Annotated in this window: 113 protein-coding genes, 1 riboswitch and 2 other annotated features (1 of these 116 cut by a window edge); of the genes, 28 read left to right on the top strand and 85 right to left on the bottom strand. The window is 46.4% G+C overall.

From position 1 onward, the window contains the following. Window positions 1–86: 86 nt before the first annotated feature. The 5 genes from KNO95_RS05670 to KNO95_RS05690 all read right to left on the bottom strand — a co-directional run bounded on the left by KNO95_RS05670 (window position 87) and on the right by KNO95_RS05690 (window position 5,272). On the bottom strand, window positions 87–1,730 hold the full coding sequence (locus KNO95_RS05670) for a methyl-accepting chemotaxis protein (RefSeq protein ID WP_214701804.1): 1,644 nt from the start codon (window positions 1,728–1,730) through the stop codon (window positions 87–89). Then, on the bottom strand, window positions 1,730–2,698 hold the full coding sequence (locus tag KNO95_RS05675) for a BMP family lipoprotein (RefSeq protein WP_214699096.1): 969 nt from the start codon (window positions 2,696–2,698) through the stop codon (window positions 1,730–1,732). The genes KNO95_RS05670 and KNO95_RS05675 overlap by 1 nt, the downstream gene beginning before the upstream one ends. Window positions 2,699–2,828: 130 nt before the next feature. After that, window positions 2,829–4,349 carry a flotillin lipid rafts scaffold protein FloT gene (locus KNO95_RS05680; RefSeq protein WP_026825636.1) on the bottom strand — a complete coding sequence of 507 codons (1,521 nt, stop codon included), beginning with the start codon at window positions 4,347–4,349 and terminating at the stop codon, window positions 2,829–2,831. 3 nt (window positions 4,350–4,352) lie between these two features. Further along, window positions 4,353–4,874 carry an NfeD family protein gene (locus KNO95_RS05685; RefSeq protein ID WP_026825635.1) on the bottom strand — a complete coding sequence of 174 codons (522 nt, stop codon included), beginning with the start codon at window positions 4,872–4,874 and terminating at the stop codon, window positions 4,353–4,355. Further along, window positions 4,874–5,272 (bottom strand): hypothetical protein, encoded by a 399-nt coding sequence (locus KNO95_RS05690; protein ID WP_026825634.1) that lies wholly within the window; start codon window positions 5,270–5,272, stop codon window positions 4,874–4,876. The genes KNO95_RS05685 and KNO95_RS05690 overlap by 1 nt, the downstream gene beginning before the upstream one ends. A 119-nt stretch (window positions 5,273–5,391) precedes the next feature. On the opposite strand from KNO95_RS05690, the gene rnhC reads away from it, so the two are divergent. Both rnhC and KNO95_RS05700 read left to right on the top strand, forming a co-directional pair. Further along, window positions 5,392–6,306 carry a ribonuclease HIII gene (gene rnhC / locus KNO95_RS05695; RefSeq protein WP_251129261.1) on the top strand — a complete coding sequence of 305 codons (915 nt, stop codon included), beginning with the start codon at window positions 5,392–5,394 and terminating at the stop codon, window positions 6,304–6,306. A 71-nt stretch (window positions 6,307–6,377) separates the two neighbouring features. Continuing rightward, window positions 6,378–7,190, top strand: a complete 813-nt coding sequence (locus KNO95_RS05700) for an alpha/beta fold hydrolase (RefSeq protein ID WP_026825632.1) — start codon at window positions 6,378–6,380, stop codon at window positions 7,188–7,190. 82 nt (window positions 7,191–7,272) lie between these two features. Here KNO95_RS05700 and pheT read toward each other — a convergent pair whose 3' ends face one another. The 9 genes from pheT to infC all read right to left on the bottom strand — a co-directional run bounded on the left by pheT (window position 7,273) and on the right by infC (window position 14,825). Then, window positions 7,273–9,648 carry a phenylalanine--tRNA ligase subunit beta gene (pheT, locus tag KNO95_RS05705; RefSeq protein WP_214878455.1) on the bottom strand — a complete coding sequence of 792 codons (2,376 nt, stop codon included), beginning with the start codon at window positions 9,646–9,648 and terminating at the stop codon, window positions 7,273–7,275. Between the two features lie 12 nt (window positions 9,649–9,660). Beyond that, on the bottom strand, window positions 9,661–10,683 hold the full coding sequence (gene pheS / locus KNO95_RS05710; RefSeq protein WP_026825630.1) for a phenylalanine--tRNA ligase subunit alpha: 1,023 nt from the start codon (window positions 10,681–10,683) through the stop codon (window positions 9,661–9,663). A gap of 303 nt (window positions 10,684–10,986) precedes the next feature. Further along, the gene (locus KNO95_RS05715) at window positions 10,987–11,733 is read right to left on the bottom strand and encodes a TrmH family RNA methyltransferase (RefSeq protein WP_026825629.1); all 747 of its coding nucleotides are present in this window, start codon (window positions 11,731–11,733) and stop codon (window positions 10,987–10,989) included. Between the two features lies 1 nt (window position 11,734). After that, a complete protein-coding gene (locus KNO95_RS05720) occupies window positions 11,735–12,814 on the bottom strand; it encodes a M42 family metallopeptidase (RefSeq protein ID WP_214878457.1) in 1,080 nt (359 codons plus the stop codon). Between the two features lie 19 nt (window positions 12,815–12,833). Then, the gene (locus tag KNO95_RS05725) at window positions 12,834–13,316 is read right to left on the bottom strand and encodes a dUTP diphosphatase (protein WP_214701796.1); all 483 of its coding nucleotides are present in this window, start codon (window positions 13,314–13,316) and stop codon (window positions 12,834–12,836) included. Between the two features lie 24 nt (window positions 13,317–13,340). Further along, window positions 13,341–13,595: a hypothetical protein gene (locus tag KNO95_RS05730; RefSeq protein WP_214699119.1), complete on the bottom strand. Its 255-nt coding sequence runs from the start codon at window positions 13,593–13,595 to the stop codon at window positions 13,341–13,343. A gap of 86 nt (window positions 13,596–13,681) precedes the next feature. Beyond that, on the bottom strand, window positions 13,682–14,041 hold the full coding sequence (gene rplT / locus KNO95_RS05735; RefSeq protein WP_012726696.1) for a 50S ribosomal protein L20: 360 nt from the start codon (window positions 14,039–14,041) through the stop codon (window positions 13,682–13,684). A gap of 28 nt (window positions 14,042–14,069) precedes the next feature. Further along, window positions 14,070–14,264: a 50S ribosomal protein L35 gene (gene rpmI, locus KNO95_RS05740; protein WP_012726697.1), complete on the bottom strand. Its 195-nt coding sequence runs from the start codon at window positions 14,262–14,264 to the stop codon at window positions 14,070–14,072. A gap of 30 nt (window positions 14,265–14,294) precedes the next feature. Next, a complete protein-coding gene (gene infC / locus KNO95_RS05745; RefSeq protein WP_034770961.1) occupies window positions 14,295–14,825 on the bottom strand; it encodes a translation initiation factor IF-3 in 531 nt (176 codons plus the stop codon). A 341-nt stretch (window positions 14,826–15,166) separates the two neighbouring features. Between infC and KNO95_RS05750 the strand changes: the two genes are divergently transcribed. Continuing rightward, entirely contained in the window at window positions 15,167–15,376 is a 210-nt protein-coding gene (locus tag KNO95_RS05750; protein ID WP_026825624.1) for a hypothetical protein, read from the top strand. A 30-nt stretch (window positions 15,377–15,406) separates the two neighbouring features. Here KNO95_RS05750 and KNO95_RS05755 read toward each other — a convergent pair whose 3' ends face one another. The 8 genes from KNO95_RS05755 to KNO95_RS05790 form a co-directional block, all read right to left on the bottom strand. Then, a complete protein-coding gene (locus tag KNO95_RS05755) occupies window positions 15,407–16,279 on the bottom strand; it encodes a DUF1002 domain-containing protein (protein ID WP_214699121.1) in 873 nt (290 codons plus the stop codon). A 103-nt stretch (window positions 16,280–16,382) separates the two neighbouring features. Continuing rightward, a complete protein-coding gene (thrS, locus tag KNO95_RS05760; protein WP_026825622.1) occupies window positions 16,383–18,326 on the bottom strand; it encodes a threonine--tRNA ligase in 1,944 nt (647 codons plus the stop codon). Between the two features lie 299 nt (window positions 18,327–18,625). Beyond that, window positions 18,626–19,540: a primosomal protein DnaI gene (gene dnaI / locus KNO95_RS05765; RefSeq protein WP_214699128.1), complete on the bottom strand. Its 915-nt coding sequence runs from the start codon at window positions 19,538–19,540 to the stop codon at window positions 18,626–18,628. A 4-nt stretch (window positions 19,541–19,544) separates the two neighbouring features. Then, window positions 19,545–20,897, bottom strand: a complete 1,353-nt coding sequence (locus KNO95_RS05770; protein ID WP_214701794.1) for a DnaD domain protein — start codon at window positions 20,895–20,897, stop codon at window positions 19,545–19,547. Window positions 20,898–20,937: 40 nt separating this feature from the next. Next, entirely contained in the window at window positions 20,938–21,405 is a 468-nt protein-coding gene (gene nrdR, locus KNO95_RS05775; protein WP_012726705.1) for a transcriptional regulator NrdR, read from the bottom strand. Between the two features lie 12 nt (window positions 21,406–21,417). Next, the gene (locus KNO95_RS05780) at window positions 21,418–21,789 is read right to left on the bottom strand and encodes a hypothetical protein (RefSeq protein WP_214701793.1); all 372 of its coding nucleotides are present in this window, start codon (window positions 21,787–21,789) and stop codon (window positions 21,418–21,420) included. A 112-nt stretch (window positions 21,790–21,901) separates the two neighbouring features. Then, window positions 21,902–22,288: an adenosylmethionine decarboxylase gene (speD, locus tag KNO95_RS05785; protein WP_026825618.1), complete on the bottom strand. Its 387-nt coding sequence runs from the start codon at window positions 22,286–22,288 to the stop codon at window positions 21,902–21,904. Window positions 22,289–22,519: 231 nt separating this feature from the next. Beyond that, window positions 22,520–23,551 carry a glyceraldehyde-3-phosphate dehydrogenase gene (locus KNO95_RS05790; RefSeq protein ID WP_214701792.1) on the bottom strand — a complete coding sequence of 344 codons (1,032 nt, stop codon included), beginning with the start codon at window positions 23,549–23,551 and terminating at the stop codon, window positions 22,520–22,522. 157 nt (window positions 23,552–23,708) lie between these two features. Here KNO95_RS05790 and KNO95_RS05795 point away from each other — a divergent pair, with 157 nt between their 5' ends. Then, window positions 23,709–24,191, top strand: a complete 483-nt coding sequence (locus tag KNO95_RS05795) for a site-2 protease family protein (protein WP_026825616.1) — start codon at window positions 23,709–23,711, stop codon at window positions 24,189–24,191. Window positions 24,192–24,339: 148 nt separating this feature from the next. On the opposite strand, the gene coaE is transcribed toward KNO95_RS05795, so the two are convergent. The 15 genes from coaE to dnaE form a co-directional block, all read right to left on the bottom strand. Next, window positions 24,340–24,945 (bottom strand): dephospho-CoA kinase, encoded by a 606-nt coding sequence (coaE, locus tag KNO95_RS05800; protein ID WP_214701791.1) that lies wholly within the window; start codon window positions 24,943–24,945, stop codon window positions 24,340–24,342. Window positions 24,946–24,958: 13 nt separating this feature from the next. Then, complete coding sequence (mutM, locus tag KNO95_RS05805) at window positions 24,959–25,786, bottom strand: DNA-formamidopyrimidine glycosylase (protein ID WP_026825614.1); 828 nt, start codon at window positions 25,784–25,786, stop codon at window positions 24,959–24,961. Between the two features lie 21 nt (window positions 25,787–25,807). Then, window positions 25,808–28,402, bottom strand: a complete 2,595-nt coding sequence (gene polA / locus KNO95_RS05810; RefSeq protein ID WP_214797940.1) for a DNA polymerase I — start codon at window positions 28,400–28,402, stop codon at window positions 25,808–25,810. A 207-nt stretch (window positions 28,403–28,609) separates the two neighbouring features. Beyond that, complete coding sequence (gene pnpS, locus KNO95_RS05815) at window positions 28,610–30,337, bottom strand: two-component system histidine kinase PnpS (protein WP_026825612.1); 1,728 nt, start codon at window positions 30,335–30,337, stop codon at window positions 28,610–28,612. Further along, entirely contained in the window at window positions 30,334–31,035 is a 702-nt protein-coding gene (locus KNO95_RS05820) for a response regulator transcription factor (protein ID WP_026825611.1), read from the bottom strand. Before KNO95_RS05820 ends, pnpS begins: the two co-directional genes overlap by 4 nt. A 184-nt stretch (window positions 31,036–31,219) precedes the next feature. After that, window positions 31,220–32,152 (bottom strand): malate dehydrogenase, encoded by a 933-nt coding sequence (gene mdh, locus KNO95_RS05825; protein ID WP_214878459.1) that lies wholly within the window; start codon window positions 32,150–32,152, stop codon window positions 31,220–31,222. A 34-nt stretch (window positions 32,153–32,186) separates the two neighbouring features. Next, window positions 32,187–33,455: an NADP-dependent isocitrate dehydrogenase gene (gene icd, locus KNO95_RS05830; RefSeq protein WP_026825609.1), complete on the bottom strand. Its 1,269-nt coding sequence runs from the start codon at window positions 33,453–33,455 to the stop codon at window positions 32,187–32,189. A gap of 99 nt (window positions 33,456–33,554) precedes the next feature. Next, complete coding sequence (gene citZ / locus KNO95_RS05835; protein ID WP_214701788.1) at window positions 33,555–34,667, bottom strand: citrate synthase; 1,113 nt, start codon at window positions 34,665–34,667, stop codon at window positions 33,555–33,557. Between the two features lie 185 nt (window positions 34,668–34,852). Then, window positions 34,853–35,317 carry a DUF441 domain-containing protein gene (locus tag KNO95_RS05840; RefSeq protein ID WP_026825607.1) on the bottom strand — a complete coding sequence of 155 codons (465 nt, stop codon included), beginning with the start codon at window positions 35,315–35,317 and terminating at the stop codon, window positions 34,853–34,855. 66 nt (window positions 35,318–35,383) lie between these two features. Beyond that, window positions 35,384–37,126 carry a pyruvate kinase gene (gene pyk / locus KNO95_RS05845; protein ID WP_214701786.1) on the bottom strand — a complete coding sequence of 581 codons (1,743 nt, stop codon included), beginning with the start codon at window positions 37,124–37,126 and terminating at the stop codon, window positions 35,384–35,386. 92 nt (window positions 37,127–37,218) lie between these two features. Beyond that, the gene (gene pfkA, locus KNO95_RS05850) at window positions 37,219–38,187 is read right to left on the bottom strand and encodes a 6-phosphofructokinase (RefSeq protein ID WP_214701785.1); all 969 of its coding nucleotides are present in this window, start codon (window positions 38,185–38,187) and stop codon (window positions 37,219–37,221) included. A gap of 160 nt (window positions 38,188–38,347) precedes the next feature. After that, window positions 38,348–39,283, bottom strand: a complete 936-nt coding sequence (locus tag KNO95_RS05855; RefSeq protein ID WP_214699156.1) for an acetyl-CoA carboxylase carboxyltransferase subunit alpha — start codon at window positions 39,281–39,283, stop codon at window positions 38,348–38,350. Next, window positions 39,276–40,130: an acetyl-CoA carboxylase, carboxyltransferase subunit beta gene (accD, locus tag KNO95_RS05860; protein ID WP_214699943.1), complete on the bottom strand. Its 855-nt coding sequence runs from the start codon at window positions 40,128–40,130 to the stop codon at window positions 39,276–39,278. Before accD ends, KNO95_RS05855 begins: the two co-directional genes overlap by 8 nt. Before the next feature lie 14 nt (window positions 40,131–40,144). Further along, window positions 40,145–40,699 carry a FadR/GntR family transcriptional regulator gene (locus KNO95_RS05865; RefSeq protein ID WP_214878460.1) on the bottom strand — a complete coding sequence of 185 codons (555 nt, stop codon included), beginning with the start codon at window positions 40,697–40,699 and terminating at the stop codon, window positions 40,145–40,147. A gap of 76 nt (window positions 40,700–40,775) precedes the next feature. Then, window positions 40,776–43,943 (bottom strand): DNA polymerase III subunit alpha, encoded by a 3,168-nt coding sequence (gene dnaE / locus KNO95_RS05870; protein WP_214701784.1) that lies wholly within the window; start codon window positions 43,941–43,943, stop codon window positions 40,776–40,778. A gap of 103 nt (window positions 43,944–44,046) precedes the next feature. On the opposite strand from dnaE, the gene KNO95_RS05875 reads away from it, so the two are divergent. After that, entirely contained in the window at window positions 44,047–44,238 is a 192-nt protein-coding gene (locus KNO95_RS05875) for a YtzJ family protein (RefSeq protein ID WP_026825601.1), read from the top strand. A gap of 16 nt (window positions 44,239–44,254) precedes the next feature. On the opposite strand, the gene KNO95_RS05880 is transcribed toward KNO95_RS05875, so the two are convergent. Next, entirely contained in the window at window positions 44,255–45,223 is a 969-nt protein-coding gene (locus tag KNO95_RS05880; RefSeq protein WP_214701783.1) for a DHH family phosphoesterase, read from the bottom strand. A 75-nt stretch (window positions 45,224–45,298) separates the two neighbouring features. Between KNO95_RS05880 and KNO95_RS05885 the strand changes: the two genes are divergently transcribed. Continuing rightward, window positions 45,299–45,613, top strand: coding sequence for a YtpI family protein (locus KNO95_RS05885; protein ID WP_034770953.1), 315 nt, complete (start codon window positions 45,299–45,301; stop codon window positions 45,611–45,613). Window positions 45,614–45,651: 38 nt separating this feature from the next. On the opposite strand, the gene KNO95_RS05890 is transcribed toward KNO95_RS05885, so the two are convergent. Next, window positions 45,652–46,962: a DRTGG domain-containing protein gene (locus tag KNO95_RS05890; RefSeq protein ID WP_026825598.1), complete on the bottom strand. Its 1,311-nt coding sequence runs from the start codon at window positions 46,960–46,962 to the stop codon at window positions 45,652–45,654. 165 nt (window positions 46,963–47,127) lie between these two features. Between KNO95_RS05890 and KNO95_RS05895 the strand changes: the two genes are divergently transcribed. Continuing rightward, on the top strand, window positions 47,128–48,225 hold the full coding sequence (locus KNO95_RS05895; RefSeq protein WP_214701782.1) for a M24 family metallopeptidase: 1,098 nt from the start codon (window positions 47,128–47,130) through the stop codon (window positions 48,223–48,225). Window positions 48,226–48,273: 48 nt separating this feature from the next. Here KNO95_RS05895 and KNO95_RS05900 read toward each other — a convergent pair whose 3' ends face one another. Then, entirely contained in the window at window positions 48,274–48,996 is a 723-nt protein-coding gene (locus KNO95_RS05900) for a metallophosphoesterase family protein (protein ID WP_214878461.1), read from the bottom strand. An 11-nt stretch (window positions 48,997–49,007) separates the two neighbouring features. After that, window positions 49,008–49,733, bottom strand: coding sequence for an SDR family oxidoreductase (locus KNO95_RS05905; protein ID WP_214701779.1), 726 nt, complete (start codon window positions 49,731–49,733; stop codon window positions 49,008–49,010). A 183-nt stretch (window positions 49,734–49,916) separates the two neighbouring features. Here KNO95_RS05905 and KNO95_RS05910 point away from each other — a divergent pair, with 183 nt between their 5' ends. Continuing rightward, on the top strand, window positions 49,917–50,354 hold the full coding sequence (locus KNO95_RS05910; RefSeq protein ID WP_026825594.1) for a universal stress protein: 438 nt from the start codon (window positions 49,917–49,919) through the stop codon (window positions 50,352–50,354). A 57-nt stretch (window positions 50,355–50,411) separates the two neighbouring features. Here the strand turns inward: KNO95_RS05910 and KNO95_RS14465 are convergent, their stop codons facing one another. From KNO95_RS14465 to tpx, 4 genes are all read right to left on the bottom strand, one after another. After that, on the bottom strand, window positions 50,412–51,014 hold the full coding sequence (locus KNO95_RS14465) for a 3D domain-containing protein (protein ID WP_214878462.1): 603 nt from the start codon (window positions 51,012–51,014) through the stop codon (window positions 50,412–50,414). Between the two features lie 406 nt (window positions 51,015–51,420). Continuing rightward, on the bottom strand, window positions 51,421–52,632 hold the full coding sequence (locus tag KNO95_RS05920; RefSeq protein WP_026825592.1) for an acetate kinase: 1,212 nt from the start codon (window positions 52,630–52,632) through the stop codon (window positions 51,421–51,423). 119 nt (window positions 52,633–52,751) lie between these two features. Then, window positions 52,752–53,645, bottom strand: coding sequence for a class I SAM-dependent methyltransferase (locus tag KNO95_RS05925; protein ID WP_214878463.1), 894 nt, complete (start codon window positions 53,643–53,645; stop codon window positions 52,752–52,754). A 97-nt stretch (window positions 53,646–53,742) separates the two neighbouring features. Next, window positions 53,743–54,231, bottom strand: a complete 489-nt coding sequence (gene tpx / locus KNO95_RS05930) for a thiol peroxidase (RefSeq protein WP_026825590.1) — start codon at window positions 54,229–54,231, stop codon at window positions 53,743–53,745. Between the two features lie 149 nt (window positions 54,232–54,380). On the opposite strand from tpx, the gene KNO95_RS05935 reads away from it, so the two are divergent. Continuing rightward, a complete protein-coding gene (locus KNO95_RS05935; RefSeq protein WP_214702815.1) occupies window positions 54,381–55,199 on the top strand; it encodes an NAD kinase in 819 nt (272 codons plus the stop codon). Window positions 55,200–55,254: 55 nt separating this feature from the next. Here the strand turns inward: KNO95_RS05935 and KNO95_RS05940 are convergent, their stop codons facing one another. Together KNO95_RS05940 and ezrA are read right to left on the bottom strand one after the other, a co-directional pair. Then, a complete protein-coding gene (locus tag KNO95_RS05940; protein WP_214701778.1) occupies window positions 55,255–56,826 on the bottom strand; it encodes an amidohydrolase in 1,572 nt (523 codons plus the stop codon). Window positions 56,827–56,900: 74 nt separating this feature from the next. Further along, a complete protein-coding gene (gene ezrA / locus KNO95_RS05945; RefSeq protein WP_214701777.1) occupies window positions 56,901–58,631 on the bottom strand; it encodes a septation ring formation regulator EzrA in 1,731 nt (576 codons plus the stop codon). 235 nt (window positions 58,632–58,866) lie between these two features. On the opposite strand from ezrA, the gene KNO95_RS05950 reads away from it, so the two are divergent. Together KNO95_RS05950 and rpsD are read left to right on the top strand one after the other, a co-directional pair. Further along, window positions 58,867–59,349, top strand: a complete 483-nt coding sequence (locus KNO95_RS05950) for a GAF domain-containing protein (RefSeq protein ID WP_214701776.1) — start codon at window positions 58,867–58,869, stop codon at window positions 59,347–59,349. A 222-nt stretch (window positions 59,350–59,571) separates the two neighbouring features. Then, window positions 59,572–60,171 carry a 30S ribosomal protein S4 gene (gene rpsD / locus KNO95_RS05955; protein ID WP_026825585.1) on the top strand — a complete coding sequence of 200 codons (600 nt, stop codon included), beginning with the start codon at window positions 59,572–59,574 and terminating at the stop codon, window positions 60,169–60,171. 35 nt (window positions 60,172–60,206) lie between these two features. Here rpsD and KNO95_RS05960 read toward each other — a convergent pair whose 3' ends face one another. Both KNO95_RS05960 and tyrS read right to left on the bottom strand, forming a co-directional pair. Next, complete coding sequence (locus tag KNO95_RS05960) at window positions 60,207–60,833, bottom strand: GTP pyrophosphokinase (RefSeq protein ID WP_026825584.1); 627 nt, start codon at window positions 60,831–60,833, stop codon at window positions 60,207–60,209. Window positions 60,834–60,933: 100 nt separating this feature from the next. Then, entirely contained in the window at window positions 60,934–62,181 is a 1,248-nt protein-coding gene (gene tyrS / locus KNO95_RS05965; RefSeq protein ID WP_214701775.1) for a tyrosine--tRNA ligase, read from the bottom strand. A 48-nt stretch (window positions 62,182–62,229) separates the two neighbouring features. Continuing rightward, window positions 62,230–62,431, bottom strand: a binding site (T-box leader). 169 nt (window positions 62,432–62,600) lie between these two features. On the opposite strand from tyrS, the gene KNO95_RS05970 reads away from it, so the two are divergent. After that, complete coding sequence (locus KNO95_RS05970) at window positions 62,601–65,081, top strand: transglycosylase domain-containing protein (protein ID WP_214878464.1); 2,481 nt, start codon at window positions 62,601–62,603, stop codon at window positions 65,079–65,081. Between the two features lie 37 nt (window positions 65,082–65,118). On the opposite strand, the gene acsA is transcribed toward KNO95_RS05970, so the two are convergent. Next, the gene (gene acsA / locus KNO95_RS05975) at window positions 65,119–66,825 is read right to left on the bottom strand and encodes an acetate--CoA ligase (protein WP_214878465.1); all 1,707 of its coding nucleotides are present in this window, start codon (window positions 66,823–66,825) and stop codon (window positions 65,119–65,121) included. A 154-nt stretch (window positions 66,826–66,979) separates the two neighbouring features. Here acsA and KNO95_RS05980 point away from each other — a divergent pair, with 154 nt between their 5' ends. The 3 genes from KNO95_RS05980 to KNO95_RS05990 are packed head-to-tail and all read left to right on the top strand — an operon-like array spanning window position 66,980 to window position 69,420. Continuing rightward, window positions 66,980–67,609, top strand: a complete 630-nt coding sequence (locus KNO95_RS05980) for a GNAT family N-acetyltransferase (protein WP_214703501.1) — start codon at window positions 66,980–66,982, stop codon at window positions 67,607–67,609. Between the two features lie 12 nt (window positions 67,610–67,621). Then, complete coding sequence (locus KNO95_RS05985; RefSeq protein ID WP_214699215.1) at window positions 67,622–68,254, top strand: acetoin utilization AcuB family protein; 633 nt, start codon at window positions 67,622–67,624, stop codon at window positions 68,252–68,254. Continuing rightward, window positions 68,251–69,420, top strand: coding sequence for an acetoin utilization protein AcuC (locus KNO95_RS05990; RefSeq protein WP_214878466.1), 1,170 nt, complete (start codon window positions 68,251–68,253; stop codon window positions 69,418–69,420). Before KNO95_RS05985 ends, KNO95_RS05990 begins: the two co-directional genes overlap by 4 nt. A gap of 45 nt (window positions 69,421–69,465) precedes the next feature. Here KNO95_RS05990 and ccpA read toward each other — a convergent pair whose 3' ends face one another. The 4 genes from ccpA to KNO95_RS06010 form a co-directional block, all read right to left on the bottom strand. Further along, window positions 69,466–70,479, bottom strand: coding sequence for a catabolite control protein A (gene ccpA, locus KNO95_RS05995; protein WP_026825577.1), 1,014 nt, complete (start codon window positions 70,477–70,479; stop codon window positions 69,466–69,468). A gap of 127 nt (window positions 70,480–70,606) precedes the next feature. After that, a complete protein-coding gene (locus KNO95_RS06000) occupies window positions 70,607–71,698 on the bottom strand; it encodes a bifunctional 3-deoxy-7-phosphoheptulonate synthase/chorismate mutase (RefSeq protein ID WP_214699218.1) in 1,092 nt (363 codons plus the stop codon). A 132-nt stretch (window positions 71,699–71,830) separates the two neighbouring features. Further along, the gene (locus KNO95_RS06005) at window positions 71,831–72,379 is read right to left on the bottom strand and encodes a YtxH domain-containing protein (protein ID WP_214703498.1); all 549 of its coding nucleotides are present in this window, start codon (window positions 72,377–72,379) and stop codon (window positions 71,831–71,833) included. A gap of 21 nt (window positions 72,380–72,400) precedes the next feature. Then, window positions 72,401–72,913: a DUF948 domain-containing protein gene (locus KNO95_RS06010; protein ID WP_026825574.1), complete on the bottom strand. Its 513-nt coding sequence runs from the start codon at window positions 72,911–72,913 to the stop codon at window positions 72,401–72,403. Window positions 72,914–73,082: 169 nt separating this feature from the next. Here KNO95_RS06010 and KNO95_RS06015 point away from each other — a divergent pair, with 169 nt between their 5' ends. Beyond that, window positions 73,083–74,195: an aminopeptidase gene (locus tag KNO95_RS06015; protein WP_214703497.1), complete on the top strand. Its 1,113-nt coding sequence runs from the start codon at window positions 73,083–73,085 to the stop codon at window positions 74,193–74,195. A 38-nt stretch (window positions 74,196–74,233) separates the two neighbouring features. Here KNO95_RS06015 and KNO95_RS06020 read toward each other — a convergent pair whose 3' ends face one another. From KNO95_RS06020 to KNO95_RS06045, 6 genes are all read right to left on the bottom strand, one after another. Beyond that, window positions 74,234–74,686 carry a Dps family protein gene (locus KNO95_RS06020; RefSeq protein WP_026825572.1) on the bottom strand — a complete coding sequence of 151 codons (453 nt, stop codon included), beginning with the start codon at window positions 74,684–74,686 and terminating at the stop codon, window positions 74,234–74,236. 100 nt (window positions 74,687–74,786) lie between these two features. Next, a complete protein-coding gene (gene murC / locus KNO95_RS06025) occupies window positions 74,787–76,094 on the bottom strand; it encodes a UDP-N-acetylmuramate--L-alanine ligase (protein ID WP_214878467.1) in 1,308 nt (435 codons plus the stop codon). An 85-nt stretch (window positions 76,095–76,179) separates the two neighbouring features. Then, complete coding sequence (locus KNO95_RS06030) at window positions 76,180–76,887, bottom strand: hypothetical protein (protein WP_214703495.1); 708 nt, start codon at window positions 76,885–76,887, stop codon at window positions 76,180–76,182. Window positions 76,888–76,941: 54 nt separating this feature from the next. Beyond that, window positions 76,942–77,556: a YtpR family tRNA-binding protein gene (gene ytpR / locus KNO95_RS06035; RefSeq protein WP_214878903.1), complete on the bottom strand. Its 615-nt coding sequence runs from the start codon at window positions 77,554–77,556 to the stop codon at window positions 76,942–76,944. Window positions 77,557–77,610: 54 nt separating this feature from the next. Further along, window positions 77,611–78,405: a DUF1444 family protein gene (locus tag KNO95_RS06040; protein ID WP_214703494.1), complete on the bottom strand. Its 795-nt coding sequence runs from the start codon at window positions 78,403–78,405 to the stop codon at window positions 77,611–77,613. A gap of 6 nt (window positions 78,406–78,411) precedes the next feature. Then, on the bottom strand, window positions 78,412–78,723 hold the full coding sequence (locus tag KNO95_RS06045) for a thioredoxin family protein (protein ID WP_026825567.1): 312 nt from the start codon (window positions 78,721–78,723) through the stop codon (window positions 78,412–78,414). Between the two features lie 116 nt (window positions 78,724–78,839). Here KNO95_RS06045 and KNO95_RS06050 point away from each other — a divergent pair, with 116 nt between their 5' ends. After that, window positions 78,840–79,172, top strand: a complete 333-nt coding sequence (locus KNO95_RS06050) for a hypothetical protein (RefSeq protein ID WP_214703492.1) — start codon at window positions 78,840–78,842, stop codon at window positions 79,170–79,172. A 36-nt stretch (window positions 79,173–79,208) separates the two neighbouring features. Here the strand turns inward: KNO95_RS06050 and KNO95_RS06055 are convergent, their stop codons facing one another. Then, window positions 79,209–80,225 carry a PTS sugar transporter subunit IIC gene (locus tag KNO95_RS06055; RefSeq protein ID WP_214703491.1) on the bottom strand — a complete coding sequence of 339 codons (1,017 nt, stop codon included), beginning with the start codon at window positions 80,223–80,225 and terminating at the stop codon, window positions 79,209–79,211. Window positions 80,226–80,378: 153 nt separating this feature from the next. Beyond that, on the bottom strand, window positions 80,379–81,452 hold the full coding sequence (locus tag KNO95_RS06060) for a M42 family metallopeptidase (RefSeq protein ID WP_026825564.1): 1,074 nt from the start codon (window positions 81,450–81,452) through the stop codon (window positions 80,379–80,381). A 138-nt stretch (window positions 81,453–81,590) separates the two neighbouring features. On the opposite strand from KNO95_RS06060, the gene KNO95_RS06065 reads away from it, so the two are divergent. The 4 genes from KNO95_RS06065 (at window position 81,591) to dhaM (ending at window position 83,944) form a co-directional block, all read left to right on the top strand. Continuing rightward, entirely contained in the window at window positions 81,591–81,893 is a 303-nt protein-coding gene (locus KNO95_RS06065) for a PepSY domain-containing protein (protein ID WP_012726763.1), read from the top strand. Window positions 81,894–81,995: 102 nt separating this feature from the next. Then, window positions 81,996–82,973: a dihydroxyacetone kinase subunit DhaK gene (gene dhaK / locus KNO95_RS06070; RefSeq protein ID WP_026825563.1), complete on the top strand. Its 978-nt coding sequence runs from the start codon at window positions 81,996–81,998 to the stop codon at window positions 82,971–82,973. A 19-nt stretch (window positions 82,974–82,992) separates the two neighbouring features. Then, window positions 82,993–83,583, top strand: coding sequence for a dihydroxyacetone kinase subunit DhaL (gene dhaL / locus KNO95_RS06075; RefSeq protein ID WP_214878470.1), 591 nt, complete (start codon window positions 82,993–82,995; stop codon window positions 83,581–83,583). Window positions 83,584–83,599: 16 nt separating this feature from the next. Continuing rightward, window positions 83,600–83,944: a dihydroxyacetone kinase phosphoryl donor subunit DhaM gene (gene dhaM, locus KNO95_RS06080; protein ID WP_353047595.1), complete on the top strand. Its 345-nt coding sequence runs from the start codon at window positions 83,600–83,602 to the stop codon at window positions 83,942–83,944. 43 nt (window positions 83,945–83,987) lie between these two features. On the opposite strand, the gene KNO95_RS06085 is transcribed toward dhaM, so the two are convergent. Next, on the bottom strand, window positions 83,988–84,497 hold the full coding sequence (locus KNO95_RS06085) for a hypothetical protein (RefSeq protein ID WP_235181832.1): 510 nt from the start codon (window positions 84,495–84,497) through the stop codon (window positions 83,988–83,990). A 105-nt stretch (window positions 84,498–84,602) separates the two neighbouring features. Continuing rightward, on the bottom strand, window positions 84,603–85,250 hold the full coding sequence (gene trmB, locus KNO95_RS06090) for a tRNA (guanosine(46)-N7)-methyltransferase TrmB (protein ID WP_026825559.1): 648 nt from the start codon (window positions 85,248–85,250) through the stop codon (window positions 84,603–84,605). 138 nt (window positions 85,251–85,388) lie between these two features. Between trmB and KNO95_RS14580 the strand changes: the two genes are divergently transcribed. Further along, window positions 85,389–85,499, top strand: coding sequence for a cytochrome bd oxidase small subunit CydS (locus KNO95_RS14580; protein WP_407636718.1), 111 nt, complete (start codon window positions 85,389–85,391; stop codon window positions 85,497–85,499). Between the two features lie 35 nt (window positions 85,500–85,534). Here KNO95_RS14580 and KNO95_RS06095 read toward each other — a convergent pair whose 3' ends face one another. Genes KNO95_RS06095 through pepV form a run of 6 tightly spaced genes read right to left on the bottom strand, consistent with a single transcriptional unit; the run spans window position 85,535 to window position 92,551 of the window. After that, entirely contained in the window at window positions 85,535–86,335 is an 801-nt protein-coding gene (locus KNO95_RS06095; protein WP_251125090.1) for a phosphotransferase family protein, read from the bottom strand. A 44-nt stretch (window positions 86,336–86,379) separates the two neighbouring features. Beyond that, the gene (pulA, locus tag KNO95_RS06100) at window positions 86,380–88,545 is read right to left on the bottom strand and encodes a type I pullulanase (protein ID WP_214878472.1); all 2,166 of its coding nucleotides are present in this window, start codon (window positions 88,543–88,545) and stop codon (window positions 86,380–86,382) included. A gap of 19 nt (window positions 88,546–88,564) precedes the next feature. Then, window positions 88,565–89,404, bottom strand: coding sequence for an NERD domain-containing protein (locus tag KNO95_RS06105; RefSeq protein WP_214797948.1), 840 nt, complete (start codon window positions 89,402–89,404; stop codon window positions 88,565–88,567). After that, on the bottom strand, window positions 89,374–89,949 hold the full coding sequence (thpR, locus tag KNO95_RS06110; protein ID WP_214878474.1) for an RNA 2',3'-cyclic phosphodiesterase: 576 nt from the start codon (window positions 89,947–89,949) through the stop codon (window positions 89,374–89,376). Before thpR ends, KNO95_RS06105 begins: the two co-directional genes overlap by 31 nt. A gap of 5 nt (window positions 89,950–89,954) precedes the next feature. Further along, window positions 89,955–91,106 carry an MFS transporter gene (locus KNO95_RS06115; protein ID WP_214699253.1) on the bottom strand — a complete coding sequence of 384 codons (1,152 nt, stop codon included), beginning with the start codon at window positions 91,104–91,106 and terminating at the stop codon, window positions 89,955–89,957. Between the two features lie 59 nt (window positions 91,107–91,165). Further along, window positions 91,166–92,551: a dipeptidase PepV gene (pepV, locus tag KNO95_RS06120; protein ID WP_214878475.1), complete on the bottom strand. Its 1,386-nt coding sequence runs from the start codon at window positions 92,549–92,551 to the stop codon at window positions 91,166–91,168. Between the two features lie 308 nt (window positions 92,552–92,859). Between pepV and KNO95_RS06125 the strand changes: the two genes are divergently transcribed. Continuing rightward, entirely contained in the window at window positions 92,860–93,081 is a 222-nt protein-coding gene (locus tag KNO95_RS06125; RefSeq protein WP_026825552.1) for a DeoR family transcriptional regulator, read from the top strand. Between the two features lie 104 nt (window positions 93,082–93,185). Here KNO95_RS06125 and KNO95_RS06130 read toward each other — a convergent pair whose 3' ends face one another. Both KNO95_RS06130 and KNO95_RS06135 read right to left on the bottom strand, forming a co-directional pair. Then, entirely contained in the window at window positions 93,186–93,896 is a 711-nt protein-coding gene (locus KNO95_RS06130) for a pseudouridine synthase (protein WP_214878477.1), read from the bottom strand. Then, complete coding sequence (locus KNO95_RS06135) at window positions 93,896–95,593, bottom strand: putative polysaccharide biosynthesis protein (protein ID WP_214878479.1); 1,698 nt, start codon at window positions 95,591–95,593, stop codon at window positions 93,896–93,898. Before KNO95_RS06135 ends, KNO95_RS06130 begins: the two co-directional genes overlap by 1 nt. Window positions 95,594–95,737: 144 nt before the next feature. Here KNO95_RS06135 and KNO95_RS06140 point away from each other — a divergent pair, with 144 nt between their 5' ends. Further along, complete coding sequence (locus KNO95_RS06140) at window positions 95,738–97,003, top strand: BaiN/RdsA family NAD(P)/FAD-dependent oxidoreductase (RefSeq protein WP_214878481.1); 1,266 nt, start codon at window positions 95,738–95,740, stop codon at window positions 97,001–97,003. A gap of 97 nt (window positions 97,004–97,100) precedes the next feature. Here the strand turns inward: KNO95_RS06140 and KNO95_RS06145 are convergent, their stop codons facing one another. From KNO95_RS06145 to KNO95_RS06165, 5 genes are all read right to left on the bottom strand, one after another. After that, window positions 97,101–98,114: a DUF2268 domain-containing putative Zn-dependent protease gene (locus KNO95_RS06145; protein ID WP_251129263.1), complete on the bottom strand. Its 1,014-nt coding sequence runs from the start codon at window positions 98,112–98,114 to the stop codon at window positions 97,101–97,103. A 148-nt stretch (window positions 98,115–98,262) separates the two neighbouring features. Beyond that, window positions 98,263–98,775, bottom strand: coding sequence for a pyrophosphohydrolase domain-containing protein (locus tag KNO95_RS06150; RefSeq protein WP_214703482.1), 513 nt, complete (start codon window positions 98,773–98,775; stop codon window positions 98,263–98,265). Between the two features lie 17 nt (window positions 98,776–98,792). Beyond that, window positions 98,793–99,917: a hypothetical protein gene (locus tag KNO95_RS06155; RefSeq protein ID WP_251129265.1), complete on the bottom strand. Its 1,125-nt coding sequence runs from the start codon at window positions 99,915–99,917 to the stop codon at window positions 98,793–98,795. 117 nt (window positions 99,918–100,034) lie between these two features. Further along, window positions 100,035–102,440 carry a leucine--tRNA ligase gene (leuS, locus tag KNO95_RS06160; RefSeq protein ID WP_214878485.1) on the bottom strand — a complete coding sequence of 802 codons (2,406 nt, stop codon included), beginning with the start codon at window positions 102,438–102,440 and terminating at the stop codon, window positions 100,035–100,037. 40 nt (window positions 102,441–102,480) lie between these two features. Beyond that, window positions 102,481–102,696, bottom strand: a binding site (T-box leader). 39 nt (window positions 102,697–102,735) lie between these two features. Next, window positions 102,736–103,926, bottom strand: a complete 1,191-nt coding sequence (locus tag KNO95_RS06165; protein WP_235181828.1) for an MDR family MFS transporter — start codon at window positions 103,924–103,926, stop codon at window positions 102,736–102,738. Window positions 103,927–104,101: 175 nt separating this feature from the next. Here KNO95_RS06165 and mnmL point away from each other — a divergent pair, with 175 nt between their 5' ends. Then, a complete protein-coding gene (gene mnmL / locus KNO95_RS06170) occupies window positions 104,102–105,076 on the top strand; it encodes a tRNA modification radical SAM protein MnmL/YtqA (RefSeq protein WP_214699270.1) in 975 nt (324 codons plus the stop codon). Next, window positions 105,030–105,605, top strand: a complete 576-nt coding sequence (mnmM, locus tag KNO95_RS06175; RefSeq protein WP_026825542.1) for a tRNA 5-(aminomethyl)-2-thiouridylate-methyltransferase MnmM — start codon at window positions 105,030–105,032, stop codon at window positions 105,603–105,605. Before mnmL ends, mnmM begins: the two co-directional genes overlap by 47 nt. A 30-nt stretch (window positions 105,606–105,635) precedes the next feature. Here mnmM and KNO95_RS06180 read toward each other — a convergent pair whose 3' ends face one another. Together KNO95_RS06180 and KNO95_RS06185 are read right to left on the bottom strand one after the other, a co-directional pair. Then, window positions 105,636–106,349 carry an alpha/beta hydrolase gene (locus tag KNO95_RS06180; protein ID WP_026825541.1) on the bottom strand — a complete coding sequence of 238 codons (714 nt, stop codon included), beginning with the start codon at window positions 106,347–106,349 and terminating at the stop codon, window positions 105,636–105,638. Window positions 106,350–106,437: 88 nt separating this feature from the next. After that, window positions 106,438–106,908 (bottom strand): GNAT family N-acetyltransferase, encoded by a 471-nt coding sequence (locus KNO95_RS06185; protein ID WP_026825540.1) that lies wholly within the window; start codon window positions 106,906–106,908, stop codon window positions 106,438–106,440. 164 nt (window positions 106,909–107,072) lie between these two features. Here KNO95_RS06185 and KNO95_RS06190 point away from each other — a divergent pair, with 164 nt between their 5' ends. Beyond that, the gene (locus tag KNO95_RS06190; protein WP_214703476.1) at window positions 107,073–107,594 is read left to right on the top strand and encodes a hypothetical protein; all 522 of its coding nucleotides are present in this window, start codon (window positions 107,073–107,075) and stop codon (window positions 107,592–107,594) included. A gap of 39 nt (window positions 107,595–107,633) precedes the next feature. Here the strand turns inward: KNO95_RS06190 and metK are convergent, their stop codons facing one another. Beyond that, window positions 107,634–108,842 (bottom strand): methionine adenosyltransferase, encoded by a 1,209-nt coding sequence (gene metK / locus KNO95_RS06195; RefSeq protein WP_026825538.1) that lies wholly within the window; start codon window positions 108,840–108,842, stop codon window positions 107,634–107,636. A gap of 133 nt (window positions 108,843–108,975) precedes the next feature. Further along, window positions 108,976–109,095: riboswitch (SAM riboswitch) on the bottom strand. 322 nt (window positions 109,096–109,417) lie between these two features. On the opposite strand from metK, the gene pckA reads away from it, so the two are divergent. Then, on the top strand, window positions 109,418–110,989 hold the full coding sequence (gene pckA / locus KNO95_RS06200; RefSeq protein WP_026825537.1) for a phosphoenolpyruvate carboxykinase (ATP): 1,572 nt from the start codon (window positions 109,418–109,420) through the stop codon (window positions 110,987–110,989). A gap of 18 nt (window positions 110,990–111,007) precedes the next feature. Here pckA and KNO95_RS06205 read toward each other — a convergent pair whose 3' ends face one another. The 5 genes from KNO95_RS06205 to KNO95_RS06225 form a co-directional block, all read right to left on the bottom strand. After that, window positions 111,008–111,775, bottom strand: a complete 768-nt coding sequence (locus KNO95_RS06205; protein ID WP_214878486.1) for an alpha/beta hydrolase family protein — start codon at window positions 111,773–111,775, stop codon at window positions 111,008–111,010. Continuing rightward, a complete protein-coding gene (ytkD, locus tag KNO95_RS06210) occupies window positions 111,756–112,229 on the bottom strand; it encodes an RNA deprotection pyrophosphohydrolase (protein WP_026825535.1) in 474 nt (157 codons plus the stop codon). The genes KNO95_RS06205 and ytkD overlap by 20 nt, the downstream gene beginning before the upstream one ends. Before the next feature lie 99 nt (window positions 112,230–112,328). Beyond that, window positions 112,329–113,681 carry a glucose-6-phosphate isomerase gene (locus KNO95_RS06215; RefSeq protein WP_214699278.1) on the bottom strand — a complete coding sequence of 451 codons (1,353 nt, stop codon included), beginning with the start codon at window positions 113,679–113,681 and terminating at the stop codon, window positions 112,329–112,331. Between the two features lie 106 nt (window positions 113,682–113,787). Further along, window positions 113,788–114,951, bottom strand: coding sequence for an iron-containing alcohol dehydrogenase (locus KNO95_RS06220; RefSeq protein WP_214703473.1), 1,164 nt, complete (start codon window positions 114,949–114,951; stop codon window positions 113,788–113,790). Between the two features lie 74 nt (window positions 114,952–115,025). Continuing rightward, window positions 115,026–115,343: the 3' end of a Gfo/Idh/MocA family protein gene (locus KNO95_RS06225; protein WP_214878487.1), read on the bottom strand. 675 nt of this gene lie beyond the right edge of the window; 318 of the gene's 993 nt are visible here — the last part of the coding sequence; the start codon falls outside the window, past its right edge — the gene reads right to left on this strand; it ends in the stop codon at window positions 115,026–115,028.

The raw sequence follows: 115,343 nt of genomic DNA on the forward strand, positions 1-115,343 counted from the left end.
TACAATAAATTAAGGACCCGAAACATTCGAGACAACAAAAAACCGAAAACCAATGAGTGGTCTTCGGTCCTTCTGCATACGGATGATTATTCTTCTTCGAAATGCTGAACCTGGTCAGCGAGTGCTGCTGCTTGTCCTTCTAACTCTTGCATTAACGTAAAGATTTGATCGAAGCTCGCTTGTTGCTCTTTCATCGAGGCTGCCACTTCTTCGTTACCAGCCGCCAATTCTTCCGTCACGCCAGATACTTCTTCGACACGACGTAAGACATTGTTTACTTCGTTACTTGATGTGAGCATCTCTTGTTCAATCGTACGGACAAATGAAGCGACATGATCTGTACGTTCATGGATGCGATTGAACGCTTCTTTCGTCAATCCAAACGCTTCGAGTTGCGCTTCCTGCTCACGCTTCGACTCATTCACCGTCTCTGTCAAACGAACAACTTCTTGTTGGATTGTCTCAACGACATGGAAAATCGAACGGGTCGCCTTATTACTCTCTTCCGCCAACTTCTTCACTTCACTTGCTACAACAGCAAACCCTCGTCCCGCTTCACCTGCACGGGCCGCTTCAATTGCCGCGTTGAGGGCAAGTAAGTTCGTCTGAGCCGCGACATCTTCGACAAGCTTCGCCATCGCTTCAATCTCTGCTGTTTGTCTTGCAAAGTGATCCATACGCGTGACAAGCACTTCATTTCGTTCACTTGAACGGTCTAAGATCTGTTCTTGATCGGTTAATGTATCAATCCCCGTCGCTACTTCACGTGTCATTTCTGACGTTTCTTCAGTCGTCTGTTTCGTTTGATTCAAACTCGTCTCAAACGAAGTCGCCATCGTGTGAACTGAACTGAGCGTTTCCTGCAATTCATTGGCGATGGATTGCGCACCGTGTGCCATTTCATCAACCGCGTTTGTAATGTTCGAGGTCGTACTGACGACCGCTTCATTTTCAGAAGCTGCTGTTTCTGTCATGCCATTCACTTTCATAGACGTGACACGAATGGAGCCGATTACCGTTTGAAGTGACGCCGTCATATCGCGCATCGCACGCTCTAGACGTCCAATTTCATCATTGCGAGTAGACTCAGGCAACGTGACGAGACGTCCCGCTGCGATGGCTTCCGCCACTTTCACGTTACGCTTGAGCGGTCGAGTGATCGAACGAGCAAAGAAGAAGTTATAAATCCCGAGCGTTAAGATGACAAGGATTGTCAGGAGAACAGAAATCAACAATAGACGTTCAGTCTCATCTGCTGCTTCAACTTGAAGTGCTTCATAAAATGAACCGTTCTTCGCAATCAACGTATTCACATCATTTAATAAGCCTTCCAATTTTGCTGCCTGAATTCGGGCAGCGATGCCCCCTTCAAGGGCAGATTCCACATCTTCGTTCGCTTTCTCATACTTCATGGTTGCACGGTCTAAATGATTCGAAAATGCCGGAATCAAGTAAGATTGTTTCAAGTCTTCAAACGTCTCCGCGTTCGTCACACGGATGCGTTCAAGTTGTGTAAGTGTAGATTGATTCGATTGCTCTCCGAGTGACGTCCAGAGCGACTGTTCCTGTAAGAGCGACGTCTCTAGCTGGGACAATTCAATCATTTGACTTCCATACTGTTCATTGTAAGTCTGTAAACGGTTCAAGGTCGACAAGACATAAGTCATCATAAGTACGATCAAGACGACAGTGAACACGGTTGAAAAGATAAATCGTTTACGCAAACTCATTACAGTGTCCCCTCCTTCAACTGACGTTCTACCGATTCATACTCGGATGCTTCTTTCTCATCCCACTGAATGCGGCGAAGTGGGGCTAATCCGACGCCGCCTTCTTCAATCCCAAGAATGATATGGTCATTAAATGGTTTTTCGGTAACACGACCAGCGATTTCTACAATCGCCAAATCGACTTGCTTTAACATCGAAGTGACGACCGCATCGGGGGCAATCATGGATTGGTCACTATCGACCCCGATTGCTTTAACCCCATATTTTTCAGCTGTCTCGAGTACGCCAACACCTGTCAACCCGGCCGCAGCATAGAGCACGTCTGCTCCTTCTTCAATCTGTTTCTCGGCAAGTTCACGACCGAGTTCTGGTGAAGCAAAATCATTTGAGAAATCAACGAGTATCTCAACGTCCTCGTTCACAGATTTCGCCCCACGTTCAAATCCTGCTTCAAATTTCTGAATGAGTTCAATATCCATCCCACCGATAAAACCAATTGTCTCAGACTCTGTCTCAAGACCAGCAACTGCGCCGGCAAGCGTACTGCCTTCACCTTCTTCAAATGTGATGTTCAAGACGTTCGGAAGTGCTGACACGCCATCGATGAGAGCAAATTGTTGATTCGGATGCTCTGCCGCTACCGTTTCTAGCTCTTCCTGACAAGCAAAGCCAAGACCGACGATCACATCATGTCCTTCTTTTACCAGCTCTTCGAACCCGACTTGATACGTCTCTGTCTCTGATAATTCACGATAATCAACGAACCAACCGCCCGTTTCACGTAACTCGCCCATACCACGCATCGCAGCATCACTGAATGATTGGTCCCCGAGACCCACATCAGATAAGACGACACCCATCGACTGACGTTCCTCTACAGTGGCATTCGGGTCGTCAATTACCGACTGACAGCCGGATAACCAGAGTGCACTCGCCATGATCGTACTAAACATTATGTTTTTCTTCATGTATTCCATTCTCCCTCTCTATTGGTCTGACAACTCTTATATCGACCGAGAGGGCTTTGTTCTCCATGCTTTTTTTTAAAAGTTGTGGGAATAAAAATGAGCCATAGACATTGTCCATGACTCATGTTGTTTATTCTTTTGATGCAGCGACTGTTGAATCGACTAACCCTTGCTCAGATACTGGTGTCTTCGCAACGTTCCCTTTTCCGGCAAAGTTTTCGAGCAAGTCTTTCATATCGATGCCCGATGATGCTTTTAATGTTTGTTGTAGCGATGCCATAAGATCGGTAGCATATCCTGTCACTTTCCCAGCACCACCATTCTGACCACCGCCTGTATCGACGACTGTGATTTGATCGATGTTACCAAGTGGCGCAGCAATCTCCTTCGCATAGTCAGGAAGCATCTTGACGACCATATCGAGGATTGCAGCTTGTCCGTATTGAGAGAAGGCTTCGGCAATTTTCTCTTTCGCTTCCGCTTCAGCAAGACCGGTCAAGCGAATAATTTCAGCTTCCGCTTCACCTTTCGCACGTTCCGAATCGGCTTCAGCAAGACCGGCCAACCGAACACGTTCAGCGTCCGCTTTCGCTTGGGCTTCAATGCGATATTTTTCTGCATCGGCGCCTGCGATTTGACGCGCTTTATCCGCAGCTGCTGATTGTTCGATCGAGTAACGGTCCGCATCGGCTTTTTTCTTCACTTCTGAATCGTATTGCTTCTCACGACGCATAATTTCCTTCTCTTCGAGCTCGATTTGTTTTTGACGCTCGATGATTTGAACTTGCATCTGTTGTTCAGTAACTTCTTGTTTCGCACGTGCTTCTTCAAGCTCATACGCCTGGTCGGCCCTAGCTTTGGCGACGTCTTGTTCACGACGGTAAGCCGCAATCCGGAGCTGGTTTTCTTTTTCTGCCTCAGCAATTTCAGACGCGCGCTCGAGCTCTGCCTTCTTCGCATCTTTCATGGCTTCCGCCTGTTTGATACGCGTCTCTTTGTCCGCTTCCGCTGTCGCGATATCGGCATCACGCTTTACTTGTGCAATACGAGGCTTTCCGAGTGATTCTAAATAACCGTTCTTATCTCGAACATCTTTGATGGTAAACGATACGATGATCAATCCCATCTTCGCCAAATCTTGTGATGCAACGCGTTGCACTTCTTGAGAGAACTTGTCACGATTTTTATAAATCTCTTCGACCGTCATTGACCCTAAAATCGAACGTAAATGTCCTTCAAGTACTTCTCGCGCTTCGTTCTCACGTTCAATTTTAGGTTTACCGAGGAACTGTTCAGCCGCTGTCGCAATTTCACTGATTGAACCGCCGATTTTAATGATGGCTGTCCCATCCGCCATGACCGGTACACCTTGTTCTGTGTATACTTCAGGTGTCGTGACTTCTAATTTGCTCGAGAGCAAGCTGAGTGGTTCTGCTTGTTGGAATACGGGAAGGACGAAAGTACCGCCACCGCGAATAATTTTGACACGATTTCCGGATGCGTCACTATGTACATTTTTTTTGCCTAAATAACTACCTGTTACAATCAAAGCTTCATCAGGTCCGACTGTGCGATATTTCAATACGAATACAAACACGAGTGCGAGGATGATGACCCCGACGATGATGCTGACTAAAATAGCCGTATTCATGTGTTATTTCTCCTCTCGAATCGTAGGTTCGTCATATATCATGACGATTGCAATATTGCCTTTCACTTCAATGATGACTACTCGATGATCAGTCGAAATCGTTGTCCCGTCCATACTTTGGGCTGTCTTCAAAAGAGATCCAGTCACCGTCTCAATCATGACTTCGCCGTATCCCCCTTCAGGAATAGGGACAGTCAGTCGACCGACTCGTCCAATTAATGCCTCATCCGTCAAACCGATTGATTCTTCAGCATTTGATAGTGGTAACAGGACAAACAAGTAAAGCAGCGTTGTCAATGCGAAAGATCCAACTAACGCGACAGCGAGTCCAATCATCGGAGAGACATGCGCCAAAGCATTTAAAATAAGTCCGATTCCTGCTCCAAGCGCCAAGAAAGATAAGATAACCGCAGGGTTAAACCATCCCTCAAACATATCGAACGCATCGGAGAACAACATGTAAATAAAGGTTCCAAAACCAGCGATGATCAACACCCACCAATACAGTTGATCGATTGCTTCCATTACCACTCCTCCTGTCGACGTCTTCGTTCCATCATCAACACACGCCGAAGTTGTTCGACTTCTAGTGCGAGCTTATCTTCAATCGCATCCCACTCTGAAAGCGGTGACGTGGATAAGTCGTTCGCTTCCCGAGCCCGACCGATGGACCGTTCAATACGTCGTCGATTGTAAAGGTCGACAAGTTCTTGACGTTCAAGTCGCATCATGTTTAAAAAATATTCAACTTCTTTTTGAACTTGAATAACTTGTTCCGTCACGTCCTCAGAAGAATCTTGCATCAGTAGCCGACGCACTCTCACTTGATGAGCCACTAATTTAGCAATCCTCGCCTCGAGTTCGAGAATGTGCTTGTATAATTCCTCTACCTCATCTTGATGCGTGTCATCGCGCCACCACACGTCCACCTCACCTCACTTTTCTCTAATCACTTTCATATACGATAAAACTTCATCTTCGGTTTCAAAAAAACATAAAAAAATGTAAAATGAATTTGCCAGGAAGAAAGGAAGTGCTCATTTTGGGCAACCAAGTCATTAAACTATCAACCGCATCACAAGAAAAATTAAAAAATCTGTATCATAAGTATGCTGTCACGCCACCACCATATGCGACATTCAGTGCAAAGACACCCGGATTTGTTGTGACGATTTACCAGTCGGGTAAAGTGATGTTCCAAGGAAAAGATGCTGAGACCGAGGCAGTCAAATGGGGAACGCCAGCCGAGAAGAAAAAAGCATCCGCACCAAACACGATATTGCCTGAAGGATTTTCAGATTGGTCAGTCATCGGAAGCGATGAAGTCGGAAAAGGAGATTATTTCGGACCGCTCGTGGTCGTGTCAGCATTTGTCTCACGCAATCAAATCGCTCTCGTGAAAGAACTCGGTGTCAAAGACTCGAAACAGTTATCTGACCTGGAAATTGTCCGCATCGCTAGAGATTTGCACGCCACGATTCCTTATCAGAAAGCTACGCTTCATAATTCAACCTACAACAAGATGCAACGGACAATGACGCAAGGGAAGATAACCGCAATTGCCCATAATGCTGCGCTTCATACATTGATTGAAAAACTCGAACAAAAACCTGATGCCATTTTAATCGACCAGTTTGCTGAAAAACCGGTTTACTATCAACACCTGCGATCAGAACACGATGTCGTTCGCGATGATGTTTACTTTTCAACGAAAGCTGAAGGTCTTCACGTATCGGTCGCAGCCGCTTCGATTTTAGCTCGTGCATTCTTCTTAAAAGAGATGGACAAGTTAAGTAAACAAGTCGGTGTCACTCTCCCAAAAGGAGCAGGCGCCAAAGTCGATCAAGTGGCCGCAAAAATCATCCATCATCATGGTCAAGACTATTTACAAAAGATTGCCAAAGTCCATTTTGCAAATACAAAAAAAGCAATCAACTTGAACGAACGTCGCTTGTAGAGGTACAGCATCAAATATGATATACTCATTTTACGGTTAAATGAACTTAAAATTTTTGGAGGATAGCGTTCATGTTGCATTATAAAACCTATACGATTAGTGATGACCATCCTTGGGTCATCTTCATACACGGCGCCGGTGGAAGTTTGTCACATTGGTATCGTCAACTTCGCCCATTCCGTAAAAAATATAATGTGTTACTCGTCGATTTGCGTGGTCATGGTGGTTCTTATGATGAGGAACAATCGCTTAATCAACCCTTGAACGCCTATACATTTGATGTCGTTGCAAAAGACGTAATCGAAGTCATGGACCACTTAGATATCGAGAAAGGTCACATGGTCGGTCTCTCTTTAGGGACGATTGTGATTCAAGCGATGTTCGAACATTATCCGGATCGCATCGCATCAGTCATCCTCGGAGGAGCGATCGTCAAATTCAATGTCCGCTCCACGATGCTCATCCGTCTCGGCAGTCTTGTCCAAAATTTCGTCCCTTATATGTGGTTATACAAGTTATTTGCGTGGATTTTACTTCCTAAAAAACGTCATAAAAAATCACGGATGATGTTCGTTCGCGACGCAGCGAACTTGTGTCAGCGTGAATTTATCCGTTGGTTCAAGATGACGGAAAATATCAACCCATTATTGAATCAGTTCACATCGATACAAACGAACGTACCGATTCTGTATATAATGGGGGACGAGGATTATATGTTCCTCGAAGCTGTCGAACGAACGGCAAAACATCAGCCTACGGCAAATGTTGAGATTGTCACAGATTCTGGACATGTCGTAAACGTAGATCAGCCCGATCAATTCAATACATTGTCGATGAACTTTATCGATGATCAGATTCAAGCACTCTCGTTAAAAATGAGCTAATATGGACGAAGTTCGGTAACCTCGCACTCGAAATCCAATAAAATAAGGAGCGTTGTCACATGTGGACAACGCTCCTTATTTTTTATGCTCGTAGTTCAGCCCCGTGCTCAGCACGTACTGCCTCAACGATCGTTTCATATGTTGCCGTTACTTCTTCGTCTTGTAACGTTCTTGACGGGTCTTGGAACTTGAGTGAGAAGGCAATCGACTTCTCATCCTCTCCAACATTCTCACCTGTATAAACGTCAAACAAGACGAGGTCAATCAAGAGTGGCCCAGCCGCTTGGCGGATCGTTTGTTCCACTGTCCCAGCCGGAATCGCACGTGGTAAGACGAGTGCCAAGTCTCGTGAAATCGATGGATACCGTGGTACGTCTTGATAAAGAAGCGTTTCGTCCCCGCGAAGTGCTAACAGGTCGAGTTCGAATACATACACTTCTTTCATACCGTAGACGTCTTTCGAAGTTCCTGGATGTACTTGTCCAACATATCCGATGACCTCTCCGTTCATCAAGATGTTCGCCGTACGGCCTGGGTGCATATCGGGCATCGCTACGGCCTCATACGTGACATCAAGGCGAAGCGTTTGGACTAACGTATCGACAATCCCTTTTGCGACGAAATAGTCAACCGGGACCCGTGTTCCTTGCGAACGATGGTCCATCCAAAGACCTGTGACAACGCCAGCCACTCTTTCTTTTTCACGCGGTAACGTATCGCCATGCTCCGTGTAGACTCGTCCCGTCTCGTACAGTGCGACGTTCGATTGTTGACGCGCCGTGTTATAACGTGCCGTCTCCAACAACCCTGGAACGAGCGACGTACGAAGGACAGAGCGCTCTTCACTCATCGGCATCGCCAGACGAACAAGCTGACTGGCTTCTCCTCCGAAGCGTGTCGCATGTGCCTCACTCGTTAACGAGTAAGTGATGGCTTGTGATAAGCCGACACCTTGCAACAAGCGACGTGTCTGTCTGCGCAATCCGTTGATTGCTGGCAAGTAGCCTTTCGATTGAGAGGCAGGTAACGTCGACGGGAGACTATCATATCCGTATAGACGCGCCACTTCTTCTGTAATGTCAGCCGGAAGTTCTAAGTCCGGACGACGTGAAGGAATGTGAACCGTCAACACGTCATCCCCTTCTGTCGTGAGACCGAGACGCTCCAGGATTTGAACAATCGTCTGACGATCGAGTGACATTCCTAAGCGCTTATTGATATAGTCAATCGACACTTCGATTTGGCGGGCACGTGATTCTGCTTCACCCGAACGTACCGCATCTTGAATGGTCCCTCCACTGAGTTCCACAATCAATTGCGCAGCGCGGTCAAGCGCGAGCATGACACGTTCTGGGTCTATCCCTTTTTCGAAGCGAGCACTTGAATCTGAACGAAGACCGAGCGTACGGCTTGTCTTACGAACGGATGCCGGATCAAAGTATGCTGACTCTAGGACGATATCTGTCGTTTTGGCATCCACTTCTGTGTTGGCACCACCCATGACGCCTGCGATTGCGACCGGGGCTTGCCCGTCCGTGATGACCATCATCGATGAATCAAGCGTGCGTGTCACGTCGTCAAGTGTGATTATCTCTTCTCCATTTTCAGCTTGACGGACCACAATCGAGTTGCCGAGTTTTTTCGCATCGAATGCGTGAAGCGGCTGCCCGATTTCAAGCATCACATAGTTCGTCACATCGACAATGTTGTTGATTGGACGGACACCTTCTGCAATCAAGATGTTTTTTAGCCATTGTGGCGATTCTGAAATCGTTACTCCTTTCACTTCACGAGCTGCATAGTAAGGACAGTTCGGTGTAGCGAGTTCGATGGACACATCAGATGGTGATGACGATGTGACATCTGCTGTCGGCAACGTGTATGGACGTTCCAAGATGGCCGCAACCTCATGAATGATTCCATAAAGGCTCAAGCAATCTGAACGGTTCGGAGTCAAACCGAGTTCGATGACCTCATCGTTCAAGTCTAGTAAATCGAGTACATCCGCACCGACTTGTACAGATTCACGGAATGTATGAATCCCGTCCTGCTCGTCTTCCCGAATTTGTTTCTTCTCGAATCCAAGCTCCTCGAGTGAACAAATCATCCCTTGTGATTCGACACCACGAAGTTTGGCTTTTTTTATTTTAAGTCCTGGTAAGCGCGCGCCAATTTTGGCCACGATCACATGTTGCTCTTCGCGTACGTTCGGTGCACCGCAGACGATTTGAACAGGGTCACATTCCCCGATGTCTACTTTCGTCACATTTAATTTATCTGCTTCTGGATGTTTCTCACATGAAAGGACACGACCGACGACGATACCAGAAAGTCCCTCTCCGCGATTCGTCACACTTTCGACTTCAATCCCGTTCTTCGTGATCAAGTCACCGAGCGCTTCTCCGCTTAAATCGGATACATCAATATATTGATTCAACCATTTTTTTGAAAGTAACATCTGTCTTCCTCCTTAGAATTGCTCGATAAAACGTAAGTCATTTGTGTAGAAATGGCGGATGTCATCGACACCGTGTTTGAGCATCGCCATACGCTCAACCCCGATTCCGAATGCGAATCCTGACACAATTGATGAGTCATAGCCGGCCATCTCTAGTACATGTGGGTGGACCATCCCGCCTCCAAGAATTTCAATCCATCCGGTTCCTTTACAGACGTTACAGCCTTTCCCACCACATTTGAAGCAAGAGATATCCACTTCGACCGATGGTTCCGTGAACGGGAAGAAGCTCGGACGGAGACGAATCTCGCGCGCTTCACCGAATAACTGCTTCACGAATACTTCAAGCGTCCCTTTTAAATCTGCCATCGAGATGGATTCATCGACAACGAGTCCTTCGATTTGCATGAACTGATGCGAATGCGTCGCATCGTCCTCATCACGACGATACACTTTGCCTGGGCAAATGATACGAATTGGCTTCCCGTTCGCCTCTAACATCGTCCGAGCCTGCACAGGTGACGTATGGGTACGGAGCAACGTCTCCTCCGTGATGTAGAACGAGTCTTGCATGTCTCGTGCCGGGTGGTCTTTTGGTAAATTGAGCATTTCAAAATTGTAAAGATCTGTCTCGACTTCAGGACCTTCTGCGATTGTATACCCGAGTCCAACGAACAAGTCTTCCATTTCGTCGATGATTTGTTGTAAGAGATGACTTTGTCCAGGAGTCGATGTACGCCCTGGAAGTGTTACGTCAAGCGTTTCCGCTTTTAGTTTCTCTTCGAGTTCAATCGCCTTCACTTCTTCAATTCGAGCATCTAGTGTGCTTTGAATCGCTGTACGAACTGTATTGGCCAACTCACCGATGACAGGACGTTCCTCAGCAGATAACTTGCCCATACCACGAAGTACCTCAGTCATCGGTCCTTTTTTACCTAAATACTTGATACGGACATCATTTAATGATTTTTGTGTGGATGCCTGTTTGATTTCTTCTAACGCTTCCACCTGTAACTGTTCTAATTGTTCTTTCATGTGTTTGCTTCCTCCTCTACATAAAAAAGTCCCTTCAGTCGTTGACTGAAGGGACGAATCATCGCGGTACCACCCTACTTGGCCAATTCATGGCCCACTTGAACAGCATCGATATCGTGATGCCAAACCGGTGTTGTCTCCAACACGACTCCAGAGTGAATTCAGCGACGAATCCGGCAAAGGCTCTCAGTCACGGCCATTGCTCCCTGAACGGAATCGGTCATTCGCTTACTATGTTCTTTCAACGTCATATCCTATTCATCGATGTGTTTAACCTATCACGTTTTTCACGCGCTGACAAGATTATTGTAACGCGATGCGATACATTAAAATACCGGCAGCGACCGCTGCATTGAGCGATTCTGCGTCACCGAGCACCGGAATATGCACACGGGTGTCACAGAGTGACAACACATCATTGTGCACACCTTGCGCCTCGTTCCCGATGACTAGGGCCACCTTGTCTTCGAATGCAACTTGTTCATACGATGTCGCTTTTGAGAGGGCTGTCCCATATACGTGGAATCCATCCTCTTTCAGCTCGGGCAATTTTTCAAGCAAGTCGACCGAGGTCACGTTCACGTGAAACAAGGACCCTTGTGTGGCGCGTACAACTTTAGCGTTGAACGGATCGACCGTCCCTTTCCCGAGTAACACCGTATCGAACCCGGCAGCATCTGCCGTCCGAATCATCGTACCGAGATTACCCGGGTCTTGTACTCGGTCTAATACGAGTACTTTCTTCATCTTCCGTTCAACCGGTGTCATCTTGACAACGGCAAACACACCTTGTGTCTTCTCCGTTTCTGAAAGAAGGTCGGCGACGTGATCGGATAACTCGAGAACCGGCATATCTTCTAGTCGCCACGTTCCTTTTGGTGCATACGACTCAGCCATGATGAGTTGAACGAGTCGACCGGCACGAATGGCCTCATCTACTAAATGTTCTCCTTCTACAAGGAATTGACCCGTTTCTTGACGACCCTTTTTTGTCATGAGTCGTTTTAATCGCTTAATCGTCTCGCTCTTCGTAGACGTAATCTTCGTCATATTATCCCTCTTTCAACCATTGGACCGTCTCGTGGTCTAAACGTTTCGTCAATGCGACGACGAGTTGTACGGCTGCCTCGTAATCATCTTGATGGATGATTGACACGTTCGTGTGTAAATAGCGGACCGGCACTGTCAATGCGATGGCTGGCATCCCGATTCCAGAAAGGTGGAATCGCCCAGCATCCGTTCCGCCACCTGGCGTTAAGTCCAATTGATACTTAATGTCTTGCTCTTTGGCCACGTCAACGATGAGATCGACAAGGCGTGGGTTCGTTATAGTAGTCGCATCAAAGAAGATGACTTGAACCCCGTCACCAAGTTTTGATAAGCCTTCTGCTTGCGTCATTCCTGGCGTATCACTTGGAATGCCCGTATCGACTGCGATTGCTACATCTGGTTGAATCAAGTTAGCCGCCGTTACGGCTCCACGTAATCCGACTTCTTCTTGTACGGTTGCCCCTGTATAGACGACACCTGGGAACGATTCTTCTTTCAACCGTTTCGCAGCTTCAATCGCAATCGCGCATCCAATGCGGTTATCCCATGCTTTTGCCATCAAGAAGTTTTCATTTTTCATGACTGTGAATTCACAATGTGGAACGACTGTGTCACCCGGACGAATTCCCCATTCAGCTACTTCGTCTTTAGACGTTGCTCCGATGTCTAAGAACATATCTTTGATTTCAACCGGCTTTTTACGTGCTTCAGGCGGAAGCACATGCGGTGGTTTCGCACCGATCACTCCTGGAATTTTTTCACCAGCACGTGTCACGACATTCATTCGCTGTGCTAAGAGAACTTGGTTCCACCAGCCACCGAGCGCCTGGAAACGAAGGAAACCGCCTTCTTCCACACGCGTCACCATAAAGCCGACTTCATCCATATGACCCGCAATCATGACACGCGGACCTTCAGCGTCTCCTGTCACTTGTCCAAACAGACTGCCGAGCCCATCCTGTTCAAACGACTCGACATGCGGCTCGAGGTATTCACGCATCAATTGACGAACTTCCCCCTCATTTCCCGGGACTCCCGTCGCATCCGTCAAACGCTTTAACATATGTAACGATTCATTCATACCCATCCGCTCCTTTATATTAATATCCTTGATTTTGTCGCTCATGGTTTACTTCGTTTTTATTCATGTACGCCATTAATATGAGTTGCTCATTAAAACCGAGTGTATAACCAAGTTCAAGATAAGCTGCCATCAGCGTCTCGTACATGGCTTCTGTTTTCGAAAGACCAAAGTTCGTCACTTTTCGATAAATATCTAAAAAAGCATCAGTCGCATCAAGATATGAGCTTCCTGCAGGAAAGACGTCTCGTTCATATCCGAGCGCAAGTCCAAGTGATAATAAGAAATGAATACCGTCCACATATTCTTCTAAGATCACATCTTGAGGCGACGGTCCTTTCTTCGACCAAAACTTAAAGCTACGTGTTTCGTTAGCCAGTTCACCGAGCTCGACAAGCAGCGCCACTAACCGTTCATCGAATTGATTACCGGTTAATCCATGTTGTTCTTTGATCCGCTCGTCTAATTCGCGCTGTCGATCAAACAATGTTGTCCAGTTCACCGGATGTTCCTCCCCTATTTCAACTTATAGCAGTACTAAAATCATTAAAGACCAGCCCACCGCTAAAATCAATACTTGTAATTGGAGCAATTTTGGGGCATGAACAGTCTTTTTGCGAGTCAAATGAAGACCGAACAAGGCACCAATGGCTCCTCCCGCATAAGCGTATAGTACGTTGAAATCGCCATTGCCGTGCGTATACCGTTTGGCTTGGATATAGGTGTATATGTTCAAGACGATGAGCGCAATTGCAACGATTGCCACAATCGATTGATTCATAAACGTTCCTCCTTCTCTTCATTCTAAAAAATTTTTAAGAAAAAAGAAAGCGCCGAGAGAGTGTCTCGGCGCTGTCGATTGAACGATTACGCGTTCAATTTTGATTTAGCTGTTTCAGCGAGTGACGCGAATGCCTGTGCATCTGTCACAGCAAGCTCAGCAAGCATCTTACGGTTGATGTCGATTCCTGCAAGCTTGAGGCCGTGCATCATACGGCTGTATGAGAGACCGTTTGTACGTGCTGCCGCATTGATACGTGTGATCCAAAGACGACGGAAATCACGTTTCTTTTGACGACGGTCACGGTAAGCGTACATGAGTGATTTCATGACCTGTTGTTTTGCTACTTTAAATAGAATGTGTTTCGAACCAAAGTATCCTTTGGCAAGTTTAATTTGCTTTTTACGACGTTGACGAGTCGTATAACCGCCTTTTACGCGTGGCATATGGATTCCCTCCTAAATTGTTTCTGTATTACTTCGCGATCATGTTGCGAATGCGTTTGAAGTCTCCAGCTGATACGATAGCGCCTTTACGGAGCTTACGTTTCGCTTTAGTCGATTTGTTCGCGAACAAGTGACTAGTGTAAGCGTGTGAACGCTTGAGTTTACCTGATGCTGTACGTTTGAAACGTTTTGAAGCACCGCGGTGCGATTTCATTTTCGGCATGAGTATTTCCTCCCCACTGAGAATCGATGATTAATCTTCTTTGTTCGGAGCCAGCACTAAGAACATGCTGCGTCCTTCCATCTTCGGCTTTTGTTCAACTGTTGCCAAATCGGCACATTCCACTGCCATTTTGTCCAAAACACGTTTCCCGATTTCCGAGTGTGTGATGGCACGTCCGCGGAAACGAATCGAAGCCTTCACTTTATTTCCTTTTTCAAGGAACTTGCGTGCGTTACGCAATTTTGTTTGGAAATCGTTGTCCTCGATTGTTGGACTGAGACGTACTTCTTTCATTTGGATAACTTTTTGGTTTTTACGCGCTTCTTTCTCCTTTTTCTGGAGTTCGAAACGGTACTTCCCGTAATCCATAATTTTAGCGACCGGTGGATTTGCTTTATCCGCGACTAAGACCAAGTCTAGTTCCGCTTCTTCAGCTAAACGTAACGCATCGTTACGTGATTGTACACCGAGTTGTGCACCGTCTGCGCCAATGAGACGTACTTCACGGGCACGAATGTTTTCGTTGATAAAGAGCTCTTTGCTAATGGTTAGCACCTCCATCGTGCAATTGCACGAGATTTAGATTGACAAGACAACATGGCAATAAAAAAAGCGTCGGCAGTTTCCCACCCACACATCAGTTGAGGTCATAAAACGGCACACGACGCCGAATGAACCAAGAACTTGATGGACCTGCCTGATGACTCTCAGACGAGGTGAAAAGCGGGTGCTTCTACTTTGTTGTTTTTAATCACTATGTCATCTTAGCACTAGCAGGAAAAGATGTCAAGATGTCGCGCATGAATAATTGGTAGCTCACACTTTTATGATGATACCAGTCATTCTCTCGTTTCGCAATACCTTTTCAAAGGGAATAATCAAATATCAAAGGAGGGATTTACATGAATTGGCGAAAAGACGTCTCGCGAGAACATGACTATCACGAGCAAGTTCAGCAGATTGTCAGTAAAACAATGCAAGCACACGGCTTAGAGGACGAAAAATTGCAAGCTGTATTAACGGACTTATTAGAAGAAATGAATCGTATCACATTGAAAATCGTCGATGATCACGAGTCGGCACAAAATTATATTCATAAACGGTGGTATTAAAAAAGGGCAACGCCCTTTTTTTAATACCCTTTAGTTCGTGAGCGATTTGAAGAAGTTACTGATTGCCTCAAACAAACGAGCAAAGAATCCTTTTACTTCTTCTTGCTCGAGGAAAGCCTGAACGTCTTGTCCCGCATCTTTCAATCCATTACTGATTGATGACCAATCTAAATTTGCTTGTTGCATATTCTCGAACAGGGTTGTCAATTGATCGAGCTGCCCTTCAGATAGCTGAACGTTATTTTGATTCAATACTTGAATGACGATGTCACGAATCTCAACATTGGTCTCCGGCATTTGGTTCGCGATTTCAGCCTTAATGTCATTCATGAGACCGGCCACATCCTCTTGACCGACCGTCTTACCGATTTCAGACGTGACCGCAAGTTCTTCTTGCGCGAGCTCTTTTCGTTCATCAGACAATTTGATCCCCGTTTCGGCCGCAGTTTGGTCATACGCCTTCATGATTCCTGTCAATGCGGACGTACCCGTCACGTTAATTGGCGACGTGATATAGATATCCGCATCCGTTACACCAGCTGTGACAAGGGCGTTCGCATACATATCTTTCGTGACCCACGTCACATTCTCCGTTTGAATATCGAGGCCGGTCCCATCTGTCAATTTGATTCGGGCCGAAGAATACATGCCGCCCCCACGTTGCGCCTGTGGGACGGAGTCTCCTAAATATTTCTCTTCATCCGCGGCAGTCGCGATAATCGGTTCGATTCCTTCTGGTGCTTCCATGCGCTCAAGTACCCATTTCTCTTGTTCTGAAGATAAAGATTCACCAAGCGTCACAATCGTGTCGTTGACGATCGCTTCCGCCCCGACTTTCGGAAGCGCACCCGTAAAGACGATGGTCCCGATGGTAAGTGCCAATACCGGCTTCATATAATTCATCAATTATCACTCCTTATGTTTACGATACGTGTAGATGACCAAATACACATCCGTCTATAGACCGAAAAAAACCACCTTTCTGGTTGGAAAGGTGGTCCCTCACTTAGCGTGAACGATTCGCAATCTCTTCTGTGAGCGATGCGATGAATTCATCAAGTGACGCAGAAACTTGTTCCTGCTGACCGTAGCGGCGAATGTTGACCGCACGTTCATCACGCTCTTTGTCTCCAAGAACGAGCGTCATCGGAATCTTCTTCATTTGTGCTTCGCGAATCTTATAGCCGAGTTTTTCGTCACGGAGATCCGTTTCGACACGGACGCCACGTTTGACGAGTTCTGCCTTCACTTCAGCGACGTATTCGTCGTGAACATGCGAGACAGGAATCAATTTCACTTGAACCGGTGCAAGCCACGTTGGGAATGCACCTTTGTATTCTTCAATCAAGTATGCAACAAAACGTTCCATCGTCGAGACGACACCCCGGTGCAATACGATCGGACGGTGGTCTTTCCCGTCCGGACCAGTGTACGTTAAATCAAAACGTTCTGGAAGTAAGAAGTCGAGTTGGACAGTCGAGAGTGTCTCTTCCTTCCCGAGCGCCGTACGTACTTGTACATCAAGTTTCGGTCCGTAGAATGCCGCTTCTCCTTCTGCCTCGAAGTACGGAAGCTCAAGCTCGTCCATCGTCTCTTTCAATTGGCTCTGCGCCATCTCCCAAATCGCATCGTTATCGAAGTACTTCTCTTTATCGGCGGGATCGCGATACGAGAGACGGAAACGATAATCTTTAATACCGAAATCAGCATATACTTCTTGAATCAAATGAACGATGTCTTTAAACTCCTGTTTCATCTGTTCTGGTGTGACAAACGTATGCCCATCATTCAAGACCATGTAACGGACACGTTGTAATCCTGTGAGTGCTCCAGACATCTCATAACGGTGCATTCCCCCGAGCTCAGCGATACGGAGTGGGAGTTCACGGTACGAACGTGGCTCGTGTTTGTAGATCGTCATATGATGCGGGCAGTTCATCGGACGAAGGACGAGTTCTTCGTTGTCCATCTCCATTTTCGGGAACATGTCATCTTGGTAGTGGTCCCAGTGCCCAGAAGTCTTATACAAGTCTACCGAACCGAGAACCGGCGTGTACACGTGTTGATATCCGAGTTCAAGTTCTTTATCGACGATATAGCGTTCAACCGTACGGCGAATCGCTGCTCCTTTCGGAAGCCACATTGGAAGACCTTGACCTACTTCTTGTGAGACGAAGAAAAGGTCGAGTTCCTTTCCGAGTTTACGATGATCGCGCTCTTTCGCTTCTTCAAGAAGACGCAAGTGTTCTGCGAGTTGTTCTTTCGTCGCCCAAGCCGTTCCATAAATACGCTGTAGCATCTTGTTGTCAGAGTCACCACGCCAGTATGCACCGGCCACGCTCATCAATTTAAAGATTTTCAACTTCGAAGTCGATGGGACGTGTGGCCCTCGGCAAAGGTCGAAGAATTCACCTTGATGATAAATTGTGAGTGTCTCCTCAGCTGGAATGTCTTCAATCAATTCGATCTTAAGTGGATCTCCGAGCTCTTTATAACGAGCGAGCGCCTCATCGCGAGAGACAACTTCACGTGTAATCTCTAAGTTTTCATCGACGATGCGTTTCATCATTTTTTCAATCTCAGGAAGGTCTTCCTCGTTGATTCGACGGTCCATTTCGATATCGTAATAGAATCCGTTCTCAATTGTTGGACCGATTCCAAAATAGATATTGTTGTCTTCCCCATACAGACGCTTGATTGCCTGTGCCATCAAGTGTGCTGAAGAGTGACGCATCAAATCGAGCCCATCTTCTGAATCTGGCATGACGAGTTCGATTTTTCCGTCATGTTCAATCGGGCGACGGTAATCAATGAGTTTCCCGTCAATCTTTGCTGCGATTGCTTTTTTACGAAGTCCTGGGCTGATTGAGCCTGCGACGTCTTCTGCTGTGATACCGGCCTCAAACTCCTTTACGGCGCCATCTGGAAATGCTAATTGAATCATGTACATCTTGTCCCCTCTCAAAAAAGAATATAAAAAAAGCCCATCCCTCAAAAAGGGACGAGCTTTGATTCTCGTGGTACCACCCTCGTTCCCAAGCAATATGCTTGGCTCGAACACACGATAACGAGTGTGAATCGCCGCACGATTAGCCCGTACGGTGCTCGGAGGGAGTAAATACATCGTCGTCGTTAGGAAGCTTGCACCGCCCTTCCCTCGCTAAAACTCGTCTCAATGATTCATATCCTCTTCTATGCATCACTTATATGGTTCTTAGTATAGTCAACTCGGCCAATAAATACAATCCTTTACCGACGGCGATTTTCACCCTTTAGTTCAATTTGGGTCGTCGTCGTTGAAATCCGTTGCATGAGACGCTGCGCCTTCATTTTATTTTGCGCGGACCCATCGATTGAAAAATGTGTTTCAAGTTCTTCTCCACTAAAATTCGAACTATAGAGCGTCGGTAATCGATGCATCATTCGATATTGAAGAATGATCCCAAACAGCTCATCACGTACCCAAGGACTAATCGCCTCAGCCCCGATATCATCAATCAACAAAACAGGAACATGTTGAAACGATGTTAAAAACGAATCGAACGAGTCTGTGCGGATTTTCCGTTTCGCTTCTGATACAAAGCCAGGGGCGTGGACCAAAATCGTCTCGACATCCGCCACTTTCAACTCGTTGGCGATTGCTGCGAGTAGATACGTTTTTCCTACGCCGAAGCTTCCATGTAGATAGAGGCCGTTCACTTTTTGTCCCGACTTCATTCCCGTTACGAAGCGCATGGCTTCACGAAGTGCGATTTTACGTGCATCATCTGCCCAATCAAATGATTCGAAGCTCGCCTCGCGCACTTCCTCCGGCAAAAATAAACTCTTAAACTTCCGGTCCATCTCCTTTTGTCGTCTTGCTTGCCGATGGGCGACCGTTTCTTCATAACGAATCGCGATCTGCCCTAAATCGACATAAAGCACAGGTTGATGACCCGGGATGACAGCCTGTTCGTCGATGAACGTTTTGCCATCCATCTGTTCAGCATACTCACTCAGTTTCGTGAATCCGATTTCAATCGCTTTCTCCTCTAACTCAGGATGAGCGTTTAAAAAGGCAATCACACCCGGGTGATTTAAAGTTCGTTTGCGAATCGACTCATACGCCTCACGTACTTCTTTTCGATTCATCAACTGAGACAGCGACTGGTTGATTCGTTCCATCCCCTCACCCCTTCTCTTTCAATTCATTCAATAGTTTCACAAGCTCCGCATCATCTGGGACGGACGATTCGAGTTCCTTCTTCCTTGCCTGATCGTAAGACCGTTGTTGTTTCGCTTCATCCTCGAGCCACTTCGGCATGTCTCCTTGGTGGTTCTTACGACGTGACCCAACAGTCGTTCGTTGCCCATTTTCTCGTTTTTGCTGTTTCTTCTCAATCAGTGCATCTTGTGTCTCTTCACGCTCTAACGCTTCTTTCGCATTCGTATAGCCTGCTGTCTTCCAGCTTGTCCCAATGCGAAGGACGTAGTTCTCGTTCAGACGAGTCTGCTTCTTCACTTCAATGCAATAATAGAAGAGCGCGTTGATGACACCCGGAGCGAGACCGAGTGTATCGACAAGTTCGATGACTAACTGCTCATCACTTTTAGAGAGTTGTGGCGTCTTTCGTAAAGTAGACACGTATTGATGAGGGTGCGCGGACTCCATCACCTCTGGGTCATGAAGATCCCCAAGCTTCGTCTCCTCAAGTTCCACCGTTTTCTCTTTTCGGTGACGGGTCTGTTTCTTCTTCAGCTGCAATACCATTTGACGACAGCCGTCCCGTTTTTCTTGTTCACTGAGCGGAAGATATGCTTCGTGGACAAAATATTCTTTCAACATCTCAGCCATCGTCTCTTCATCGAGTTGAGAAACATACGCAAGTTTCGTAATTGTTTCATCTAATTTTTTTGTAAAAAAGCCAACTGGGAAATTCGTCAGTTTTTTCACAATGCCCATATCGAACGAATAGTTAATTTCAATCTTCGCACGATCCGGTTTTTCGTAATTTTTTTGAGTGAACGCCCGGTGATTGACTCCTTTGACGTCGAACACTTCATTGAAGTCTTTCGTCACCTCGACGATACCGGCCGGCAATGGGTCGATTGTAAAACGTCCTTGCAGTTGCTTAAAACGCACTTCTCCAACTTTATAAAAAAGGAAGCTTGATAACAGCCCATCATTTAAAAACGTGTGCGGTGCGAGCGGAACTCGCAACTGATAAACGTATTGAGTTAATCGGGCATCTTTCGTTTTGTAGGTACGTACTAATCCGATTGCTTCTAGCCGGAATAAACTATCGGTCAATTCATTGATTGAGTACTCTAACATCTCACACAATGCACTGTGTGACATATAGTTCGATTTCATTTTACCGGGCTTCAATTCGCTCCATAGCGTCTGATAAAGCGCGAGCGCCTTCACCCCGATAACCGGTTGATATAGGTGATAGAGGGACTGATACGATTCACGGTCGACAAGACCCGTACTCATAATCAATAGTTCGTCTGTCCCAAAAATTGTACGTTCTTTCTCCATGGCTCTCTCCCTTGAAAAAGGGCGACCAGCAGGCCGCCCTTTAGTTGGTCGAATTTTCTTGCTTCATTAAATCTTCAAGTTCTTTAAAGAACACCGTGATGTCTTTAAATTGGCGATAAACTGAGGCAAATCGAACATATGCGACTTCATCTACACGCGCCAGTTCATTCATCACCAGCTCCCCCACTTGCTCACTCGGAATCTCCGACTGCGCGAGGGCTCGAAGTTGCTGTTCTACTTTTGTCACAACTCCTTCAAGTTGTTCTAAGGTAACCGGTCGTTTTTCACACGCCCGAATGATGCCGCGGAGTACTTTTTCACGACTGAACTCTTCACGATTTCCATCTTTCTTTACAATAATGAGAGGTGTCTGTTCGACTGTCTCAAATGTCGTAAACCGATAACCGCACTTTTCACATTCACGACGACGTCGAATCGAATAATGGTCTTGCACCGGTCGGGAATCGAGCACTCTCGTTCCATTGTGATCACATTTCGGACAACGCATGCTCAAGCCTCCTTATCGTTCGACAGTTTTATTTCCTATAGCACGTAGCGGGAATTGCTGTGAGAGTGCCTCGTAATAGTGAGCTACAATTTGTGCAAGGTCTACACCGAGTCGCTGTTCACGATTCAGAGTGAAGTCAACCGCTGTACGCCCGCCGTCAACTTGTACGATTGTGACGAGTCCATCCCATCCTTCTCCGATGAATGAAAGTTCTCCACGGTTCGTATCGATTCGACGTACCAACTGACCTTTTGATTGAATGAGTTCTTCTAGCCACTGTATGATGGCATTCGGAGATGCCGCATAGTAGCGTGTCTGCAATGACTCGTTTTTATGAGTGTCTTTCGTTTCAATATGTGTTTGTAACTTATCTAACAGTCCCATAATTCACCTCAACGCTTGAGTTATATACGTTAAGCATATCAAAATTAAGGCGACAACAAAACATTTAAAAGGGCTGACCGTCAAACGGCCAGCCTCAAAAGGTTCTTCAGAATTATTTAGTTAATGCAACTTGTGCTTCAGGAACACGAATTGGTCCCATTCCACGTTCAAGTTTAACATCTTCACGTACTTTTGCATCCAAGCCTTCGGCGATATACTGCGATGCCGTAGCCGGATCGATTCGATCTCCACATGTGAACACGTCAACTGACGCGTACCCATGTTCAGGGAAACTGTGAATCGTTAAGTGTGATTCTGAAATGATGACGACCCCACTCACGCCGTGCGGCGCAAATTTGTGGAATGCGACTTCGCGGACTTCAGCGCCCGAACGAAGAGCAGCATCGACGAACAAACGCTCGATGTAGTCGATATCATTTAATTTGTCGGGATTGCACTCCCAAAGTTCTGTAATAATGTGACGTCCCATAGTATCCATATTAGTGGATCCCCCTTTACATCAATGGTCTCAAAGTAGTTGATGATCACTCACTTTGTGCCTGAATCGCCCACAACCACGGGGGAAAGTTAGTCCTAAGAGGTCCTAACCCTTTAAGTTGCGTTTGTCAGACCAATTGAAGTTCACGAAACTGAGTGTAACGTGTTTAGGACATCGTTACAAGACATTTGATTAAAAAAATTAGAAATATTTTTTTGTCCGTAATATTTTTTATACGTGTGTTTCTCGTTGTCCAATTTGTAGATAGCTAGCCACCATGTCTAATAAGTCCACGACACGGCATGAGTAGCCCCATTCATTGTCATACCATGCGAGTACTTTGACATGATTTCCTCCGAGGACCATCGTCGAATCCATGTCGATAATCGATGAGCGGTCGTCCCCGTTAAAGTCGATGGAGACGAGCGGTTCTTGGGAAACACCTAAAATACCCGTCATTTCTCCGAACGCTGCCCGTTCGAACGCTTTATTGACTTCATCGATTGTTACATCTCGGTGGAGTTCCACGACCAAGTCGACGAGTGATACGTTCGGAGTCGGAACACGGAGCGCCATTCCGTTCAATTTCCCTTGAAGTTCGGGCAATACGAGCCCAATCGCTTTCGCCGCTCCCGTCGATGTCGGGATAATCGAACTACCACAAGCACGCGCCCGCCGTAAGTCTTTATGCGGGTTATCAATATTATTTTGGTCATTCGTATAGGCGTGTACGGTCGTGATTAGTCCCGTCTCAATACCGAACGTCGAATGCAAGACTTTCACGACCGGTCCGAGACAGTTCGTCGTACACGATGCGTTTGAAATAATATGGTCTTCTTCAGGACGATAATCACGATCATTGACCCCCATCACGATCGTACGCAAATCTCCTTTACCCGGCGCAGTCAAAATCACTTTTTTTGCCCCTGCGTCCAGATGAAGTCTAGCTCCGACATCAGAGTTGAACTTCCCTGTCGCTTCAACCACGATATCGATTTCAAGGTCCGCCCAAGGCAAACATGACGGATCGCGTTCTGAAATCAGTTCAATTCGTTTCCCATCGACTTCGAGCGTATCCCCATGCGCGCGAACGGTCAATTCAAATGGTCCATGTATAGAATCATGTTTGATGAGATGCGCGAGTGTTTCCGCCGGATAACTTGCGTTAATCGCCACCACTTCATGACGCCCCTCGATCATCAATTTCCGAAATACCATTCTCCCAATTCGACCAAATCCATTAATCGCCACTTTTGTCCCCATGCTAGATCCCCCTTTTTCTACATTACGGTTTCATTATAACGGATACTTGTAAGCGTTTTCACTATGAATCGTCACATTTCTTTCACTTTTCTTTGTTTATTTTTTGAAAATGAGGGAAATTTCTTCTCGTAAAGCAAAAGAGAAAGGAGGCGTCGTGATGTTTGATTGGGGAGATATCGATAAATTTTTCATTTCGTTCTTCATCATTTTACCGATTGTGACGTTGATTCACGAGTTAGGACATTATTTCTTCGCAAGATTATTCGGAGGCACTCTCGATATGCAAATCGGGACCGGAAAAAAATTGTTCAAAATAGGGCATCTACAAGTGAATCGTGTCTACTTTTATGATGCATGGTGTCAGTTTTCAGATTTGAAGTGGAGCAATAAAGTTACTCGCTCTCTCGTTTACGGTGGGGGCGCAATTTTCAACTTGGCGAGCATTCTCATTTTAAACGGATTTATTCTTCAACAAGAAATCGAGCCTACTCTTTACACGTATCAATTCGCCTATTTCTCGTTCTACTATATCTTTTTCTCTCTCTATCCAATTTATTATTCAAGTGGTCACCCAAGTGACGGCCGAGCGATTTATGATACATGGAAAAAAGGATCGCCTGAATCCGACCCTTTGAATTAAAAAAAAGGCGATCATTCGATGGCACTGAAAAACCTCTGCTCTTGCCTTACAGGAACAGAGAAAAAGCAAGGAATACAGAGGAGCGTCATCCCTGATTGGGACGACGCTCCTCTGTTTAGAATCATTTAGGATTTTTCAGCGCCTTCAATCATTCGGCTTTTTTTTGTATGGATTTAAATTGATCGACTAAGCGGTCAATTTGGGAAGGTAACTCCCCCAATGCCCCGTTGTTATTCACAAGATAATCAGCCTGATGCTTTTTATCTTCAATCGGGATTTGCGAATGGATGCGTGCGAGCGCCTCTTCTTTTGTCAACCCATTCCGTTCCATGAGACGCATCAATTGAATTTCTTCGCGACAATAGACGACAACCGAATAGTCGACGAGGTCAAGCATTGTTCCTTCGAATAAAAGGGGAATGTCAAAAATGACGACCGGTTCACCGGCTGTCTCGTGTGTTCGCATCTGTTCTTTCATCTCTTCGCGAATCGCAGGATGCATTAGTTGGTTTAATTGCTGACGCTTCGTTTCATCATGAAAGATTTCACGTCCTAATGCAGGGCGATTCAATAGATCACCATCAAAACATTTCGGGAATGCCGCCTTTACACCTTCGATTGCCTTTCCCTCAGGCTCAATGACCTTTCTCGCAATCAAATCAGCATCGATAATCGGAATCCCTCGCTCTCGAAACAATCGAGACACTGTGGACTTTCCGGTTGCAATCCCACCCGTTAATCCAATTTTCAACATATTCGCCCACCCCTTAACGTTGTTGACAGTTCGGACAAAAATGCGTACCACGCCCGCCTAGTTTCATCTTTTCAATTTCATGACCACAACGACGACACGGCTCACCGGCTCGCCCGTATACATACAGCCTCTCTTGGAACGTTCCAGTCACACCGTCGGGGTTCGTATAACTACGTATCGTACTTCCCCCACGCTCGATTGCCTCTGTTAGGACGGCGACCGCTTCTACCCGTACACGCTCTACTTCTTCACCTGATAGACTCGCGGCCGTTCGTATCGGATGAATACCAGCACGAAATAACGTTTCGTCTACATAAATATTACCCAATCCAACAAAAATCGATTGATCGAGGAGGGCGGTCTTGATGGCACGGGACTTCATCCGCCCTAAACGCTGATGTAGTGCCTCTCCGGTCACACGCTCGTCAAACGGCTCGTAAGCAAGCAATGAAAGTGGCGGTGTTGTATGAATCGTTTCGTTTGTCCGCAACTCCATCGTACCAAACTTACGTACATCATTATAATGCAGGGTAGATTGGTCAGTGAATGTGATGACGATATGTGTATGTTTCACCGGTTCTGTGAATGTCTCGTACGGAAAGAATTTCCCCTCCATGCGTAGATGTGAGACGAGGTACCCGTTCGTTAATTTAAACAAGATGAATTTCCCTCGCCTTTCTACATCCATAATGGTCTCTCCAACCAAGTGGTGAACCCACTCTTCTGCATCGAGTCCACGAATAATTTTAGAGTCGAGCACATCGACAGCCTGAATCGTCTTTCCTGAAACGACAGGTCGCAGTCGACGACAGACTGTTTCAACCTCTGGTAATTCTGGCATACTTACTACCTTCCTATCCTCTTATTTCGTATCGAACCAAGTGGCTCCTACTGCACCGTCAGCGCGTAATGGTACATCGAGTGTAACCGTATGTTCCATCGCTTCGGTCACCAGTTTTTCTAATGCTTCCATCTCTTCAGCAGGACCCTCAAAAATCAATTCATCGTGTACTTGTAACAATAGTTTTGACTGAAGGTGCGACGTTTTGAGGGCATGATTGACATCAATCATCGCTTTTTTGATAATATCGGCTGCCGTTCCTTGAATCGGGGTATTGATGGCAGTACGTTCAGCAAATCCACGCAAGTTGAAATTACGAGAGTGAATATCCGGTATGTTTCGACGGCGTTTTAACATCGTTTCAACAAATCCGTGTTCTCGAGCACGTTCAATAGCCGCATCCATGAATGTCTTTACACCAGGGAACTGTTCGAAATACGTATCAATAAACGTTTGTGCTTCTTTACGTGTAATTCCAAGATTTTGCGAAAGTCCATAATCACTGATTCCATAAATGATTCCAAAGTTAACTGCTTTCGCCTGACGACGCATAAGCGAAGTCACTTCTTCTTTCGAGACTTTAAAGACGTTCGCCGCCGTCGATGTATGGATGTCCTCGTCGTGTAAGAATGCCGCAATCATTTTTTCATCTTGAGACATGTGCGCCATGATGCGAAGTTCGATTTGCGAATAATCGACCGCATAGAGTACCCAGTCTGGTTCACTTGCAGTGAACGCCTTGCGGATGCGTCGTCCTTCTTCTAATCGAATCGGGATGTTTTGAAGATTCGGGTTGACCGACGAGAGTCGTCCAGTTTGCGTCAACGTCTGTGTGTATCGGGTGTGGATCTTGCCGTCTTCCTTCACGACTTTCTGTAATCCCTCGACATAGGTCGACTGCAATTTACCAAGTTCTCGATAATGCATGATTTTCTCGATGATCGGGTGGAGCGGCGCTAACTTTTCAAGCACATCAGCCGCTGTCGAGTATCCCGTCTTCGTTTTTTTCACGGGAGGAAGCGCTAATTTTTCGAACAAGATGACCCCTAGTTGCTTTGGTGAATTGATGTTGAATGGTTCTCCGGCCAACTCATGAATCGTCACCTCAAGCGTACTAAGACGTTCTCGAAGGTCCGCCTCCATATGTTGAAGCGTTTCGATATTAACATGTATGCCTGCCCATTCCATTTCTGCTAAAACAGACACGAGCGGTTTTTCGAGTGCCTCATACAGTTCTGTCTGTTCATTATCCTTCAACTCGGAGAGGACACGTTCAAATAACGTATAAATCGCATGTGCTTTTTCAGCGAGATGTGAATGGAACGCATCTTCCTCAGGAACTTTAATTTTTGCACCTTTCCCATAAACCATTTCATCTTCTTCAAGATGATAGGCGAAATGAGAAGCGATCGAACTAAGTGACGTTCCACCAGATAGATTTAGTAAGTATCCGGCAACGAGTAAATCCTCGTACCCTTGAAGCGATAGCTGTTGACGTTTCAACTGAATGATTGTCTGTTTGGAATCGAGACAAACCGTCGCCCTAGATTCATCTTCAATCCATTCCTTGACCGGCTCTTCTTGTAACAAAGTCACGTCACCAATCGTCACCCCACGTTCTGATGCAATCGCCACCCCGACAATTTCTTCTTCGAAATAATCATCGTGCAGTTGCTCAAGAAACAGGACCGCTCGAGACAAATCTTGTTCAGAAAGGTCGATTGTCGGCCGCGCTTCTTTTTCGACCGTTTCTTCTGTAGCGCTGTCCGACAGTTTTCCGATTAACGATTTGAATTGGAGTTCCATGAATAAAGGCTTCACGACGGAAGCGTCATACGATTTAAAGACGAGATCGTCTACAGACACATTCAATGGAACGTCCGTATAAATCGTTGCCAACTGTTTTGACATTTTTGCTTCTCGCTCGTTCGCCTCAACTTTTTCTTTTTGTTTCCCTTTTAGCTCATCCGTATGTTCGTAAAGGGCTTCGACCGTGCCATACGTTGAAATCAACTTCAACGCCGTCTTCTCCCCAACACCTGGAATACCGGGAATATTATCGGACTTATCGCCCATTAATCCTTTCAAGTCAATCATCTGAATCGGCTGTAGACCTTCATATCGCTCTTGGAAAGCCGCCTCGTTCATTTTCTCGACATCCGTGATGCCCCGCTTCGTCAAATAAACGGTCACTCGCTCATTGATGAGCTGTAGTAAATCTTTATCTCCCGTCACAATCGTCACTTGATCAAATGATGTATCTTTCGAGAGTGTCCCGATGATATCATCCGCCTCATATTGTTCAAGCTCAAGGACAGAGATGCCGAACGCGCGACAGACGTCACGTACGAGCGGGAACTGTTCTCGTAATTCTCCAGGAGTTTTTTGACGTCCACCTTTATACTCAGCAAACGTATCATGACGAAACGTCTTTTTCGACGCATCGAACGCAACAGCGAAATGCGTAGGTTGTTCGTCCTCCATCAATTTTAACAACATCATCGTAAAGCCATACACCGCATTCGTATTCCGACCCGACGCGTCCGACATCGGAGGCAGTGCGAAAAATGCACGATATGTTAAGGAATTCCCATCCAGGATTAGTAGTTTATTCATCCAATCGACCTCCATTCTTCTCTTCGTCCATCATACCATACGGGTACATGCGTTCGAAAAAAAAGGCCCTTTTCTACGAATAGAAAAGGGCCAAATTCTCGACCATGTGGAGATGAGCACCGATCGAGTCACGAGATGATGAAGAGGTCTCACTCATAGAATAGCAAGGTTTTGTAAAGTAAATATGAATGAACGATAAAGGAATCGTTAAACCCGCGGAAACGTGATGGTGAACGTCGTTCCTTTGCCCTCAACGCTATCGACATCGATGGTCGCATGATGCAAATCGATGATGTGCTTCACGATGGCAAGCCCGAGCCCGGTTCCACCGGAGTTGCGACTTCTCGCCTTATCGACACGATAGAAGCGCTCAAAGATTCGACTCACTTCTTTTTCGGCAATTCCGATTCCGTTGTCTCGCACTCGAAGTTTGTATGAATCCGGATTCGCCTCTACAGAAATCTCAACGCGACTTCCTTCCGGTGAATAGTTGATCGCGTTGGCGACCAAATTCATGATCACTTGTTTCATTCGGTTCAAATCAGCCTGCAATACAACTTCTCCATTGTGTTGTGTCTCTAGATGAATCGACTTCTTGTTCGCCTTTTGACTGAGTAGGAGACACACTTCGTCGACGAGTTGATTCAAATCGACGGACACCAGCTCCATTTGGAAATCATCTCGCTCCAATCTCGAAAGTTCAAGGAGATCTTCGACAAGCATCTGCATTCGCGTCGCTTCTTTTTGAATGATGTCTAAGAACTGGTCACGAAGTTCAGGTACTTCTTTAGCCCCGTCAAGAAGCGTTTCGCTAAATCCACGAATGGACGTAAGGGGTGTCTTCAGTTCATGACTGACGTTCGCCACAAAATCTTTCCGCATCTTCTCGAGCCGCTTTAGCTCTGTGATGTCGTTGAATAGTAACGTTGTCCCGCGAAGCATCCCTGTGTCACTGAATATCGGTGCAGCGGACACCATATACGTTTTCTGATTGAAACCTGTTCGAATCGACAATTGACGACGGTTAACCTCTTCTGTCAGATAGACATCCTCAATGAGCGATTCGACATCAGGACTCGGCAATATCCCATGATAAAATTGTCCAATTGATAAATCATCGTATTGGAACATCTCCCGATACGATCGGTTGACTAATGTGACGATGCCGCGTTCGTCAACTAGAAGAAGCCCCGCTCCCATATATTCGATGAGCGACTCAAGTCTCGCCCGTTGAACCGATTCTCCAAGGGAGATAGACTCTAAACTTCGGGCAAGGACGTTAATGGAACCTGCCAGACTGCCAGTCTCCTCATCATTTCGCAGTTCATACACACGAGCGCGATAATTCCCATCCGCTAACTCTCGTAAGACGATGGTCGCCTCGTCAATCGGTCGAATGAATTGGTTCGTCAAATGCTGTAGGACGAACAAGATGATGAAGAACGAGAAGACGAGCGCGAGCGCAATCGTCAACCAAATCCGATCATATACCCCTTCTAGGTCAGACACATAACGGATAAATGTCAGGTATACGGTATCACCTGTAGCGAGATCAATCGGTTTCGTGAATTGAATCAATGCATCTTCATCCGCCTCACCAAATGTTCCGTCATCCGGTACTAAATTCGGATCAATTTGATAATCGATTGTACCGACACGAAACGGTGTTCCTGCAATTACTTCCATCCTGCTGTTAAGGAGTAAAATATCAAAACTACTCCCATCATCGATTTGACCGACATACTCACGTATTTCATCCAGTTCTCCGTCTTCTAGATAAAGGGCTGCTAGCTGAGCGTCCTCTTTCAATCGGTCTCGTTCGGAATCTAAATAGAAGTCTTTGAACAGTTGTCCGAGCACGATGCCGAGCATAAGAAGGACGCCCGTGACGAGCAGAATAAGTGTCGTCATGAATCTAGAACGATACGTCTTCATTCCGAAATCGGCTCCTCCATCTTATACCCGAGTCCGCGAATCGTTTTAATGTAGGTTGGTTTCTTGGTCACTGGTTCAATTTTTTCACGAAGGTGACTAATATGGACGTCGACGATCCGCGTGTCACCGACAAAGTCATAATTCCAAATGGCCGATAGTAATTGGTCCCGTGTCAGCACACGACCCTTGTTTTTTGCCAGATAGGCTAACAGTTCAAACTCTTTCGGCGTCAATTCGAGTCGTTCTCCTTGTTTGAACACTTCGTAGTTTGAAGCTACGATTTTAACGTCACCGATTTGGATGACATCCTCTTCAACAACCGCCTCTTGTGGGCCTGAACGTCGTAAAATCGCTTTGACACGGGCGACCACTTCACGTGGGCTAAACGGTTTTGTTAAATAATCGTCTGCGCCAAGCTCAAGACCGAGGACTTTATCAAATTCATCGTCCTTTGCCGTCAGCATCAAAATCGGTGTATTGACTTTTTGTTGTCGAAGTCGCTTGCAAACTTCAAGTCCGTCCATTTCTGGGAGCATCAAATCGAGCACAATGAGCACGGCGTCCTTTTTTTCAGCCAGTTCCAACCCGGTTTTTCCATCATGTGCCGTTTCTACTTCAAAGCCAGCTTGTTCTAAATTAAATTTTAATAACGTCGCGATTGATACTTCATCGTCGACAACAATTACTTTATCAGCCACACTTCTTCCTCCTCTTGATCCATCAAATGTCACTCTCTATTTTACAAATCAAACCTTGATACGACCAACCTCAAAGCAAATCTTTACAAAAACAAAACAAATCCACTTTCAGTGTAGCATGCCCTACAAGATACAAAACGCAAAAAAAAATGCTTCCTGCATATTTGCAGGAAGCATCTTCCTCTTATAAGACGCCTAATACCGAGCGGACAGAGTCAGCAGACTTCGAAAGTGCTGCTTTTTCTTCATCTGTCAATTCGAGCTCAAGCACTTGCTCAATTCCATGTTTACCAAGAATCGTCGGGACACCAAGATACAAGTCATTGAATCCGTACTCCCCTTCAAGGTATGCTATGGCAGGTAAAATCCGACGCTGATCTTTCACAATCGCTTCGACCATCTCCACGATAGCAGCAGCTGGCGCATAATACGCCGAGCCATCCCCCAATAGTTGGACGATCTCGCCACCGCCTTTGCGCGTTCGCTCCACAATTTGCTCGATTCGTTCATCTGAGATGAGTTTTTCGAGCGGGATTCCCCCAGCGTATGAGTAGCGTACAAGAGGAACCATATCGTCCCCATGTCCTCCGAGAACGAACCCCGATACATCTTTGACGGATACGTTTAACTCTTGTGCTACAAATGTACGGAAACGAGCCGTATCCAGAACCCCAGATTGTCCGATGACACGTTCTTTCGGGAACCCCGACTCTTTAAACGCAGCATACGTCATCGCATCGACGGGATTGGTCAGAACAATCAGAATGGCTTCTGGAGAATGGATGGCAATCTCTTTCACAACCGAGCGCATGACGTTTGCGTTCGTTGCGACGAGGTCGTCCCGGCTCATCCCTGGTTTGCGGGCAATCCCTGCAGTAATCACGACCACGTCTGAATCGGCCGTATCGGCGTAATCTGATGTCCCTGTGACCCAAGCATCAAACCCTTGAATCGGAGCCGTTTCTTGCATGTCGAGCGCTTTTCCTTTCGTCGATCCAACTTTTTCTTCCATATCGAGCAGAACGACATTCCCTAGCTCGCGCTGAGCCAAGTACAGTGCAGTAGTAGCACCGGTGAAGCCACTTCCAATTACAGAAATTTTGTTACGACGAATCATGAGCTCTCCCCCTCAATTGACTCTTTCGAATGACTTACATGTTTTTGATTAATTCATCAGCGAACTCAGAACACTTCACTTCTGTCGCTCCGTCCATGAGACGAGCAAAATCATACGTGACGACTTTCGAAGCAATTGTTTTCTCCATCGAACGGGTGATGAGATCAGCCGCCTCGTTCCAGTTCATATGACGGAGCATCATCTCACCAGAAAGGATGACTGACGATGGGTTTACTTTATCAAGACCTGCATATTTCGGAGCCGTACCATGTGTCGCTTCGAAGATTGCATGTCCTGTGATGTAGTTGATATTCGCACCAGGTGCAATCCCGATTCCACCCACTTGTGCAGCAAGGGCATCTGAAATGTAGTCACCATTCAAGTTCATCGTCGCAACGACATCGAACTCACGTGGTCGTGTCAAGATTTGTTGAAGGAAGATATCAGCGATTGAATCTTTGACGATGATTTTCCCTTCAGCTTCTGCTTTTGATTGTGCTTCGTTCGCAGCCGCTTCACCAGACTCTTCTTTAATGCGGTCGTATTGTGCCCATGTGAAGACTTTGTCGCCGTACTCCGCTTCAGCAAGAGCATAGCCCCAGTTTTTAAATGCGCCTTCTGTGAACTTCATGATGTTCCCTTTGTGAACGAGTGTAACGGATTTACGGTCGTTCGCAATCGCATACTCGATTGCAGCACGGACTAAACGTTCTGTTCCTTCAGAAGAAACCGGCTTGATGCCAATCCCTGATGTCTCTGGGAAACGAATTTTATTGACGTTCATCTCATCTTGCAAGAAGTTGATGAGCTTTTTCACTTCATCGCTTCCTGAAGCGTATTCGATTCCCGCGTAAATATCTTCTGTGTTCTCACGGAAGATGACCATGTCTGTATCTTCAGGACGTTTTACTGGTGATGGTACACCTGTGAAGTAACGAACTGGACGAAGGCAAGTATACAAGTCAAGTTCTTGACGAAGCGCAACGTTCAATGACCGAATCCCACCACCGACTGGTGTCGTGAGTGGTCCTTTGATCGCAATCAAGTACTCGCGGATTTGATCGAGTGTCTCTGTCGGAAGCCATTCGCCTTTTTCGTTATATGCTTTCTCACCAGCGTATACTTCCATCCATTCGATTTTCTTGTCGCCGCCGTATGCTTTTTCAACTGCAGCGTCAAATACACGAACAGCCGCATTCCAAATGTCAGGGCCCGTGCCGTCACCGATAATAAATGGTACGGTCGGTACGTTTGGTACGTTCAATACACCGTTTTCAACTGTAATCTTTTGTCCTTGTGTCAACATAATGAATCCCCCTAAGTACATTACTGTAGGTCGACGCGTGCGCCGACCTACGTCACTTGTTAGTTTACCAAACTTTTGTCTAAAATGTGTCCCGAATTAACGTTCGTTCACAGGAACATATTTACGGCTCGTTTCACCGACATATTCCGCACGTGGACGAATCAAACGGTTGTCCGCGTATTGCTCAAGGATATGTGCGATCCATCCAGACATACGAGATACAGCGAAGATTGGTGTGAATAAATCTTCTTCAAGACCGAGCGCATAATACGTCGAAGCTGAATAGAAATCGACATTCGGTTTCAATCCTTTTTCTGTTTCGACGAGATGATCGATTTTCTCAGACATCTCATACCATTTCGGTTCGCCGATTTGAGCAGTCAATTGGCGACTCATTTCTTTCAAATGCTTCGCGCGCGGGTCGCCGTCCTTATAAACACGGTGACCGAAGCCCATGATTTTTTCTTTGCGCTCGAATTTACCACGAACATATTCTTCAACTCGATCAACCGAGTCAATCTCGTGAAGCATTTTCATAACTGCTTCGTTCGCCCCACCGTGAAGTGGTCCTTTGAGTGCTCCCATCGCCGCCGTGACGCCAGAGTACATGTCTGATAGTGTCGCCACACAAACGCGTGCTGTGAATGTCGAGGCGTTCAATTCATGGTCTGCATGTAAAATGAGTGCCTTATCAATCGTTTTTTCTGCTACTTCGTTCGGCTCTTCCCCGTTTAGCATATACAAGAAGTTACCCGCATAAGAAAGACCTTGTTTGGGGGCAACCGGTTGTTCCCCTTTACGAAGACGAGCGAAAGCTGTCACGATTGTCGCAACTTGAGCTTGCAGACGAATCGCTTTACGCATGTTCGCCTCGTCACTCATGTCTTCAGATTCTTCATCATATAGAGCGAGTTGTGAGAGTGCTGTACGAATCGTCGCCATCGCATTGGCTGATTTCGGTGCACGTTTTAACGTATCAATCACCTCTTCAGGTAATGTCGCTTCTTTTACAAGCGATTCTGATAGCGCTGTCAATTCCTCTGCATTTGGTAAGCGGTTGTTCCACAATAAGAAAACTACTTCTTCAAATGTGGCGTGGTCCGCTAAATCATCAATGGTGTATCCTCCATAAGTCAATTGACCGTCAATAATTGAGCTGACTTTTGAGGCTGCTGCCACAATACCTTCTAACCCTTTTGTCGTTGACATTCATAACTCCCCCTCAGTCTTGTTTAAAAGTGATCGACCGTAAAAACAGTCTGTTTGTAGGGAATAAGGATACGGGATGGGCCTTTCCCCTTCATTCGCCCAGTCTCCGTTTACCCTGTCCTTTATATAGTATAAACAATTTATTGCAAAAAAGAAATGTAAGCGGCTTCAGTTGTCAGAAAATATCAAAACCATTTTTCAATGATTTGATATCCACCTAAAATCAATGCTGCAATCCCAGCTCCGACAAGCGGTCCGACCGGTATCCCTTTCATGAATCCAACCGCTAGAATCGTACCTGCGAGGAGGGCTGTCGTAACGACAGGATCGACACGCATCAACTGCACACCTTGTCCCGCTGCAATGGCGACGAACATTCCTGAAGCAAATGCCACGATTCCGACCGGCCCTTTAATACTATTCCACAATTCTTTAAACCCGATGTCTCCGGTTGCAATCGGAACAAGGACAGCAATCGTTATGATGGTCACGCCCCAACTGATTCCTTTGGATGCGAGTGTGGGGAATAATTGATCTCCGAAACCGATCGCTTTAATAATTAGCAAAACACTACTTGCGATAATAACCGATTGATTATTTGAAATGACACCGATTAATACGAGCATCAATAAAAAAAGATAAGCACTCATTATGTTTCCTTTCTTTGAACGGAAAAAAACCGACCTTTGAAGAAGGCCGGTTCGATTGTCGTTCAATTATGCGTTGTAGATTTTACCTGTAAGTGGGTCGATTGAAATCATTTGACCGTCACGAAGTGAAGATGTTGCTGCCTCTACACCTACGATGACCGGTTTACGGAGTGATGGTCCAACGATACCTGCATGGCTCGTCAATCCACCGTCTTCTGTGATGATTCCAGCCGCTTTTTCGATTGCAGGCATCATTTCTTTATCTGTGAATGGTGCGACGAGAATCATTCCGTCTTTCGCTTTTGCGTTTGCTTCATCCGCATTATTCGCGACCACGACTTCACCGACCACACCGCGCTCGCCAATACCACGTCCGTCAGCAAGAGCATGACCGACGATGTGGACTTTCATCATGTTCGTCGTACCAGCTGTTGCCGCAGGAATTCCGGCTGAGATGACAACGAGGTCACCGTCAGTAACAAATCCTTCGTGACGAGCTGCTTCAGATGCTTGAACCAACATTTCATCCGTGTTGTTTGGCATCGTCTCAGCCACGATTGGGTATACGCCCCATACGAGGTTCAATTGACGTGCTACGCGCTCAGATTCAGTTACCGCAATGATGTTCGCTTCAGGACGATACTTCGCCGTACGAGCAGCCGTGTAGCCTGATTGTGTCGGCGTCAAGATTGCTTTTGCGTTCAAGTTGATTGCTGTGTGGGCAACCGCTTGTGAGATTGCATCCGTCACCGTGTGCTCACTGCGTTTCTGACGATCTTTCAACAAGTTTTTGTAGTCGAGCATGCGTTCTGTACGCTCAGCGATGGCCGCTTGCATTTGAACTGACTCGATTGGGTAGTCACCTGCTGCTGTCTCACCAGAAAGCATGACCGCATCTGTACCATCCAAGATTGCGTTTGCTACGTCTGATGCTTCCGCACGCGTTGGACGCGGGTTACGTTGCATCGAATCGAGCATTTGTGTCGCTGTGATAACAGGTTTACCAAGGTCGTTACACTTCTTGATTAGTTCTTTTTGAACCGGTGTTACTTCTTCCGTCGGGATCTCGATTCCGAGGTCACCACGGGCAACCATCAAACCATCAGAGATTGCCAAGATTTCTTCGATGTTGTCAACACCTTCTTGGTTCTCGATTTTCGGGTAAATCTTGATGTGTGATGCATTATGTTTTTCAAGAAGTTGACGGATTTCTACCACGTCTGATGCACGACGTACGAACGATGCTGCGATGACGTCGATATCTTGTGAGATCCCGAACTCGATGTCCGCGATATCTTTATCTGTAAGGGCAGGAAGGTTTACCTTGACGTTTGGCAAGTTTACACCTTTCTTCGTCTTGATGATTCCTTCGTTTTCAATGACGCAGCGGAGGTCACGGTTTTCAAGTTTTTCAACGACACGGAGTCCGATGAGACCGTCGTCGAGCATGATGTGCGAACCGATTTCTACATCATCGTAAAGTCCTTCATACGTCACAGAGAAACGATCTTTCGTTCCGACGATTTCTTCAGTTGAGACGATTGTGACTTCTTTTCCTTTTTCGAGAAGTGCTTTTCCATCTTCAAACGTATGAGTACGGATTTCTGGACCTTTTGTGTCAAGAAGGACTGTTACCACTTTACCAGCAGTTTTTGCAGCTTCACGGATGTCACGGATACGTGCGCCGTGCTCTTCGTAGTCACCGTGTGAGAAGTTGAGACGGGCAACGTTCATTCCAGCTTCAATCATTTCAGGAAGACGCTTCTCTGAAGCGGGTCCAATCGTACATACAATTTTCGTTCTACGCATAATATAAAAACCTCCTAGGGGATATGGTGCAACTTACATATGGAAAACGGGGAGCCTTTGACCGGTTCCCGTCTCCCTACATGGTGAATCGTTTAAATCGACAACTGATTGACAAGGTCGATCAATTGCATATCAATCGTGTGCTTGTTGTTGTCGAGCGCCTCATCGATGTCAAGATCCATCATCTTGTTGTTACGGATTCCGACGACCCGGCCCGCTTTTCCTTCAAGTAAAATCTCAACAGCGTATGCGCCCATACGACTTGCAAGTACACGGTCAGCAGCAGTTGGGGAACCACCACGTTGAATGTGTCCAAGAATCGTGACGCGTGTTTCTGAGTTCGTCTTCTCGGCAATCAATTTACCGATTTCTTCCGCACTTCCCGCACCTTCAGCAACGATGACGATTGAGTGCTTCTTACCGCGTGCAATTCCGTGGTTAATTCGTTCCACGATTGCGCTCAAATCTTCTGGACGTTCTGGAACGAGAATCGACTCTGCACCACCAGCAAGACCAGAATAGAGTGCGATATCACCAGCATCGCGACCCATCACTTCAATGACATACGTACGTTCATGAGATGAAGCCGTGTCACGAATTTTGTCAATCGCATCAAGTGCTGTGTTGAGCGCTGTATCAAAACCGATTGTCGCATCCGTTCCCGGGATATCGTTATCGATTGTACCCGGAAGGCCGATTGTTGGGAATCCAAGATCTGTTAATTTTTGAGCTCCACGATAAGAGCCATCTCCACCGATGACCACGAGAGCATCGATGTTGAATTGCTTCAACTGTTCAACTGCTTTTGCTCGACCTTCTTCTGTTCTGAACTCAGGACAGCGTGCAGAGCGAAGGAACGTACCTCCACGTTGAATGATGTCGCCGACTGATCCAAGGTTTAACTCGACTAGATCACCTTCGATTAATCCTTGATAGCCGTTATATACACCATATACTTCAAGACCTTCGAAAATCGCTTTTCGAGTCACTGCACGGACAGCTGCGTTCATTCCAGGAGCGTCTCCTCCGCTTGTTAATACCGCAATACGTTTTAAATTCACGTCACTCACCTCTTATGTGTTTTAACGAAATCTGAAAATAAAATACCATGTCTGACCTTTGTTTTACAACACAAGTATGTGAAAAAAATGCATAGGGTATGTTATAAAGCAGTCACTTCATGAATGAATAAAGCCATATTCAAAGCCATTGATACCGTTTTCACTCACTAATTGTGCCAATTTGATGATATTTGGTCGCCCGCCCTTGAATCAGTTGAGAAGTCGACTGACCGAGCAACTCATTCATATGCTGTAATAATACAGTCTTTAAGAGCGATGACTGTAATGACACATCAACATGTGCACCCCCATACACTTCTCCCACAACCTCATCTACAATCCCTAAGTTGAGCAAATCTTGCGCTGTAATTTTCATCGTTTCTGCCGCGCGTTCCGCTTGCTTCGCATCTTTCCATAGAAGTGCCGCTGCACCTTCTGGCGAGATGACCGAATACGTACTATTCTCAAGCATCAATAAACGATCGCAAACGCCAATTCCAAGTGCGCCTCCAGAACCACCTTCTCCAATGACGACGGACACGATCGGCACTTTCAGCGTCGCCATCTCAAACAAGTTTCGAGCAATTGCTTCGCTTTGACCGCGTTCTTCAGCGGCTTTTCCGGGGTAAGCCCCTTTCGTATCGATAAATGTTAAAATCGGGCGATTGAACTTCTCAGCTTGCTTCATAAAACGCAATGCTTTTCGGTATCCTTCCGGATGTGGCATCCCAAAGTTCCGCCTCATGTTCTCTTTCGTATTCCGACCACGCTGGTGACCGATGACCGTAACCGGCACCCCTTCAAATGTCGCAAGTCCCGAAACAATCGCTGCATCGTCATACCCATGCCGGTCTCCATGGAGTTCCAAAAAATCAGGGAACAGATGCTGAATATAATCGAGCGTTGTCGGTCGTTTCGGGTTTCGAGCCAGTTGAACGCGGTCCCACGGTTTCATATTCCCATAAATATCTTTTTCTAATCGGTCGAGCTTTAACTCGAGATGGCGAATCTCACGGGACAGATCGATACCTTTTGTTTCGGCCGTTTCACGTAGTTTATTTAATTGTTCAGTCACTTCTTTGATTGGGTCAAACATGACGAACACCCCCATCGTGTAATCCAATCATTTTCAGCAAGAACGAACGCATCTGTTCGCGATGAATAACCGCATCTAGTTGCCCCGACTCGAGTAGAAATTCTGCTGTCTGGAAGTTCTCCGGGAGTTTTTCCCGAATCGTCTGTTCGATGATTCGGCGTCCTGCAAACCCGATCAGCGCTCCTGGTTCTGCGACGTTCAAATCGCCGAGCATCGCGAAACTTGCTGAGACGCCGCCTGTCGTCGGATGTGTCAAATACGCGATATATAGAAGCCCGGCCTCATCATGTTCTTTTAATGCAATGGATGTATTCGCCATTTGCATCAAGCTGACCATTCCTTCTTGCATCCTAGCTCCGCCTGACGCCGTGAATAAGACAACCGGTAGACCGAGAGATGTTGCTGTACGGACAGCGGAAGCGATAGCTTCTCCCACGTAGGCCCCCATTGACCCCATTCTGAATCTGGCATCCATTACGCAGATGACAAGCGGTAGCCCATCAATCGTCGCCCTTCCACAAATGACTGCCTCCTCAATTCCGGTCCGTTCCCGGTCTTTATCCAACTTTTCTTCATAGTCAGGAAAATTGAGCGGATTCGTTTTGACAGAAGGTCCTGCAAAACGTTCAAACGACCCTTTGTCGACAAGCATATCAATCCGTTCTTGTGCATGAAGCGGAAAATGATAACCACAGTCACATACTTTATGATTTTCATTTAACTGTTTTGTATAGTGCATATATTTACAAGATGGACATTTCGTCATTAATCCCTGTGGTGCGTCAATCTTTGGCTCTCTTTGACGCAATGGCATGTATCGTTTTGGTTTCTTGAAAAAAGCAGTCATCGCTTCCCCCTCGTTCATTCCGGCATCCCCATTCCACGCCACATCTCGAGAAATCGTTTTCGTTCCTCGAGGGTATATAGATCTCCAGCGTCTAGTCCGTCAAAAAATCGATTGAGTTCGCTCCAAATTCGAATAAACAATTCATTCTTTAATTGAAAGATGATTTGCTGACGAAACGATCGATCATTATCAATCACGGCTTCTAATTGAGTCAGCCGTTCCATTGTCGGTTCAACTTCTGAAAACGCCATTCGTTCTAACAAGCGAAGCATCTCGATAATATCGGTCTCTTTCGTCTGTTTGGTCACAATGAACTCTGATAAAATCTCAATGTAACGGTGTCGGTCTTGTTCACATAAAAATGTGCCACCACCACGTCTCGTCTCCACGATGCCTAAAAAGCTCAATGCTCGTAACGCTTCGCGAACAGAAGCACGGCTAATCGACAGTGTTTCGGCGAGTTCACGTTCGGACGGAAGCCGATCACCTGGAACTAAAGACGATTGAACGATTAACATTCGTATTTTTGAAATATTTTCGTGAAATGAGGATGCGTATTTTTCATGCATCTGACCGTTCAACTCCCTTTTTGAATCACTTATCACACTCAAGTGGTCAGACCAATTAGTACGATTATATCACTTTTTAGGACTTGGTACTAGTTTTCGGACCATCCATTTTCGTATCGATTCGTTTTAACACAACATTTTCTTCGCCGAATTTTTTCTTCGCCTCAGCCACGTACTCCTCATTCGGGTTGATTGAGTAGGCTGACGCCAACTGTTTCACTTCCTTTGAATCCGTGAATCGACAGACAACCGGGACATCTCCCTGAGCACGTTGTATCCACTCTTCGAGTTCGGGGAATCGATCTGATGTAAGCCTTACAAACAATGCCTGCCCATGCAACGGACGTATCCGTTCGACAATCAGTTGTTTTCGTCCATCGCGTTCATTCGTATGAACCTCAAGCAATAAAATATTACCGACATAAAGGGAGCGTCCGAATTGACTAAATGTTCGTGGAAATACGACGACTTCTTCTTGTGTCATACCATCGTCAACCATGATGATTCCCATTCGTTCCTGCTTTTTTGTTAGAAATGTGCGTACGTCATCTACGTAAACGATAAGGTAACCATTCGTCCCGTTTATGATGTTGTCAATTGTAGACGGTTCAATCCCAACATTCGAAATAGCGGTCAGTGGAGAGTGCACCACCCATGTTCCGAGCGCTTCCCTCTCTTCTTCAGACCAATTTGGTTCTTTTACTTTCTTCTGTTTGAGTCCAAGCGATGACAGTTCGTCGGGCAAAAAATGCGTTCCTGCCTCTTCTCGCAAACGTTCGACTGCTTCAAAAGCACTTGTCCGGTCGCCGTGATACATCCGGTCGAGCGCGCCCGCACCAAGTAAACGACGTAATTTAAACTGGTCTTTATTCTTCCACTCCATAGCTTCTTGAAGAGTTCTGACATCTTTCAATTGCCCATTCAGCTCAATCAGACGTTCGACATCACGTTTGGTCAAGCCTTGGATTGCTTTTAACCCGAGTCGGACGCCAGGTCCTTCAAGCGTCGCCTCGGCGTGACCGTGTAAGACGTCTGGTGGATACACCGGAATTTGATCTTTTCGCAACAATCTGACGAGTTCACTCGTCTTTTCCGATGTCACCACATGAAAGACACGAGGGAAATGTGCTTTGACATAAGCCAACCGGTAGCTGATCAAACTGTAGGCGACAGCGTGGGATCGGTTGAATCCATATCCCGCGAACTTTTCAATCCAAGAAAAAATTTGCGTCAACACATCCCGGTTATTCTTTTCTGCCTGTTTTAAAAATCGTTCCCGTTCTCGCTCAATCGTGCCAATATCTTTTTTAGCAATCGCTCGTCTGACCAAATCCGCCTCAGCGTATGAATAACCTCCAAGCTTTCGAAGTAGTCTCATGACCTGTTCTTGATAAACGAGTACCCCGTACGTAGGTTTCATGACGTCTTCTACGGCTGGATGAATTTGTTGGTAAGGCAAACCATGCTTTCGTTTGGCATACGTTTCGATGAACTGCATTGGTCCCGGGCGATAGAGTGACATCGTCACAACGATATCTTCAAACTCAGTTGGCTTCACTTGCCGAAGCGCTTGTTTCATCCCAGTCGACTCGAACTGGAAGATGCCATTTGTCTCTCCTTTAGCTAACAAACGATATGTCCGGGCATCGTGTAACGGAATGGTTTTCAGTGAGAACAGGGCATCACTTTCTCGAATCAAATCTTCCATCTTTCGTAAGCGACTCAAGTTCCGCAACCCGAGTAAATCGATTTTCAGCAGCCCGACCTCTTCCAAATCCTTCATATTATATTGTGTTACATACTCTTCTATTCCAGGTTGGAGCGGCGTCACTTCTTCAATCGGCTGGCGACTAAGAACGATACCGGCCGCGTGAACCGATGATTGGCGAGGCAAACCTTCTAACTGCTTCGCAATTTGTAACAATTGCTGCCGCTTTTGACTACCAGCGAACCATTTCATCTGTTTCGGGTTCGATATCAATTCGTCTAACCCACCCGATTTCACTTGTTTACTCGCAGCCTGCCCTTCTTCTAATGTCATGCCGAGCGCTCTGGCGACGTCTCGAATCGCTGCCTTTGCTCCAAACGTCGCGAGCGTCCCGATTTGTGCCGCATGCGTTTCCCCGTATTTTGACAACACGTACGATACGACTTCTTCTCGACGCTCATCTTCAAAGTCTAAATCAATATCTGGCATCGACACGCGTTCAGGATTTAAAAATCGTTCAAATAACAATCCGTAATGAACCGGGTCGACTTCTGTAATATGGAGGGCAAAACTAACGAGTGAACCTGCCGCCGATCCCCGACCCGGTCCCACTTCAATACCAGATTCTCGGGCGAATCGAATGATGTCTTCGACAATCAAAAAATAGGAAGAAAATCCGGTCTTTGCAATGACATCCAGTTCGAACTTTGCACGCTCGATATAAGGTTCCTTTAAGAGTTCCATCGATTTCAGACGTTCACCCACCAGTCGATTCAAGTTTTGATCAGCATCAGGCAGTTCTGGAATCGCCCCTTCCGCACGAGGAAGTTGATCGAGTTGAATACGTGATTCAAATCGATTGAGTTCCGCTAACTCTTCTATTGTGAACCAGTCGTTCATCTCGCTCGGAAGACGGACATGTAACCCTTTTTGTCGCACGTCTTCATTCGACATCACATCCCCCTCACGAATGGCAGAGACGGCTCGAAACCCTTCTATATCCTCCGGTCGCATATACCTTGTTTCAGGGGCAGGAATCAATTGAACAGCAAGCTCTTCGCGCATGAGACGAAGTTGCTTCAACACTTGCACTTGCTCAGTCGTCTGAGGTGCTGGGAGTCCGAGCCAGAGCTTATCTTCATCTACATAGGAGAGCAGTTGATGATAAAGGCGACGCCGATGAACCGGATCATTCGCCTTCCAATTTTCAGGAAGGATAATGAGCGGCATCGTCGTTCGGTCTTCAATTCCTCCCGTTTTGATGATTCGATATTGTTCCTGAAGCTCTGCTTCGTTCGACGCATATGCAAGCACCGAAACATCTAGTCCGTCTAAACGGAGGATTGTCCTCAGTCCAATGAGCGGTTTCACCCCATATCGTTTACAATAGGATAAAAATGTCGGGACACCATAAAAGGCATCATCTGCAATCGCAACTGAACGACTTCCACGCTCGGTCATCTGCAAGACGTATTGTTCTAGTCGAATTGTACTTTGTAGTAAGCTATAAGCAGTTCTGACATTCAGATGAATCATCGTTGTCCTCCTTTCTATATCAATTGAATTGTCAAACTCAATTCATCACTTCTCTGATACAATAATTATAGACAAAACTCATGACAAAAGGGGGTAAAAGCGTATGATTATCAATCGGGGACAGATTGCACGCGATAAGTTAGAGAAATTACAGAACGGCCAAACCGTTTTTGCGGACAGTCCGGAAATCATCGACCGGCTTCGAAAGTATATTACAGAGTATCAACTCGATGTCGTCGAAGACGTGACCGACCGCGGCACATGGTTCATTCCAAAAGAAAATGGAGACAAATGAAGAGAGCTGACCGCGGTCAGCTCTCTTCATTTTCTTCAAACGTGAATCCGTCCGCTACTTCATTCAGAGCAGCAATGACGTCATCCATCTCTTCCCACGTATCAACCGTAGCTCCAGCCGCCATCGGATGGCCACCTCCACGGTATCGTTTGGCCACTTCGTTGATGACAGGGCCTTTAGAACGAATCCGAACACGAATCTCTTCTTTGTTCTCTACGAACATGACCCAACATTTCAATCCTTCAAGACCCGAAAAACTATTGACGAGTTGAGACGCCGCTTCTGGGGAAGCGTGAAACGCCCTTAGTACATCCTTGTCAATCTTCACATAACCGACACCTTCATCAGTGACGTTGACATGCTGTAGCACGTAACCTTGTAATTGAAGAGTCGCTAAGTTGGTCTTATACATTTGGCGATACAACTTGTTTGTGTCGATGTCTTTTGCAATGAGCGACGAAGCAATTTCAAACGTTCGCGCCGTTGCATTTCGGAACTGGAAGCGCCCCGTGTCGCCCACGATTCCGGCATAAAGTAAAAATGCCGCTTCTTGATCGATTGGATAACCCCAAAGATTGGCAAGCTCCACAATCATTTCAGACGTTGAGCTGACCGATGTGTCTACAATTTGTGTCATCGCATACGGGTCTTCATCAGGGTGGTGGTCTATTTTGATGATCGACTTACCATTCAACGCAAAAGGTCCATCAATTCGCTCTTGATTTGCCGTATCCAAAATGAGGACGAGCGCGTCCCGGTACATCTCTTCCTCGACGTGCTCCATCTTCCCTAAAAACTCGAGGTCAGGAACCATACCACCGACAGCATAAATTTGTTTTTCCGGATGAACCGATTTTAAAATACGCTGTAACCCAAGCTGACTCCCTAATGCATCAGGATCCGGTCGGACGTGGCGGTGAATGAAAATGGTGCTTGCCTTCTCTATTTCGGATTTGATTGTATCCGCTTCGTGCCATTGCGTCATGATGATTCCTCACTTTCCTACACACTATTATGGTATGATGATAACAGATTATGAGATAGAAAGGGGTTCCTTCACTTGCAACTTGTCATGATTGGACTCATTTTGTTCGCGCTCGGAGCGTACCTTGTCTTCAAGCGCCGTGCTTTTTTGACAAAGACGCCAAACCGTAAGGCTTTGTTCAACACACAAGCTTTAATCTGGTTAAGTTTATTCCTTGCGTTATTCGCTGCGAACCAAATGGTTGGTGGATTCGGACTGAATTCGACTGTCGGTTGGATTGTCAGTATCGTCATGTTGGTCGTTGGCTTGGGTAATGCGATTGTCGGATTTATACGTTACCGAAAAATTTATCCGCACGCCGCGGAAGAACCTACGAATACACCTTCATAAAAAGAGCACCGCTACAAATGTAGCAGGTGCTCTTTTCGTTAACGATCAATCAATTGTGCCGTGACGAGTGCCTTGGCAACAAGTTGTGTACCTTGTGTCATTTCTACGTCGACTTTCCCGAACTTTCGCCCAAGGTCGAAGACGTTCGCAGACACCCGAATCTGACTTTCAATCTGAATTGGTTTCATGAAATAGACAGTGATGTTCTCCACCACCAGGTCCCCTTTTTTCATGTGACGCAGACTACGCGTCGCCCCTTCTACCAACAAGGTCGTCAACACACCAGAAGAGGCGGTCCCCATATGACTCGTCATTTGTGGTGCGACTTCAACCGTGAAGGCCGTTCCGTTCGATGCAGGGTCTTCCTTTAGTTGATTCGTGATCATATTATCGAACGTTTCGCCGACTTGCGGTTGACGGTTCGCCAGCTGCAACGCCTTCAGTACATCCTGACGACTGATGATGCCGAGGAGGCGCCCGTAGTTATCGACGACAGGAAGCATCTCAATCCCTTCCCAAACCATCTGGTGCGCCGCATTGGTCACACTAGTCTGCACCCCGACCGTAATCGGACTTTTTGTCATGACCTTCTCGATATCATGATCATGTGATTTGTCAATCACATCCTTCGCAGTAATCACACCGACCACTTTCATCTGTTCATCGATGACCGGATAACGATTATGCTTCGTCCGTTCGTTCAATTCATGCCAACGTTTCAAAGTGTCATCAGCCTTCAAATAAAACGTGTCATGGAGTGGGATGACAATGTCCGAAACAAGTAAAATCTCTTTCTTGATCAGTCGGTCATAAATGGCGCGGTTGATCATCGTAGCGACGGTAAAACTGTCATACGATGTAGAAATCACAGGCATGTCGTACTTATCTGCCATTCGCTTCACTTCGTCCGTCGTATCAAACCCACCCGTGATCAACACAGCCCCGCCTGATTGTAAGACAAGTTCATGCGCTTTTTCTCGGTTCCCGATGATGACAAGCGAGTCGACGTCGATATATCGCATCATCGCCTCAAGCTTCATAGCACCGATAACAAATTTTGATAGCGTCTTGTGCAATCCGTTCCGTCCACCTAACACTTGTCCATCCACGATATTAACGACTTCAGCAAATGTGAGTTTCTCGATATTCTCTTTTTGTTTACGCTTGATTCGAATCGTCCCCACACGTTCAATGGTAGAAACGAAGCCCAGGTTCTCAGCTTCTTTGATGGCCCGGTAAGCCGTACCTTCAGACACAGCCAATTCTTTTGCAATTTGACGGACCGATATTTTTGACCCAACATCGAGTGATTCGATATGTGCTATGATCTGTTCATGTTTTGTGGTCATACGCGGAGTCCCTTCTCTCAATACATTTTCTACTATGTTCATTATACTGTATCAGTCAAACATGTTCAAACTGTACCAATAAAATTGGAACATTTCCTTTCTGTTTCCGAAACAGCTATAATAGACGAGAAGTCAACGTAAGAGGTAGAAGGGAAGGGATTCATCTTGAATCAACGCACTAATCAAATTGCACAATCTCTAGCAACAAAAGGCTTAGATGCGGCATTTATTACATCGAAAGCGTCCGTATTTTATTTCTCGGGAGTATATGCGGAAGCCCATGAACGATTAATCGCCGTCTTGGTCTTAAAGAACGGGACAACTGCCATTATCTGCCCTGCTCTTGAAAAAGGGATCGTCGAAGCGAGTGACTGGTCAGGTGAGATCGTGACGTATATGGATCATGAGAATCCATGGGACAAAATCGTTAAGTTATTCCTCGACAACCAAATCGTTCCTGAACGAATCGGTATCGAAGGGGAGCATTTGACATTCAATCGAGTCGAACAACTCCGCGCCGGTTTTGCCGGCTTGTCTATCATTGATTTGACTGACGAACTTCAAACGTTACGTATGATCAAATCACCGGATGAAGTTCGCGTTATGAAACGGGCTGCTGAGCTAGCAGATATGGCAATCGAAGCTGGGATTCGCTCCCTGCGCGAAGGCGTGACTGAGCTCGAAGTCATCGCCGACATCGAGTACGCCATGAAACAGCAAGGGGTTCGTGAAATGTCATTCGATACGCTCGTATTGTTCGGCGAGAATAGCGCTGACCCTCATGGTGTGCCGGGCAATAACCGTTTGAAAAAAGGAGATTTCGCATTGTTTGACCTCGGTGTCGTCTGGCAAGGATATTGCTCCGATATCACACGTACAGTCGTTTTCGGCGAAGCGAGTAAGAAACAACGTGAACTTTATGAAACGGTTCTACAAGCTGAAGAAGCAGCAATCGAGATGGCGAATGTCGGAACGACACTCGGTGCAATCGATATTGCAGCCCGTCAAGTCATTACATCTGCCGGATATGGCGAATACTTCACCCATCGAATTGGCCACGGAATCGGAATCGAAGTGCATGAACACCCATCGATGGCAGCGAACAATGACACGACCGCCCAAGTCGGTATGACTTTCACAGTCGAACCAGGGATCTATTTACCAGGAGTCGGCGGGGTCCGCATCGAAGATGACCTCGTTATGACCGAGAGCGGTCCGATCACATTGACGAGCTATCCCAAAACACTGCAAGAGATTGAATGACAAAAAGTGCGGTCCATTCAAGGATCGCACTTTTTTACATGACTTCTTTTAATAGAATAAGCGCATCATGACATCTCGTTGAGGAACCTCATGGCGTTCCATCTTTTCTAAAAATGTACGTTTATCGTAGGGGACTGCTTTTAAATCAAGTCGGATTCCGGTCTCTCCTTCTGACAATATAGCAAAGCGAGCAAGTTCATCCCGCGCAACACCGAGCGCACCGGGATTGACATAGCATTTCGTATCATCTTCAAACAAATGAACGGGATGGTGATGTCCGAATAAGATGACATCTCCAGCGTATTCACCGTATAGTCGTTGCATATTTTCAAGTGTTGGTTCAAGAATATCGTGAAATGGTTCTTCGACGATCGTGGCTTCCCACTTCTCATTAGGGATGTGGTAGTGGATACCGAATGCCGTTTGCCCCGCTAACTCGGTAGTGATCGTTCGAGGTAGCGACTCCAATACGTCCATATAGTTCGTATCAAGGTGACGCGCGACCCACTCATGATGAGGACGCGTATGGGCGTAACTGTCTGGGTGACCGTGTCCAGCCAAAAGCGAGATGACTGCTTCGTCATGATTTCCAGAAATCATATGCGCTCCCCGATCCAGCAATCGCTCCATGACCGCATTGGAGTCCGGTCCCATCGCAATCATATCACCAAGTGACCAAACGACGTCAACTCGTTGTGCATCCATTGCGTGAAGCACCGCCTGTAACGCTTCTAGATTTCCGTGAACATCCGTCACAATCCCAATCTTCATCCTTCTACCCCTCACTTCCGATACTGATGCACGACGTTGACCCCGCCTGTCACATCGATGACGGCACCAGTGATCATATCCGATTCTTCTTGTAACAAGAAGGAAATCAGACGGGCGATATCTTCTCCCGTACCGTGCCGGCCTACTGGCGTTCCTTCATCCACTTCAGCTTCCTCGATTCGCATCTCTTTTTGAGACCCGACGATATTTCCCGGGTTGACCATGTTCGCCGTAATTCCGAACGGGGCCTCTTCTAACGCGACCGATTTCGTCAAGCTGACGAGCGCCGTCTTTGCAGCAGCGAACGCAGAACGATGAATCCAACCAGGTGCCGACCCACTCTCCGGAAAACCATAAGAGATGATGCGTCCGAACCGATTCGTTCGCATTGAAGGAATCGCACGTCGCATCAACCAAAATGAGGCAGATAGGTTGCCGGTGAGCACTTCGTCCCACTCTTCATCCGTCAACTCAACGAGCGGCTTGCGCTCAAAGATGTATGGACCTGCATTTAAAATCAAGGCGTCCGGTTCACCAAAGCGTTCGACCGCTTCCTCATAGGCCGAGAGCAGTTGTTCGCGGTCCGTCAATCCCGCCTCGATCATATGTATATGTTCGTGCTCCCAGTCGATTGGGTTTCGTTGCAAGATGCTGACGTACCAACCATCTTGTATAAGACGTTCTGTCACGACGCGACCGATTCCTTTCGCACCAGATGTAATCATCACATGTTTCATCGCCTTACCTCCTCCGCCTTATTTTACCCGTTCTAACACACGAATTCCAAACTTGGACATGTCGTGAACGACATCATGAAAAAATTCACTCATTTTCATAACGAAAAAGCGTGAAAACTGAAAGAAGTGGTATACTATATATGTAAGCCGAACGTATATTTCGAGCGAAAGGTTGGGATTCACATGGCAATTGTATACAAACACATTTTATCTGCCGTTGACGGCTCTAAAGAGGCGGAACGCGCATTTGAGACAGCAATCGATGTCGCGATTCGTAACGAAGGAAAACTGTACGTCGGTCACGTCATTGATACACGAACGTTTGCGACTGTCGAAGCATACGATCGGACAATCACTGAACGTGCTGAGACATATGCCAGAGAATTGCTTGAAGACTATGTGAATCGAGCTAAAGAACGTGGTGTAAAAGAAGTTGAAACCGTAATAGAATATGGTTCCCCTAAAGTAACTATCTCAAAAAAGATTGCGCCTAACCATGATATTGACCTTATTATTTGTGGCGCGACCGGTTTGAACGCGGTCGAACGATTCTTTATCGGAAGCGTATCTGAGAGCATCGTCCGTTATGCGAAGTGTGACGTTCTCATCGTCCGCCAATAACTGTTCATTTATTTTAAAAAGGGTCTTGCGCAATCGCAAGACCCTTTTTATGTGGAATTATAGCACCTTAACGGTAACCGTTTTGCGACCAAATTGAATCGCAGCACTGTGTGAGTACATTAAGATATCGATTTTATTCCCTTTAATCGCGCCGCCTGTGTCAGCCGCTGTATATGTGCCTAACAACTTGCTTCCCACGTATACTTGAACTTTAGTACCGAGTGGAATGACACGAGGGTCCACTGCGATGACGTTACGCTTTTGAGTGCGGACATTCCAACCGAGTGCCGTTTTACCAGAACATCCCCTGCAATACGGAGTATATGCCGATGCTTTCATCATATATGTTTTAACGCTTGCTGGTTTGATTGGTTTTGGAGCACTCACCGTACGTAAGTTTTTTGTCGGGATCCATCCGGCCTTCCCATTATAGTTCACGCGAATCCAAGCACCTCGAGAGCCCGTTCGTTGAAGACGATCACTCGCCTTAATCTTCCCAATCACTCGTGCATTCGATTTCCCCTCTGCATATACCAATTTCGATCCTGATTTCGTTGCAACATATACTTTTTTTGTAGCTGCTTCCACTGGTGAAGTTGGTAAGGCAAATGCAAACACGGCGATGGCGAGAAGTAATAGCGTCATGATTTTTTTCAACATACGTTTTTCGTCCTCTCTTCGTCAATTTGTTTAAGATTCGATATCATCACTTATATGACAGATGAACTTTATGCTCTAATGAATATTTCGTCCAAATAACTATACGATGAAATATCCGTTAGTGCCGTTACACTTCCTGTTCATTTGAGTGACACGAACATTACAAATTGATGTCAAAACGAACGATTTGTTACGTTGAACCGACCGTCTGTAACGAAAGAGAGATTTTTATATAATTAACATCCAATAAATGGTTCTTTCATGACTCAAACATTACAAAACAATCAAAATAATACGCCTTATGTTACATACAAAAAATCCTTTTTCCTATTCACGCTTCGTTTAATTAGGAAAAAAGACCTAAAAAATCCCCACATTACTTGAAGTAACGTGGGGCAGATTTATTTTATGCGTGTTCTTCGACGAGGTTCGCGATGCGAACCGTGTCCCGTGCGATAACCAATTCTTCGTTTGTCGGGATGATGATGACCTTAACTGGTGAGTGTGGATAGTTGATGAACAATTCTTTACCACGTGCACCGCTGTTAAGCGAAGGATCCCAGTACACTCCCATAAATTCAAGACCACGGAGGATACGCTCACGGATGACGTCAGAGTTCTCACCGACACCTGCTGTGAAGATAATGGCGTCGACACCATTCATTTCAGCGGCATATTGTCCGATATAACCATGAATGCGGTTCGAGAAGATTTTCAATGAAACTTCTGCACGATGGTTACCTTCTGCAGCAGCTTGCTCGATGTCACGCAAGTCACTTGAAATACCAGAAAGACCATAAACACCGGACTCTTTATTCATGACATTCAACACATCTTCAGCAGACTTCCCTGTTTTTTGCATCAAGAAGGGAATGAGCGCAGGGTCCAATGAACCTGAACGGGTTCCCATTGTAATTCCTTCTAGTGGTGTGAAGCCCATTGTTGTATCGATTGAGCGACCACCTGCGACGGCTGCGATTGATGCACCGCTACCTAGGTGACATGAGATTAAACGTAAATCTTCGAGCGGACGGCCGAGAAGTTCTGCCGCACGTTGTGTGACATACTTGTGGCTAGTACCGTGGAAACCATACTTTCGAACACCGTGTTCTGTGTAGTATTCATACGGAAGACTGTACAAGAAGTTCTCTTCTGGCATCGACTGGTGGAATGCCGTATCGAACACTGCAACTTGTGAAACATTTGGCAAGATTGTTTGGAAAGCACGAATCCCAGTCAAGTTCGGCGGGATGTGAAGTGGTCCGAGCTCTGTGAAAGACTCGATATTCTTCATCACTTCTTCGTCGATGACGACCGAATCAGCATACAACTCTTTTCCGTGTAACACACGGTGACCTACGCCAGAAATCTCGTCGAACGATTGGATGATATCGAGTTCGATTAATTTCTCCAACGCCAATTCAACCGCTTCTTTATGTGTGTGAAGTGGCGTGACCACGTTGAACTTCTGTCCTTCACCATACTTGATTGTAAAAATTGCATCTTCTTTCCCTACACGCTCAACAAGTCCGACTGCGAGCAACTCTTCAGAAGGCATCTCGAGTAACTGGAACTTGAGCGATGAACTACCAGCATTGACTGCCATAATTTTCGTCATGTCATACACCTCTTAACTTTCGTTTTAAACGCTTTTATTTATCTGTTCAATTTAAAACTGATAACTGTATCATAATGAAGATACTTGATTTTGCATACCTTTTTCAAGTATTTTGTCCATTATTTTTGTGTTGTTTTGAACCATTCGTCAATCTGTTTCACCACATTGGCAACTGCTCTTACATCTGTGAACGATGGAAGTTCAACAAATAGTGCTTGTTTCGGACGCGTGACGCCTTCCCCTACTTTTTGAAGGAGCAACAAACTTTTCGCATAACGTTCATCTTTAAACATCGTTGTCGGGAGCTGGATGACCCCTTTGACGACGGCCTCGCGGTCCATCCATTGTTTTAATTTCCCTTCATCATCCTGTTCAAACAAATTGTTCGGAATGACAAACAATCCATGACCACCCGGTTTCGTATGACGAATCGCTTGTTCCATCATAAGAAAATGAGAGTACGAATGACCTTCTTCTCGCTCCATATCATATTTGGCGGCGACTTCATCGTTCGGATAATACCCGATTGGTAAGTCGGCAATCGAAAGATCGCTCGGCTCGACAAATAGAGGAGCGAGGGCGTCTTGATGGAAGTACGATACCGGCTCCCCTAATAAGTTACTTATAGAATAGGAAAGGCGGAGTAACAATTCATCGACTTCGACTGCTTGCGCTGTCGCATCTTTCAACTGAGAAAGGACGGCATGCGATAGTGTACCCGTTCCGCTACCAAGATCAAGGATTGTCGCCTCGTCCTTAAGTAGCTTTGTTGCCAAGTAGCCTATGAACAAACTGACCGCATCTGGTGTCGGTTGATTGTTCAGCGGAAGTTGTGTCGTTTCTTCAAGCACGAGCAAGCTGATGGCTTTGCGCACATCATCCATTTTTTCTTTTTCAATTTCGACGTGGTCAAACACTTGTACAAGCGCCTCAATCGGTAATACATCTAAGTCGTTGACGAGCTTTTTCGCTTCTGTTTTCCAATCACGATACAGTTGTTCAAAACGTTCCATTTTTCGTTCATCCTTTCCATACAAAACCGGCCCCCATAAGAGGACCGGTCGGTTCACATACTAGTGTAAGCTATTTTAATCAATTTCGCCAAACGAATCAATTCGCTTGTTCGAACGCTTGTAATGCCGCTTCAAAATCGACTTCATCTGTCATTTCATCCATATATTGAACATACTTCACAGTTCCATTTGAATCGACGACGAACACAGAACGTGCGAGAAGACGCATTTCTTCAATTAAGACTCCGTACGCTTTCGCGAATGAAAGATCGCGGTGGTCGGAGAGTGTGACCACGTTATCTAGACCAGATGCTGAACACCAACGGCGCTGTGCGAATGGTAAGTCGTTCGACACGGTCAAGACCGTTCCGCCAAGTGAAGAAGCTTTCTCATTGAATTCACGCGTTTGTGCGTCACATACGCCTGTATCAATCGAAGGAATGACGCTGATCAGTTTTTTACCCGGGTAACTTGCTAATGTCACTTCTTCTAAAGCGGTCGTTAAAACACGGAAATCAGGAGCTTCGTCTCCCACTTTCACTGGATTCCCTTGTAATGTCACGTTGTTCCCTTTAAATGTTGGCATAAACTCATCCCCTTTGTTGTAGTTACTTGTTCATCATATCGATGAATTCGAGCCTTTGACAAACTTCCTGCTTTTGGCTCTGTTTCAGTTTTCCCTATATTGGTCAGAAGAAACACGTTATAATAAAGGAGACACCATTGACAAAGGGGATGACTCAGATGAGAAACAACGTCTATTTGTACCATCGTAACGTCAACGAATTCACTAAAGAAGTGAAAAAGTTAAAAGAAATTGGAGAAAAACACGGATTTAACATCGTGAATCAACCTGAGGACGCGAACATTATCGCAGCAGTCGGCGGGGACGGCGCATTCTTGCAGGCTGTTCGTTACACCGGTTTCCGTCAAGATGCCATTTATGTCGGATTCGGACGCGGATTGAACGAGTTTTATTGTGATTTTGATATACATAAACTCGATGAAGTTGACCGACTCTTCTCAGACAACTCGACACGGATCGAAGAAGGCATCGAAGTACGGAAGTATCCGCTTCTCTCTTCATCAATCAACGAATCGAAACCGCTTCTCTGTTTAAATGAAGCTTCGATTAAATCTAGTATCATCAAATCACTTGCCATCGAGGTATATATCGACGACTTACATTTCGAAACATTCCGTGGGGACGGAATGGTGGTCTCGACTCCGACCGGTTCGACTGCCTATAACAAATCATTGAGCGGTGCGGTCGTCGATCCACTCATCCCTTGCATGCAAGTGAGCGAAATCGCATCGGTCAACAATAATCGATACCGTACGCTTGGCTCTTCTTTCATCGTCCACGACTCACGTAAGCTATCGCTTCGTATCGTCGAAGACGGAAATGACTATCCGATCATCGGTATGGATAACGAGGCACTTAGTTTAAAATATACAGACCGAATTGATATCGAGCTTTCAGACCAAGTCATCAAGACCGTCAAACTCCGGACCAACTCGTTCTGGCACAAAGTACAACGTTCATTCTTCTAATAAACAAGAGGAGTCGATTCATCCGACCTGGATGAATCGACTCCTCTTTAATAGTTTACGATGTGATGACTTCTGCCTCGTATACCGGCTTTCCTTCGACGACCGTCATGACGAGACGATTATGAAGAATGTCTTCTCCGCTTAATTTAAAGAAATCCTCATCCCATACTGTGAAATTGGCATTGTAACTTTGAATCAACAGCCCATTCCTACCATGTGTACCGGTTGCAACATGAGGTGAATAAGTGAAGCTACGGAGTGCTTCATACATCGATAGGCGTTCGTTTGGATTTAGCGTGCTCGACCCTTTGAACGACTGTCTCGTCACTGCACCGAACAACCCCTTTCGAACATCGACGGATGAAATCGGAGCATCACTTCCTCCTAATAAGAGGGCCCCCGTATCTAGTAATGATTTGAACCGATACACATCATGAACGCGTTCATTCCCTAACCGTTCGAATAACATATCTAAATCATCCGATAAAAATACAGGTTGTGCGTCAATCAACACGGGTAGCGATTTGATGCGGTTGATGAGTGAATCATTTAATAGCGAAGCGTGAATAATTCGATCTCTCGTTCCTTTTTTAGCAGGATATTTTTCGAGTAAACCGACAAACTGTTCGACCGCCGCATCCCCGATCACATGTGCCGCCACATTCATTCCGTACGTCCGCGCTTTTTTCACGAGCGCTTCGAGATGGTCCGGTCGATGCACTTCGATTCCGCGCTGACTTTGATCATCCGCATAAGGAACGGATAAAAGAGCGGTGCGTCCACCGAACGAACCGTCCACAAACAACTTCATCGCCCCAAAATCAAACCGTTTTCGCTTTGTCATCGCATCCTGTTGAATAATACGGTCCACCGCCTGCTCATGAACGAGAAGATGCGCCTGAAACGGGAGGTCTTCTAAAACATCCTCGTACGCTTGAATCGTCTCAAGTGGGTCTCCATGATAAAATAAGTCTTCGGTGTGAGCACCCACGATGCCATGCGAGAATAATGAATCGATTGCGCGACGGAGCGAGGTAGCATTTTTCTTTCGATTCCCACTCAGTTCTTTATAAAGAAGGTCTAAGGCAGTATCATATAAGACGCCGTTCAACTTTCCTTCCTCGTCTCGGCCGAGTTTCCCACCTTCGATGACCGTATGATGAATCAAACCGAGGCGTTCAAGTCCTTTCGAGTTCACAACCGCCACATGACGACAGACACGCTTCAAGACGACAGGACGATCCGAGATGACTTCATCAATCATGTCTCGCGTCGGCATTTCGCCAAGCAAACGATCATCAAACCCTTCGGCTACAATCCATTCGTCCCCAGACCCTTGTTGTTTCATCGTCTCAAGTAATTCTCGAAGGTTGGTCGCTTCGCTTGCATCGACACGTTCTAACGCTTCTCCGTAGCCGACGAGATGGATATGTGAGTCAGTGAAGGCTGGATATACACTTTTCCCTTCCAAGTTCACAATCTCTTCAATCCGACCGGCGTATGTACGACGAAGATGTCCTTCTTCTCCCATTTTTAAGACCCGACCATGCTCTACAAACATGGCTCGCATCATCTCACCTGGTTTATTTAACGTATAGATGTTCCCATTGACCCATAACGTACCCATCTGACGATTCCTCCTTGATTGAAAAAAGATTGACGTCTACGTTTTTCCCGTTTCCGTCAATCTTCATGCATCGATTATTTTTTTAGTAACTCTTGTTGCTCTAACCCTTTATCCACACGTTGACGAATTTCATGCGCCCCGTTTTCTTCAAATCGCCCAAGCACCCGCTCACCGATTTCAACGGCAGTACCGTACTCACCATGCAAAAATTTATTTTCTGCAAGCGTCAGAGCAATGTGCACTTCGTTGTCACGACGACGGAAACGGTTCGCATACTGTAATAACTGTTCGGCATACGTCACTTGGCGAATGAGGGCATGTACACGGTCACGGAAATGGTCCATCATTTCTTCCACGTCATGACTGAGCCCTACGATGTATGTCATATTGAACGGCGCCTTATCGAACTGTTCATCTAACGACTGGACACCTTTTTGAAGTTGACGTAAGTCGTTCGACAAGTCGCTTGGTACAACCGGCATCGCACTTTTTGCCAAAAGTCGTCGGTGGCCAGACAATTCTTTCTTCCACGTCTCTAGCTTGTGTCGTACTTCAAGTTCTTCTTTTCTTAATGAATTCGTGTCGTCAATGAACCGTTCGTGCATCGCATTGAATTGGTCGAGTGATCGTTTCGCTTCCTGCACTTTAGATTTAATCATGCTAAACGGCAACATTTGAGCGACAAGAGCTTGTTCGATATCAAGGACGTTGGCCGTAAGCTCCGTCAGTTCACGTTCTAGTTGTTCAAACTCTTCACCGACGCGGGCATTGATTTCATAATTACTGACGAGTCGAGACATTTCAGTTTGTAGGTTGTTCATGATTTCAGTGGATTGACGTTCTCGTTCCTGAATCGCTGCAAATTCTTTTTTCACGTATTGACGAGCATCGACTTCCGTTCGGAATGCTTCAAATAGTTGGTCGATATCCGAACTCAATTGTTGCATGTCCTCTTCGAAATGATCGAATTCCAATCGCTCGATTCGAGTCATCAGTTCCTCACGACGTTCTTCCGCTTGGTCGATTTCATCCATCAGCCCGAGCGGTTCGAGCGCATATCCGTCCATTTGCATTTCTTTATGTCCAGCCCGCAACTGTTGAAGTTGTTGTTTTAACTCAACTTGAACCGTTCGTACAAATTGGGGAATGATTCGAATCAACTCACGGATATGTCCGACTTTGTCCGAAAGTGCTTGTCCGGTTTCAAATGCTTCAGATACTTGACCGACTTGCTTTAAATTGATCATCTCACTTCGCTTCGCCTCAGCGGTTGCAATCTCTTGTTCGACAAGAGCATAAGTCGGTCCGAATGCATGGTTTTGAGAGTTCAATGTTTTGCGGAACTGATACAGTTCTTTCTCATCTTGCTTCACAATATCCATTAGCGAAGTGTGGTGTGTTGTAAACTCATCCATCTCATCGAGCATGGCGTGTACCATCGCCTCGAGTTCTTCGATGAGTTGCTCTGTTGCATTTAAGTCGGTCTTCACTTTCATAAAGCGATATTTATCAAGATCTTCTTCAGCTCCATATAACGCTTCATCAATTTGACCTGTATGCACACTGACCAGCTCATCCCAAGACTGATGCCAACGATCAAACTTTTCCTTTGTTTCCCCTTCCATCGGCCATTGTTTGAACTTTTGGAGTTCAACAGGTACGCTCGCACTGAGCACACTTTGTTTCCTCATATCCAAGTCATCAATTTTTTGATAAAAGTTCCTTCGAATGAGCATACTGCCCAACATACCGCCTAATACGACGACGATGATTCCAATGATCAATCCATAAATTCCGTAATCCATCTTTGTCACAACCTCCAAGCCGCTTTCGTGGACTTATGTACCTTATATTAAAAAGAAGTATTTTATAAGAATAGATATACTTAATCATATTATAGAACCAATGATTTGCATAGGTTTTCCAATGGTTTCAATGGAGATTGTTCATTTTTTCAGAACTTTTCCGCAAGACAAATCACTAATTTGCGTGTACCATAATGCTAAATTCTAAAAACATGAAAGACGGAGGGGATTTGCTATGTTCCAAACGACATCGTATTCAGGTGATTTAGCTGCAGGTTATGAACTATTAAATAAGCAACTCGCTGCACTATTAGAAGGTGAGACAAATGAAGTGGCTAACCTAGCTAATGCGAGTGCTTTACTGAATCAATTTTTAGATCGCATCAACTGGGTTGGATTTTATGTGACAAATTCTGAGGAGAGTCTCATCTTAGGTCCTTTCCAAGGGCTACCGGCCTGTGTGCACATCGCATTTGGAAAAGGCGTTTGTGGAACGGCAGCGTCTACACAAAAAACTCAGCTTGTGGCCGATGTCCATCAATTCCCGGGACATATCGCTTGTGATGCAGCTTCAAACTCGGAAATCGTTGTCCCTCTCGTGCGCGACGGTAAAACAATCGGCGTCCTCGATATCGACAGCCCTGAATTTAATCGATTCTCCGAAGTCGATCGTCAAGGACTCGAACATTTTTGTGAGACATTACTTCACTATATTTGATTGACAAGCATCACGTTTCATCGTATACTCATCTTTGTGCATGAAATGACGATAGCAGTCACTGACAAACGTATCCACCTTTCGGGCCTCGACTTAGTCGGAGGGGCATCTCGTAGCTTCGCTATCAAGTGAAGGTGCTTGCACCTTGAAAGGGGCGTTACTCGTCTTTGACACCGTTGTTCTTTTGTGCAAAATACATGAACAACAAGGAGGAGTCCAAACATGGCTCGTTACACAGGTCCAGCTTGGAAACTCTCGCGTCGCTTAGGCATCTCGCTTAGCGAAACGGGTAAAGAATTAGTAAAACGTCCTTACGCACCAGGTCAACACGGAAATGGTCGTAAGAAAATCTCAGAATACGGTCTTCAACTTCAAGCGAAGCAAGCACTTCGTCACATGTACGGAGTGAACGAGAAGCAATTCAACCGCATCTTCAACGATGCTGGTAAAATGCCAGGCATCCACGGTGAGAACTTCATGTTCTTGCTCGAATCACGCCTTGACAACCTCGTTTACCGTTTCGGTCTCGCTCGCACACGTCGTGGAGCACGCCAACTCGTCAACCACGGTCACATCACAGTTGACGGATCACGCGTAGACATCGCGTCTTACCGCGTAAAACCTGGTCAAGTTATTGCAGTTCGCGAAAAATCGAAAAACGTTAAAGCAATCGCTGAAGCTCTTGAAGTAGCACCAGCTACAAAAGACTTCGTATCGTTTGACGCTGAGAAACTCGAAGGTACATTCGTACGTCTCCCAGAACGCGCTGAACTTAACGACCAAATCAAAGAGCAACTCATCGTCGAGTACTACTCACGTTAATGCTTTTAATCCCCTTCTTCGAGAAGGGGATTTTTTTATTTCTTTAAGATTTCTTGTCGAATACGTCCCATCTGTGTGTCGAGGGCATCGGCCATAAAAGAAGCCTCAATGAGCTCTTCTTTGGACGATTCCGGTATCGCATGCTGATATTTGTATTGAAGCTTATGTTCCGTCGCTGCCCAAAAATCCATGGCGAGCGTCCGAATCTGAATCTCGGCCGGCACCCAGATAATTCGTTCGGCCAAATAGACTTTTGTCTTCACAATGAGATGTAAGCTGCGATACCCGCTTGGCTTCGGATGCTCGATATAATCTTTGACTTCGATAATCTCCAAATCATCCCGCGCCTCTAAATGACGTAAAATCGCATATATATCATCTCGGAAGCTCGTAACAATCCGTATTCCCGCTACATCATGCACATGTTCCCAAAGCGCCTCGATTTCTAACGGCAATTCTTTGCGCCTCATCTTGCGTACGATGGACGGCAACGTCTTCATCCTCGTCTTCACATGTTCAATCGGTGAATACCCGAGTCGCGTCTGCCAATCTAAGTCGATGATCCCGAGGTCGCTCTCAAGTTCTGTGATGGCCATCTCATAGTATCGAAAATGTTCGCGCCATTGATGGAACTGATCACCGAAAAACTCTTCTATTTCCATTATCATCCCTCCTACCTCATCATTTTATCAAATCACCATAGCTGAAAAAGGGTTAAAAAAGTCCATTCCTCAACAAAAAAGGAACGGACGGACATGATGATTATACGTGACGAATCACAAAGTATTTTTTCTTACCACGACGAATGATTGTAAATTCGCCGAGTGTGTCAGCACGCGTGATGACTTTATCAAGTGCCTGTTCACGCTCGCCGTTCAAGTAAATCGCCCCGTTCGTCACGTCTTCTCGTGCCTGACGTTTCGATGGTGAAATCTTCGCTTCGACGAGGAGGTCGACAAGGTTACGTTCCCCGTCAAGTTCAAATTGCGGCATTCCTTTGAATGCGTCCTCCATGTCTTCCGGTTGAAGTGATGTCAGATCACCACTGAAGAATGCTCTCGTGATGCGTTCAGCTTGCTCAAGCCCTGCTTCACTGTGGACGAGCTTCGTCATCTCTTCTGCGAGACGTCGCTGTGCCACACGTTTCTCCGGTGCTTCCGTCACTTCAGCTGCAAGTGCTTCGATTTCTTCATGAGACATGAACGTGAAGTACTTGATGAACTTGATGACATCGGCATCGTCGACGTTAATCCAAAACTGGTAGAACTCGTACGGTGAAGTCTTGTCAGCATCCAACCAAACTGCACCGCCGGCCGTCTTCCCAAATTTCTGACCATCCGACTTCGTGACGAGCGGCACCGTGAGTCCGAACGCTTTTTCCGAATGGCCGAAGCGACGGATCAATTCAAGACCTGCTGTGATGTTTCCCCACTGGTCACTGCCTCCGACTTGAAGACGACATTTTTCAGTCTCATATAATTTCAAGAAATCGTATGATTGCAGCAACATGTATGAAAATTCAGTGTAAGAGATCCCGCTCTCCATGCGCGAGTCCACCGAATCTTTCGCTAACATGTAACTGATCGGGAAATGTTTACCGATATCGCGAAGGAAGTCGATAATCGACATCTCTTCTGTCCATTCGTAGTTGTTACGGATTGTGATCGGATTCTCTCCTTCAAGCGGGAGGAATCGGCTTAACTGGTCTTTGATACGATCCGAAAAGAGTTTGACCGTATCCAATGTGTTAAGAGAACGCTCGTCTGAACGCCCGGACGGATCTCCAATCATACCTGTCGCCCCACCGACAAGCGCGATGACCTGATGACCTGCCTGTTGGAAACGTTTTAACGTCAAAATCGGCAATAAGTGCCCGATATGAAGCGAATCCGCTGTCGGGTCAAATCCCGTGTACAACGTCGTCGGACCCTTGAGTTGTTCCTTCAATCCTTCTTCGTCTGTCATTTGGTTGACAAGCCCTCTAAACTCTAAATCTTTTAATAGTTCCATTTGTTCCACTCCTTCAATTGACATAAAAAAACGTCCCTTCTCAATATGAGAAGGGACGGAGATTCCGCGGTACCACCCTACTTGTCGCAATATGATGCGACCGCTTTGAGCGAGAGATAACGGTCTCGAACCGGCCTAATGGCACGCTCTGAAAGTGTAATTCATCGTTTGGCGTTGGCTAGTTCACAGCAACCACTAGCTTTCTGGACAAGAGGCCGACCGACTACTTCGCTTTCTTCAAGGCGTCATGATATTGTTGACTATGTTATTCATTTTATAAGCATCGTTTTCGACTTGTCAACTCCCATATCGAAACTTGCACGAGACATCGGTTTCACGGTAAGGTGTAGGTTGAATTGTGCTATAATCGAATATATTACTGTCTAAAATAGTTTTACACCATATTTAAGGAGGCTGTCATGCTGCAGAAGATTCGAGACTTATGGAATAATCCGACGTCATTGAAAGTACGTCGCTATGCAAATGTTATGTATGATGTGTCGTGGAACGTTCTGCTTCTGACCATCATTTCTGTTATGTTAATCGGGTTTTTAGGTGCTGGAATCGGTGTCGGATATTTCGCATCCCTTGTCAAAGATATGCCTACCCCTGCATACAAGACGATGACGTCACAAATCAATACGTACACATCGACCTCAAATATTTTCTTCGGGAGCGGGGAACGCATCGGGAACTATACGACCGATGAAGTCCGAATCCCGATTCCGGTAGAGAAAGTATCCCCTTACGTCGTCGACGCGCTTCTTGCGACAGAGGATGTCGAGTTCTACGAGCACGACGGAGTCGTTCCGAAAGCAACATTACGCGCGATTTTACAAGAAGCAACCGGATCAGAAGATCGTACGGGTGGTTCAACCCTCACCCAGCAATTGATCAAAAACCAAATGTTGACGAATGAAGTTTCGTTCGAACGAAAAGCAAAAGAAATTTTACTTGCCCTACGACTTGAAAAAGCGATGGATAAGGATGAAATTTTAAATGCCTACTTGAACGTCGTCTCTTTCGGTCGTAACTCGATGGGACGCAATATCTCCGGAATTGAAGCAGCTTCTCGTGGTGTATTCAATACTTCGGCAGAGAAGTTAACGCTCCCTCAAGCCGCCTTTCTTGCCGGGATTCCGAAAAACCCGTTCTTCTATACACCCTACTATCAAGGTGGTGTCATTAAAGAAGACGTATCGGGTGCAGTCAATCGAATGAAAACGGTATTGAACCGGATGTACGTCGCCGGGAAGATTACGCAAGAAGAGTATGATGCAGCTTACAACTATGACATTACGCAAGACTTCATGCAGACACAGACGAAGCCCCGTGACAAATATCCGTATGTTGTTGATGAAGCGGAACTACAAGCACGTCAGATTGTGACAGATTATTTATTGGAGCAAGATGGAATTGAAATTGATGAATTGAGTTCTAAAGAAAAAGACTCTGTCCAATCCACTTATGCCAAGCGTGCGCATAACATGTTGCGTCAAGGTGGTTTCAACATCCGTTTGACACTCGATAAAGAAGTGCACGAAGCGATGCAACAACCGGCTAAAAATGCCGGAAACTTTGGTCCGAATCAATATGTCGAAGAAGAGGACCGTACACTTCCTGAACAAACCTCTTCGGTTATGATTGAAAACAAAACTGGGAAAGTACTTGGATTCGTCGGAGGTCGATATATCAACGGTAAGACGGATGACTTGAACCGTGCTTTCTGGGCTGAACGTCAAATCGGATCGACTGCAAAACCAATTCTCGTCTATTCAAACGCAATCGAAGCTGGCATGATCACACCAGCCACTCAAATTATTGACGAAGAATATTACTATCAGTTCACTGGTCCGGGACAACCGAAAAAACAAGTTCAAAACGAAGGGAAGACGTATCGCGGAGTCGTCACAGTGCGCGATGCACTCAAGCTTTCATTGAACGTTCCGGCCGTTAAAATTTATGAGGAACGTAATCAAAAACCTGCCGATACACAGAAACTAGTGGATATGGGGATTCCTGTATCCGAAGGAAATCGTTACGCATCAGCAATGGCCCTCGGTACAGGAGAAGTAAAGCCAATCGATTTGGCAGCGTCGTATGCGATGCTCGCTAACTACGGTGAGCATGTAGAGCCTTACTTCATCCAAGAAATCGAATATCAAGGTGAAGTGATTTACGAAGCGAAACCGAAGAAAACTCGTATTTTCACGGAACGTACCTCTTATCTCGTGCTCGATATGTTGCGTGATGTTTACACGTCAGGTACTGCGACATACGCACAATCCTTACTCAACGTCCCTGGCGACTGGATGGGTAAAACCGGTACAACGAACGCTCAACGCGATTCTTATTTAGTTGGATCGAACCCGAACGTCACACTCGCTGTCTGGTCTGGTTATGATTCACAACTTGCCTCGATGCTAGACAGCTGGGAATATGGGCGTTACTATCAGCGAACGCAACGCATTTGGTCACAAACGATGAATCGTGTATATGCAGATAACCCTAAAGCACTAAACGTCAGCGCACGCTTCTCGCAACCTTCAAGCGTCTCTGCAAAAGACTTCACAGATTCTGGTTCATTCTCTGAGAAGAAGAAAATAGAAGAGAAAGAAAAAGAAGAGGAAGAGAAGAAAAAAGAAGAAGAAGCCAAGAAAAAGGCTGAGGAAGCTAAGAAAGAAGCTGAAGAGAAGAAACAAGAAGCTGCTGACGATGCTGCAGCGAAGAAAAAAGCCGAAGAAGAAGCTAAACGAAAAGCTGAAGCTGATGCTGCTGCCAAGAAAAAAGCGGAAGAAGAAGCGAAGAAAAAAGCTGAGGAAGAGGCTCAAGCTGAAGAAGAGGCCCAACAAGAAGCCGATCAACCAGCTGAAGATAACGCCGATTCGGATGGTGAATGAAAAAAGGTCGACACATTTCGTGTCGGCCTTTTTTGCTTCAGTCTTCCATCGTCGATAAGTCACCGGCCTCGAGATTCAACTCCCAAGCTTTCAAGACGCGACGCATAATCTTACCACTCCGCGTTTTTGGCAGCTTGTCTTTGAATTCTATTTCGCGTGGTGCCGCGTGAGCAGCCAATCCTTCTTTGACGAATTGCTGAATTTCTTGCTTTAACTCATCCGACGGCTCATAGCCTTTCCGAAGCGCGATGAACGCTTTGATGATTTCACCTCGAATTGGATCTGGTTTTCCGATGACGCCCGCCTCAGCGACAGCCGGATGTTCGACGAGTCGGCTTTCGACTTCAAACGGTCCTACTCGTTCTCCCGCTGTCATGATGACATCGTCGACACGTCCTTGGAACCAGAAGTATCCGTCTTCATCCATGTAAGCCGAGTCACCAGATACGTACCAATCTCCCCAGAAATAGCTCTCATACTTCGCATCGTTCTTCCAAATCTTCCGCATCATCGATGGCCAAGGTGTCTTGAGTGCCAAGTTCCCCATTCGATGCGGCGGGAGCGGTTTGCCACGGTCGTCCAAAATGGCCGCTTCGCATCCAGGAATCGGTTTCCCCATCGACCCTGGTTTGATATCCATTGTCGGGTAGTTACAAATCATCATGGCCCCAGTTTCTGTCATCCACCACGTATCGTGGATCCGGAGGTTGAACGCCTCATGTCCCCAGCGGATGACTTCAGGGTTCAACGGCTCCCCGACAGATAGGATATGACGTAAAGAGGACAAGTCATATTTTTCAAACGCTTCATCGCCTGCACCCATGAGCATGCGGAATGCTGTCGGTGCACTATACCAGACTGTTACGCCAAATCGTTCGATGACCGAGTACCAAAATTCCGGATTGAATCGTCCCCCGACGATGACGTTTGTCGCGCCGTTTAAGAACGGTGCAAAAATCCCATAACTCGTCCCAGTCACCCACCCCGGGTCAGCTGTACACCAGTAAACATCGTCAGGTTGAAGGTCGAGTACCCATTTGCCTGTCATCATATGCTGGATCATGGCGTTGTGGACGTGGAGAACACCTTTCGGCTTCCCAGTCGAACCAGAGGTATAGTGTAAAATTAAACCATCCTCACGATCGACCCACGTCAACTCTAAATCTGTTGTCGCATCGTTCGCGAGTTTACGGTAATCGAGTGCTTTTCCCGATTCCTCAACATCGTCACCGACGAGTAAAATCGTCTCAAGATGTGGCAATTGGTCGACTGGGACACGTGGCAATAGTTCTTTCGTCGTCACAATCACTTTCGCTTCCGAGTCGAGTAACCGGTCGTGAACCGCCTGTTCCATGAATGCCTCAAACAGTGGCCCGACGATGGCTCCGAGTTTGATTGCTCCGAGTAAAATAAAATAAAGTTCTGGCTGACGTGGCATAAAGATAAAGACGCGGTCGCCTTTATCCACACCAATCGACTTCAGAACATTACCAGAACGATTACTCTCTCTCTTCATATCCGCATACGTGTAGCGCTCTTCCCGACCCCCATCGAAATAAAGCAATGCCACTTTTGTCGCCAATTCACTCTCTGCATGGCGATCGATTGCTTCATATGCCAAATTGACTTTCCCCGTCAAATTCCAAGAAAATAATGTTTCTGCTTGTGTCCATTCAAACGACTGACAAGCCTCTTCATACGACGCTAATTGATGCTCCCCTGTTAACGCTTTCAATTTTTCCATCGTTAAAGATTCGCCTCCCCTGTAAAGATTGGTATAACCACTTTCAGTATAGTGTTAAAATTATGACAAATCAACGAATTTCCAAATTCATCAAAACGGGTGATTCATACGCAATGAAAGCGCTATAATATAAGATGGAAAAGGTGGTGACCCAATGGAAAAACAATATCACTCAAAACTGTGGCAGACCTCACAAGGCGAAGTGACGATTGACGGTCCGGTGGCAGCTGACGTGTTGCAGACGTATCGTCTCGATGAAGGATTAACAGCTTTTCGCGAACCGGAAGATCAGCACGAAGCGCTTGTCGGTATTGCTGACTTAAAAGAGGGACGCATCATTGTCGCTCGACAAAATAACCTCGTCATCGGCTACGTGACATTTCTCTATCCTGACCCGTACGAGCGTTGGAGTGAAGGAAACGACCCGTATATCCTTGAACTCGGTGCGATTGAGGTGAGCCCACGCTTTCGTGGTCAACGGATTGGCAAGCAATTACTTGAAGTATCTATGATGGACCCGCATATGGATGATTTCTTAATTTTAACGACTGAATATTATTGGCATTGGGATCTAAAGGGCAGTGGACTTTCGATTTGGGATTATCGAAAAGTCATGGAGAAAATGATGAACCATGGCGGACTCGTATTCTTCCCTACAGACGACCCTGAAATCGCCTCTCACCCTGCCAACTGCTTAATGGCACGAATCGGGAAGAACGTGAGACAAGAATCAATCGATCATTTTGATTCGCTTCGGCTACGCCGACGATTCATGTACGACTAAGGAGGGGATTTCATGTTAATCGAACAGATGATGAATCGACATGTCGTGACGATTCAACCGACTAATACAATCGCTCACGCCGCTAAACTGATGCGGGAACATCGTGTCAGACATTTGATTGTGACAAATCCGGCAAGACAAGTAGTCGGAATTGTTGGACAATTCGAGATGAGCGGTGCGACGAGTGTATTTCACCCAGAAAGTGAAAATGCTGACTTTCAAAATCCGATATCGAGCATCATGCGCTCTGAGGTTCCTACAGCACATCCTTTCGATTTTTTTGAAGATGCCGCTGCCTTATTTTACGAAAATCGACTAACTTGTCTTCCGATTGTCGAACAAGGAAAACTCGTCGGAGTGCTGACCGAGACAGACTTATTACGTTATTTCGTACAATTGACTGGTGCACTCGAACCGAGCTCACAAATCGAAATCTTGGTTGAGAACACGACCGGCACGCTCGAAAAAGTGACCCGACTACTCGCCAAGACAAACGTCAACATCATTAACGTTTTCGTCCACCCCACGAGTGATCCCTATAAACGGATTGTCTCTTTCCGCATCCAGACGATGAATCCATTACGCATCATTGAACGCTTGAAACGAGAAGGATATGAAGTACTCGGACCGGAGATGTCGCGATGAGACCGATTTACATATTCGGAGAAGACGAAACATCCTATCGTTTTCACGAGGATCATCCGTTCAATCCATTACGACTTGAATTGACAACATCTCTTCTGCTTGCTTCTGGGAAGCTCTCAAAATCAGAGTGTGTCAATCCCTCAATCGCTTCGGTCGAAGAGTTAGCACTTGTTCATGATTTAGACTACATTGAAGCTGTTCAAACAGCAGCAGCCGGGGAACTTTCATCCTTGAAAGCGAATAAGTTTGGTCTCGGAACGGAAGATACACCAATCTTCCCAACGATTCATGAAGGGGCCGCTCGTCTAGTCGGAGGGACGATTCATGCACTCGACCTCGTGGCGAGCGGAAAAAGAGAGCGCGCCTTTCATGTCGGAGGCGGATTACATCACGGTATGCGGCGTAAAGCTTCCGGGTTTTGCGTCTATAACGACGCCGCTGTCGCCATTGCGCATGTCAGGAAACAATACGGGTCACGCGTTCTCTATGTTGATACGGATGCGCATCATGGAGACGGGGTCCAGTGGCTCTTTTATGACGACGATGATGTGATGACGTTATCCATTCATGAGACGGGGCGCTACCTCTTTCCAGGTACCGGAACTGTGACGGAACGAGGGAACGGGAACGGGTACGGCTATAGTTGGAACGTACCGGTCGATGCATTCACAGAAGACGATTCATTTTTAAAATGCTATGAGACCGTCTTACGAGAGGCATGCGAATGGTTCAAACCGGATATCATTCTGACCCAAAATGGCGCGGATGCTCATGCCTTTGACCCTCTTACGCATTTGGCATCAACAATTCGGACGTTCGAACAAATTCCACAAATCGCTTCTCGTATGGCAGACGAATATACAGATGGGCGCCTCGTCGCGCTCGGTGGTGGCGGATACGACTGGTATCGTGCCGTACCGCGCGCCTGGGCTCAAGTATGGGCCGGATTGACGAGAGAGGCACCATATACTGGAGAACTTCCTGATGAATGGATTGAACATTGGTCCGGTGTTGCCGGTCAACCCTTGCCCTCGCGATGGGACGATTCACTTTACGCGTTCGACCATATCCCGAGACGGCAACAAATCGAAGAGAAAAATTGGGAAGTCACAAAACGTGCGTTTTGGCCATTCATTTCGAATGACCGCAAATCTATTTATTTATGAAAAGAGCCTCCCCAATCATCACGTGATGATTGGGGAGGCTCTTTGTTAGTCTTGTCGAAGCGAGTCACGGCGTTCGATTCGGTGAGGGAGAACGACGTTTTTCTCCTCAATCTCTTCCGCATTTAAAATTTTCGTCAAGAGACGCATCGCTACAGCTCCGATATCATACATCGGTTGTACGACTGTCGTCAACTTCGGACGAATCATGGTCGCAAGGCGCGTGTTATCGTGACCAACGACTTCAAAGTCGTTCGGAACCGAGTAGCCGGCATCTTGAATCGCATGGATGACTCCAAGAGCCATCTCGTCTGTCCCGGCAAAAATCGCCTTCGGGCAATCATCGCGCTGCAACATTTTTTGCATCGCTTCAAGTCCTGATGCGTATGTGTAATTCCCAAGAATCATATCATTCTCATGGAATGGAAGACCCTCATCTTCAAGCGCACGACGGTACCCGGCAAATTTCTTTTCGCCATTGATTTGTTGCTCAAGCGGTCCCGTAATGAATCCGACACGATCATGTCCGTGGTTAATTAACATTTGGGTTGCATCATATGCGGCCTGCTCATAATCGATGTTGACCGCAGGAAGGTCATATCCTTGATTTAACGTCGCTGCGAGAACAATTGGGACCGGTGATTTTTTGAACTCTTCAACGAGGTCCTCGTGCAAACGCCCACCCATGAAGATGATGCCGTCGACTTGCTTCCCTAACAACGTGTTCAGTAAATGGATTTCCTTGTCACGACTTGAATCCGAGTTACCAAGGATGATGTTGTATTTATACATCGTTGCAACATCTTCAATCCCTCGTGCCAAATCGGCAAAGAAAATATTCGAAATGTCCGGTACGATGACACCGACCGTTGTGGTTTTCTTACTCGCAAGTCCACGCGCGACAGCATTCGGACGATATCCGAGACGATCGATTGCATCTTGTACCTTCTTTCGTGTCGTTGGTTTGACATTCGGGTTTCCGTTGACGACACGTGAGACGGTGGCCATCGACACCCCGGCTTCTCGTGCAACATCATAAATTGTTACGTTATTACTATTCATAAATTACTCCTCCTACAAGTCCTGATTTTCAAAAAGTTTTCATAAAACATCTTAAAAAAGGAAGACAGGTATCTGTCATCAGTTTACCCTGTCTTCATGCGATATAAAACGTTTCCATTTGGAAAGCTTACTTTTTCACCAAATCAAGTTGAGGAAACTGGACAGTCAGTCCTTCCACAAATTGATCAAATTGATCGAAGTCCAATTGTTGTTGCGCATCCGATAACGCAATCGCAGGATTTGGGTGTACCTCTACCATCACACCATCTGCCCCGATGGCAAGTGCTGCTTTTGCAGCCGGCAACAACAAATCACGACGACCTGTTGAATGCGTCACATCTACCATGACAGGTAAATGCGTCTCTTGTTTCAAAATCGGTACCGCGGTAATGTCTAACGTATTGCGAGTAGCGCGCTCATACGTTCGAATGCCCCGCTCGCACAAGATGACCTGACTGTTTCCACTAGACATAATGTACTCTGCCGCGTAAATGAACTCTTCGATTGTAGCGGATAATCCACGCTTCAACAAGACTGGTTTGTCCGTCTTCCCGACTTCTTTTAGCAAATCGAAATTTTGCATGTTCCGCGCGCCGACTTGAATGATGTCGACATAGGGCAATGCTGATTCAACCGCACCTGGTGTCATAATTTCTGTGATCACTCGTAAATCATGTCGGTCAGCCGCTGTCTTCAACAATTTCAACCCTTCAAAACCCAATCCTTGGAAGTCGTACGGTGAAGTTCGAGGTTTATAAGCACCACCCCGCATCACCTTCACTCCGGACAACGCGAGCTTCTCAGCGACCGCATTCACTTGTTCAAACGATTCAACAGCACAAGGCCCCGCAATTAACTGTGGACGCCCGTTCCCAATGGTCACGTCCTTCAAATGGACCAACGTATCTTCCGGTTGACGTTTACGAGAAACGAGTAACGTTTTGTCACGGTCTTCACCTTGTAATTCAGCAGACGCTTTGAATACTTCTTTAAAAATATGTTGGAGACGTGACGTTTCAAACGGTCCTTGGTTGGAAGAAGCAATGAAATCAAGCATCTCACGTTCCCGGACCGGATCATATCGTTCAACGCCTTGAAGACGTTTAATTTTTCCGATTTCTACGGCAAGTGCACCACGCCGACTAAGCAAGTCGAGCATTTCATGGTTCAATTCATCCATTTCTCGACGTAATCGATTCAACTGATCTTGTGGACTCATATTTTCCCTCTCATTCCTAAGCCGTTCTTTCCAGATTCCTAATTATATCGAACTTTGTGCGCTTTGTCATAAGGAAACGTTTTACGTCACAAAATCACCAAAAAAGGACCGAACGCATTCGGCCCTAACGTGTCACTCTTCTTTTTTGAGGTCTTTCTTCAAGTCAGCAAGTTCTTCTTTTGACTCATCGTCAAGCAACTCCCTGACCGGCGCTTCAAGAGAATCGTCTGATGCAGATTCATCTGATGTGTTCGTCGTCTCTTCCTCGGTCGCGCGGTCCATCTGTTCTTTCACTTCTGATTCCGCTTCTGCGACGAGTTGATCCGCTTTTTCCATCGCCTCTTCAATCGAAAGGTCTTCCTCATTCATTTGTTGCTTTAGTTCGGCTGCTTCACGTGCCTTATCTTTTACGATATTAAGGACTGGTGCCGCCTTGTCACTAGCTACTTTGATCCATTCCCCAACGACCGGCTCTGCTTTTTCACGCATCTCTTTCGATTTGACAGTCAACCTTTCGCGTGATGTCGACGTCTTTTCGTCAAGGTACGTTCTTACTTCTCGCCCGCTTTTCGGTGAAGTCAATAAAGCGACTGCAGCCCCGACAATCCCTCCGAGAATGACACCCGTCAAAAATCCACCGCTTGAATGATTCTGTTCTGTTGGTTGCTTTTGGTCTATCATGTGTGAGTTCCTCCCTGATGTTTATTTAATCGTATCATCTGTATTAATCATATCAGGTGATACAGGTGTTTCTTCTTTCTTTTCACGACGTGTACGACGTCGTGGACGTTCTTTTGAAGTTGACGATTCCGGTTTATTCTTTTTAAATAGTTCAACCGCAACCGATCCCCATCGAACGGCTTGAGCAATCTGCTCCTTATTTTCGTCAGCTGCCGAGTGAACAGAAGTCGACACAGTACGAACTGACTCAGTAACCTCGTTCAGTGATGTCCCTAGTTCGTCAAGAGCGTGGGCAACAGGAGCGAGCAATTCAGTCTTCTCTTCCACATTATCCACGAGACGGTTCGTCTTATGTAAGAGCGCCGTCACTTCCATCGTGATTCCATCGAGCTGGCGTTCTAAATTTTCGGTCGTATTGGCGACGCTTCCAAGGGTACGGTTTACATTTGATAAAACACGCGCCAAGAAAATAACGAGTACGACAAATGCGAGTGCCGCAATTAGGCCAGCAATGCCTCCTAATGTAATTTCCATTCAATTCATTCCTCCTATTCAATCGTTTCTTGTTTCATTATAGCACCATTATGACTGAAAAGATTTGCTACAACCGTTTTCGCCATTCGGTCTGATTATTCCTTTACCCGTTTTTATGTTTTCGATTACACTAAAATAGAAATTCATAAAAATAATTAGGGGTGATCGTGTGAGAGATTCAAGAATTACACAATTAGCGGACGGTTTAATCAATTATTCTGTCCAGCTTCAGCAGGGGGAAAAGGTACTGATCGAGAATTTCGGAGTGGAGGAGGCGCTTGTTGAGGCGCTCGTCGAAAAAGCTTATGAAGCAGGAGGACATCCGTTCGTCTTGTTGAAAGAGAGCCGTATCTTACGTAAGTTATATACGGGCGCAAGCCGAGAGCAACTCGAACTTATGGCCGACATCGAACGTAAACAGATGCAGGCAATGGATGCCTATATCGGCTTACGTGCTGGTGATAATATCAACGAGCTTTCAGACGTCCCGAGTGAGCAACAAAAACTCGTTGGTGCCACACTCGGGAAAATGCATACGGAAGACCGCGTCAAAGGAACAAAATGGGTCGTGTTACGCTATCCATCCCCATCAATGGCACAACTTGCAGGAAAATCGACGGAAGCGTTCGAGGACTTCTATTTTAATGTGTGTACATTAGATTACGGAAAAATGGACCGAGCGATGGATGCATTGGTCGAGTTGATGAACAAGACAGACCGCGTCACGTTAATTGGACCTGGTACAGACATTTCATTCTCAATCCAAGACATCCCCGCCATCAAGTGTTCTGGCCAAATGAACATCCCCGACGGTGAAGTATTCACGGCTCCGGTAATAGATTCGGTTAACGGGGTCATTACTTATAACACACCATCTCCATATCAAGGATTCACGTTTGAAAATGTGAAACTGACATTCAAAGATGGTAAGATTGTGGATGCGACAGCCAATAACACAGAACGCATCAACGAAGTGTTCAACACAGATGAAGGCGCTCGTTATGTCGGTGAGTTTGCAATCGGTGTGAACCCATACATCCAGCACCCGATGAAAGATATTCTATTCGATGAGAAAATTGACGGAAGCTTCCACTTCACCCCAGGTCAAGCGTACGATGATGCCTATAACGGCAACAACTCGTCCGTCCACTGGGACCTTGTCAACATCCAGCGCCCAGATTATGGCGGCGGTGAAATTTGGTTCGACGATCAACTCATTCGGAAAGACGGTCGCTTCGTCATCGATGCTTTACTTCCACTGAATCCAGAAAACTTAAAATAAAAAAATGGTGTGCCTAACGTAGGCGCACCATTTTTATGTTACAGCTTCGTTTTTTTGCCGAGTGCGGCAGACATCATCCAAATCTCTTTTTCGAGTCGTTCAATATGAGAAACGAATGTATCTTCAATCGCTTCATCTCCATCTTCAAATTTCTCCATCGAATCCTGCATCTCTTGACGGATTTGTTTGAAGTCGTTGATGATGTCTTTGATCATCTGTTCTGTTTCAGCGTGACGATCGCCCTCTTTTAGCGTTGAGTGTTCTAAATACTCTTTCATCGTCGCAAACGGTTCCCCGTCGTTCATGAGAAGTCGCTCTGCTACGTCATCGTAAAGCTCTGCCACTAGGTTGTAGAGCTCTTCTAGTTTCTCATGATACGTAAAGAAGTGAGGACCATTGATATACCAATGATAATTATGGAGCTTCACAAATAACAGCCCATAGTTCGCCACTTCTTTGTTTAACGTATTGAGTGCACCTTGACTAGCCATTCAAAACATCTCCTTTGCAAAATTCAATCGATACTACTATTACCGAGATTTTGAATAGCTAAACATAAAAAAAGGAGAAACATTCGTCTCCCCCTCAATCTCATGCTTCAAGTTTCACCACTTCTTCATATTCACGTTGATACGTTTGAATGTCGCCCGCACCCATGAATAGTAGCACTGCTTCATTATGATCACGTAAGACGCTCGTACCGCCACGCTTTAAAATATGTGCACCATCAATTCGTGACTGAAGGTCCTCGATTGTGACGGTTCCTTCTTGTTCACGTGCTGAACCGAAAATATCACAAAGATATACTGTATCTGCTTCAGCCAATGCCGTTGCAAAATCATCCATGAATGATTTTAAGCGCGTGTACGTATGCGGTTGGAAAATCGCCACGACTTCTCGTTCCCCATACTTTTTGCGTGCTGCTTCAATAGTCGCACTAATTTCACGCGGATGATGCGCATAGTCATCGACGAGCACTTGATCATTTAACACCGATTCACTAAACCGACGTTTCACACCGTTGAATGTTTCAAGGCGCTCTTTCACTAACTCTTTCGATAAGTTCTCATAGTCACATGTCGCAATGACTGCAAGTGCATTCAGCACACTATGATCTCCGTATCCAGGAATGCGGAACGTCCCATAAAAATCATCGCGTAAGAAGACTTCAAATGTTGTTCCGTTTTCAGTCGAATCAACATTTTCTACACGAAAATCGTTATGATCCCCAAATCCATAATAGACGAGTGGAACGTTTGCTTGAATTTGTTGAAGATTCTCGTCATCACCACAGGCAATGATTCCTTTCTTCACTTGCTTCGCCATTTCTTGGAACGCATCGATAACATCGTTTAGACCAGAAAAATAGTCCGAATGATCAAAGTCGATATTCGTCATAATGGCATAGTCTGGACGATAGTATAAGAAATGACGCTTATATTCACAAGCTTCGAATACAAAATTCTTTGAACCTGCAACACCTTCGCCCGTTCCGTCACCGATTAAAAATGATGTCGGCTCGATGCCACGCATTACGTGTGCGAGTAAACCGGTTGTTGACGTTTTACCGTGCGATCCTGTAATCGCCACACTTGTATAATGGTCGGCGAGTTCACCTAAAAATTCATAATACTTATAAATCGTCAAGCCAAGTTCGCGTGCTCGGACGATTTCTGGGTGATCATCACTGAACGCATTTCCTTGTACGATGATTTGGTCTTCAGAAATATTTTCAGGATTGAATGGCAAAATTTCAATCCCTTTTCGTTTCAATGCTTCTTCTGTAAAAAATGCTTTTTCAACGTCCGATCCACGGACTTCATTGTTCATATCAAATAAAATTTGAGCTAAAGGACTCATGCCCGTTCCTTTAATTCCGACGAAGTGATAACGGTTCATCTGTAAATAGCCCCCCTAATTCATTGCGGCTCGTCAAAATGCGACAAACCTTTGTCATTATAGCAAAACTCATGAAGTCATGCTATTACAGATTATTGTTTTTTTGTGCAAGTCGTCGGTTACGATACATGGCCATGCGATCTTTTGGCGTCATCATTACATTTACAGGGGGTTGATCAGCTTTAAACGATACTTGAACTGCAGGTGTCAAATCTGTATTCGTTGGTAGTTCTTGTTGCTCAGATGGTGTTTGTAATCTCTCTGCAATCTGTTCAATTGATGGTCCGACCTTCTCTGCAGAGCCGTCGATATTTAAATTGTCATGTGTTGCAACATCATGTAAAGCTTCCACGATTGTTTCTTTATTCGAATGGGATAAATCTGTTGATTGCATAAAGACTGAAGAAAAACCGTTATCCGTTATAGAGACTTCACCAAGTATTGATTTTTCTTCAACAATCATTTCCTCGGAAATCGATTCGGTCTGTTCTTCACTCAAGTGATGCTCAACTTTAGACTCACACGCTACATCCCGGGTCGAATCTGCTGATTGTGATGGCTCGGATTCCATAATCGTCTCAATCGCCTCTCTCGTCTCAGGAGAATGTTCGGCTGGAAGTACAATCTTCGGCTTTGGGCGCGCATACCCGTAAATTGGTGATGGGACGTCTGTGGGGACAAGTTCATCGGTGACCTCTACCTTAGGTGGATGAGATACTGTCTGTCCTTCTTTCGATAGCTCTCTTTTAATTCGTTCTGCTTGTCGTTTCATTGAACGTTCATATGCATCCATACTTGATTCCTCGCTTTTTCGCTCAATCCATATTTAACAAAAAATCGGTCGAGTTTAGCGACCGATTTCAAATGCTGTACCTACTTCATATTCGTCATCTAACACTAAAATCCCTTTTTCCTGTGGAGCATTCGGAAGGTTTAATTCACGGGCAGAACAAATCATCCCGTGCGAACTCTCTCCACGGAGTGCGGATGGTCGGATAATTAACCCTGTCGGCATGACTGCACCGGGTTTCGCTACGACCACTTTCTGTCCTGTCGCTACATTCGGTGCACCACACACGATTTGCACAGTGCCCTGATCGATTTGTACTTGGCATACCGATAATTTGTCGGCATCCGGATGCTTTTCCGCGCTTTCGACATAGCCTATGACGAACTTAGGAGTCACATCTGCCCAAGAGAAGTCCTCCTCGATGCCATTATCGCTCAAAACGGCACGCAATTGTTCAACCAATTCGGGCGTCAAATCAACCGGACCATTCCACTCCGAGACGTCAAAATGTTGACTTGCTTCGAATAGATTATACCCATTTACTTCTCCGTCTACGGATTTGATAATAGCGACATCTCTCACCCGCTCGACAGATTGATGGTGCCGTTCTCCTTCTTTTAACAACACCATGAGTACATCGCCGATTCCTTCTCGGTTATAAAACACATTCATTTGCATACGTTCATACGTCCTTTCTTTCAAACTCATCTCACTTATTTTATCAGATTATGTGTTCGATGGCGGGGTCTTTTTTCCGACAATAAAAATCGGTTCAAGTTGCCCTGCTTCATAATGAAAGGCAAGTGCAGTCACTGGGATACGACCATTTGTGAAGAAATCAAACATCAGTTGTTGCATCGCATCATATCCTTGATCATTTCGTATATCCGCTATGATCATCACATCTTGGTGCGGAACACCAACGAGCATATCCCCTTCGACCCGACGCTCCATCATCCGAAGAAAGTCATCATTTAAAATACGAGACGCTTCGTACCCATCTCGGGTAGAAAGAAAGTAGAATGGATTACCTGCGACCTCATCTTGCTTCATCTCAGTCGGCAATTTTTTAATATTTTCTCGAGCTGTTCGTTCAATTAATGAGGCGTCCAAATCTTCCGAAAGGTGCCTTTCTTCAATCAATCGATAGCCGTTCCCTCGATCCAACGCATAGAAGATAGCAGTTTCTGCCGTATGCGGAGTGAACACAAGAGACTCTCCATTTTTTGTGGTTTTCGCGAACGAGTTCGAACGAATAACTGGATAAATAACATCCATATTTCCTGAGAGTGAGATTTGATCATCTGCCTTCATCGCAGATTCGATATATTCGATTACCTCATCGACCGCCACTTTTCCACGAGTTTTTGCTTTTGCCACAATTGGTGCGAGACGAATATTCACACCGAAGCGATCTGACCTTCTTTCGACGCGCAACACTTCATTCTCACGGTCATAAGAAGTACGATAATCCGCTTTGAAGTTTGATTCTAAATAACGTCTCAACTCATTCCGTTCCATATATCCTCACCCTAACCCGTTCAAGAAATCTTCGACCTGTTCGGGTGTCTTTCGTTCTCGACCGACATATCGATCGATTTCTTTGCCGTTCTCAAACGCAACAAAGCTTGGGATCCCGAAAATATCAAGTTCTTGCGCAAGTTCCATAAACTCGTCACGGTCTACATAATAAAACGTCCATGTCTCGAATTTTTTCTCGATGTCTGGCATGAATGGGTCGAGGAATCGGCAATCCCCACACCATTTTGCTGAGAACATGAAAATGCTTTTCGATTCTTTTGCTTCCATATATTCTGTCGTTGTTGATAATTGTTTCATAATTGACCACTCCTGTCCGTGTTTTCCTCACTTATAATAGCATAAGTCAAGTCGCACATTCTGCTCTCCTGTTTGTTATAATCAAAACCGAAACTAGTTGAAACAGGTGAAATCAAATGAAGTTAACGCGTACAAAATTAAATCCTGAAATGAAACACCCCCTTGAACAAATGGTCGGTGTTTTCGGAATGCTTGCCATTTTGCGATACGGATATTTATTTATTGACACCGATAAAACGAGATTGGAAATTTTAATTTGGCTCGTTGTCGGATTTGCCATCATTTATGTTCTCGAAAAATGGTTAAAACAACTGGTCCGACATTTGCCAATCGTACGAAAACGTTTTCTACTTCCAATCTACGTGATTGTCCTCACGCTATTCCTTATTAGCTTTCGTGTCCCTCGGGAAACGGTAGAGTCGGTTAAAATGTGGTTCGGGATTGGATGAAAAAAGAGCATCGTTTCGTTGAAACGATGCTCTTTTTTAATAATCAATCTTTAAATCATTCGGTTGAATTCTTCCGGTCCTCCGCAATACTGCATAGATCGCGTAACTCAACAAGGCTGGTCCGACAATTAAGAAACCAAGAACGACAATCAACGTGTACCAACTAAACCCCATCGTTTCGAGCATGACGATTGGACCTACGAGTCCACTTGTTCCCATGCCTGCCCCTGCAGCTACACTTTCCAATTCAAATAACAGAATCGCGATGGGTGCCAGTACAGCCCCGGCTAATGTTGGGGGAAGAAGAATCCAAGGGTTTTTCACGATGTTCCCAACTTGAAGCATCGAGGTTCCAATCCCTTGAGCAAGTGCTCCACCAACTCCATTATCTCGATAACTCGTGATGGCAAATCCAATCATTTGAGCGGCACAGCCAACTGTCGCAGCACCCGCTGCAACGCCATTTAAACCGAGCATCAGTGCGATGGCTGCACTTGAAATCGGGGCGGTCAAGGCTACCCCCATCAATGTTGCTACAACGATACCCATGAATAACGGTTGCTGCTCCGTTCCCCATTCAATCCAACTTCCGAGCTGTGTCATGAACATTCCGACATATTTCCCAATGTACGTCGCGGTGAAGAATCCGACTGCAATTGTCGTAAACGGCGTCACTAAAATATCCAACTTCGTTGATTTTGAAACGAGTTTTGAAGATTCGACGGCTAGAATTGTGGCGACGTAACTACCCGCAGGTCCAAATTCATATCCGAACGCTCCAACGACGAGAGCTGAAAATAGAATAAGCGGTGGTGCCTCAAGAGCATACGCAATCGCAATCCCGATGGCCGGACCTGTCAGACTCATAGCCACCTCACCTATTTGTATAAATGTGCCGCTCACTCCTGCGAGTGCAGTACCATCGAGTTGACCCCCGATCGTCTTCATGATCAGACCGATAATCAACGTACTGAATAAACCAAGTGCCATATAACTTAGTGCCGTCACAAAATAGAGAGACGGGCTGAGTGAAATTCCTTTTTTCTTTAACACGGGACATCCTCCTTACACTTTTACAGGTGTCTTGTCATAAGTAAAAATAATGTATAAACACCTCTATCAGTATAAAGTTTTTACCTGAAATAGCAAGAACAGCCGTATAAAAAAAACCGTTCACTCAAAATCATGAGTGAACGGCACGTGCACTTAGCGAGACGGACGGAGCGTTTCGAGCGTCGAACGGTCAAGTCGTTTGACCAACGCTTTCAGTAACGCTTTCGCTGCATCGTAGTCATCTGTATGAAGAATAGAGGCATGTGTATGAATATAGCGTGATGCGACACCGATCACGGCTGTCGGTACACCTTCACCGCTCATGTGCACACGACCCGCATCGGTACCACCTGGAGAGACAAAATACTGTGTCTTGATGTTTTCGTCTGAGGCAGTATCGAGCAAGAAGTCACGCATTTCGGGTGACATGACCATGACCCGATCTAAGATTCGAATCAAAGCACCCTCACCGAGCTGCCCAAACTCCGTCTTGCTTCCCGATGCATCGTTCGCCGGTGATGCGTCAAGAACGAGTGCCACATCCGGCTCTATCAATTCAGATGCCGTTTGCGCTCCACGCAATCCCACTTCTTCCTGTACCGTGGCCCCAGAGAACAAAATGTTTGGATGATCGACTTTTGTCGTTTCTTCTAGTAGTTCGACAGCAAGACCAACACCATAACGGTTATCCCATGCTTTCGCCATAATTTTTTTAGGGTGATGAAGTGGTGTGAACGCGCTCGTCGGCACCGCAGGAACACCCGGACGCACTCCCCAAGACTCTGCTTCCTCTTTTGAATCTGCCCCGATATCGATAAACATCTGCTTGATGTCCATCGGCTTACTCATCGCATCTGGACCTAATAAATGAGGCGGTGTCGAAGCGACGACCCCCGGAATCTTACCGTTCGATGTGATGATATCAAACCGTTGTGCCATAAGCACTTGACTCCACCATCCACCGAGCGGTTGTATGTAAAGCATTCCGTTTTCAGTGATGCGCGTCACCATGAAGGCAACCTCATCCATGTGACCCGCTACCATGACTTTCGGGCCTGTCTCGTCTCCAACACGCTTCCCAAAAATCGACCCGATGCCATCCGTTACAATTTCATCCGAATGTGGTTCGATCCGTTCACGTACGAACTGACGGACTTCTGACTCAAACCCCGGTGCACCTGGTAATTCTGTTAACGTCTTAAATAAATCTCTCGTCTTCTGATCCATCTTTTATCATCCTTTCCTAACCGTTCTTGTCTCATTATATACAAAAGTTTTGATAGGATGCGAATGCTTTTCATTCCATTCGGGTACAGGTTTTGGTACGATGTACATGATAGCCATAGTTCAAGGGGAGGTAGTCATATGAAAAAAAGGTATTGGTTTATTGGAATCGGGGTGGCCGTCATTGCCGCACTTATGACGAAAAAAGCTTTAGATGAACGTAGCTTATCTGCAGAAAACGCGTTAGAGTACACAAAACGTGCTTTCTCAGCTAAAGGTCATGTCCAAGGGGCATGGATTTCTGCATCACCTGAGATTTACACATATGATGGTCGTGAATACGACGTCTACAAAGGTGGAATCTCGGTTCTTGAGAACGACGAAGAAAAAACGTACGAGTTCACAGTCGACTCTGAGACTGGCGCTTTACTCGAATATGCATGACAAAAAAACCGACGAATCATTCGTCGGTTTTTTGTTTAGTTCTAGTGAAAGAGTGGAAAATTGAAAATGGTAGTTTTCAATTTAAAAAAGGAGTGATCTCGCGTGAAAAAGCTAATCGGTGAAGCAAGTGAACTCGTAACACAAATGGTAGAAGGTATGGTCCATGCCCATCCTGAATTGTATGGTCGTGTCGACGATGTCAATGTCATCTGTCGGGCCAGTGGAGCTAAGTCTGGAAAAGTAGGACTCGTCTCTGGTGGTGGTAGTGGTCACGAGCCGGCACACGCCGGATATGTCGGGGACGGTATGCTCGATGCCGCAGTTTGCGGGGAAGTATTTACATCCCCTACTCCGGACATGGTGCTCGAAGGAATCAAAGCGGCCGATGGCGGAAACGGCGTCCTGTTGATTGTGAAAAACTATTCGGGGGATGTAATGAACTTCGAACTTGCCGCGGAACTGGCCGAAGGGGACGGCATCAAAGTCGACCACGTCGTTGTCGCGGATGATGTCGCCATTTCGAATAAAGAAGATCGTCGAGGCGTTGCTGGGACTGTCTTCGTTCATAAAATCGCGGGCGCTGCTGCGGCAAGCGGGAAATCACTCGAAGAAGTCAAAGCAATTGCTGAAAAAGTAGCCTCTCATGTTCGTTCGATGGGAATGGCTGTAGAACCTTGTTATATGCCAGTTAGCGCCAAGCCCGGTTTCGACTTGAACGAGGAAGAGATGGAGATTGGGATTGGAATTCACGGGGAGCGTGGTGTCGAACGTAAACCGACGAGCGATGTCGACCAAATCGTCGATGATTTACTCAGTCATTTGAAAAAAGAAGTCGAACCTGGCGAAGTCGCTGTCATGGTGAACGGGATGGGCGGAACTCCACTATCTGAGTTATACGTGACGTATCACTTCGTTGCAGAAAAACTTGAAGCCGCTGGATATACTTTGAAACGAAAATACGTCGGCAACTATATGACGTCACTTGAGATGCATGGTTTCTCGATTACATTATTACCGCTCGATGATGAGATGACGTCCTATTTAGATGCCCCATCTGCGGCACTTGGATTTAAAATTTGATGAATGGGGTGTTTGGTTTATGTTGACGATTGAACGGATGAAGCAGGCGTTACGCGACACACAAATTGGAATCGAAGAACAAAAAGACACGTTGACAGATTTAGACCGGGCTATCGGTGACGGCGATCATGGGATCAATATGTCTCGTGGGTTCGAGGCTGTCTCTTCCATTCTAGACGAAGATTATGACTCTCTCGGAGCGATAAGTAAAAAAGTTGGTATGACGCTTATGTCGAAAGTAGGTGGCGCTGCCGGACCGCTGTATGGTTCCGCTTTTGTAAAGATGGCTACCAAGTTCGGAGATGCGACTGAAGCTGATTTCAACTTGCTCATAGAAGCACTCCAAGAAGGTTCGAATTCAATTAAAGCACGAGGAAAGTCTGAGGTCGGTCAAAAAACGATGGTTGATGTTTGGGATCCATTCCTTGAGCATGTAAAGCAAGGGAACGACTACAAACAGCAATTAGACGAACTCGTACAAAAAACAGAAGATATGGTGGCAACAAAAGGCAGAGCCTCATATTTTGGCGAAAATTCACGGGGGACGGTCGACCCTGGCGCCCTCTCAAGTTCAATCCTGTTAGCCGCCATCATGAAGGAGGTCGATTGACATCGTTGAACTGATTATCGTCTCACACAGCTCTAAAATTGCGGAAGGTATTCAAGATCTCATGAAGGAGATGGCGCCGGTTGTCCCTATTCATTTAGCCGGAGGTCTCGAGGACGGGGCAATCGGAACGGACGTCAACCGCATTTTGACAGCACTGAACGAAGTCAAAGGAGAAGCACTTCTCCTCAGTGATATCGGCTCGGCTACGATGAATGCTGAACTCGCAATCGACATGTACGAAGGAGACAAAGAAGTCGCATTTTTCGACGGTCCGATTGTCGAGAGCGCCTTCATCGCATCCGTCTCCTCAGGAAACGACATGTCATTGTCTGACATCGTAGAACAATTGAAACAACAGTAAACATAAAAGCACCCCGTTCATGAGAACGGGGTGCTTTTATGTGTTAACGTGGGTTGTCATTCTTTTCATATACAGGATTCATATATGGACTAGTTGAATAGAAACGTGGTACGACCAAGAACAAAATAAGTGCTGGAATCGCAATCAATAGAAGCAATACCAATACTGGCAACCAGTAGACAATTTGTTGACCGAGCATGTCGATGTTCGTATCTGCGAATTCAGCTGCTCCTTCAACTTCTACGAGGTCTGCTGATGAAAGGATTTTGTTGTCTGTCGCATCAAAGTAATGATACTCCGTTTTACGAGTGATGAAGATGCCATCACGAATCGTATCGAGTTCTACGACAGCCGCAATCACTTCATTCCCATTTGAATGGCGAAGTGTCTCTTCTTTGATGATTTCAGCCGTTCCTTCTTTATAGTCGTAATGCGTCGCTTTCAAATCCTCTTCGAGTGCGTCCAAGAACGCTTCATTCGCTGAGGTATTCATTGGTGCGATTGTTAGAATGAAGATTACTGCAAGCAGGCTTGCCCATGCTTTTTTCAACATCCCCATGTTCCCCCTTCTCTTATTCCAGTTTAGCGTCATTCTTATTGTACCAAGAAGAAAGAAAAAAGTGTGAAGAAAATACTATTAAAATAAGAAAAAAGCGTGTCAATTTTTCGGACGAAAGACGGCTTCCATACGATAGATAGGTTGACCGAGCGCGCTGAAACGCTCTTCATACTCTGTTCGAATATTATCTTCTGGTTCACTCACGTGTAAATCAAGTGAAATATCTGTGAAGAACATTCCGTATTGGCTCATGCTTTGAAGCGAATATTCAAACAGTCCACGGTTGTCCGTCTTAAAATGAATCTCTCCTGCTTTCGGAAGAATCGCCTCATATGTCGCTAAAAACGTCTTATACGTTAAGCGACGTTTCGCATGGCGCGTTTTTGGCCATGGATCCGAGAAGTTTAAGTATACGCGATCGACTTCGCCCGCTTCAAAATAGTCGGTGAGATGCTTCGCATCGACCGTCAAAACTCTCACGTTCGGCATCGGTGATTCGACTAATTTTTGAACGATTGAGACGGCTACACTCTCAAATAATTCAATTGCGATGAAGTTCACATCCGGATGTTGGCTTGCCATCCCTAAAATGAATTGTCCTTTGCCTGAACCAACTTCAATAAAGAGAGGGTGGTCATTCCCGAACTCGGTTTCCCACTTTCCTTTCAGCTGATCAGGGTGTTGAATAAATACGTGTTCTTGGGCTTCCATATATTCTTTTGCCCAAGGCTTATGTCGTAAACGCATGAAAATCCTACCTTTCGTTCATCAAATGTTCAAGTTTAATGGGGGGATGCACGTTTCGAACGAGCAGTCCTCTTGCGATTATACACGAAATCATAGTTTAATGAACGTGAATCATCCTTCACAAGGAGGTTATATAAGATGAGTACATTAGATCAATTCCTAATTTTTTACGCAGCTCCACTCACGTTTTTCGCTGGTGTCATCGCAACGTTCGTTTGGGCTTTCTTCATGAATCCAGACGACATTTAACACATTCAAAAAGGGGTGGCGCTCAGCCATCCCTTTTAGTTAATTCGCTCATACGCCTCGTCCATCAACTCACGTAACACATGAAAGCCTTCTGTTCGCGCAGAATCGTTCTCTTCCCCATAAATCGTCAAAATCGTTTGGGCGATCGCATACCAATGCATACGATTATGAAGCTTGTTCGAGACACATACTCCATAATGCGAAAACCAACGCCCCCATTCCGTTTCATCGACATAACTGTAGACAACCATCGCCAAATCAAACGCGCGGTCCGCGATGATGGCATCATCCCAATCTGTTAGGTAGAGAAGACCGCTCTCATCTTCAATCCAATTATTATGGTTTAAGTCGGAATGACACACGACGAACTCTTGCTCATCGACTTTTGGCAAATGGTGCTTTAACCATTGTACAGCCTCTCCAATCGTCGGGTCCGTCTCATCTTGTTCATATGCTTCACACTGACGGAGCAATAAGTGCGGCGTCACTGGTGTGTGATTTAATTGTTGTAACATGAATAATAGCTCTTTCGAATCATGAATCTTTCCGAGCTGTGCCGCGACATCTGGTCGCTTCATATCGTCTGGCGAAAGTTCACGACCTTCAATAAACTGTTGGGCACTTAACACATCCCCGTTAAACATTCGTTTTGTCCAAAGAAGTTTTGGAACAATTCCTTCTGCTGAAAGAATCGCCAAGAACGGAGAAGAATTCCGTTTCACAAAAATCTTCTGTTGGCGCGTCGTCGCTACATACGCTTCTCCGGTAATTCCTCCGGCTGAAGCGACTGTCCACTCTTTACCGAGCGCACCGACTATATCTGAATACATATTCATCACGCTCAAATCTTACTTGAAATTTAAGAGATACAATCAACATCTTAACACGCGAGAATCGTCATTGACAACGACTCGACTTGAATGTGTGACGGGTTTCTTTCGATCGGGACGAGGCTTGCCGTTTCACCCTGAACGTAGACGTTCCATTTCGCATCGCTTTCGAATGACAGTTTTTCGAACGTTCCATTAATATATACGCGTACCCGCTGCCACGCATCATACGAGTGGCTCGCCGTCAGTTCATAAATAATGACGCCAGGCGGCGACGGTAAGAATGTGAAATGGTCGATGACTTCCTGACGTGAATCGTAACGGAAGCACGTATGCAGTCGTCGCAGCTTCAGGAGCGTCTTCACATACTCGATTTCGTTGACTCGTGTATCACGTAAATCCCAATCAAAGTGATTGATATGGTCCGGTGAGTTATAGCTATTTTCTACACCTTGCTTCGTACGTCCGAATTCTTGACCAGCGTGAATAAACGGAATCCCTTGAGACGTGATGACCACTGCATTAGCCAAACGTTGCATGGCGAGGCGAGTCGCTTCATCGATTTCTTCGCATGACAATTTCAATTTATCAAAAATCGTGTAATTATCATGGGCTTCGGCATAGTTGATGGAGTATGTCGGGCTCGGAAAGCGTCCGACCGTCACGTTCGGAATATGGACGGCACCGGTGAGACATTCGCGTAGCTCCCACTCCCTCCACTCATTTCCAGAAATAAATCCACGTTCCCGGTCATTGAAAGTCGAACCTTTCAGCGCATCTCGAATCATGTCATTAAAATGTCCAACTCGGGGCATCTGAGCGGCATTTTGTGATGTTGCCTTTAATGACTGACCGAGCGGTGTGGCCAAGTCCCATCCTTCTCCATAAACAAGGATGGATGGATCGATTTTATCGAGAGCTACCCGCACCTGATTCATCGTCTCCACATCATGAATACCCATCAAGTCAAAGCGGAATCCATCGACTTGATACGTTGTCGCGAAATAGGTCACGAAGTCCACAATCATCCGTCGCATCATATAGCGTTCCGAGGCCGTGTCATTTCCGACGCCGGTCCCATTTGCAACTGTGCCATCATGCTCGTATCTAAAATAATAATACGGAACGAGCGCTTCTAGCGGGGACTGTTCACGAATGTATATGTGATTCATCACGACGTCTGTGACGACACGTAGACCCGCTTGATGGAGGTCAGAGATGAGTGTCGCATACTCGAATACACGACTCATCGGTACATCCGGTCTCGAAGCATAACTGCCTTCTAAACTGAACCAATGAATCGGGTCGTATCCCCAATTGTACGGCATACGCGTCGCTTCATCGACGCTTCCAAAATCATGGACGGGTAACAACTGAACATGGGTCACCCCGAGTTCTTTCAGATAGTCGAGTCCGGCACTATGCTCCCCTTTCGTCCGAACTCCTTGTTCCGTAACCCCTCCATATAGACCTTTTAGTTGACTCTTCGATGAAGGATGGCTAGTGAAATCTCGGATATGCAATTCATAAATGACCGCATCCGTCGCTTTCCATAACGGTGGACGGGACACACGTTCGACTTGTTCACGGACGAATTGGGCCACGTCCGACAACACCCCATACTCTCCGTTCAAACTGACAGCTCTTGCATAAGGATCAACGACTTGCCTTGTATCGACCGGTGTCTTCACTTCTAAACGATACAGCATTCCTTCGAATTCTTTCGGCACTTCCCCATTCCACTCGCCACGGGAGCCGCGATTCATACGAAACCGTTCCATTTCACGATGGTTTGTGTCGTCATGGATTGTAATCCACATAGAGAGGGCGACAGGCGACCACACCACCACTTCTATCCCATTCGGCGCAAACGACACACCGAGAGGACCGTCATATGAAAATCGACGTTCGAATTCTTCCGAACGAACGACTTCTCGAGGGATAATGACCATCGTTTTTTGTCCCGGATGAAACACTGTATACATCATATCTAGAGCTATTGGTTCATTTAGACGAAGAATTTGTTCGACCCTCCCCGACTCCGTCACATGTTGGTGCTCGACTAAGTAATCGATGGGGCGTCCATTTTGCTCAATTTGTACTGGAACGGATTCATATTCGCGCAAAATCTCAAGTTGTATTGTCTCAAATGATACGAAAGACGCACTCTCGATGCTTACATGCGAGGCGGTCTTTTGATCTGGTGTATGATGCATATGCTTCCCTTCCTCTCAATCACTGATCCATAAATTGGCGAAACGGCATCTTGGCTGTCACCTCTAATAAGGTAGCGACATCCCGAATTTGCTGCGCTTTAACAATCGGCGCGCGCCCGTTCACTTGTTTCATCCATTCTGTATACTCATTCCGTCCCACATAATGTGTCGATCGAACGTTTGGAACGTTATCGAAGTACCCATCTGTCGCAACGACGACTTTGTGCAATACCCCCGCATAGTTCGGTAAAATCTGTCGAACAAGTTCTTCCGTTCTTGTCAATGCGATGAGCGGGTTCACTACACGAGTATTTTCCCCTTTCAACGGTTGATGAACCCATGTCTTCTCTTTTGATATGTGATAGATACTTCGGTCTCCTTCGAGCCATTCCACGACATAGAGATGCGTTGGGCCAACGATGATATGACTTAATTCTACGCTCGCACCGCTCCATTCGATGACTGGGCGATACAAGAAGAAGTGTCGTTCATTCCACTCGGAGCGCATCATCCGATAGGCAAAGTCTCGAGTAAATGCCAAATGCGGCAAATCAGCTTCGAGTACACCTTCACAGGCAAATTGAAGTTTTTGAATGTGTCGTCGTTCCCGTAACATCTTTTGATATTGTGATTCAGAGAGCGGTTTTGGCTCCAATTCGATTCGCTCTGTCTTCGCCCAAAACTTCCACCATGGTCGGTCGATTTCGAGCACTTCGACCGGGCTTAGGCGATTGTTCTCATGAAGGCGCTGTAGACGTGCCGTATCGGAGTCCACATACTCCAGATAGCGATTATATTGGTCTAATACATCACGTTCATATTTTGAAATTACGTCAAAAACTTTAACCGGGATTGCCATATGTCCTCCTCTGGCCGTCTTAACGGAAATACTTCTATTGCCCGATAGGCAGGTGTATGATGCGGCTGTACTTCATACAGAATCACTTCTTCTACAGATTCAGTCACTTGAAACTCGGGTGATACGTAGGGAACGCGTTCCCCGGCATCCCATTTTTTTGCGAGCGTCACATGAGGGACAAACGCCTTTCGATCCAATCTTGGGATCACGTCGACAAGTTCTTGACGGAGTGCGTGCGCCAACCGCTGAAGGGGCTCCGAATCATCCGGCACGATTGTCAGAACGCGTGGACGATCGGGTCTACCGAAATGGTCGATGGAACGGAACGTCAACGTGAACGGTAGCGTATCTTCACAGATTCTACGTGTGATTTCTTTCACTTCATCCAGTTCTTCTCCGTCTACGTATCCTAAAAATTGAATCGTCATATGAAATTCGTCCGGTCGATAAATACGCCGATACGAATAATAAGGCAAAATAGCACGCTGTACATTAATTAGTTCGGTCGCCTCAATGGGAATCGCAATAAAATAATGCGTACTCATCTTGATCATCCTTTCGTAGCGCGACGTGACATCCCAATCCAAATCAATGCCCCGAGTGCCGTAACGATCGTATACATCCAAAACACTCCTAAAATGTCATCGAGTTCAATAATTTTACCACTCAACATATTAAATCCTGCCGTGGCAAGTCCTGATGTCAATGCCATGTATACTCCGATTGCCGTCGAGGAAACTTGCCGATCGACGAGCGTCCGAACGAACTGAAGCGCGACCGGAATTAAAAGCCCGACGACGAGACCTTGCGCGATGGCGAGGAGCCATACGACCCAAATCGGTGGTTCTAAAGCGAGTATCCCGTTCCGCACAGCCGAGATGATGGCTGCACCAACCAACACACTGACACTTCCGTAACGTTCCATAAGCTGAGAAGCCACTTTCATGAACGGGATCTCAAACAGCACCGCAACGAGGAATAATGTTCCGACTAACGTCGTCGAACCCCCACTACTTGTCACATACAGCCCAAAGTAATAGTTGTTCGCATAGATTGGTCCGAAAACGAGCATCCCACCAAGTAAGAAAAACACAAAATACTTGTTCCACACGGCCGTCCATGAGACGGGGGCCAAGGTCACGTCACGAACCGAGCGTTTCTCCGGAATCATTCGGACGAACACACTTCCGATGAGGAGAAGAATCGCACTTAAGACGAACGTACTAGCTAGTCCCCATGTCGTGTCAGAAATTCGACCCATAGCAAATACAGCGATAGCGAAACCGGCCGACCCATATAGACGAATCGCACCATAATCGACTTTTGAGCGCGTCGTATAATCGAGCGTCATCATGTCCACGAGTGGAATATGGGCACATTGGAACACCGACCAAATCACCATGAGCACGATAATCCAAACGTATGAGGTCGCAACTAAAAAGGTGAACGAAATAAGGGCGGCACTTACCATCGCGAGAATGAGCCAAGCCCGAACCCGACCTGTACGATCGGTCAACATGCCCCAAAGCGGTTGTACCCCGATCGAGAGAATCGGTAAGATAGCGACGATGATTCCGACCTGACTCGGTGTCAGTCCAAATTTAGTTTGCGAAAAATACAAGGTCATGTAAGGGATTAACGCCCCTTGTGCGAAGAAAATCGCGACGTACACTGACTGAAACAATCTTTTTTGCGAATCCAATGATAACTTCCTTCCTAAAGGACAGAGAGCCGACTATACCAGCCAGCTCTCCTTGTTTCTTATTTAGCGAGCTCGTAAATGGCTTCAGCGTAGATGGCTGCAGCACGTAATAAATCTTCTATCTCCATATATTCATCGACCTGATGTGCCACATCTTTAGCGCCTGGGAATAATGCTCCGAACGCGACCCCGGCTTCGAGTGAACGAGCGTACGTTCCGCCTCCGATTGCCATCAAATTCGCATGCTCACCCGTTTGACGCTCGTACACGCCTGCCAATGTCTTCACGAGTGGATGATCTTCTGCGACATAATGCGGTGGCATATGTTGTCGCGTCTTCAACTCGAACCCAAGAGACAAGGCGATTTCGCGAAGGTTTTGTAAACGTTCTTCGAATTTCGCTGTATATGGATAGCGAATGTTGACCGTTGCTGTGCGTTCTTCTTCACTGTAGCGGAACACGCCTCCGTTGATTGTCAAATCGCCCGTCTCATCGCTCGCTTCAATCCCGAGAGAAATGCCGCGCGAGTCTGCGAATACATGACGAACGAGTTCGATGTAGCGCTCCCCTTGAATGTCGAGCGGAAGGTGCAATAAAAATCCGGCAAGGACGTAAGCGGCATTGATCCCGTTATCCGGCTCCATCGCATGCGCTGCTTTCCCCTTCATCGTGAACGTATAGGTTCCACGGTCGTAGATACACGTCCCATCTGCTTCATACTTCGCTAAATAAGCTTCGAATTTCTCTTCAAGTACCTCGTCTGTCTTCAATTCAGCTTTCGCAAAGTCCGGGACCATATTCGGCCGCTCCCCACTTGAGAACGAAATAAGATGATATGCAGATTCTGATACGCGCTGAATCGGAAGTTGCGTCAATACGCCGTCATACAATCCTTTCTCCGCATTGATAATCGGGAAGTCAGCATCTGGTGCGAAACCGTACGTTGGCATCTGTTCTTGCTTGAAGTATTCACGAACGCAACGCCACTCACTTTCCTCATCACAACCTGCAATTAAGCGGACTCGCTTAGAGAGCGGTAAACCGAGTTCTTTGACGATGCGCAAACCGTAATAAGCGGCCATCGATGGCCCTTTATCATCATTGCTTCCACGGGCAACAATTTTTCCGTCTGTGATCGTCGGATTGAATGCACCATACGTCCATCCTTCACCTGCAGGAACCACATCAAGATGACACAAGATCCCGACGATTTCCTCGCCATCTCCATACTCTAAATGTCCTGCGAACCCGCCGACATCCTTCGTTCTGAATCCGTCACGCTCACCCATATCAAACATGTAATCGAGTGCCTTTCGAACCTCTGGTCCAAACGGCATGTTCGGTGCGGCTTTCGATTCATCGAGCACACTAGGGATTTGTAATAATCCTTTTAAATCTTCCAAAAATGCATCTTTACGATTGTCGACTTCTTGTCTCCAATTCATGTTCATCTCCCCTTTTGCGAATGTTCTCTCCCTTACTAGTATATCCAAATGTATGAAAGACGAACATTCATTTAGAAAAGTTTTTTTCGTTCGTGTTTAACCTTATTTTTAATCTAAAATAACATTCTTCATTCGACATTTACGTTCATAATCAAATATTTACAATCAAATTGTTCGTTCTTTCTACTTGCATTTTCCCACGAGAGCGGTATACTAAAGGTGTAATTTTAGAAAATAACAATTTTATATTTCATTTTGTCGTCTGTAGGTATGGTTTAACATTATTCTACACATTGGGAGGTTATCCAATGAAAGGCTCAACAGATCGGATGTTAACACGCATCAAGTCCATTTATTTGTTCATCAATGAAAGGGAATCCGTTACCACTTCAGAACTAGTAGAAGAGTTCGGCATCACGTCCCGTACGGTGCAACGTGATTTGAACGTGCTTGAGTACAATAACCTTGTGAAGAGTCCTAGCCGGGGAACGTGGACGTCGTCTAAACGTACACTCAAGACGGCAAATTGAAAAAGTATATGTAGATTCAAGAGACCTGGCATCCAGGTCTCTTTTTTATGAAAAAGAGAATCCGTCCCATCGGACAGATTCTCTCTCACCTCTTTAATTATTAATTATTGAAGAAACAATTGAACTTCTTCTTCCGTCAACTCACGATATGCCCCGAGTTCAAGCGATTCATCGAGTTCTAGCGCGCCGATTTGAACACGCTCCAATCGCTCGACATGTTTGCCGACCGCTGCGACCATTCGTTTCACTTGGTGATATTTCCCCTCAGACAATGTCAGACGAATGACCGACCGACGTTCGCTCCGGCTCAGAATCTCGAGACGAGCCGGCTTTGTCGTATACCCATCCTCTAACTCAACGCCGTTCGCAAACGTCTTGATGTCCTCTGCCGTCATCTCTCCATCGACATCAGCGATATACACCTTGTCAACGTGCTTGCGAGGTGACATGAGCGCATGATTGAATGCACCATCGTTTGTGATGAGGAGAAGCCCTGTCGTATCTTTATCGAGACGTCCGACCGGGAAGAGGTCATAATGGGCATACTCGGGATCAATCAAGTCGATGACTGTCGTCTCGACCCGATCTTCCGTTGCGCTGACGACTCCTTCCGACTTGTTCATCATGAAATAGATATATGGACGATATTCGACCACTTCCCCAAGCACTGTGACTTTCTCAGATGTTGGGTCGACGTGCCGTTTGGCATCTTTCACAGGTGCATCATCCACTCTTACCGCACCTTGTTTCAATAGAATCTTTACATCTTTTCGTGAACCGTATCCCATGTTCGCTAACAACTTATCAATTCGCATTACTTTTTCCTCCGATATTCAAAGCGTTTCCCTAATAATTTTCCTGCAAGGTGGCTCCGCCAACCGAGGTAACCGTATACGAGAATCCCGATGGTCACTCCAACGACAGTCGCAAAGATGTCGTTCCCCCAACTCGCTTCTTCATTCAAGGTGATAAGAAGTGACAGATACACAGCCGCAAACATCGCCGCCCCCATCAAGAACATCAAGATGGTTCGTCGAAGCAATTGCTTATAAGGGAACTGGAGGGTCCGTTGAATCATCCATACCATGAGAACAATCGCAACGATGTACCCTAAAATTGTCGCATATCCCGCACCAATTCCACCGAGCCAGTAGACGAGCGGAACGTTCAACGCAAGTTTCGTCAAAAGACCCATCGATGTAGCAAAAATGGTGAAATATTGACGATTGATTCCCTGCAAAATCGCAGCCGCGACCGAATAATAGGCCAAGAAGAAAGCACTCGGTGCATAGTGGAACAAATACACCCATCCTTCACGGTCACCCGGGAACAACGTACCAAACAATGGCTCCGCAAGGGCGACGAGACCGATGACAGCAGGAATCGTCACGAAGAACGACACTTGGAAAATATGGTTCACTTGATTCCGCACCTTTTGCATATCTCCTGTCGTGAATGAGCGGGTCACGAGTGGAATCGTCGCCATCGAGACACTCGCTGCCACAGATACAGGAATCAAGACAATTTTATGCGCGTTTCCGGTCAAGAATCCATAAGCCGACGTCGCTTCCGAAACCGTCGCACCTGAGCTGAGTAACGTATTGACCATCGTCAGCTGATCAATCAATTGATAGAGAGGGGTCGATACCCCGACCATCACGATTGGAATGGAGTAGCTGAGCAATTCGAGCAACAGCGACTTCATCGAACGGACGGGTGTGCCCGCCGGATTCTCTGTCTGGCGATGAATGTCTTTTCGCCGTTTCCAATACATGATGAGCACGGCAAAACTACCGATTGCCCCGATGAACGCACTGAACGTCGCAATCGTGACCGCAATGACTTTTAATCCGTTCAGTTCAGTCGTTTCGACCGACTGCGTCCCACCGAGAGCATTGGCAATCGGACGAATGAATTCAGAGTCTGCAAAGACGAATAAGACGAGCATCGTTCCACTAAGTAGGAACAAGATGCGCACGATTTGTTCAACGACCTGTGAAATTGCCGTCGGCGCCATGTCTTGATGACCCTGGAAATAACCACGCACCATACTCATTGCCGGAATGAGCAGTAACGCAAAACTGACGCTTCGCGTCACGAGTGTGAGCGACTCAATGTACTGCTGATTGTTTTCTGAATTTCGAACCATCAGCTCGGATAACCATGGTGCCGCAAAAAAGAGTAATAAAAAAGCGACGACACCGGTCGCAAGCATCAGCTTCATTCCTTGACGGAACAATCGTTGACTTGTCCCGTACTCTCCTAACGCATTATATTTGGCGATAAATTTTGAGACAGCAACGGGAATACCTGCCGTCGATATCGAGATCATGATTGCGTAATACGTATATGCCGCTTGATATAACGTCACTCCGGCTATCCCGACCATCGCTTGGAACGGGAACGTGTACAACAGTCCTAGCATTCGGGAAGTCAAGTTTCCCGCCGATAAAAGAAGCGTTCCTTTGACGAAGGAGGCTCTTCCGGAATCTTGTTTGGCGCTTGATGACATGAGGCACCTCCATCTATAAAATCAACTATTCAAATGAGTTCGGTTTTACAAAACAACCGCTTCTCATTATACTCTTACTGTTACGGATAATAAAGTTACGATAATTTTACTAATCATATAGATGAAGAAATGAGGAGATTACCTATGAAAGATGTCATCGTCATCGGTGGAGGCCCGAGCGGTCTCATGGCAACGTATGCAGCGGCGAAAAGTGGTGCTTCGACCTTGTTGATCGATAAAGGATCCAAGCTCGGTCGAAAATTGGCCATATCAGGTGGAGGACGCTGTAACGTCACGAACCGAAAACCAATCGATGAATTGATTCAATTCATTCCAGGGAATGGTCGCTTTTTATATAGCGCCCTCGCCCAGTTCGACAATCAATCCATCATCGACCTGTTCACAGGATTCGGCATTCCGCTGAAAGAGGAAGACAATGGGCGCATGTTCCCTGTGACGGATAAAGCACAGGATGTCGTCAACACGTTACTTCGGGCGATTGAAGACCTCGGTGTCGAGATTCGAAAAAAAGCCGAAGTCAAAACACTGCATTTTAATGAAGAAAATGAGTTTTACTCTGTCGAATTGATGGATGGCGAGATGCTTGAAGCAAAAGCTTGTGTCGTCGCGGTCGGCGGACAGTCCGTCCCACACACCGGTTCGACCGGGGACGGTTATCCATGGGCACAAAAGGCCGGTCATACAATCACCGAACTTTTCCCGACAGAGGTACCGATCAAATTGAACGATTCGTTCATCGGAACGAAACAACTTCAAGGGCTATCGTTACGTGATGTTGCGCTGACGGTACACGGCAAAAAAGGGAAGGCCATCAAGACGCACCAGGGCGACATGATTTTTACCCATTTTGGAATTTCAGGTCCAATCGCTCTCCGCTGTAGCCAATACACGATCAAAGAACGAAAGCGTAGCAAAGAACAAGTCGTTCTCCTTTCACTTGACTTCTTCCCTGACACGTCACGAGATGAGCTCGTCCACGAGCTATGGAATCAAGTTCAGAACCAACCGAAGCGTGCCGTTAAAAACGTGTGGAAAGGCTACATCCCCGAGCGACTACTTGACTTGTTGCTAGAAGAGCTCACATTTGGCGAAGAAGACGCGAGTCAGTTGAAGAAGCAATCCGTCATCGACTTCGCATCGCGTTTGAAACTGTTCGAGATGCACGCCATCGGTACGCTTGACTTTGATAAGGCATTTGTCACAGGTGGTGGCGTATCGGTCAAAGAAGTTGCGCCACAGACGATGATGTCGAAGAAGGCACCGGGTCTCTTCTTCGCAGGAGAAGTACTCGACATCCATGGATATACGGGTGGCTACAATATCACGGCCGCTTTCACGACAGGTCATTGCGCCGGATCGCACGCAGCCGAACTGGCTACACAGCGATAAGGGTATAAGTTCGTTGCGTGACGAGCCCCCTTAAAAACAACCAAAAGGCTTGATCCCTGAACGAGCCAGGGTCAAGCCTTTTGATATTCTTTTCAACTTAATTTTCCAACTTCATCACATCTCGATACTTGTACTCTTCTAGAATTTCATGACCTTCTTTGAATGTCCATTCGGGAATCGATAGCTCTGGGTGCGACGTCAAATAGTCATGGAACACATCCTTCCCTAGAATATAGTTACTCCAACGCGGAATGTCTTTTTGACTATTACCTACTACAAAATCAGTAAAGGATGTTTCATAATCATTCACTTGACTCGCAATGTGTTCCATGGTCGCATCATCTAATTGCACATGCCATGGGGGAGAAACCCCTTTGACAATCCTATCGGCAAATGCGTCCGCTTTCCCTTCGATGATGATAGACTCAAGAATCGAACTAAGATTGTATTCGTTTTGATCACGAAGGATCAGGTGGTGGTATTCATGAGCTGTTGAATAGGCTAGAACATCTTTGTCAAAATCTGTATCGAGAAATAAGATGAAGGCGTCTTTGTATGCTGCTGCGCCTACACCTTTCATCGGTTCAATATCATAGAAGAATTCAGGATTGTACGGGGCAATAAACACCGTACTCTTCTCTTTAGGAAGGATTTGATTTGAATCTGCGTATGTCGATTCAATAATCTCTTTAATCTCGTCATACCGTTCAATCAATGTGTCGAGTTGCTTCAGCAATTGTTGCTTATGAGGGGTCGGCTTTAGATTAAAATCAGTTTTTAAAATGGATGTATCGATTTTTTCTTCCTCCCCGACTTCCCCTATGTAATCGAGTACGTATTTTTTGAAGTTTTGTTTGCTCTCCTCCGAATCGGTTGATTCAAGGGATGTATTCAAATATTGTTGGTATTGGGTGTAAAGTGGGACGATTGTCAATTCATTCTCTCCGTTGATTTTTATCGTTTCGATTGAAACGTCAGGCTCAGACGTTGTAGATTCTGACGTTTGTTCATCATCACTACATGCTGTTAATAGAAGTGCTGAACTACAACATAGAATACCGAACAACTTTTTCAGTTGAATGACCTCCATCTCAATAATCAATTCTCTCAATCATTTACTTATGTTAAATTATACCACAAATTACTCTAATCACCATTTTTATACGCTCCAATATCATGATGTCGCTAGGACTTTCACATCTTCAATCACAACAAAACGGCTCAAGCCTTTTCTGATGAAAGACTCAAGCCGTTTGTGATTATTCTTTCCCTGCGAGTTGACGACGCACTTCTTTTTCGAGCTCTGGCTCCGGCGGCATCCATCCTTCAGGTTTCATGACTTTATTGTCCGACTCGCGTAAAATCGGCTTCCCGTCCGGTCCAAGTTTCGCCATATTGGCGCGCTGGACGATTTCAAACAATGGGACGGGATCAAGCCCGAGTTCAACGAAACTTCCCATGACAAAATACAACGCGTCCGTTAATGCATCCCCTTGACCGACGAGACGTTCCACATCATCTGACGGTGGTGCGTCTTGTAACGATTTTTGAACGGCCTTTTGGAATCCTACTTGGAATTGCTCGATGGCTTGTAAGAACTCCTCTTCCGATTGCGACGATTGATGCAAAAACTCGACGACCGCTTCCTCTGCCGTCCACACCGACCGTTTCGTCGCGCGATCAAGCGTCAACGGTTGCGGAGATTCCGCTCCCGGATGTCCGAATGTTTCGTGGAATTGCTTCACTTCTTCAAAAAAATAACGTTTACTCATCTATAGTTCCCCCATTGTCAGTCCACCGAGACGAAGGCATCCAAATCGAATACTTCCGGGTGGACGATTGCAAAGATTTCATTGTCTTGTAAAAACATACCGGTCGAGTCATACACACGAGGTGTCACCATCTGACCGTTGATCGTCCCTTCTTCCGGGTTGACCGTGTAGAGGACGAGTTCTTCTGAATCGAGCACATAGATACGTCCTTGCCTCTCGACAAGCCCGACGCCTTCGAACCGTTCGAATTTTTGTTGGATGGAAGCACTCATGCCGTCGGCGGATAACGCTTGTCGCGAATCAAGCATCCATTCGGTCTCGGGTTCTTTTTTCTCATCCTCTTCTTGTGCGTTTGGCTCATTGTCAGGTGCGTCTTCAGAAGCAGCCGTTTCGGTCGAGTCGTTGTCATTCGTCGAGACGTTCTCTGTCGCTGTATCTTCTGATGGTTCTTCTGTATTTTCAGCACTCGTGTCAGCTTCAGTTGACTCTTCTTGGGACTTGTCATCCACTGGCGTCTCCAGTTCAATCTCCCGCTCTTCAATATAGAGGAGCTCAAGGTCCGGCGTGTCCGCCAACCGATTCATCATGAACAATCGATTCGATTCACGGTCATAGCCAAGACCAAAAATCCGGTCTTCCGACACGAGACCTTTGATTTGTTTACGTGGCCGCTCGACCCAGCGCCCCTCTTCCCGTTCAATGGTGACAAGCGTCCCATTTGCAGTAACCGCATAAACTAAATCCTCTTTGATCATTCGCATACCGATGAAGTCATCGAGGCTGGCTTTCCCTGAGTTTTCAAGTTGGAGTACTGAGTTGACACGGGTTCCGTTTCCACTCACTTCAAAGAACTCAGCCTGCTCGGTTATGACGAGATAGGCCCCAATCGTGTCACTGTAATACACTTCATCGATTTGGTTAATCTGTTCGAGTGCATCGGTCGTGTCAATATCGTCATCATCTTGGGCCGCCTCTACGGGTGGGAGTGAAGCCGTTTGATGACTTGTTTGAATATCAATTTTTTCAAATGTCGAAGCGACCTGTCGCTGAATCTCTTCATCTGAAAAGACGAAGATATAGCAAAGCACCGCACCGACTACGACAGCACAAAGTGTCGTATAGAGCACATAAGAACGTTTCATGGACATGTCGTCCCCTTCTACTTCAGTATCGCCCTTTAGTGTATCAAAACCGCCAGTAAAAGAAAATGACCCCACTAAAAAGAAAAGAATGTGCGACAATGTCACACATTCTTCATGTTACCCGACTACAATATTGACGAGTTTCCCTGGAACGACAATGACTTTACGAACCGTCTTGCCTTCTGTGAACTCTTGGACACGCTCGTTACCGAGTGCTTCCGCTTCGAGTGCTTCTTTCGACGCGTCACGCGAAACGTGCATTTTCGCACGAAGTTTCCCATTCACTTGAATGACGACTTCAATCGTGTCACTCACAAGTTTTGACTCATCGTAAGTCGGCCATGCCGCATACGTCAATGCTTCAGTCATGCCCATCTTCTCCCACAACTCTTCCGACAAGTGAGGTGCGACCGGTGAGAGCATTTTGATGAAGTCGACCATTTGTGACTTCGGCAACGTCTCTTGTTTGTTCGCTTCATTGACGAAGACCATCAATTGCGAGATGGCCGTGTTGAAGCGAAGTGCCTCGTAGTCTTCCGTCACTTTTTTCACGGTCTGATGATACGTGCGTTCAAAGTCGGCAGTCGGTGCCACGTCCGCGAAGTTCGTTTGATCGAACAAACGCCATACGCGGTCGAGGAAGCGACGTGCCCCGTCAAGCCCATTCGTCGACCATGCGATCGCTGCATCAAGTGGTCCCATGAACATTTCATAAAGACGGAGCGTATCCGCACCGTGTGACTTCACGATATCATCCGGGTTGACGACATTCCCACGAGATTTCGACATCTTCTCGTTGTTCTCACCGAGGATCATCCCTTGGTTGTAGAGTTTTTGGAACGGTTCGTTCGTCGGGACAACGCCGATATCGAAGAGGACTTTGTGCCAGAAACGCGCATAGAGCAAGTGAAGGACGGCATGCTCCGTACCACCGATGTATAAGTCGACCGGAAGCCAACGTTTGAGTTTCTCAGGGTCCGCAATCATCTCCTCGTTATCCGGATCGATGTAACGGATGTAGTACCAGCAGCTGCCGGCCCATTGTGGCATCGTATTTGTCTCACGACGACCCTTCTCCCCAGTGACAGGGTCTGTGTACGTCAACCACTCTTCTGCGTTCGCAAGTGGTGATTCGCCCGTACCCGATGGTTTGATTTCATCGATGATCGGAAGTTCGAGCGGAAGCTCTTCGACCGGTACCGTCTTCATCGTACCGTCTTCCATATGAACAACCGGAATCGGCTCGCCCCAGTAACGTTGACGGCTGAACAACCAGTCACGAAGACGGTATGTCGTCTTCGCACGACCTGTGCCACTAGCTTCAAGTTCTTCAATGATCGTCTTGATGGCATCAGCTTTATTGAGTCCGTTCAAGCTACCTGAGTTGACGTGCTCTCCATCTTCGACGTAAGCCGCTTCTTCCAAGTTCCCGCCTTTGACGACTTCACAGATTGGAAGGTCGAACGTTTTCGCAAACTCATAATCGCGTTCATCGTGCCCAGGGACGGCCATGACCGCACCTGTCCCGTATGTCGAGAGGACATAGTCCGCTGTCCAAATCGGAAGTTTCTCGCCGTTCACCGGGTTGATCGCATATGCGCCCGTGAAGACACCCGTCTTCTCTTTGGCGAGATCCGTACGTTCAAGGTCTGTTTTCTTCGAGACTTCTTCAATGTATGCTTCGACTGCTGTCGATTGTTCAGGCGTCGTGATCACTTTCGTGAACGGATGCTCTGGTGCGAGTGTCACGTAAGTCGCCCCGTGAAGCGTATCTGGACGTGTCGTGAAGACGGTGACGATCTTATCGTGACCATCGACCTTGAAGTCGACCTCGGCACCGACCGATTTGCCGATCCAGTTGCGTTGCATCTCTTTCACGCTCTCCGGCCAGTCAAGACCTTCCAAATCTTCAAGTAAACGCTCCGCGTATTCGGTGATGCGAAGCACCCATTGCTTCATCGGCACGCGATAGACCGGGTGGTTCCCCCGCTCTGACAAGCCATCGATGACTTCCTCGTTCGCAAGGACCGTACCGAGCGCTGGGCACCAGTTGACCGCGACTTCATCGACGTAGGCGAGTCCACGTTCGAAAAGTTGAGTAAAAATCCACTGCGTCCATTTATAGTACTTCGGATCCGTCGTGCTGATTTCACGGTCCCAATCATATGAGAATCCAAGATCCTTCAATTGACGACGGAACGTCTCGATGTTACGCGCTGTGAACTCGCGTGGGTCGTTCCCCGTATCGAGTGCGTATTGCTCGGCAGGAAGACCGAATGCATCCCATCCGATTGGGTGAAGGACGTTATATCCTTGCATCCGTTTCATCCGGGCAATGATATCCGTTGCCGTATAACCTTCCGGGTGACCGACGTGAAGGCCGGCTCCTGATGGGTAGGGGAACATATCAAGGACGTAAAAACAATCCTTCTCCGGGTCTTCTGTCGTTTTGAACGCTTCTTTTTCTTCCCAGCGTTTTTGCCATTTCGGCTCGATTTCTTGATGTTTAAAATAGCTCAACATTCTTCCTCCTCTGCATAAATAAAAAGCCTTCCGTCCCCGAAAATGGGACGAAAGGCTTAAAAGCTCTCCGCGGTACCACCCATGTTGCATTACTGCCACTTGAGACGCCGGTAACGAGGCGTAACCTCGGTTTTCCTTACTCGTTTCAGGAAAACAGCTCCAAGGCGAGTTCACAACATCCGCTTATCGATTCACACCACCCATCGACTCTCTTTGAAACGGAACGTTCGTTACTAATCCTCTTCATCGCTTGCTATTCATCGTAGTCTATTTTAGCCCATTCTGAAATTCAACGTCAACTTGATTTTTCAGTAACGCGAATGTCTTTCATGAATACGAATAGACTGAGGGCAAACGTGGCGAGTAGGAGCAGCATACCAAAGACTGCCGTAATCCCGAACACATCGTAGATAAACCCAGATAACGTTGGGCCAATCATCCGACCGACGGAAGCCGCAATATTGACGAGCCCTTGATATTGACCTGCCTTCCCAGGCGGGGCAAGTTTCGCCGCAATCGTTGGAACCGCTGGCCAAACGAACATTTCGCCGATTGTCATGACGACCATCCCTACCATGAACATACCGAAGCCACCAGCGAACGGCACGATCAAGAAAGCACCGAGGAAAATCGATGCCCCGATGATCAATTGACGTTTCAAATCATCCTCAAACTGTCGCAACACCCGATTGAGTAATGGTTGTGCAAAAACAATCATTGCCCCATTCACTGTCCAAAGGAGTGAGTATTGGCTGATTGTGACACCGAGGTCTTTCGAGTGAACCGCGATCGTTCCTTGCCACTGAACGTAGACGAACCAAAGCACCGCATAACCAATAGCGACATACCACATCGACTTCATCGTCGCGCTCGAGAGCGTCGTGGCCGCTGCTTCTAGCTGGGATTGCACGACAGGACGTGTCGGGTTCTTCAAATAGCGAAGTCCAAATAAAAGAACCACAACAAATAGGACCGACAAGAAGAAGTTTGCGTAAAAAATCCACTCGATGTTCAATCGCGCGATTTGACCGCTCATCGCTGTACCGAGGGCGACCCCAACATTTTGCGCGACATAAATCGCGTTGAAGGAACGACGTCCCCCTTCTGGCCAAATGAGTCCAGCAAACGCATAAACGGTCGGAAAGACGAGTCCCCCAGAGAACCCGATTAAACCGAGCCACACCAAATAACCGAAGAACGTGGCGTGGAACAGTAAAAATCCAAGCGAACTCGCAAGCAACAAGCCGACGGAGATGACGAGCGTCGCCTTTCCTCCGATTCGGTCGAATAGCGTCCCTCCAATGTAGTTACCGACGATTGCGAGTGCGGAGTTCACGAGAAGCGCCACTCCGGCAAGCGTCATCGACTCACCTAAAAAATCATGAATATACAGGGTGTTAAATGGCCATAAAAAAGACGCCGCCGTTGTATTGAGCGCCATCGCAATGACTAGAATCCATACCGAGATTGGCATTTTATTGTTCACACCAAGTCCTCCTTTCATCCCTCTTCACATTAAAAAATCGGCACAAAAGGCCGAATCGACAAGATTTCCCTATCAAACCTAAACGAATGCCAAAGAAGTGTCAAGAAAAATTACTCATTATGAAGTTTTGTCATTTTTTATTTGTGATAGGATGAGCAAGGAAGGAGAGATAACCATGAATCCATTTGGTCAAAACCGCTATCATACATTGAATGAGGCATATCGTCGGGAATACGGGAACAAGGTGTTTAAAGTGCCGCTCGATGGTGGCTTCACATGTCCGAACCGTGATGGCCGCGTCTCCAAAGGCGGATGTACATTCTGTTCAGATGATGGAAGTGGCGATTTTGCGGGTAATGCCTGTGACCCGATTCCCGTTCAATTCGAAGAAGTAAAAACGCGACTTCATCGAAAGTGGAAGAACGCCGACTACATCGCCTATTTTCAGGCGTACAGTAATACCTATGCGCCAGTCGAAAGATTACGCGAATTATTCGAACCAGCGCTTCAGCAAGAAGGTGTCGTCGGTCTCTCGATTGCGACACGCCCAGATTGCTTGCCTGATGACGTTGTCGACTATTTAGCCGAACTGAATGAGCGGACTTCTTTATGGGTGGAACTCGGTTTACAGACCGTACATGATACGACCGCAAAAAAAATCAATCGCGGACACGATTATCAAACATTTTTGAACGGTCTTGAAAAACTGCGTCGTCACAACATTCGCGTATGCGTGCACATCATCAATGGCCTACCCGGTGAAACACCAGAGATGATGCTCGACACAGCCCGAGAAGTTGCTAAAATGGACATACAAGGAATCAAAATCCATTTGCTCCACGTCTTGAAACATACACCACTTGCCCGTCAATACGAGAAAGGCTTGCTCGACTTGATGGAGGAAGACACATACATCTCCCTCGTTTGTGATCAACTCGAACGGATACCACCCGAGGTGATCGTCCATCGATTGACGGGAGACGGCCCGCCTGACTTATTGATTGGTCCATTATGGAGCCGTCACAAGATGCAGGTGCTAAACAAGATTCGTGAGGAATTGGAGCGACGTGATTCCTTCCAAGGAAAAAAGAAGGATGAGATTGATGGGATTAATGAGAGTACTACCATTTGCAAAACAATTACTACATGACCACCTCGAAGTAGGACATGTCGCTATCGATATGACTGCCGGGAACGGGCACGACACGTTGTTCTTGGCGAACGCCGTAGGCGAAACGGGACACGTATACGCATTTGACATCCAAACAGAAGCGGTTGCTTCAACCCGTGCACGTATACAGGAAGCAGGTGTCGATGAACGGGTGACCGTCATTCATGATAGTCACGATACGGTTCATACGGTCGTCGCGAATGAGACACGACCAATCACCGCAGCCGTCTTCAATTTGGGTTATTTACCAGGAAGTGACAAATCCGTCACGACACAAGGGAATACGACCATTGCCGCATTGTCTCAATTATTAGAGGTCATGGCTATCGGTGGTGTCATCGTCATCGTCATCTACCACGGCCATGAGAGCGGGAAGGTCGAACGGGATGATGTGCTTCGCTATGTGGAGTCGCTTGACCAAAAGCAGGCGGGTGTACTGCGTTACGGCTTCATCAACCAGATCAACCACCCTCCATTCATCGTGGCGATTGAAAAACGTTCAAAATAAAAGAAGGCGGCTCCTGTGAGTCGCCTTCTTTTATTCTTGAATCAATTCATAAAACGTCATGAGCGTTTCTGCAAATTTGGTGTTCAACCGCTCATACCCAAAATGCGGGAATCCTTCTAATCGACGGATATACACTTGATCTCCACCAATCTTTCGGCAGACGTTCAACGTCAACTTCACGTCTGCAAATTGATCATCAGGTGCGTAGAAACAAGCGAGCGGGAGACGTGGCAAATGTTTCTTTTCTTCTTGATGCTCTACGATTTCTTCTTCGATTTCCCGATATTGGGCATATGTGATTTCACCAAATCGGGACGATTCGTCGCCGCCGCCGGTGAATGTCATCATTCCGAGTGGTAAGTCTGGGCGAAAACGATCGACTGCACTCGCGACGACTTGTTTCAATCCACCGATTTGACGAGTCGCATGCCAATCAAACAATGGAGAGATATAAGTCAGGCTCCCGAGCGGCACATCATACTCCTGAAGAAGCCGGTTTGTAAAGAGCGCCCCGAGGCTGAACGCCACGACATGAATCGGTAATTTATACTCGCCGGCCTCACGTAACGCCCGTTTGATCAATTGTTTATGATCTTCTGCCGTCAAGCCCATCGATTGGTCGCGGACGACAATTACTTCGTACTCGTCTTGAAGTCGTCGAATAAAATTCTCGCTGATCCGAGATGTGAACTGTAGCGGATAAACGATGACGATGACCCCTTTTTGTGTTTCTTCATATGTCATGCTGCCGTCACCTCATTTATAGACTATATTCATTGTATCAAAAAAACATCAGCCGCAACTGATGTTTAAACAAAATCCGTCTGGAGTCTTAGCTCGGGACATATCTTAGATGAATGAGTTCCATCGGTTGGTCGTAGACCTCTTCTTGAATTCGATTCACTTCTTTAAATGATTGATGCAAGAGGAAAGCAATCGCCTGATCATTCGAATTTTCAACGTACACTTCCATCGGTTGTGTTTTTTTCGATTGAAGGTGCCTTAAAAAATCTGCACCGTACCCGTTCCGATGGTGATCGGGATGAAGATAGAGACGAAGCATCTCCCACATGTCACCGCGATCGATGGCATGACAAAATCCGATGACATGGCCTTCGTACTCGCCAACGATAAAATATTGTTCTCGTGCTTCTTCACTTGAACTGATTGCTCGTACAATCTCTTCTTGTCGATAGGCGCGCTCCATCGCTCTTGTCCGATTGGAATCATTCTTTGAAATCGTTGCAAGTGCAATCGTTCGAATTAACGCCGCATCTTCTGGAACTGCTTCTCGCATATTCATGATCGCTTCCCCCTTTAGGCCAATCTATTTGTATCATTCCCTATCATAGTGTTTTTATCCTGCACTACATTTCTTTTTCATGACGATTCATTAGAAAACGTTATCTTAGCATTCGACTTGGGTATAAAACTAGCAATGCCAATCAAATGAAGGAGTGGAACAACATGGAACCAAAATTAGAGCATGACCCGAAAGTCGAACAAACAGAGAACCCAAATCGTCAATTTGACCAAATGAACGCGGGAAGTCCGAAAATCAACGTCGTGACCGGCATGTTACTCGGTGCACTTGTCGGTGGTCTTCTCGCATTACTTAGCTCCTCGAATCGAGATCATACGAAACAATCCCTCTCGAGCGCAAAATCTTCGGTCGGCGGCATTGTCAATGAAATGAAACAAGACCCTGCTGGTAAAGCCTCACAGGTTATTGAACAAGTGAAGACGGCTTCCGGCAAAATTCAGGAAGTATCTACAGACGTTCAGAACGTATATGAAAAAGTCGTCGGAGAAGTAGATACAGTTAAAGAAGACGTCAATAAAATCGTTGATACAGCACAAGAAGCCAAGTCTGATTTACAAGATATCGGTGAGAAGGTCGTCGAAGCGAAAGATACAGCTCTCGGACAAGAAACAACTTCCAACGATTCTGAGTCAGACGAAAATAAACAGACACCATCAACTACATGAACCAAAAAAACGACCTTTCCGCGGAAAGGTCGTTTTTGATTACGCGAAACGCTTCGCGCCTTCTTCAAGAACTGCTGCTTTATCTGTTTGCTCCCAAGGGAGTTCCACATCTGTACGACCGAAGTGACCGTAAGCTGCTGTCTGTTTGTAGATCGGGCGACGAAGGTCGAGCATTTTGATAATACCTGCCGGACGGAGGTCAAAGTTCTCACGAACGAGTTCAACGAGTTCTGTTTCGCTCAATTTTCCAGTGCCGAATGTATCGACAGCGATTGATACAGGGTGTGCAACCCCGATCGCATACGCGAGTTGTACTTCCGCTTTATCCGCAAGTCCTGCTGCAACGATGTTTTTCGCTACATAGCGGGCTGCGTATGCCGCTGAACGGTCAACTTTTGTCGGATCTTTACCAGAGAATGCACCACCGCCGTGACGAGCGTATCCACCGTACGTATCGACGATGATTTTACGTCCTGTCAAACCTGCATCCCCTTGTGGTCCACCGATTACGAAGCGACCAGTCGGGTTGATGAAGTATTTCGTTTCAGCATCGATAAGTTCAGCCGGAATGACTGCTTCGATGACATATTTTTTCAAGTCTTCTTGAATTTGCTCGAGTGTAATCTCTTCTGCATGCTGCGTCGAGATAACGATTGTATCGATACGAACAGGGTTGTTATTCTCATCGTACTCAACCGTTACTTGTGTTTTCCCATCCGGACGGAGGTACTCAAGCGTACCGTTCTTACGTACTTCCGCAAGACGACGTGACAACTTGTGTGCCAACGAGATTGGGAGGGGCATGAGTTCAGGTGTCTCGTTTGTTGCGTATCCGAACATGAGACCTTGGTCTCCTGCCCCGATTGCATCAAGCTCCTCTTCAGTCATTTGACCTTCACGAGCTTCAAGGGCTTGGTCTACACCTTGCGCGATATCGACCGATTGTTCGTCAATCGATGTCAAGACTGCACATGTTTCAGCATCGAAACCATATTTCGCACGTGTGTATCCGATTTCACGGATCGTTTCACGGACAACTTTCGGGATATCCACGTAAGTTGACGTTGTGATTTCACCAGCTACGAGTACAAGACCTGTTGTGACAGACGTTTCTGCCGCAACACGGGCATTCGGGTCTTCCGCTAAAATGGCATCCAAAATCGAGTCAGAAATCTGATCACAAATTTTGTCTGGATGTCCTTCAGTAACCGACTCTGAAGTAAAAAGTCGACGGTTCAAATTTGACATTCAAAAAACCTCCTATAATAAGGGTGATATGTGGACGGTACTCGTTCCCCTTACGCGTTGCTTTGGGACGGTAATGAAAAAAACCTCCCCCCGATGACATACATGGGGAAAGGTTGAATCGTTCTTCCTTACCCTCTTATCGTTCGAAGCTAATGGCTTCGCTTCAGGATAGCACCTTTTCCGCACAAGACTTCATGTCGGACGGTTGCTGGGCTTCGTAGGGCCTTGTTCCCTCCACCGCTCAGAATAAGAGTATCCGTTACGAAAACCATCATATAAATGACATCCGATTATGTCAAGGGAATTGAACGAATTCGTATTTTTTTCACAGACTTGCTAAACATTTCTGTTTGTGAATCGTCAACCATTTTTTTATTTCGTTTCTTTTTTTTAACACCTTGTGATAAGAGAATGTGTTAAACTATCCTTGTAAGAAAGCGCTTACTTAATAGAGAAGAAATGCTTGTTTTTAATTAGTGTGTCACATATAATTAAAAATGTCATACTAATTAATCTTGATTGCGGAAGTATGCGGATTTCATCCACATCTATTTAGGGGAAAGGTGGGATTCAGGATGGCGACAACGCTCCTGAAAATCGAAGAATTAATTAATGGTACCGACATGTTACGGAACTTGACGGTTCCAGAGCTGGTAGAAGAAGCCATTCAAAATGGTGAAGGTGTACTGACAAAAGACGGGGCATTATCTGTCAGCACCGGTGCTTTTACCGGACGGTCACCGAAAGACAAATTCGTCGTACAAGATGAAGTCAGCAACAACCTTGTCGATTGGGGGAAGGTCAACCAACCAATCGCTGAAGAGAAGTTTTCAGCACTTCTTGAAAAAGTACTCAATCACTTAGAGAAGAAAGATAAGCTCTACTATCTTGAAGCTGCGGCTGGCGCGGATGAACACTACACTTTACCCGTTCGTGCCATCACAGAGTATGCGTGGCACAGTCTATTCGCTAAACAACTCTTCTTACGTGAATGGCCGACGAAAGGTGCGTTCGACCCGTTTACGGTCATTTATGCACCGAGTTATAAAGCAGACCCTGCGGTCGATGGCACAAACTCAGAGACATTCATTCTCGTTTCATTCGCCAAACGTACAATTCTGATCGGGGGAACAGAATACGGTGGTGAAATTAAAAAATCAATCTTCTCCGTCATGAACTTCTTGTTGCCTGAACAAAACGTGTTATCGATGCACTGTTCGGCAAATGTCAATGATGCGAACGAAACGGCTCTCTTTTTCGGGTTGTCGGGAACTGGGAAGACGACACTTTCGGCTGACCTTGAGCGTCACTTGATCGGTGACGATGAACACGGATGGTCACCAGACGGCATCTTTAACATTGAAGGCGGTTGCTACGCAAAGACAATCAATTTATCACGTGAGAACGAACCACAAATTTATGATGCGATTCGATTCGGTTCATTGATTGAAAACGTTGTGCTAAACGATGATCGAACACCAGACTACAAAAACATTTCTTTAACGGAAAACACGCGTGCGGCATATCCGATTGAGTTCATCGACAATGCGATGCTCCCATCACGCGCAGGTCATCCGAATACAATTGTTTTCTTGACGGCAGATGCGTACGGCGTCTTGCCACCGATCAGCAAATTGACGAAAGAGCAAGCGATGTATCACTTCTTGTCTGGCTATACGTCAAAACTTGCCGGCACGGAGCGCGGTGTCACAGAACCACAAGCGACGTTTTCGACTTGCTTCGGTTCACCGTTCCTCCCGCTCGCTCCTGAGCGTTACGCGGATATGCTCGGTCAATTGATTGAAAAACATGATGTCGATGTCTATCTCGTCAACACAGGTTGGACAGGTGGTGCATACGGTGAAGGTTCACGTATGAAACTCGCTTATACGCGCGCGATGGTCAACGCCGCAATCAATGGACAGCTTCGTGATGTCGAAACGATGAAACATGACATTTTCAATGTCGAGATTCCAGTAGCCATCGAAGGTGTACCGAGTACTGTTCTCAATCCACGAGATACATGGAACGATTCAGCTCGTTACGACATGGAGGCAAAAGCACTTGCCATGAAATTTAAAGAGAACTTCAAGCGTTTCACGAAAGCAAGTGAATCAATCATCGCAGCCGGTCCGCTCGTCATCTAACTACATCAAAACACCGACTCAATCATGAGTCGGTGTTTTTTCTTGCTGTATCATCCAGTCCATCGCCTGCTCTGTCGTCTCCCATTTATCCCAAAATGGGAGCTGGTGTCCGAATGGGACCACCCAAAATTCAGCCTGCTCCCCTAACTTCTCAGCGACAGCTGTCGCATGACGCAAGCGAACCTGCTCATCGTCGGTACCATGGATGATGAGCGTCGGGGCAATCCATTCTTTATAGAGGGGGGAACGATCAACATAGGCAGATTCTGCTGATTCGGGGTCCCCACCTGTCATGCGACGTAACATCTTCCGCATCGAACGCTGTTCCTCATATGTCCATTCTAGGTTCGTCACGCCTGCCCAGGATGTGACCGTGGTGACCGGTCGTTCGGATGCGAGCGATAGTGCCATCATGCCCCCTCGCGAAAAGCCGAGCACGTGAACCGGTCGTCCGCTCGTTTGAACGCGATCGTATAGCGAGAGCACATCTTCCAAATCATCCCCACCAAAATCCTCTTTTCCAGTCCCACCATGGTTGCCACGATAGACGGGAGCGACGACATGAAAGCCGCGTGATGCGAATTGCATGAGCCGCGGTAAACGGACGTCCCCGATTCGTGCCGTCCCTCCACGTAAGTACATCAACACGTGCCCATTCGGTCGTTTTGGTTCGATTGAATACGCTACGACCTCTTCTCCATCATTTGTCGTGTACCACCCTCTTGTCACCCGATAACCTGCGTACGGTGGTAACACATCAACTCGGTCAAACCAACTGTTGTTCATGTAGAACCCTCATCGTCTCCGGTAAGACTCGGTCTTTCATCATAAAACTATAACGTTGATTGCGTAACAAATTACCCGGCAATGCATCAATCAAGACGGCCCCATCCGTCTCATCGACGGCAGGATGATCCTCAAATCGCTCAATCTCAGCAAAGTAAATATTTTTGACGACCGTATCACCTCGACCGAGCACCCGATACTGTCCCAAGTAGCGTAGTGTCTGCACGATCCCACCGGTCTCTTCGTAAACTTCTCGGATTGCGGCGGCGTCCTCATGCTCGCCCGGCTCGACTTTCCCGCCCGGAAACTCGAGTCCTCTTTGTTTATGCTTCGTCAATACCCACTTATCCTCGTAACGGGCGACGACCCAGACGTGGAGCGGTGTGTCTGAGAATGGATAATGGGTGAAGCTTAGCTCAACTTGATTATGATAGTAATCCTTGAATGTCTTCATAGTCCATCCCTTTCTTTCCCCTGTCTACTCTCACTTTACCTTGTCTTCACCCAGTTTCAAACAAAAAAATCGGCCCGACTTGCGGACCGATTCGTTTTCTTATTGATTCAAGCGTTTTTCGAGTTCTGCTTTTTGTTCTTCATATCCCGGTTTACCGAGCAAAGCGAACATGTTTGCTTTGTACGCTTCGACGCCTGGCTGGTTGAACGGGTTCACTCCGAGGATGTAACCGCTCATCGCGCATGCTTTCTCAAAGAAATAGAACAAGTAACCAAGGTGATACGGGGTCATCTCCGGCAATTCGACGACTAAGTTCGGTACATCGCCGTCTGTGTGTGCGAGAAGTGTTCCTTCTGTCGCCTTATCATTCACAAATTGAATCGTTTCACCGGCAAGGAAGTTCAAGCCATCCAAGTCCTGTGCGTCTTCTGGAACGTTCATCGAATGACGAACTTCTTTCACACGGATGACTGTCTCGAACAAGTCGCGACGACCTTCTTGGATGTATTGGCCCATCGAGTGAAGATCCGTCGAGAAATCGACAGCCGCAGGGAAAATACCTTTATTGTCTTTCCCCTCTGATTCACCGTAAAGCTGCTTCCACCACTCTGACACGTAGTGAAGAGCCGGTTCGTAGTTGACGAGCATCTCAATCGATTTGCCTTTTGCGTAAAGGGCGTTTCGTACAACCGCATATTGATATGCTTCATTCTCTGCCAATTCAGGAGAGCTGTAAGCGTTCTGTGCGTCACGTGCCCCTTCCATCAAGGCATCGATATCGATTCCGGCAGCGGCAATCGGAAGAAGACCGACTGGTGTGAGGACAGAGAAGCGTCCACCGACATCATCCGGAATAACGAACGATTCGTATCCTTCCGCGTCCGCGAGAGTCTTGAGTGCACCGCGAGCCCGATCTGTCGTTGCGTAGATGCGCTCACGCGCCCCGTCTTGTCCGTACTTTTCTTCCATGAACTGTTTAAGAACACGGAAAGCAATCGCAGGTTCTGTCGTCGTCCCTGATTTCGAGATGACGTTAACCGAGACGTCTTTTCCTTCGAGCACTTGAAGCAATTCTCTCATATACGTCGATGAGATATTGTGGCCCGCATAGAATACTTGTGGAGCCTTGCGCTCTTCTTTTGATAATACGTTGAAGAACGAATGTTGAAGCATTTCGATCGCTGCACGGGCACCGAGGTAAGATCCTCCGATTCCGACGACGACGAGAACGTCTGAATTCTCGCGAATTCGTTCCGCCGCAGCTTTGATTCGTGCGAACTCATCTTGATCGTATTCGGTCGGAAGATCGACCCACCCAAGAAAATCACTTCCGGCTCCGCTTCGCTCGTGAATCACCGAGTGAAGCGTTTTTACCGTTTCTTGCATTTGGTCGATTTCGTGCTTCCCTACGAATGAGAGCGCGTTTGAATAATCGAAACGTACAGTTGACATGTCATTTCCTCCTTTAAATCGCTCGTAAAAGAGCCATACATGACCCATCATAAACGGAAACGTCGGATTCGTTCAATCATTATTGCGAAATAGGCAAGAATTCGCCTTATTTACTAAGTTCTAAGATTTTCGAGACATCTTCCCGTTCAAGTGTACGGAAGCGACCGAATGCACCACGCTTCATTGCCGAATCGAGAATCGCATCGAATGTCGACTCATCAATTTCGTAGTCACGGAGCGAGTTTGGCGCACCGAGTTGGTCGAAGAATGCACGAACAGCTTGGATTGTCCGTTTCCCTGTCTCCAAGTCACTTTCACCCGGCTCGACATCGAATACTTCGGTACCGAGTCGTGCGAAACGAGCGGCATTGTCTTCATCCAATACGTGTTCCATCCAACGTGGGAAGAGGATCGCGAGACCGCCTGCGTGCGGGATGTCGTGAACAGCCGATACCGCATGTTCGATGTTATGAGACGCCCAGTCTCCCGCAGCACCCATTTGAAGCACACCGTTCAATGCCATCGTACCCGAGAACAAGATGATGGCACGAAGGTCGACGTTCTCTAAATCGTTCACGAGTTTCGGAGCCGACTCCACGACCGCTTTCAAAACACCTTCTGTCATGCGTTCCTGTACCGGTGCATGGTTCGGGTGGAAATATTGTTCGAAGCAATGGCTCATCATGTCGACGATGCCGTAAATCGTCTGGTCTTTCGGAACCGACACCGTGTAACGTGGATCAAGGATGGAGAACGTCGGGAATACGAGCGGATGGCCCCAACCGAACTTCTCTTGTGTCTCCCAGTTCGTGATGACCGACCCAGAGTTCATCTCTGACCCTGTCGCTGCGAGTGTGAGGACCGTCCCGAATGGCACCGCCTCTGTCGGGATATGCTCACGGAGGACAATGTCCCACGCGTCCCCTTTATAAGGGATTGCCGCTGAGATCAGTTTCGTACAGTCGATGACGGAACCTCCGCCGACTGCGAGTAAGGCATCTACGTTCTCTTCACGGGCAAATTTCACAGCACGACGTACCGTTTCGATACGAGGGTTCGGTTCAACACCTGAGAAGTCTACGTATGAGATACCGGCTTTTTCAAGTTCGGCCACGACTTCATCGTACGTCCCGTTCTTTTTGATGCTTCCGCCACCATAGACGAGCATCACTTTCTTCGCGTCGAGCGATTCGAGTTCTCCAGCTAATTTTTCGACCTGATGTGTCCCAAAAATTAGTTTTGTCGGGTTTTTGTATTCAAAGTTGTGCATAAGTCATCCTCCTCATAGAAATATGTAACACCTACACTATATACCCTGTTTTTACGGAATGAAAAGTATCGTGCTTACTGATAGATGCGGTCGATGATCCGATGCAGGATGACCGCTTCCTCCGCTTGACGATAATTCGGCTCCTGTCGACAGGCTTCAAGGAAGAGTCGGATTTGCCGCTCATACGGGTCGTGTTCAGTCAAATAAGCTGGTCGCTCGTCAAACAATGCCCCAAATTTCTCCGTGTGAAGTGTGAGCGGGAACAGACTGGCTCCGGCTTTCGTTCCGCGACATTCCACTCGCATCGTATCTTTTTCCTCGATATTGGCCATGTAGCTGACGTCGAGTAATAAGGATGCTCCGTTTTCAAACGTGACCATCGCCCTCGCCGT

Origin of the sequence: Exiguobacterium sp. ERU653 (assembly GCF_018617775.1) — a bacterium.
Classification (GTDB): domain Bacteria; phylum Bacillota; class Bacilli; order Exiguobacteriales; family Exiguobacteriaceae; genus Exiguobacterium; species Exiguobacterium marinum.

Excerpts from the sequence above, each read along its gene's own strand:
- KNO95_RS06135 (WP_214878479.1), bottom strand. The coding sequence starts at position 95,593 with ATGTCATCAAGCGCCAAACAAGATTCCGGAAGAGCCTCCTTCGTCAAA.
- KNO95_RS05730 (WP_214699119.1), bottom strand. The coding sequence starts at position 13,595 with ATGAATCAATCGATTGTGGCAATCGTTGCAATTGCGCTCATCGTCTTG.
- ezrA (WP_214701777.1), bottom strand. The coding sequence starts at position 58,631 with ATGGATTACGGAATTTATGGATTGATCATTGGAATCATCGTCGTCGTA.
- KNO95_RS05715 (WP_026825629.1), bottom strand. The coding sequence starts at position 11,733 with ATGACGAAGATTACGTCTACGAAGAGCGAGACGATTAAGCGATTAAAA.
- KNO95_RS06050 (WP_214703492.1), top strand. The coding sequence starts at position 78,840 with ATGAAGTTAACGCGTACAAAATTAAATCCTGAAATGAAACACCCCCTT.
- KNO95_RS05920 (WP_026825592.1), bottom strand. The coding sequence starts at position 52,632 with ATGACGAAAATTATGGCAGTCAATGCTGGTAGTTCATCGCTCAAGTTC.
- KNO95_RS05980 (WP_214703501.1), top strand. The coding sequence starts at position 66,980 with ATGGAAAAACAATATCACTCAAAACTGTGGCAGACCTCACAAGGCGAA.
- KNO95_RS05770 (WP_214701794.1), bottom strand. The coding sequence starts at position 20,897 with ATGGAGAAAGAACGTACAATTTTTGGGACAGACGAACTATTGATTATG.
- KNO95_RS06020 (WP_026825572.1), bottom strand. The coding sequence starts at position 74,686 with ATGGCTAGTCAAGGTGCACTCAATACGTTAAACAAAGAAGTGGCGAAC.
- KNO95_RS05780 (WP_214701793.1), bottom strand. The coding sequence starts at position 21,789 with ATGGGACTGTTAGATAAGTTACAAACACATATTGAAACGAAAGACACT.
- speD (WP_026825618.1), bottom strand. The coding sequence starts at position 22,288 with ATGGATACTATGGGACGTCACATTATTACAGAACTTTGGGAGTGCAAT.
- KNO95_RS06215 (WP_214699278.1), bottom strand. The coding sequence starts at position 113,681 with ATGTCAACTGTACGTTTCGATTATTCAAACGCGCTCTCATTCGTAGGG.
- nrdR (WP_012726705.1), bottom strand. The coding sequence starts at position 21,405 with ATGCGTTGTCCGAAATGTGATCACAATGGAACGAGAGTGCTCGATTCC.
- KNO95_RS06220 (WP_214703473.1), bottom strand. The coding sequence starts at position 114,951 with ATGCACAACTTTGAATACAAAAACCCGACAAAACTAATTTTTGGGACA.
- KNO95_RS05795 (WP_026825616.1), top strand. The coding sequence starts at position 23,709 with ATGTTTGATTGGGGAGATATCGATAAATTTTTCATTTCGTTCTTCATC.
- KNO95_RS05950 (WP_214701776.1), top strand. The coding sequence starts at position 58,867 with ATGTTCCAAACGACATCGTATTCAGGTGATTTAGCTGCAGGTTATGAA.
- dnaE (WP_214701784.1), bottom strand. The coding sequence starts at position 43,943 with ATGATTCATCTGAATGTCAGAACTGCTTATAGCTTACTACAAAGTACA.
- rpmI (WP_012726697.1), bottom strand. The coding sequence starts at position 14,264 with ATGCCGAAAATGAAATCGCACCGCGGTGCTTCAAAACGTTTCAAACGT.
- KNO95_RS06010 (WP_026825574.1), bottom strand. The coding sequence starts at position 72,913 with ATGGAAATTACATTAGGAGGCATTGCTGGCCTAATTGCGGCACTCGCA.
- KNO95_RS05990 (WP_214878466.1), top strand. The coding sequence starts at position 68,251 with ATGAGACCGATTTACATATTCGGAGAAGACGAAACATCCTATCGTTTT.
- KNO95_RS14465 (WP_214878462.1), bottom strand. The coding sequence starts at position 51,014 with ATGTTGAAAAAAATCATGACGCTATTACTTCTCGCCATCGCCGTGTTT.
- rpsD (WP_026825585.1), top strand. The coding sequence starts at position 59,572 with ATGGCTCGTTACACAGGTCCAGCTTGGAAACTCTCGCGTCGCTTAGGC.
- KNO95_RS05970 (WP_214878464.1), top strand. The coding sequence starts at position 62,601 with ATGCTGCAGAAGATTCGAGACTTATGGAATAATCCGACGTCATTGAAA.
- KNO95_RS06000 (WP_214699218.1), bottom strand. The coding sequence starts at position 71,698 with ATGAGTCCACAAGATCAGTTGAATCGATTACGTCGAGAAATGGATGAA.
- KNO95_RS05890 (WP_026825598.1), bottom strand. The coding sequence starts at position 46,962 with ATGACCACAAAACATGAACAGATCATAGCACATATCGAATCACTCGAT.
- rplT (WP_012726696.1), bottom strand. The coding sequence starts at position 14,041 with ATGCCACGCGTAAAAGGCGGTTATACGACTCGTCAACGTCGTAAAAAG.
- KNO95_RS06005 (WP_214703498.1), bottom strand. The coding sequence starts at position 72,379 with ATGATAGACCAAAAGCAACCAACAGAACAGAATCATTCAAGCGGTGGA.
- KNO95_RS06190 (WP_214703476.1), top strand. The coding sequence starts at position 107,073 with ATGGAACCAAAATTAGAGCATGACCCGAAAGTCGAACAAACAGAGAAC.
- KNO95_RS06140 (WP_214878481.1), top strand. The coding sequence starts at position 95,738 with ATGAAAGATGTCATCGTCATCGGTGGAGGCCCGAGCGGTCTCATGGCA.
- pepV (WP_214878475.1), bottom strand. The coding sequence starts at position 92,551 with ATGAATTGGAGACAAGAAGTCGACAATCGTAAAGATGCATTTTTGGAA.
- thpR (WP_214878474.1), bottom strand. The coding sequence starts at position 89,949 with ATGAGTACGCATTATTTTATTGCGATTCCCATTGAGGCGACCGAACTA.
- citZ (WP_214701788.1), bottom strand. The coding sequence starts at position 34,667 with ATGTCAACGACAAAAGGGTTAGAAGGTATTGTGGCAGCAGCCTCAAAA.
- KNO95_RS06150 (WP_214703482.1), bottom strand. The coding sequence starts at position 98,775 with ATGAGTAAACGTTATTTTTTTGAAGAAGTGAAGCAATTCCACGAAACA.
- KNO95_RS05880 (WP_214701783.1), bottom strand. The coding sequence starts at position 45,223 with ATGACGCAATGGCACGAAGCGGATACAATCAAATCCGAAATAGAGAAG.
- thrS (WP_026825622.1), bottom strand. The coding sequence starts at position 18,326 with ATGTACATGATTCAATTAGCATTTCCAGATGGCGCCGTAAAGGAGTTT.
- KNO95_RS05840 (WP_026825607.1), bottom strand. The coding sequence starts at position 35,317 with ATGAGTGCTTATCTTTTTTTATTGATGCTCGTATTAATCGGTGTCATT.
- KNO95_RS06065 (WP_012726763.1), top strand. The coding sequence starts at position 81,591 with ATGAAAAAAAGGTATTGGTTTATTGGAATCGGGGTGGCCGTCATTGCC.
- KNO95_RS06185 (WP_026825540.1), bottom strand. The coding sequence starts at position 106,908 with ATGAATATGCGAGAAGCAGTTCCAGAAGATGCGGCGTTAATTCGAACG.
- KNO95_RS05675 (WP_214699096.1), bottom strand. The coding sequence starts at position 2,698 with ATGAAGAAAAACATAATGTTTAGTACGATCATGGCGAGTGCACTCTGG.
- KNO95_RS05670 (WP_214701804.1), bottom strand. The coding sequence starts at position 1,730 with ATGAGTTTGCGTAAACGATTTATCTTTTCAACCGTGTTCACTGTCGTC.
- KNO95_RS05685 (WP_026825635.1), bottom strand. The coding sequence starts at position 4,874 with ATGGAAGCAATCGATCAACTGTATTGGTGGGTGTTGATCATCGCTGGT.
- KNO95_RS05900 (WP_214878461.1), bottom strand. The coding sequence starts at position 48,996 with ATGAAGATTGGGATTGTGACGGATGTTCACGGAAATCTAGAAGCGTTA.
- pnpS (WP_026825612.1), bottom strand. The coding sequence starts at position 30,337 with ATGAAGACGTATCGTTCTAGATTCATGACGACACTTATTCTGCTCGTC.
- KNO95_RS06180 (WP_026825541.1), bottom strand. The coding sequence starts at position 106,349 with ATGACATATGAAGAAACACAAAAAGGGGTCATCGTCATCGTTTATCCG.
- coaE (WP_214701791.1), bottom strand. The coding sequence starts at position 24,945 with ATGTTGAAAATTGGATTAACGGGTGGGATTGCAACCGGAAAGTCCACA.
- metK (WP_026825538.1), bottom strand. The coding sequence starts at position 108,842 with ATGTCAAATTTGAACCGTCGACTTTTTACTTCAGAGTCGGTTACTGAA.
- mnmL (WP_214699270.1), top strand. The coding sequence starts at position 104,102 with ATGAATCCATTTGGTCAAAACCGCTATCATACATTGAATGAGGCATAT.
- KNO95_RS05875 (WP_026825601.1), top strand. The coding sequence starts at position 44,047 with ATGATTATCAATCGGGGACAGATTGCACGCGATAAGTTAGAGAAATTA.
- KNO95_RS06060 (WP_026825564.1), bottom strand. The coding sequence starts at position 81,452 with ATGGATCAGAAGACGAGAGATTTATTTAAGACGTTAACAGAATTACCA.
- murC (WP_214878467.1), bottom strand. The coding sequence starts at position 76,094 with ATGAACCGTTATCACTTCGTCGGAATTAAAGGAACGGGCATGAGTCCT.
- KNO95_RS06095 (WP_251125090.1), bottom strand. The coding sequence starts at position 86,335 with ATGAATATGTATTCAGATATAGTCGGTGCGCTCGGTAAAGAGTGGACA.
- trmB (WP_026825559.1), bottom strand. The coding sequence starts at position 85,250 with ATGCGTTTACGACATAAGCCTTGGGCAAAAGAATATATGGAAGCCCAA.
- KNO95_RS06030 (WP_214703495.1), bottom strand. The coding sequence starts at position 76,887 with ATGGATGCATATGAACGTTCAATGAAACGACAAGCAGAACGAATTAAA.
- KNO95_RS05855 (WP_214699156.1), bottom strand. The coding sequence starts at position 39,283 with ATGTTTGACCCAATCAAAGAAGTGACTGAACAATTAAATAAACTACGT.
- KNO95_RS06085 (WP_235181832.1), bottom strand. The coding sequence starts at position 84,497 with ATGTTGAAAAAAGCATGGGCAAGCCTGCTTGCAGTAATCTTCATTCTA.
- KNO95_RS05925 (WP_214878463.1), bottom strand. The coding sequence starts at position 53,645 with ATGGAACGTTTTGAACAACTGTATCGTGATTGGAAAACAGAAGCGAAA.
- pyk (WP_214701786.1), bottom strand. The coding sequence starts at position 37,126 with ATGCGTAGAACGAAAATTGTATGTACGATTGGACCCGCTTCAGAGAAG.
- KNO95_RS05680 (WP_026825636.1), bottom strand. The coding sequence starts at position 4,349 with ATGAATACGGCTATTTTAGTCAGCATCATCGTCGGGGTCATCATCCTC.
- dnaI (WP_214699128.1), bottom strand. The coding sequence starts at position 19,540 with ATGGAACGAATCAACCAGTCGCTGTCTCAGTTGATGAATCGAAAAGAA.
- KNO95_RS05940 (WP_214701778.1), bottom strand. The coding sequence starts at position 56,826 with ATGGGTACGTTATGGGTCAATGGGAACATCTATACGTTAAATAAACCA.
- KNO95_RS06155 (WP_251129265.1), bottom strand. The coding sequence starts at position 99,917 with ATGAAACGTTCTTATGTGCTCTATACGACACTTTGTGCTGTCGTAGTC.
- infC (WP_034770961.1), bottom strand. The coding sequence starts at position 14,825 with ATGGAGGTGCTAACCATTAGCAAAGAGCTCTTTATCAACGAAAACATT.
- pckA (WP_026825537.1), top strand. The coding sequence starts at position 109,418 with ATGGCGACAACGCTCCTGAAAATCGAAGAATTAATTAATGGTACCGAC.
- pulA (WP_214878472.1), bottom strand. The coding sequence starts at position 88,545 with ATGCATCATACACCAGATCAAAAGACCGCCTCGCATGTAAGCATCGAG.
- polA (WP_214797940.1), bottom strand. The coding sequence starts at position 28,402 with ATGAATAAACTACTAATCCTGGATGGGAATTCCTTAACATATCGTGCA.
- KNO95_RS05720 (WP_214878457.1), bottom strand. The coding sequence starts at position 12,814 with ATGAATGAATCGTTACATATGTTAAAGCGTTTGACGGATGCGACGGGA.
- KNO95_RS05960 (WP_026825584.1), bottom strand. The coding sequence starts at position 60,833 with ATGGAAATAGAAGAGTTTTTCGGTGATCAGTTCCATCAATGGCGCGAA.
- KNO95_RS05935 (WP_214702815.1), top strand. The coding sequence starts at position 54,381 with ATGACTCAGATGAGAAACAACGTCTATTTGTACCATCGTAACGTCAAC.
- ytkD (WP_026825535.1), bottom strand. The coding sequence starts at position 112,229 with ATGAAGACATTCAAGGATTACTATCATAATCAAGTTGAGCTAAGCTTC.
- KNO95_RS05910 (WP_026825594.1), top strand. The coding sequence starts at position 49,917 with ATGGCAATTGTATACAAACACATTTTATCTGCCGTTGACGGCTCTAAA.
- KNO95_RS05750 (WP_026825624.1), top strand. The coding sequence starts at position 15,167 with ATGAATTGGCGAAAAGACGTCTCGCGAGAACATGACTATCACGAGCAA.
- dhaL (WP_214878470.1), top strand. The coding sequence starts at position 82,993 with ATGTTGACGATTGAACGGATGAAGCAGGCGTTACGCGACACACAAATT.
- KNO95_RS05700 (WP_026825632.1), top strand. The coding sequence starts at position 6,378 with ATGTTGCATTATAAAACCTATACGATTAGTGATGACCATCCTTGGGTC.
- mdh (WP_214878459.1), bottom strand. The coding sequence starts at position 32,152 with ATGATTCGTCGTAACAAAATTTCTGTAATTGGAAGTGGCTTCACCGGT.
- pheT (WP_214878455.1), bottom strand. The coding sequence starts at position 9,648 with ATGTTACTTTCAAAAAAATGGTTGAATCAATATATTGATGTATCCGAT.
- KNO95_RS05985 (WP_214699215.1), top strand. The coding sequence starts at position 67,622 with ATGTTAATCGAACAGATGATGAATCGACATGTCGTGACGATTCAACCG.
- KNO95_RS06205 (WP_214878486.1), bottom strand. The coding sequence starts at position 111,775 with ATGAACAACAGTTGGTTTGACCGAGTTGATGTGTTACCACCGTACGCA.
- accD (WP_214699943.1), bottom strand. The coding sequence starts at position 40,130 with ATGACTGCTTTTTTCAAGAAACCAAAACGATACATGCCATTGCGTCAA.
- pheS (WP_026825630.1), bottom strand. The coding sequence starts at position 10,683 with ATGAAAGAACAATTAGAACAGTTACAGGTGGAAGCGTTAGAAGAAATC.
- KNO95_RS06040 (WP_214703494.1), bottom strand. The coding sequence starts at position 78,405 with ATGGAACGGAATGAGTTGAGACGTTATTTAGAATCAAACTTCAAAGCG.
- mnmM (WP_026825542.1), top strand. The coding sequence starts at position 105,030 with ATGGGATTAATGAGAGTACTACCATTTGCAAAACAATTACTACATGAC.
- acsA (WP_214878465.1), bottom strand. The coding sequence starts at position 66,825 with ATGGAAAAATTGAAAGCGTTAACAGGGGAGCATCAATTAGCGTCGTAT.
- KNO95_RS06130 (WP_214878477.1), bottom strand. The coding sequence starts at position 93,896 with ATGCGAATTGATAAGTTGTTAGCGAACATGGGATACGGTTCACGAAAA.
- KNO95_RS05755 (WP_214699121.1), bottom strand. The coding sequence starts at position 16,279 with ATGAATTATATGAAGCCGGTATTGGCACTTACCATCGGGACCATCGTC.
- KNO95_RS05905 (WP_214701779.1), bottom strand. The coding sequence starts at position 49,733 with ATGAAACATGTGATGATTACATCTGGTGCGAAAGGAATCGGTCGCGTC.
- KNO95_RS06105 (WP_214797948.1), bottom strand. The coding sequence starts at position 89,404 with ATGGCAATCCCGGTTAAAGTTTTTGACGTAATTTCAAAATATGAACGT.
- mutM (WP_026825614.1), bottom strand. The coding sequence starts at position 25,786 with ATGCCAGAATTACCAGAGGTTGAAACAGTCTGTCGTCGACTGCGACCT.
- ytpR (WP_214878903.1), bottom strand. The coding sequence starts at position 77,556 with ATGAATGTGTTTTATAACCGAGAAGGAATCGGCGATGTACTCATGGTG.
- tyrS (WP_214701775.1), bottom strand. The coding sequence starts at position 62,181 with ATGGAACTATTAAAAGATTTAGAGTTTAGAGGGCTTGTCAACCAAATG.
- ccpA (WP_026825577.1), bottom strand. The coding sequence starts at position 70,479 with ATGAATAGTAATAACGTAACAATTTATGATGTTGCACGAGAAGCCGGG.
- leuS (WP_214878485.1), bottom strand. The coding sequence starts at position 102,440 with ATGTTGAGCTATTTTAAACATCAAGAAATCGAGCCGAAATGGCAAAAA.
- tpx (WP_026825590.1), bottom strand. The coding sequence starts at position 54,231 with ATGCCAACATTTAAAGGGAACAACGTGACATTACAAGGGAATCCAGTG.
- KNO95_RS05865 (WP_214878460.1), bottom strand. The coding sequence starts at position 40,699 with ATGCATGAAAAATACGCATCCTCATTTCACGAAAATATTTCAAAAATA.
- KNO95_RS06045 (WP_026825567.1), bottom strand. The coding sequence starts at position 78,723 with ATGAAACAATTATCAACAACGACAGAATATATGGAAGCAAAAGAATCG.
- KNO95_RS14580 (WP_407636718.1), top strand. The coding sequence starts at position 85,389 with ATGAGTACATTAGATCAATTCCTAATTTTTTACGCAGCTCCACTCACG.
- KNO95_RS06125 (WP_026825552.1), top strand. The coding sequence starts at position 92,860 with ATGAAAGGCTCAACAGATCGGATGTTAACACGCATCAAGTCCATTTAT.
- KNO95_RS05790 (WP_214701792.1), bottom strand. The coding sequence starts at position 23,551 with ATGGGGACAAAAGTGGCGATTAATGGATTTGGTCGAATTGGGAGAATG.